Origin of the sequence: Segatella copri (assembly GCF_009494395.1) — a bacterium.
Lineage (GTDB): Bacteria > Bacteroidota > Bacteroidia > Bacteroidales > Bacteroidaceae > Prevotella.
This window is the reverse complement of the sequence record NZ_VZCB01000095.1, coordinates 1-115,343: the sequence shown is the minus strand read 5'-3', so window position 1 is coordinate 115,343 and position 115,343 is coordinate 1. Positions and strand designations below refer to the sequence as shown.

Annotated in this window: 94 protein-coding genes, 2 tRNA genes and 1 other RNA gene (1 of these 97 running past the window's edge); 32 read left to right on the top strand and 65 right to left on the bottom strand. The window is 44.4% G+C overall.

The features are described from left to right. From F7D73_RS13595 to F7D73_RS13560, 8 genes are all read right to left on the bottom strand, one after another. On the bottom strand, positions 1–714 hold the 5' portion of the coding sequence (locus F7D73_RS13595; RefSeq protein WP_153125511.1) for an ABC transporter permease. It extends 525 nt beyond the left edge of the window; the window shows 714 of its 1,239 coding nt (coding positions 1–714); the start codon lies at positions 712–714; its stop codon lies beyond the left edge, outside the window. A 92-nt stretch (positions 715–806) separates the two neighbouring features. Then, entirely contained in the window at positions 807–1,580 is a 774-nt protein-coding gene (locus F7D73_RS13590) for an ABC transporter ATP-binding protein (RefSeq protein WP_153125509.1), read from the bottom strand. Positions 1,581–1,604: 24 nt separating this feature from the next. Further along, complete coding sequence (locus F7D73_RS13585) at positions 1,605–2,786, bottom strand: efflux RND transporter periplasmic adaptor subunit (RefSeq protein ID WP_153125507.1); 1,182 nt, start codon at positions 2,784–2,786, stop codon at positions 1,605–1,607. A gap of 189 nt (positions 2,787–2,975) precedes the next feature. Further along, positions 2,976–4,310, bottom strand: coding sequence for a TolC family protein (locus tag F7D73_RS13580; protein WP_153125505.1), 1,335 nt, complete (start codon positions 4,308–4,310; stop codon positions 2,976–2,978). A 243-nt stretch (positions 4,311–4,553) separates the two neighbouring features. Beyond that, positions 4,554–5,219, bottom strand: coding sequence for a DUF4476 domain-containing protein (locus tag F7D73_RS13575; RefSeq protein WP_153125503.1), 666 nt, complete (start codon positions 5,217–5,219; stop codon positions 4,554–4,556). Positions 5,220–5,430: 211 nt separating this feature from the next. Beyond that, on the bottom strand, positions 5,431–7,134 hold the full coding sequence (locus F7D73_RS13570) for an acyl-CoA dehydrogenase family protein (protein WP_153125501.1): 1,704 nt from the start codon (positions 7,132–7,134) through the stop codon (positions 5,431–5,433). Positions 7,135–7,169: 35 nt separating this feature from the next. Next, positions 7,170–8,192, bottom strand: coding sequence for an electron transfer flavoprotein subunit alpha/FixB family protein (locus F7D73_RS13565; RefSeq protein WP_153125499.1), 1,023 nt, complete (start codon positions 8,190–8,192; stop codon positions 7,170–7,172). 13 nt (positions 8,193–8,205) lie between these two features. Continuing rightward, positions 8,206–9,075, bottom strand: coding sequence for an electron transfer flavoprotein subunit beta/FixA family protein (locus F7D73_RS13560; protein WP_006847063.1), 870 nt, complete (start codon positions 9,073–9,075; stop codon positions 8,206–8,208). A gap of 360 nt (positions 9,076–9,435) precedes the next feature. Here F7D73_RS13560 and F7D73_RS13555 point away from each other — a divergent pair, with 360 nt between their 5' ends. Beyond that, the gene (locus F7D73_RS13555) at positions 9,436–10,602 is read left to right on the top strand and encodes an adenylyltransferase/cytidyltransferase family protein (protein ID WP_153125497.1); all 1,167 of its coding nucleotides are present in this window, start codon (positions 9,436–9,438) and stop codon (positions 10,600–10,602) included. Between the two features lie 137 nt (positions 10,603–10,739). Here the strand turns inward: F7D73_RS13555 and F7D73_RS13550 are convergent, their stop codons facing one another. After that, positions 10,740–11,342, bottom strand: coding sequence for a riboflavin synthase (locus F7D73_RS13550; protein WP_022120073.1), 603 nt, complete (start codon positions 11,340–11,342; stop codon positions 10,740–10,742). A gap of 290 nt (positions 11,343–11,632) precedes the next feature. Between F7D73_RS13550 and pepI the strand changes: the two genes are divergently transcribed. Beyond that, positions 11,633–12,514: a proline iminopeptidase gene (gene pepI, locus F7D73_RS13545; RefSeq protein ID WP_153125495.1), complete on the top strand. Its 882-nt coding sequence runs from the start codon at positions 11,633–11,635 to the stop codon at positions 12,512–12,514. Between the two features lie 287 nt (positions 12,515–12,801). On the opposite strand, the gene F7D73_RS13540 is transcribed toward pepI, so the two are convergent. The 6 genes from F7D73_RS13540 to F7D73_RS13515 form a co-directional block, all read right to left on the bottom strand. Continuing rightward, the gene (locus F7D73_RS13540) at positions 12,802–13,836 is read right to left on the bottom strand and encodes a radical SAM/SPASM domain-containing protein (RefSeq protein ID WP_194256925.1); all 1,035 of its coding nucleotides are present in this window, start codon (positions 13,834–13,836) and stop codon (positions 12,802–12,804) included. After that, positions 13,826–14,392 (bottom strand): hypothetical protein, encoded by a 567-nt coding sequence (locus F7D73_RS13535; protein ID WP_153125491.1) that lies wholly within the window; start codon positions 14,390–14,392, stop codon positions 13,826–13,828. Before F7D73_RS13535 ends, F7D73_RS13540 begins: the two co-directional genes overlap by 11 nt. 7 nt (positions 14,393–14,399) lie before the next feature. Further along, a complete protein-coding gene (locus F7D73_RS13530; protein WP_153125489.1) occupies positions 14,400–17,402 on the bottom strand; it encodes a DEAD/DEAH box helicase family protein in 3,003 nt (1,000 codons plus the stop codon). Beyond that, positions 17,402–19,222 (bottom strand): phospholipase D-like domain-containing protein, encoded by a 1,821-nt coding sequence (locus F7D73_RS13525; protein ID WP_153125487.1) that lies wholly within the window; start codon positions 19,220–19,222, stop codon positions 17,402–17,404. The genes F7D73_RS13530 and F7D73_RS13525 overlap by 1 nt, the downstream gene beginning before the upstream one ends. Further along, positions 19,215–20,462 (bottom strand): DUF6361 family protein, encoded by a 1,248-nt coding sequence (locus F7D73_RS13520; RefSeq protein ID WP_153125485.1) that lies wholly within the window; start codon positions 20,460–20,462, stop codon positions 19,215–19,217. The genes F7D73_RS13525 and F7D73_RS13520 overlap by 8 nt, the downstream gene beginning before the upstream one ends. A gap of 183 nt (positions 20,463–20,645) precedes the next feature. Continuing rightward, the gene (locus tag F7D73_RS13515) at positions 20,646–21,245 is read right to left on the bottom strand and encodes an HU family DNA-binding protein (RefSeq protein ID WP_153125483.1); all 600 of its coding nucleotides are present in this window, start codon (positions 21,243–21,245) and stop codon (positions 20,646–20,648) included. 248 nt (positions 21,246–21,493) lie between these two features. Here F7D73_RS13515 and F7D73_RS13510 point away from each other — a divergent pair, with 248 nt between their 5' ends. From F7D73_RS13510 to F7D73_RS13485, 6 genes are all read left to right on the top strand, one after another. After that, positions 21,494–21,649, top strand: coding sequence for a hypothetical protein (locus F7D73_RS13510; RefSeq protein WP_194256924.1), 156 nt, complete (start codon positions 21,494–21,496; stop codon positions 21,647–21,649). A gap of 170 nt (positions 21,650–21,819) precedes the next feature. After that, entirely contained in the window at positions 21,820–23,076 is a 1,257-nt protein-coding gene (locus tag F7D73_RS13505) for an ATP-binding protein (RefSeq protein WP_153125482.1), read from the top strand. Between the two features lie 22 nt (positions 23,077–23,098). Then, on the top strand, positions 23,099–23,395 hold the full coding sequence (gene trxA, locus F7D73_RS13500) for a thioredoxin (protein ID WP_006847073.1): 297 nt from the start codon (positions 23,099–23,101) through the stop codon (positions 23,393–23,395). Positions 23,396–23,516: 121 nt separating this feature from the next. Beyond that, positions 23,517–27,497 (top strand): N-6 DNA methylase, encoded by a 3,981-nt coding sequence (locus F7D73_RS13495; RefSeq protein ID WP_153125480.1) that lies wholly within the window; start codon positions 23,517–23,519, stop codon positions 27,495–27,497. A 9-nt stretch (positions 27,498–27,506) separates the two neighbouring features. Then, positions 27,507–28,160, top strand: coding sequence for a GIY-YIG nuclease family protein (locus tag F7D73_RS13490; protein WP_153125477.1), 654 nt, complete (start codon positions 27,507–27,509; stop codon positions 28,158–28,160). A 189-nt stretch (positions 28,161–28,349) separates the two neighbouring features. Continuing rightward, entirely contained in the window at positions 28,350–29,357 is a 1,008-nt protein-coding gene (locus F7D73_RS13485; protein ID WP_228117750.1) for a virulence RhuM family protein, read from the top strand. Positions 29,358–29,575: 218 nt separating this feature from the next. Here F7D73_RS13485 and F7D73_RS13480 read toward each other — a convergent pair whose 3' ends face one another. The 4 genes from F7D73_RS13480 to F7D73_RS13465 form a co-directional block, all read right to left on the bottom strand. Beyond that, positions 29,576–30,811, bottom strand: a complete 1,236-nt coding sequence (locus tag F7D73_RS13480; protein ID WP_153125475.1) for a hypothetical protein — start codon at positions 30,809–30,811, stop codon at positions 29,576–29,578. 44 nt (positions 30,812–30,855) lie between these two features. After that, positions 30,856–31,461, bottom strand: a complete 606-nt coding sequence (locus tag F7D73_RS13475; protein WP_153125473.1) for a hypothetical protein — start codon at positions 31,459–31,461, stop codon at positions 30,856–30,858. After that, entirely contained in the window at positions 31,458–31,967 is a 510-nt protein-coding gene (locus F7D73_RS13470) for an RNA polymerase sigma factor (protein ID WP_153125471.1), read from the bottom strand. The genes F7D73_RS13475 and F7D73_RS13470 overlap by 4 nt, the downstream gene beginning before the upstream one ends. Before the next feature lie 229 nt (positions 31,968–32,196). Further along, positions 32,197–34,689, bottom strand: coding sequence for a glycosyl hydrolase 115 family protein (locus tag F7D73_RS13465; protein WP_153125469.1), 2,493 nt, complete (start codon positions 34,687–34,689; stop codon positions 32,197–32,199). Positions 34,690–34,889: 200 nt separating this feature from the next. Between F7D73_RS13465 and dnaG the strand changes: the two genes are divergently transcribed. Both dnaG and cls read left to right on the top strand, forming a co-directional pair. Beyond that, positions 34,890–36,851: a DNA primase gene (dnaG, locus tag F7D73_RS13460; protein WP_153125467.1), complete on the top strand. Its 1,962-nt coding sequence runs from the start codon at positions 34,890–34,892 to the stop codon at positions 36,849–36,851. Positions 36,852–36,860: 9 nt separating this feature from the next. Next, positions 36,861–38,285, top strand: a complete 1,425-nt coding sequence (gene cls / locus F7D73_RS13455) for a cardiolipin synthase (RefSeq protein WP_153125465.1) — start codon at positions 36,861–36,863, stop codon at positions 38,283–38,285. A 147-nt stretch (positions 38,286–38,432) separates the two neighbouring features. Here cls and rsmD read toward each other — a convergent pair whose 3' ends face one another. From rsmD to F7D73_RS13440, 3 genes are all read right to left on the bottom strand, one after another. Next, the gene (rsmD, locus tag F7D73_RS13450) at positions 38,433–38,963 is read right to left on the bottom strand and encodes a 16S rRNA (guanine(966)-N(2))-methyltransferase RsmD (protein WP_153125463.1); all 531 of its coding nucleotides are present in this window, start codon (positions 38,961–38,963) and stop codon (positions 38,433–38,435) included. A gap of 136 nt (positions 38,964–39,099) precedes the next feature. After that, positions 39,100–39,915, bottom strand: a complete 816-nt coding sequence (locus F7D73_RS13445) for a DUF3822 family protein (protein ID WP_153125461.1) — start codon at positions 39,913–39,915, stop codon at positions 39,100–39,102. Positions 39,916–39,924: 9 nt separating this feature from the next. Further along, complete coding sequence (locus F7D73_RS13440) at positions 39,925–40,407, bottom strand: hypothetical protein (RefSeq protein ID WP_153125459.1); 483 nt, start codon at positions 40,405–40,407, stop codon at positions 39,925–39,927. A gap of 125 nt (positions 40,408–40,532) precedes the next feature. Between F7D73_RS13440 and F7D73_RS13435 the strand changes: the two genes are divergently transcribed. The 4 genes from F7D73_RS13435 (at position 40,533) to F7D73_RS13420 (ending at position 46,295) form a co-directional block, all read left to right on the top strand. Next, a complete protein-coding gene (locus tag F7D73_RS13435; protein ID WP_153125457.1) occupies positions 40,533–42,101 on the top strand; it encodes an ATP-dependent DNA helicase in 1,569 nt (522 codons plus the stop codon). A gap of 185 nt (positions 42,102–42,286) precedes the next feature. Next, positions 42,287–43,399, top strand: a complete 1,113-nt coding sequence (gmd, locus tag F7D73_RS13430; RefSeq protein WP_153125455.1) for a GDP-mannose 4,6-dehydratase — start codon at positions 42,287–42,289, stop codon at positions 43,397–43,399. A 2-nt stretch (positions 43,400–43,401) separates the two neighbouring features. Further along, a complete protein-coding gene (locus F7D73_RS13425) occupies positions 43,402–44,610 on the top strand; it encodes a GDP-L-fucose synthase family protein (RefSeq protein ID WP_153125453.1) in 1,209 nt (402 codons plus the stop codon). A 125-nt stretch (positions 44,611–44,735) separates the two neighbouring features. Next, the gene (locus F7D73_RS13420; protein ID WP_153125451.1) at positions 44,736–46,295 is read left to right on the top strand and encodes a PQQ-binding-like beta-propeller repeat protein; all 1,560 of its coding nucleotides are present in this window, start codon (positions 44,736–44,738) and stop codon (positions 46,293–46,295) included. Positions 46,296–46,407: 112 nt separating this feature from the next. Here the strand turns inward: F7D73_RS13420 and F7D73_RS13415 are convergent. The 5 genes from F7D73_RS13415 to F7D73_RS13395 form a co-directional block, all read right to left on the bottom strand. Then, positions 46,408–46,489, bottom strand: a tRNA-Tyr gene (locus tag F7D73_RS13415). A 156-nt stretch (positions 46,490–46,645) separates the two neighbouring features. Next, a complete protein-coding gene (locus F7D73_RS13410) occupies positions 46,646–47,956 on the bottom strand; it encodes an ABC transporter substrate-binding protein (RefSeq protein WP_153125586.1) in 1,311 nt (436 codons plus the stop codon). 90 nt (positions 47,957–48,046) lie between these two features. Beyond that, complete coding sequence (locus F7D73_RS13405; RefSeq protein ID WP_153125584.1) at positions 48,047–48,841, bottom strand: ABC transporter permease; 795 nt, start codon at positions 48,839–48,841, stop codon at positions 48,047–48,049. 23 nt (positions 48,842–48,864) lie between these two features. Continuing rightward, a complete protein-coding gene (locus F7D73_RS13400; RefSeq protein WP_153125449.1) occupies positions 48,865–49,650 on the bottom strand; it encodes an ABC transporter permease in 786 nt (261 codons plus the stop codon). A 24-nt stretch (positions 49,651–49,674) separates the two neighbouring features. Beyond that, on the bottom strand, positions 49,675–51,075 hold the full coding sequence (locus tag F7D73_RS13395) for an ABC transporter ATP-binding protein (protein ID WP_153125447.1): 1,401 nt from the start codon (positions 51,073–51,075) through the stop codon (positions 49,675–49,677). Between the two features lie 139 nt (positions 51,076–51,214). On the opposite strand from F7D73_RS13395, the gene F7D73_RS13390 reads away from it, so the two are divergent. Beyond that, positions 51,215–51,883: a SprT-like domain-containing protein gene (locus F7D73_RS13390; protein ID WP_153125445.1), complete on the top strand. Its 669-nt coding sequence runs from the start codon at positions 51,215–51,217 to the stop codon at positions 51,881–51,883. Positions 51,884–51,987: 104 nt separating this feature from the next. Continuing rightward, complete coding sequence (locus F7D73_RS13385; protein ID WP_153125443.1) at positions 51,988–52,488, top strand: DUF255 domain-containing protein; 501 nt, start codon at positions 51,988–51,990, stop codon at positions 52,486–52,488. A 78-nt stretch (positions 52,489–52,566) separates the two neighbouring features. Here the strand turns inward: F7D73_RS13385 and F7D73_RS13380 are convergent, their stop codons facing one another. Further along, on the bottom strand, positions 52,567–54,705 hold the full coding sequence (locus F7D73_RS13380; protein WP_153125440.1) for a M3 family metallopeptidase: 2,139 nt from the start codon (positions 54,703–54,705) through the stop codon (positions 52,567–52,569). Between the two features lie 665 nt (positions 54,706–55,370). Continuing rightward, complete coding sequence (locus F7D73_RS13375; RefSeq protein WP_153125439.1) at positions 55,371–55,940, bottom strand: RNA polymerase sigma-70 factor; 570 nt, start codon at positions 55,938–55,940, stop codon at positions 55,371–55,373. Positions 55,941–56,068: 128 nt separating this feature from the next. Between F7D73_RS13375 and F7D73_RS13370 the strand changes: the two genes are divergently transcribed. From F7D73_RS13370 to F7D73_RS13355, 5 genes are all read left to right on the top strand, one after another. Further along, positions 56,069–57,085, top strand: coding sequence for a FecR family protein (locus F7D73_RS13370; protein WP_153125437.1), 1,017 nt, complete (start codon positions 56,069–56,071; stop codon positions 57,083–57,085). Between the two features lie 237 nt (positions 57,086–57,322). Next, positions 57,323–60,097, top strand: a complete 2,775-nt coding sequence (locus F7D73_RS13365) for a TonB-dependent receptor (protein WP_228117749.1) — start codon at positions 57,323–57,325, stop codon at positions 60,095–60,097. 33 nt (positions 60,098–60,130) lie between these two features. Beyond that, entirely contained in the window at positions 60,131–60,625 is a 495-nt protein-coding gene (locus tag F7D73_RS16250) for a hypothetical protein (protein ID WP_228117748.1), read from the top strand. Between the two features lie 18 nt (positions 60,626–60,643). Next, on the top strand, positions 60,644–62,101 hold the full coding sequence (locus F7D73_RS13360) for a RagB/SusD family nutrient uptake outer membrane protein (protein WP_153125435.1): 1,458 nt from the start codon (positions 60,644–60,646) through the stop codon (positions 62,099–62,101). An 87-nt stretch (positions 62,102–62,188) separates the two neighbouring features. Next, positions 62,189–65,668: a family 78 glycoside hydrolase catalytic domain gene (locus F7D73_RS13355; protein WP_194256923.1), complete on the top strand. Its 3,480-nt coding sequence runs from the start codon at positions 62,189–62,191 to the stop codon at positions 65,666–65,668. 438 nt (positions 65,669–66,106) lie between these two features. On the opposite strand, the gene F7D73_RS13350 is transcribed toward F7D73_RS13355, so the two are convergent. From F7D73_RS13350 to F7D73_RS13340, 3 genes are all read right to left on the bottom strand, one after another. Beyond that, positions 66,107–67,312: an ATP-binding protein gene (locus F7D73_RS13350; RefSeq protein ID WP_153125433.1), complete on the bottom strand. Its 1,206-nt coding sequence runs from the start codon at positions 67,310–67,312 to the stop codon at positions 66,107–66,109. A gap of 136 nt (positions 67,313–67,448) precedes the next feature. Continuing rightward, the gene (gene bglX, locus F7D73_RS13345; protein ID WP_153125431.1) at positions 67,449–69,800 is read right to left on the bottom strand and encodes a beta-glucosidase BglX; all 2,352 of its coding nucleotides are present in this window, start codon (positions 69,798–69,800) and stop codon (positions 67,449–67,451) included. 38 nt (positions 69,801–69,838) lie between these two features. Continuing rightward, positions 69,839–72,100, bottom strand: coding sequence for a glycoside hydrolase family 3 C-terminal domain-containing protein (locus tag F7D73_RS13340; RefSeq protein ID WP_153125429.1), 2,262 nt, complete (start codon positions 72,098–72,100; stop codon positions 69,839–69,841). Positions 72,101–72,504: 404 nt separating this feature from the next. Here F7D73_RS13340 and F7D73_RS16395 point away from each other — a divergent pair, with 404 nt between their 5' ends. Continuing rightward, on the top strand, positions 72,505–72,645 hold the full coding sequence (locus F7D73_RS16395; RefSeq protein WP_367383724.1) for a glycoside hydrolase family 97 C-terminal domain-containing protein: 141 nt from the start codon (positions 72,505–72,507) through the stop codon (positions 72,643–72,645). A gap of 75 nt (positions 72,646–72,720) precedes the next feature. Then, positions 72,721–74,448: an alpha-amylase family glycosyl hydrolase gene (locus tag F7D73_RS13330; RefSeq protein ID WP_153125580.1), complete on the top strand. Its 1,728-nt coding sequence runs from the start codon at positions 72,721–72,723 to the stop codon at positions 74,446–74,448. 256 nt (positions 74,449–74,704) lie between these two features. Here the strand turns inward: F7D73_RS13330 and F7D73_RS13325 are convergent, their stop codons facing one another. Beyond that, positions 74,705–75,214 (bottom strand): gamma carbonic anhydrase family protein, encoded by a 510-nt coding sequence (locus F7D73_RS13325; protein ID WP_153125427.1) that lies wholly within the window; start codon positions 75,212–75,214, stop codon positions 74,705–74,707. A gap of 177 nt (positions 75,215–75,391) precedes the next feature. Then, positions 75,392–78,055 carry an alanine--tRNA ligase gene (alaS, locus tag F7D73_RS13320; protein WP_153125426.1) on the bottom strand — a complete coding sequence of 888 codons (2,664 nt, stop codon included), beginning with the start codon at positions 78,053–78,055 and terminating at the stop codon, positions 75,392–75,394. Positions 78,056–78,164: 109 nt separating this feature from the next. On the opposite strand from alaS, the gene F7D73_RS13315 reads away from it, so the two are divergent. After that, on the top strand, positions 78,165–78,512 hold the full coding sequence (locus tag F7D73_RS13315; RefSeq protein WP_153125424.1) for a MerR family transcriptional regulator: 348 nt from the start codon (positions 78,165–78,167) through the stop codon (positions 78,510–78,512). A gap of 41 nt (positions 78,513–78,553) precedes the next feature. On the opposite strand, the gene F7D73_RS13310 is transcribed toward F7D73_RS13315, so the two are convergent. The 6 genes from F7D73_RS13310 to F7D73_RS13285 form a co-directional block, all read right to left on the bottom strand. Then, a complete protein-coding gene (locus F7D73_RS13310; protein ID WP_153125421.1) occupies positions 78,554–79,543 on the bottom strand; it encodes a pectinesterase family protein in 990 nt (329 codons plus the stop codon). Between the two features lie 89 nt (positions 79,544–79,632). Continuing rightward, the gene (locus F7D73_RS13305; RefSeq protein WP_153125419.1) at positions 79,633–81,915 is read right to left on the bottom strand and encodes a RelA/SpoT family protein; all 2,283 of its coding nucleotides are present in this window, start codon (positions 81,913–81,915) and stop codon (positions 79,633–79,635) included. Between the two features lie 21 nt (positions 81,916–81,936). Further along, a complete protein-coding gene (locus F7D73_RS13300) occupies positions 81,937–83,301 on the bottom strand; it encodes a lytic transglycosylase domain-containing protein (RefSeq protein WP_153125417.1) in 1,365 nt (454 codons plus the stop codon). 64 nt (positions 83,302–83,365) lie between these two features. Further along, positions 83,366–84,094: a DUF5683 domain-containing protein gene (locus F7D73_RS13295; RefSeq protein WP_153125415.1), complete on the bottom strand. Its 729-nt coding sequence runs from the start codon at positions 84,092–84,094 to the stop codon at positions 83,366–83,368. Next, positions 84,095–85,006, bottom strand: a complete 912-nt coding sequence (locus F7D73_RS13290) for a ParB/RepB/Spo0J family partition protein (RefSeq protein WP_153125413.1) — start codon at positions 85,004–85,006, stop codon at positions 84,095–84,097. It abuts the gene before it with no gap. A gap of 62 nt (positions 85,007–85,068) precedes the next feature. After that, positions 85,069–85,833 carry a ParA family protein gene (locus F7D73_RS13285; RefSeq protein WP_153125411.1) on the bottom strand — a complete coding sequence of 255 codons (765 nt, stop codon included), beginning with the start codon at positions 85,831–85,833 and terminating at the stop codon, positions 85,069–85,071. 99 nt (positions 85,834–85,932) lie between these two features. On the opposite strand from F7D73_RS13285, the gene surE reads away from it, so the two are divergent. Together surE and lpxB are read left to right on the top strand one after the other, a co-directional pair. Then, positions 85,933–86,697 carry a 5'/3'-nucleotidase SurE gene (surE, locus tag F7D73_RS13280; protein WP_153125409.1) on the top strand — a complete coding sequence of 255 codons (765 nt, stop codon included), beginning with the start codon at positions 85,933–85,935 and terminating at the stop codon, positions 86,695–86,697. Between the two features lie 115 nt (positions 86,698–86,812). Beyond that, on the top strand, positions 86,813–88,120 hold the full coding sequence (gene lpxB, locus F7D73_RS13275; protein WP_153125406.1) for a lipid-A-disaccharide synthase: 1,308 nt from the start codon (positions 86,813–86,815) through the stop codon (positions 88,118–88,120). Positions 88,121–88,207: 87 nt separating this feature from the next. On the opposite strand, the gene F7D73_RS13270 is transcribed toward lpxB, so the two are convergent. The 3 genes from F7D73_RS13270 to rsfS form a co-directional block, all read right to left on the bottom strand. Continuing rightward, positions 88,208–89,074 carry a phosphatidate cytidylyltransferase gene (locus F7D73_RS13270; RefSeq protein ID WP_153125404.1) on the bottom strand — a complete coding sequence of 289 codons (867 nt, stop codon included), beginning with the start codon at positions 89,072–89,074 and terminating at the stop codon, positions 88,208–88,210. 11 nt (positions 89,075–89,085) lie between these two features. Further along, positions 89,086–91,191, bottom strand: coding sequence for an ATP-dependent zinc metalloprotease FtsH (gene ftsH, locus F7D73_RS13265; protein ID WP_153125402.1), 2,106 nt, complete (start codon positions 91,189–91,191; stop codon positions 89,086–89,088). 73 nt (positions 91,192–91,264) lie between these two features. Then, entirely contained in the window at positions 91,265–91,624 is a 360-nt protein-coding gene (gene rsfS, locus F7D73_RS13260; RefSeq protein ID WP_153125400.1) for a ribosome silencing factor, read from the bottom strand. 181 nt (positions 91,625–91,805) lie between these two features. On the opposite strand from rsfS, the gene F7D73_RS13255 reads away from it, so the two are divergent. Further along, a tRNA-Gln gene (locus F7D73_RS13255) sits at positions 91,806–91,876 on the top strand. Positions 91,877–91,987: 111 nt separating this feature from the next. On the opposite strand, the gene F7D73_RS13250 is transcribed toward F7D73_RS13255, so the two are convergent. From F7D73_RS13250 to F7D73_RS13235, 4 genes are all read right to left on the bottom strand, one after another. Further along, on the bottom strand, positions 91,988–93,751 hold the full coding sequence (locus tag F7D73_RS13250) for a DUF349 domain-containing protein (RefSeq protein ID WP_153125398.1): 1,764 nt from the start codon (positions 93,749–93,751) through the stop codon (positions 91,988–91,990). Between the two features lie 147 nt (positions 93,752–93,898). Beyond that, entirely contained in the window at positions 93,899–94,825 is a 927-nt protein-coding gene (locus F7D73_RS13245) for a magnesium transporter CorA family protein (RefSeq protein WP_153125396.1), read from the bottom strand. 313 nt (positions 94,826–95,138) lie between these two features. After that, positions 95,139–96,602 (bottom strand): aminoacyl-histidine dipeptidase, encoded by a 1,464-nt coding sequence (locus F7D73_RS13240; RefSeq protein WP_153125394.1) that lies wholly within the window; start codon positions 96,600–96,602, stop codon positions 95,139–95,141. 33 nt (positions 96,603–96,635) lie between these two features. After that, positions 96,636–97,682 (bottom strand): lysylphosphatidylglycerol synthase transmembrane domain-containing protein, encoded by a 1,047-nt coding sequence (locus F7D73_RS13235; RefSeq protein WP_153125392.1) that lies wholly within the window; start codon positions 97,680–97,682, stop codon positions 96,636–96,638. A 183-nt stretch (positions 97,683–97,865) separates the two neighbouring features. Between F7D73_RS13235 and rsmA the strand changes: the two genes are divergently transcribed. From rsmA to F7D73_RS13215, 4 genes are read left to right on the top strand one after another with little or no spacing between them, the layout of a single operon-like run. Next, on the top strand, positions 97,866–98,675 hold the full coding sequence (gene rsmA, locus F7D73_RS13230) for a 16S rRNA (adenine(1518)-N(6)/adenine(1519)-N(6))-dimethyltransferase RsmA (RefSeq protein ID WP_153125390.1): 810 nt from the start codon (positions 97,866–97,868) through the stop codon (positions 98,673–98,675). A 12-nt stretch (positions 98,676–98,687) separates the two neighbouring features. Next, on the top strand, positions 98,688–99,248 hold the full coding sequence (gene frr, locus F7D73_RS13225; protein ID WP_153125388.1) for a ribosome recycling factor: 561 nt from the start codon (positions 98,688–98,690) through the stop codon (positions 99,246–99,248). 40 nt (positions 99,249–99,288) lie between these two features. Then, positions 99,289–100,221 (top strand): ribosome small subunit-dependent GTPase A, encoded by a 933-nt coding sequence (gene rsgA / locus F7D73_RS13220; protein WP_153125386.1) that lies wholly within the window; start codon positions 99,289–99,291, stop codon positions 100,219–100,221. 40 nt (positions 100,222–100,261) lie between these two features. Continuing rightward, positions 100,262–101,173, top strand: a complete 912-nt coding sequence (locus F7D73_RS13215; RefSeq protein ID WP_153125384.1) for a helix-turn-helix domain-containing protein — start codon at positions 100,262–100,264, stop codon at positions 101,171–101,173. Positions 101,174–101,269: 96 nt separating this feature from the next. Here the strand turns inward: F7D73_RS13215 and ssrA are convergent. The 18 genes from ssrA to F7D73_RS13125 all read right to left on the bottom strand — a co-directional run bounded on the left by ssrA (position 101,270) and on the right by F7D73_RS13125 (position 114,455). Then, positions 101,270–101,667: a transfer-messenger RNA gene (ssrA, locus tag F7D73_RS13210) on the bottom strand. A 128-nt stretch (positions 101,668–101,795) separates the two neighbouring features. Next, positions 101,796–102,257 (bottom strand): hypothetical protein, encoded by a 462-nt coding sequence (locus F7D73_RS13205; protein WP_153125382.1) that lies wholly within the window; start codon positions 102,255–102,257, stop codon positions 101,796–101,798. A gap of 6 nt (positions 102,258–102,263) precedes the next feature. Then, positions 102,264–102,788 carry a hypothetical protein gene (locus tag F7D73_RS13200; RefSeq protein WP_153125380.1) on the bottom strand — a complete coding sequence of 175 codons (525 nt, stop codon included), beginning with the start codon at positions 102,786–102,788 and terminating at the stop codon, positions 102,264–102,266. 115 nt (positions 102,789–102,903) lie between these two features. Next, on the bottom strand, positions 102,904–103,266 hold the full coding sequence (locus F7D73_RS13195; protein ID WP_153125378.1) for an RHS repeat protein: 363 nt from the start codon (positions 103,264–103,266) through the stop codon (positions 102,904–102,906). Further along, positions 103,263–104,621, bottom strand: a complete 1,359-nt coding sequence (locus F7D73_RS13190; protein WP_153125376.1) for an RHS repeat domain-containing protein — start codon at positions 104,619–104,621, stop codon at positions 103,263–103,265. The genes F7D73_RS13195 and F7D73_RS13190 overlap by 4 nt, the downstream gene beginning before the upstream one ends. Continuing rightward, a complete protein-coding gene (locus tag F7D73_RS13185; protein ID WP_153125374.1) occupies positions 104,596–104,889 on the bottom strand; it encodes a hypothetical protein in 294 nt (97 codons plus the stop codon). The genes F7D73_RS13190 and F7D73_RS13185 overlap by 26 nt, the downstream gene beginning before the upstream one ends. Before the next feature lie 30 nt (positions 104,890–104,919). Then, positions 104,920–105,417 carry a hypothetical protein gene (locus F7D73_RS13180; RefSeq protein WP_153125372.1) on the bottom strand — a complete coding sequence of 166 codons (498 nt, stop codon included), beginning with the start codon at positions 105,415–105,417 and terminating at the stop codon, positions 104,920–104,922. After that, complete coding sequence (locus F7D73_RS13175; protein ID WP_153125370.1) at positions 105,404–105,763, bottom strand: hypothetical protein; 360 nt, start codon at positions 105,761–105,763, stop codon at positions 105,404–105,406. Before F7D73_RS13175 ends, F7D73_RS13180 begins: the two co-directional genes overlap by 14 nt. 39 nt (positions 105,764–105,802) lie before the next feature. Further along, a complete protein-coding gene (locus tag F7D73_RS13170) occupies positions 105,803–106,876 on the bottom strand; it encodes a hypothetical protein (protein ID WP_153125367.1) in 1,074 nt (357 codons plus the stop codon). Next, the gene (locus F7D73_RS13165) at positions 106,851–107,141 is read right to left on the bottom strand and encodes a hypothetical protein (RefSeq protein WP_153125365.1); all 291 of its coding nucleotides are present in this window, start codon (positions 107,139–107,141) and stop codon (positions 106,851–106,853) included. The genes F7D73_RS13170 and F7D73_RS13165 overlap by 26 nt, the downstream gene beginning before the upstream one ends. Positions 107,142–107,217: 76 nt before the next feature. Beyond that, positions 107,218–107,901 carry a hypothetical protein gene (locus F7D73_RS13160; protein ID WP_153125363.1) on the bottom strand — a complete coding sequence of 228 codons (684 nt, stop codon included), beginning with the start codon at positions 107,899–107,901 and terminating at the stop codon, positions 107,218–107,220. A gap of 374 nt (positions 107,902–108,275) precedes the next feature. After that, positions 108,276–108,722, bottom strand: coding sequence for a YbbC/YhhH family protein (locus F7D73_RS13155; RefSeq protein ID WP_153125361.1), 447 nt, complete (start codon positions 108,720–108,722; stop codon positions 108,276–108,278). Between the two features lie 568 nt (positions 108,723–109,290). After that, the gene (locus F7D73_RS13150; protein ID WP_153125360.1) at positions 109,291–109,770 is read right to left on the bottom strand and encodes a DUF4186 domain-containing protein; all 480 of its coding nucleotides are present in this window, start codon (positions 109,768–109,770) and stop codon (positions 109,291–109,293) included. Between the two features lie 2 nt (positions 109,771–109,772). Then, a complete protein-coding gene (locus F7D73_RS13145; RefSeq protein ID WP_153125359.1) occupies positions 109,773–111,020 on the bottom strand; it encodes an MFS transporter in 1,248 nt (415 codons plus the stop codon). A 30-nt stretch (positions 111,021–111,050) separates the two neighbouring features. After that, entirely contained in the window at positions 111,051–111,584 is a 534-nt protein-coding gene (locus F7D73_RS13140) for a methylated-DNA--[protein]-cysteine S-methyltransferase (RefSeq protein WP_153125358.1), read from the bottom strand. 889 nt (positions 111,585–112,473) lie between these two features. Continuing rightward, a complete protein-coding gene (locus F7D73_RS13135; RefSeq protein WP_153125357.1) occupies positions 112,474–112,989 on the bottom strand; it encodes a TlpA family protein disulfide reductase in 516 nt (171 codons plus the stop codon). Between the two features lie 260 nt (positions 112,990–113,249). Continuing rightward, the gene (gene queF / locus F7D73_RS13130) at positions 113,250–113,708 is read right to left on the bottom strand and encodes a preQ(1) synthase (protein WP_153125356.1); all 459 of its coding nucleotides are present in this window, start codon (positions 113,706–113,708) and stop codon (positions 113,250–113,252) included. Positions 113,709–113,762: 54 nt separating this feature from the next. Further along, positions 113,763–114,455, bottom strand: a complete 693-nt coding sequence (locus F7D73_RS13125) for a queuosine precursor transporter (protein WP_153125355.1) — start codon at positions 114,453–114,455, stop codon at positions 113,763–113,765. Between the two features lie 621 nt (positions 114,456–115,076). On the opposite strand from F7D73_RS13125, the gene F7D73_RS13120 reads away from it, so the two are divergent. After that, a partial coding sequence (locus F7D73_RS13120) for an Arm DNA-binding domain-containing protein (protein ID WP_262884891.1) occupies positions 115,077–115,343 on the top strand: 267 nt, incomplete at its 3' end.

The window sequence follows — 115,343 nt, the reverse complement described above, 5'->3', positions numbered from 1 at the left end:
CGGTTGCGAAGCTTCCTCGGTAATGGCAGAACATACGATTCCGCCCAGATAGGTCTGTGCCAGGATTCGCTTCATCACGGTGGTGTATGGGGCGAGTACGAGGTCATCCTGGTCCATTCCCATGGAGTTGTAACCCTTTTTCTGGAGCACACCTACCACACGGAACGGGATGCTGTTGAAACGTACCACCTTGCCGATCGGGTCGCTGCCGTCAGGGAAAAGATAATCCACTACGGTCTGCCCCAGGATGCAGACCTTGGCAGCTGCCTTGATGTCGGTATCGGTAAACATTTCTCCATCTGCCACCTTCAGCTGGCGGATGCTCAGGTAGTCCTGGTTCACGCCATAGATGGAACTCTGCGTATTGTTGTTGCCGTAGATCCACTGTCCCGAACTGTTTACGGTAGGCGAAATGGCACTGATGTAATTACAATCCTCCTTGATGCTCTGGTAGTCTGCCTGCTTCAGGGTCTCCATCGAGGAAGCATCCTGTCGCACACCGCCTCTCATGTCGGCACCCGGCGAAATCATAATCATATTACTACCCATCTCGGCGATGTTCGCCTTGATGCTCGCCTTACTACCCTGTCCGATGGCAAGCATCGTAATCACGGCTGCAATACCGATGATAATGCCCAGGGCTGTGAGGAAGGAGCGCATCTTGTTGGCTGCTATCGCTCGAAGGGCTATCTTTAAAAGATTCTGATAATTCATTTACTTTGAACTTTGAATTTTGAACATTGAACTTTATGATTAGTAAAGCTGTTGAATTCTTCACTCTTCACTCTTCGTTCTTCACTCTTCTCCTATTCGTCCGTATTGGCTGGCAGGGCGGCAAGGCCTTCTGCTGCCGAAAGGATGTGGTCATTATAGGTATCGCTGATGATGTGTCCGTCGCGCAATTCGATGTTGCGGCTGGAATACTTGGCGATATCCGGGTTGTGGGTTACGAAGATGATGGTTCTGCCCTCAGCGTAGAGCTTCTGGAAAAGGACAAGAATCTCGAAACTGGTTCTCGTGTCCAGGTTACCCGTTGCCTCGTCGGCAAGAATCACGGCAGGATTGTTCACCAGTGCACGGGCGATGGCTACACGCTGCATCTGTCCACCCGACATCTGATTGCTCTTATGGTAGAGTCTTTCGCCCAGTCCTACAGCCTTCAGAGCTTCGATGGCACGCTGCTTCCGTTCTTCTGCATTGATGGCAGGATTGTACATCAGCGGCAGCTCTACATTCTCTACGCTCGTGGTCTTTGGCAGGAGATTGTAGTTCTGGAAGATGAAGCCGATCTTGCGGTTGCGCAGGATGGCTCTGTCGTTGCGGCTCATCTTGCGCACGCTCACGCCATCCAGGTAATATTCACCCTTGGAAGGGGTGTCGAGACAGCCCAGCTGGTTGAGCAGGGTGGATTTGCCGGAACCCGACTTACCCATAATGGTAACGAACTCGCCCTCGTAGATCTTGAAGCTTACGCCTTTCAGGGCGTGGACGGTTTCATCACCCACAAGAAAGTCGCGACGCACGTTGTCGAGCTCTATCACCACTTTCTTGTTCTCGTTGTTATTTGATGTTTCAGACATAATTATTCTTTTTAACTTCTCCCCTTACTTCTTCTTTCCTCTAGGACCCGGACCGCTAATCAGTCCCTGGCTCTGCTGTGGAGCGTCTTCCTCTTCCGGAACATTCACCACGATTTCCGTAACAATCTTATCGCCTTGCTTCAATCCCTTGGTGATTTCTGTGTTGATTCCATCAGTCTGACCGATGGTTACAGGATGAGCGGTGAGAGTTTTGCCGTTCAAGGTCCAGACCTTATTCTTGCCTTTGCAGTCAACAATCTTCATATCCTTGCCCACGGTTTCCTTGGTAGGGGTAAAGCGGAGAGCCTTGTTGGCTACGGCGAGCACGCCGCTGCGCTCCTGGGTGTAGATGGTAACGTTGGCTGTAAGACCCGGTTTCAATTTCAAATCAGCATTTGGAGCAGAGATTACAACCTCGTAAGTTACTACATTATTGGTAGTTGTAGCTTCCAGGCGCACCTGCTTTACGGTTCCTTCAAAGGTGTCATCAGGATAAGCATCTACGGTGAAAGTTACACGGTTGCCTTCCTTTACGCCGCCGATATCAGCCTCGTCCACATTGGCTACTACCTGCATGTTGGTCAGATCCTTGGCAATGGTGAAGAGCTCTGGGGTGTTGAAACTTGCAGCCACGGTCTGACCTTCCTCTACGCTCTTCGAAATCACGGTTCCGTCGATAGGAGAGGTGATGGTAGCGTAGCCGAGGTTGGTCTGTGCTCTCTGCACGTTTTCCTTAGAAGACGCAACCTGCTCCTTAGCCTGGCGATAGGTTAAGAGCGCATTCTCGTATTCATCGGCGCTGACAAGTCCCTTCTTGTAAAGGGTTTTGTAGCGCTCCATATTGGTAGCCTGATAGTTCAGACTGCTCTGTGCGCTGGCGAGGTTTGCCTTCGCAGTATTCAGTTCGCTCAAGAGATTGGTCTTGTCGAGTTCTGCGATGACCTGTCCCTTCTTTACCTGGGAGTTGTAGTCAACATAAAGTTTGTTGACAATACCACTCACCTGAGTACCTACGGTTACTGAGGTTACAGCCTCGATAGTACCTGTAGCAGTCACGCTGTTCTGCAAGGTTTTCAGTGCCACTTTTTCCTCCTTGAAGTTAATATCTTCTTCCTTTTTTCCGCCCGACATCGCCCATGCCGCCACGGCAACGATTACTATCACCACGACAGCAATCCAGATTTTGCTAATTCTCAACTTTTTCATTTATATTCAGATTAATTTAATTCGAAATAATAAAACTTTTGTTTGGGAGGGGGAAAGTAAGGAGTTAAGGAAAGTTATCACTCCCTACGGTCGTTCGGGAAGTTAAGGGACAATAGTCTTTTTTCGTAAACGTAGGGCATTTGTCCCTTAACTTCCCTCTAACTTCTCTTAACTTCCCTATGCCCCTCTTTAAATATGCCCCTCCTTATAGAACTTCAACATATTGATGTTGAGGATGGCGAGGTATTTGGCCTGGAGCTCGTTCTGCTTCGCTTTGAGCAGGTTATCCTTTCCTGTTCTTAGCTCAACGATATTCTTCAATCCCAGCTTAAACTGCTCGCTCAGCAGATTGTAACTGGTCTGAGCACTCTCGCTGCTAACCTTAGCCGCCTTGAACTGACTCTGGTTGGTTGTTGCCTGCAACCAGTAATTCTCAATGGTAGAATAGAGCTGAGTCTGCTGGTTCTTCAGGTCGAGCTGGATGCTCTGACGCTGAATCAACGCCTTGTTCACCTGTGTCTTGGTAGAGCGGTTCTCAAAGAGAGGAATGCTGACACCAATGCCGCCTCCAACATTGAAGTTGGTCTTCAGCTGCTTGCCCAAGCTTGTACTGTTCATGGAAGTATTGCTGGTCGTAACACCACCGTTGGCACTGATGGTAGGCAGTTTGCCTGCCTTTGCAATCTTGATGCTCAAATCGTTCTGTGCCAACTGATTCTGGAAGGTTTTGAACTCAGGACGATTGTCGAGTGCGGCTTCATAAATAACATTCAGGGCAGGAACCGCAGCGAGTGCCATCTCATCGGTAGTGTTAGGAATCTCGATGTCGAACGCCTCATCGCTTGTAATCTGAAGCAGTTCTTTCAGCTGTCGCTTATAGTTCTTCACATTGCTTTCAGCCTGTACGATGTTGAATTCATCCTGGGCTCTCTGAGCGGTGAGCTGCGCCAAATCAGCCTTGCTCATCTTTCCAATCTTCACCATCTCCTTGCCTCGCTCTTCGTTCTGCAAGCTCGACTGATAGCTCTCCTTGTTCACCTGGATAGCCTCAGTAGAATAGAGAATCTGAACATAGAGCTGTGCAATCTGTTCCTGCAGCTTGATAGCCTGAGTGGCAGAATCAAGATCGGCAGCCTCGGCAGCAAGTTTGTTCAGCTTAATCTGATTGTGATTCTTGTTTCCGTTCCAGATGGTGTAGTTTCCCGATACGGAATAATTTCCATTGTAATAAACCTTGTCTATACTTGCTCTCGAGAAACCGTCTCCGCTGATTCCGCTAGCTACCCACGGCGTATAGTTCACGCTTTGGTTGGTGCTGGCACTGAGCGAAGGAAGCAGAGCAGCTTTCGACTGTAGATAATCTTCTTGGGCGCTGGCCTTGGTAAGTTGCGTCTTCTGAAGAGAAATGTTGTTGGCAAGCGCATAGTCGATACAGTCTTTCAGCGACCATTGTTTTGCCTGCGTTGCTAATGGTGCCGCCACAAGAAGCAGAGCAGCCATTGCGTTTTTTACTTTTCCGTTCATAATCTTCTTCTATTTTCTTTTTACCTGTTTTATTTATTTCAGAAAGATATTAATCTGATTGCATTTAGACGGAAAAGTTTATCTTAAAGTTTCAATTTTAACAATCCTTGTGATTTTTGTGAAAAAAATGGGAATGAGGAAAAAGGAATAAAAGGAAAATAAAAAGGAATAAAAAAGAGAAGTCCATGAACAGGAAACCTTCCTGCCCATGGACTTCTCATTGAGTATTATTTATCTATCTGATTATCTGCTGCTTCTCAATATATCTCCCACCTTCTGCTTTTCACTTTCAAAGCTGAATTGCTGATAGATGAGACTGGCATTCTGCAAGTCAACAATATGCGGAGCCATCATCCTGAGTGTTTTTATCTTGCCGTCATCAAATGTGAATATCTTCATCATGCGCACAACCTGAGCGCAAGAATAGTAGCAGCCGAGGCTTGCTACTTCTATCAGATCGTACTTGTTGTCATCAAAGCTTGCATTCTTCACTTTATTATACAGTCTGGAGAAAGTAGCATCGTCGAGACAATAGCCATAGTTCATTCCTAGATTGGGATTATAAACTCCGTCGAATGAAGGAGGAACAGGATGTTGAGGCTGCTGAGCATTCGACTGCTGGCTGTTCGGTTCTATGATCCTCGTGTTGTATTGCACCACCTTCCCGTTTCTGTCGAAGAAAACCGTGATGTATTTGGAATCTCCAAACAGATAATTATATTTGTCATATTCCCATTTGTCCCCATACATGTCGAAACTGGTGAGCTTAGGTTCTCCAAGAATGGCTATTACTTCCTGCTTGGTCATTCCCCGCTCCACTTTTCTTTTTCCTTTAGCCGAAGCCGAGAGGCATACGGCAAACATCAATATGGTTGTGGCGATAAGCGCCATCACTTCATTTCTTTTCATAAGCTAAACTGTTTTTTATAAGTTATTATATTGTTTTATGGTTGCAAAAGTACAGCTTTCTTTTGAAATAAAAAGAGGAGGATTCCCTAAAGTAGAAGGGAAAATCCCTATCTTTGTATAGACAAGAAAAATCCGTGGACAAGAAAAATCCGTGGACAAGAAAAATTTTTCCTGCCCACGGACTTTTTATATAATATTTGTAATGATAATCTTACGCCTTGAAGCTCTCCAAGTCTTCTGCCTTGAAGTTCTGGATGTATGCTGAATGACCGAGAACTTCCTCCTCTGCCATGCGAACATATACGTTGGCACTCTTGGCAAACATCTCTGGTGCCTTGCTAGCATCATCGAGGATGAGAAGAGACATTACGATGTCGCCAGTCATATTGTAGAGACGGCGAGCCAGGAAGTCGTGAACTGCCTGATCGTTTGCCTCCTTCACCTTGTTGATGGCTGCCTCGTAAAGATCTACGAGCTTAGCTACACGCTCCTTCAATGGCTTCAAGTCATCTGATACCTCATTCTCCAACATCTCCTTGATGATGCTGAGATAAGTACCGTTGGTGATGTAGCGGATGGCTGCAACAACCTGAAGCTGGGTGGTTCCCTCGTAGATAGAGAATATGCGGGCATCACGGAACAGGCGCTGGCACTTGTACTCCATGATGAAACCAGAACCACCGTGGATGCTGATGGCATCGTATGCATTCTGGTTAGCATACTCTGAGTTCATACCCTTAGCCAATGGAGTAAATGCATCAGCCAAGCGGGTATATTTCTTCATCTCCTGACGCTCCTCTGGAGTGAGCTTAGTGTCGCGGGCGATGTCTTCCAAAGCCTTGTAGATATCTACGTAGCGAGCGCAGCAGTAGAGGAGTGAACGGCCTGCATCCAACTTAGCCTTCATTCTTGAAAGCATGTCGTAAACGGCTGGGAAGTTGATGATCTTCTCACCAAACTGAGCACGCTCCTTGGCATAAGCCAAGCCCTCATTGTAAGCCTCCTGCTCAACACCTACACTCTGAGCTGCAATACCCAGGCGGGCACCGTTCATCAGAGCCATCACGTACTTAATCAAACCGAGACGGGTGTTACCGCAAAGCTCTGCCTTGGCATTCTTGTAAACCAACTCGCAGGTAGGAGAACCGTGGATACCCAACTTGTGCTCGATGTGACGAACAGTTACGCCACCATCACGCTTGTCGTAGATGAACATGGAAAGACCACGACCGTCCTTGGTGCCTTCTTCTGAACGAGCCAGAACCAGGTGGATGTCTGAGTCACCATTGGTGATGAAACGCTTTACACCATTCAGACGCCATGTACCGTCCTCATCCTGTGTGGCCTTCAGCATCACGCGCTGCAAGTCAGAACCTGCATCAGGCTCTGTCAAGTCCATACTCATGGTCTCGCCAGCGCAGATGCGAGGGATGTATTTCTGGCGCTGCTCCTCAGAACCGAACTCATAAAGAGTATCGATACAGCTCTGGAGTGACCAGATGTTCTGGAAACCGGCATCGGCAGCAGCGATAATCTCTGAAGCCATAGAGAAGATGGCGTTAGGCAGGTTCAAACCGCCGTAACGACGAGGCATTGACAAGCCCCAGAGGCCAGCCTTGCGGGTAGCATCGAGGTTCTCGAATGTCTTGCTGGCATAAATCATGCGGCCGTTCTCCAGGTGTGGACCTTCGAGGTCAACATCCTCAGAGTTTGGTTCGATGATGTTAGCAGCTACATCGCCGGTAATATCCAGCAATCGCTTGTAGTTCTCGATGGCATCCTCGTAGTTGACAGGAGCATCTTCAAACTGGTCTTTTTCTGCGTAATTTCTTTCCTTCAAGTCCACAACACGCTTCATGAGCGGATGATTCAAGTGGAACTCTATTTCAGGATGGTCTGTATAATAATTAGCCATTTTGCTTTTCTTATTTAAATAATGTGTAATGCAGATTACTTAGAATTCTGCTTGTAGTACTTGATGAGCTTAGGAACCACATCCTCTACATTACCGTTGATAACGTAGTCGGCAATCTTGTTGATTGGAGCATCAGGATCGTTGTTCACAGAGATGATGATACCTGAATCCTGCATACCGGCGATGTGCTGAATCTGACCAGAGATTCCGCAGGCGATATAAACCTTAGGATGAACGGTAACACCAGTCTGACCAATCTGACGGTCGTGATCTACCCAGCCTGCATCTACTGCAGCACGGGAAGCACCTACCTCACCATGGAGGAGATGAGCCAACTCGAAGAGCTGGTCGAAGCCTTCCTTGCTTCCTACGCCATAACCGCCGGCTACAACGATGGCAGAACCCTTCAGGTTGTGCTTGGCAGCCTCTACGTGGTGGTCGAGTACCTTTACTACAAAGTCCTCAGCAGGAACATACTTGCTTACCTCTGGATAAACGACTTCCTTCTTGCACTCACCCTCGTAGATGCTCTTCTGCATCACGCCGGAACGTACGGTAGCCATCTGTGGACGGTGGTCAGGGTTTACGATGGTAGCCACGATGTTACCACCGAAGGCAGGACGAATCTGATAGAGCAGACCATCATAGTGCTTACCGTTCTTCTTGTCGTCGTAATCACCGATTTCAAGCTCTGTACAGTCGGCGGTAAGACCGCTGGTCAATGAAGAAGAAACACGAGGACCGAGGTCGCGACCGATAACGGTAGCACCCATCAGCGCAATCTGAGGCTTCTCTTCCTTGAAGAGGTTGACGAGGATGTCGGTATGAGGAGCTGAAGTGTATGGGAACAATCCCTCAGCATTGAAAACAAATAATTTATCTACACCATAAGGGAGAATCTGATCCTCTACCTGACCCTTGATGCCGGTACCTGCTACGATGGCATGGAGCTCCACGCCCTGCTGGTTAGCGAGCTTACGACCCTTGGTGAGCAATTCCTGAGATACTTCGGCAACGGTTGTGCCTTCTACCTCGCAATATACAAATACGTTGTTCATTGTCTTTTCAAAATTATCCGATAATACTTTCGTTCAACAATTCCTTCATCAGTCCGTCGATGTCCTCATCGCTGCTGGTCAAGGTCTTGCTCTCCTTTGCCTGGAACACGATGTTCTTCACGGCCTTCACCTTGGTAGGTGAACCGCTCAAACCGCACTGTGCAGGGTCGCCGTCAACATCGGCAACGCTCCACTGGTTCAGAGTGAGGTAAGGGCGCTCCTCATAGAGGTTGGCCCAAGGCTCATCACCCTTGCGCTCCATAGGGCAGGTAGCGTATTTATATTTCATTACGAGCTTCACGTTGCATGGGCGACATGGAGCAGCACTTCCGTTTACGGTGATAACCAGTGGCAATGGAGCCTCTACGGTCTCAACACCACCATCGATGAGGCGGCGGATTGTAGCCTTGCCATCCTCTACCTTGAGGATTTCCTCTGCGTAGGTTACCTGGTTCAATCCCAGCTTCTGAGCCACCTGAGGACCTACCTGCGCAGTATCACCATCGATAGCCTGGCGACCGCCGATCACGATATCCACGTCACCGATCTTCTGGATTCCTGTAGCAAGGGCATAGGAAGTAGCCAGTGTATCAGCACCGGCAAAGAGACGGTCGGTGAGCAACCAGCCCGTATCAGCACCACGATAAAGACCCTGGCGGATGATTTCTCCGGCACGTGGAGGACCCATGGTCAAAATTCCAACTGTAGAACCTGGATTCTGCTCCTTCAAGCGGAGAGCCTGCTCCAGTGCGTTCAAATCTTCAGGATTGAAGATAGCAGGAAGGGCAGCACGGTTTACGGTGCCTTCAGCTGTCATCGCATCCTTACCCACATTTCTTGTGTCAGGTACTTGCTTGGCAAGTACTACGATTTTTAAACTCATATCAATTAATGGTTATTGTTAAATTTTTCCTAAGTTTGTTAGTGCTTGATTCTCAAGATGTCTGTTTTCGAGTTCATAGTCAGACGGTAATCTGTCCGATACAGGACTTTCAAATGTCCATATTGGGTCAAAACACAGCCGCAAAAGTAACACTTTTTTGCGTGTTACCCAAATATTTCGTTAGAAAAATGCACAAAATAGGATGGTTTGTGCGCAAAATAGAATATTTGTGCAGGTTTTTCTTGGACGAATGAAAGAAAAATTGTAGTTTTGTAGGCAAAAGATTCATGTCTTGAAAACTGAGGGACAGAAGTCTTGGAAACAAAAAGAATAAATCTAAGAAAAGTAGCTTAAATAATAATGAAGAAAGTTTTTGTAAGTGGTTGCTATGACTTGCTGCATAGCGGTCACGTTGAGTTTTTCCGCCAGGCGTCTCAGTATGGCGACTTATACGTAGGTATAGGTTCCGACCAGACGATTCTCGGCTACAAGCACCATAAGACGTTCTATCCCGAGCAGGAGCGCCTTTTCATGGTGAAGTCTATTAAATATGTAAAGGATGCCTTTATCAACCAGGGTGATGGCATTATGGACTTTATTCCGACGGTGGATTTTGTGAAGCCTGACATCTTCGTGGTGAATGCAGACGGCAGCAGCGAAACAAAGCGCAGGTTCTGCGAGGAGCGAGGCATTGAGTATATTGTGTTGCAGCGCACGCCTGCCGAGGGCCTGAAGGCACGTTCCAGCACCGACATCAAGGATTCCACCTGCCAGCTTCCTACCCGTCTTGATTTGGCAGGTACCTGGATAGACCAGCCTTACGTCAGCTGCCATGCTCCGGGCTGGGCGATAACCATGTCGCTGATTCCTACCTTCGAGGTGCGTGAGCGTTGTGGTCTTTCCACTTCTACCCGCAACATGATCAAGAAGATCTGGCCGGTGAAGTTGCCTGATATGAATCCGGAGATTCTTGCTAAGCTGGTGTTCTGTTTCGAGAACGATCCTGAGCGCAGCGATGGCATTGTGAGCGGGGCACAGGATTCCATAGGAATCTGTATGCCTGGACTGGTGCGTCACTATTACGACAACCGTTTCTGGCCGGATAAGTTCGAGACCTGTCTTGACGAGGACGTTCTCACCTGGGTGGAGAGTCATGTCTGCATGATTCCGATGGAGCCACGCCGTCCGGGCTGTTCCGTGGTAGAAGGCAAGGACATTACCGAGCCAAAGGTGAAGAATCTTGCCAAGGCAGCCGATGACTGCTGGAATGCCATTCTCCAAAAGGATTTCCCAGCCTTTGCCTCTGCTTTCAAGGCGTCGTTTGATGCTCAGGTAGCCATGTTCCCAGCCATGATTCAGGGTTGCGTTCAGGGCTTCATAGATGAGTATTCTGTCCTTCCTGAGGTTCATGCATGGAAGATGCCGGGAGCTGGTGGCGGTGGTTATCTCGTACTGGTTGTTGATGATGTGAAGGCATTTGCCGAAAAGCATCCGGAGACTATTGATTTGACGATTAGAAGAAAGTAGCGAGGGCGGTTGAACCATCTGCCCTGTGTATAGATTAGGCACGGATTACACGGATTTTCCTTTAAATTATAAATGCGCTTTTTGCATTATCGTCTAAAATCTCCGTGTAATCCGTGCCTAAAATCTGCTACACCCTCTTATTCGAAGCTTTTCAGTCTTGCGATATATTTGCCCAGAATGTCGAATTCGATATTCACTACCGTTCCCACTTCGATGTCGCAGAAGTTGGTATTCTCTCTGGTATAAGGAATGATAGCAACGGTAAATGTGTTGTCTGTAGGATCACAAACGGTGAGCGAAACGCCGTTAACGGTAACGCTGCCCTTGTCGACCGTGAAATAGCCTTTTCTTGCCATTTCCTTGTTGAGCTCATATTCGAAAGTAAAATAAGTAGAGCCATCAGCGTCTTTCATTGCGATACATTTGGCAGTCTCGTCCACATGTCCCTGTACGATATGACCATCCAGACGGCCGTTCATCACCATAGAACGCTCTACGTTCACCTTGTCGCCTACCTTGAGCAGACCCAGATTACTGCGGTCCAGGGTTTCCTTCATGGCGGTAACGGTATAGGTACCGTCCTTGATTTCCACCACGGTGAGGCAGACGCCGTTGTGCGCCACACTTTGGTCGATGCCGAGTTCATCAACGAAAGAGCACTTCAACGTAAAGTCGATGTTCTCCTTATCATGTCTGATAGCTACGACGGTAGCCATTTCTTCTACGATTCCACTAAACATATATTCTATTTTTATTTGGTTTCATTATTATTTAGAATGCAAAGATATTGCATTAGCTAGAAACAGCCAAATTATTTAAGTTCTTTTGATAAAATAAGCAAGATATATTTGTTTAATTGCCATATTTTTTATATTTTTGCACATCATAATATATGCACATGATAAATGTGATATACATGTCTTTTCAAAACTCCACCGAATATGAAGAATAATGAAGACTATATAATAAGGTATAGGAGCAGCAAAATTAGATAACACAGTTTAGGTAACAATAAAAACATTTGAAGACAATGGAAATCAAGGAAGGATATATGCCCTTCATGGGCTATCAAACATATTATCGTATCGTAGGTAAAACAGAGGAGGGCAAGAGCCCTATCATCCTCTTGCATGGTGGACCAGGCAGTACCCACAACTATTTCGAGCTATTGGATAGGGTAGCGGAATCAGGTAGAGCTGTCATCATGTACGACCAGTTGGGCTGTGGCAACTCATTTGTGGAGGGACATCCCGAACTCTGGACTCCTGAGACTTGGCTCAACGAACTCTGTGTGCTCATCGACTATCTCCACATCGACCATTTTCATCTCTTGGGACAGTCGTGGGGTGGCATGCTCGCCATCATCTATCTGATAGAGAAGCAAGCAAAGGGCGTGAAGTCAGCCATCCTCAGCAGCACTCTTTCGAGCAGCAAGCTTTGGGCAAGTGAGCAACATCGCATGATTAAGTTTATGTCGGAGGAAGACCAGCGTGCCATCGCTGAGGCTGAGGCGAAGGATGACTTTTCGAGCGAGGCGTATGCCAAGGCGAATGAACACTTCATGCTCCTGCATTGTGCCGGTGAGGTGACGGAGGATAGTCCAGAGTGTCTTCGCCGGAAGAAGCGTGCTGGTGCTGAGGCTTATCTCCATGGTTGGGGACCAAATGAATACACCCCGACTGGCACGCTTCGTGATTATGATTACACCGACCGCCTTGGCGAGATACAAGTACCATGCTTGGTGATGAGTGGCACCAACGACCTCTGTACTCCATTGGTAGCAAAGACACTTTATGATGGTATCCAAGATTCCAAGTGGCATCTCTTCGTAGGAGCCCGACACATGCCATTTGCCGAGCAAAACGATGAATATTGCAAGGTGTTGGAAGAATGGATGGAGGAGAAAGATTAGGCTTCTTCAAACTTTAGAAAAATGGAATTTCATCCAATCGATTGGACAAATTAAAATAAAACCGTCCAATCGATTGGATGAAATGTATAGAATCAATAATCAATATTAGTAACTTAAAGAGAGCTTTTCTCTTTTTCTGGTGCAAAGGTAGTAAGTTATTTCCAAACTTGCAAGAAGGCACGATTAGGTTACTCAGTTTCCCTGAGGTTACTATTACTGATAATGAATGGCTTGTGAAATGTAGATTTAACGATAATTAATGTGAACAAGCTATGTTAATAGAGAAACTATTGCTTCTTGAGAGTTAAGTTGGGCTCTATTCCATTGATGCCAAGTCCTAGAATGTTGGTTACTTCCCTGCATCCACAATCACAATTCTTAGCCGATGAACATCCATTGCAGACTGTAGGCTGATAAGAGCGGAATGCGAATTTGTTCCAATAATCAGTATCCTTAATCCAAGGTTCTTCGAAAACATTTCCTACGATGTGAGGAGAATGATTGCAGGTTCTTATTTGTCCTGCTGGATCAATAACGAAGAATCCTTTTGCCGCAGCGCATAGATACCCTACATGTATTCTTTTGTATGAATTGGCAGAAGCTATGATGCACTTTGGTATTTCTGTACCCACATTTCCATAGCGATTAGCTAGTGTTAGTACTTCTTCTGCAGTATCAAGCATTCCGTTGATTTGCTCTGTGGAAAGGCAAAGTTCATTCATATATTTCAAACCACGTCCACCAGGCAGAAAACGGTTGAGAAGAATTTCTGTAGCTCCATTGATGAGGGCAAGCGATATGGTCTCAAATAGCTCATAATAGTTCTTTTTTGTAACGGTAATGTTTGCTGTGCATTCTAAGCCGATTTCTTTGGCTTTCGAAAAGTATTCTAACACATAATCTGCATTAGCAACTCCTGTATGCTCTTCAAATGATTGGTAGCCAGGAAGGCTCATGCTAAGATGAACATTCATTTCCTTGAAGAATTTGAGTTGTTCTTCATTCATGAGTTTTCCATTGGAGATGAGTATGATTGGATAATTCATCTTCCTTTGGTTGCCAATCATTCGGATGTGTCCGATGATTTCATGAAGATCATCTCTTAGCAATGCTTCTCCGCCAGACAAAGAGAAAGTCTTTACCCCATAGTCATATAGTTTTTCTATTACCCATTTCCATTGAGTAGTGGTTAGTTCCTTTCCTAATGGATATGAAGAGTTAGGCGCATACCAAGGGCATGAGCAAAACAAGCAATGGTGATTGCATTTATATGTCAATTCCAAAGCAACAGACTTCGGAAGAATGGGTATGCTATTCTTCATTGCTATCATTTTCTTTTATTCCTATTCCTGTCATTCTCTTGATAGTATCTTGCTCATCCATGATGCTATGGTAGCGGTCATAACTATCTTCAAAATAAGACTCTCCTTTTAAGAATGCCAATACGGCTTGATAGTCATAAAGTGATTCCATATCAGTTATAGCTTGATGATAGTCCTTGTCGCTTTTTGTCTTGAAGCAGAAAAGATGGTACGCATTTTCCTCACAGATATCATCTTCGGAAGTAAATGGTAAATCGAAAAACTCTGCTTCTTCCTTCGCTTCTAGGGCGCATGAACCACATATTACTTCAAGAGACGCATCATATCCCAAATCTTTTATCTCTTTGATGATGGAGTTGAACATTTCTTCATCACTGTGGAAAGCTTGATAGGTCAATGGACGATGGCAATGTTGGCATATTGTGGAAAAACTATCTATCATCGAAGGTTCATAGCACATGGCTCCCATGTGATTTGCCAGATACGTTGGCAGCTTTTGAGCAGCTAGTTCCTTTAGCTGCTCAATAAGCTCTTCTCTGTTAAGTGAATGTTTCATATTCCTGCTACTTTTTTCTCTTGATAGGAGAGAGGTTAAACAATAATTTATCTATGTCTTCTGCTGACATGTCTTTGAAGAACTCTAGAAGTTCCTCTTGTCTGGGCTGTCCCATGGTTAGACGGTAGAGGCGTAATACAGACTTCATGTGTCTGTATCTATCATAGTCCATGCTCAGAGGATAGAGTGGTACAATAGATTCGATATACTCTCTGTCAGTTTCAGCTATGCTTTTTAGCATATCTTGTGGAATCGACCAATAGGGAACTAGCTCGCAGAAGCCCTTATCTTTTGCTTCGGTTCTTGCCAAATCAAACATCTCATTCCAGGTATATGTCTCAGGGTGGAACTTGGCTACGTTTCGTCTTACAAACAAACTCTTGTATCGATCTATTCTTCCTTCTCTCTGCTCCATGTCTTGTGGATTGGATGAGATGTTCCAGTGCATGATTTTACGGCAATACCAATGGAAGTCAAGACCTTCTTGTCCTACGCTTGTTGAGGCTAAGACGAATGGACGAAAAGGAGAGTTGAATGCCAAACGAACATCATTTGCCCTGTTGGTGGCTTGATCTGTCATTCTAATGTTGCCATAAGGCATAGCGTAATGAGTGCGGATTCTCCATTTCTTTTTCTTCTCTTTGCCAAATGACTCGGTAGTATCAATCTCTTGATAGTTTCGATCGATGAACGATTCTATCATTCTTTTCTGAATCATTTCTACATTTCGCTCACCATTACTTCTTTCATCTATCATATAGGCGAACTCATCCAATACGGCTTGCAGATTGCCCATCACGCAATAATCGATGACTTGCTTGAAGTAGGTTTGAACGCTCTTCTTGTTGTAGAGTATGTCTATGACGGCTGCATTGTATCTACGGTTGAAGATATTATTGCAGAATTTTGTTGCTGCTTCTTGGGCTAAGTCTTTGTTGCCCAATAGACGATAAAAGCAAATACCAGGTGAACCTATAGCCATATTGACCAAAGTGTCTAAGCCGTCTTCGGATATTAGGATTTTCTCTCCTGCATTCGAATCTAAAAGTCTTATGGCTTCCAAAAGAAACTTTGCTGTTGTTGGCTGCTCAACTAAGGTGAGTCGGCCTGTGTTCTTTATATTCTCCTTTATGTTGGCTCTTACTTCTTTGATGTCTTGTCCAAGGTTGGTTTTTGGATTATAGGCATCTGTCAAGAAATCAGAGCTGCAAGTTACCAGTTCCAAGCTTTCTCTACGTAATCTTCCTGTTCCGGCTTTTTCTCCCTGTTGTTTATCAAGTGCATCCTTTTCGGAATTTTCTTTCGTGTTTGTATATGTGGCAGATGGAAATGCACGGCTGATACTCTTTTGCTCGACGGCATAGGAAATCATACAAGCTATCATACGTGGTACCATTTCCCATGCAGAAAAGACCAACACCTTGGAAAAGTCATGGTTCTTGGCAAACATGTTGTTGGCTGGTATCTTGTAATAAGGGTGAGACGCTGGAATCCAAAATAGTTGCTCTCCATGCTTTTCACCTTTTTCATCAAATAGAATGTTGCTTAGTTTGGATAATTTTGCATTGCATAATGGAATGTCGTTATATTTATATATATCATTTGTCTTCAACAGAAGTCTTTGTTTCTGCATATTGCTATTCCATGGATTCTCAACGTATGCTTTTACAAGTTTCTCCTTTAGCTTATATTTATCCATGAAGGACAACAAATAAGGTGAAGATTTGGCGTATTCCATAGGCAAAGTTTTTACGCTGAATCTTCCTTCGCTCATTTTGTTGCATTCATCAATAACCTCTTGCATTTGGCAATAAGACACAATATCCCCTGTACTGATTTTCAAGTGGGTGTCATCTTGGGCAGAATTGCGGTAACGCTCAGTTCTGCTCATGGCTTGATACATTGTTTCCTCTGCTATGTTCTTTCTAGCAATGAGTATGTCTAAGTTATCCGATGAGATGTGGCACAATTCTTTTGAATAGTCATGCCAAACCTGTTGGAATGTAATGTCCTCTCTGCTGTCAAAGAGAAAATCTGTCAACTTGTTGAAGTCTTGATATTGAGTGTCTATCTTGTTTTCATTCAATTCCTCCAAAGTCGTGAATGGTTTGTAAGGTGTGGCAGACACTAACAATATGAAAGGACCATCCTCTTTTCCAAAAAATGTACGTGTTAGCATAGCCTCTTCGCTATTCCCTTCCAAGTCAAGAAGTGAACTGAAGCGTTGGAACTCATCCATGATAACCAAATCGGGATTAAGTTCTTTCATGCTAATTTTGCAGAAGATGATTCTGAACTGAGTGATGGCTCTGTTCTTGGTGTTATAGTCAGCTTTTTCCTCTATGGCTTTGAGAAGTAAATTCTTAGCCTCTTGATAGTTGTCATCCTTTACCACTTCTTTGCAGATGTTTTCTCTGTATCCAGTGCATACCTTTTCTATTTCAGTGACTTCGTTTTCGTATTTTTTGATGGTATTTTCCCAATTGTCGTTATTTGCTTCATAAATGTTTAGACGATTCTTCAATGCCTTCGTATGTTCTTTGAAGTCTTTCACATGGCTAAGTATAGCGAACATCAGCGCACGTTCGTTCATGTTGCCCGCTGATGTTTGGAGATTGAAAGATGTACCAGGTGTGAGAGGAATCAATATGCTAGGTTTGTCCTTCTTAGCCTCGATTAGCTCTTTCACCTTTTTAGCCACGATGAAGTGCTGCATGGACAATCTGCTTTCTTCTATGTTCATGACATCCTCTATTCCCAAGTTTTCTGTGTTTTGCTTTACGATATTGGCGTTGGAGCAGATATACACTACTCGATAGGTGTTGTCGTCCCATATACCATATTCATCGCTTAATTCTCCAACTGCTTGAATGACACCTTTGGACACGATAGTCTTACCCAGTCCCACTTCGTCTGAAAGCAGAACTCGGCGTTGCTTCTTGCTTTTGAATATATCAACGATGTGTTTTACCGTTGCCTTTTGAAAATCCTTTAATTCCTTTTCCATCATTATTTCTGTTTTATGGCTTCCTTAAAAGTTTTGTAGATCTCTAGAAATTCTTGGGTGTATTCTTCTTTGCCGATTTTTCTGATGACATCCTCTATCTCTATGAACTTTTTGGGATTGTTGCTAGCAGCTTTCAGCAGTTGCTCATAAATGTTGAGTGAGAGAGGTACGGAATCTTTATCATTGCCGTGCTGAGCAATCAGCTTCATGCTTTGTTCTGCATCAAACAGATATTCGTCTATGTCATCGGTCAGAATAAATGACAAGTAACGGAGAAACTTCTCCTTGCTATCCACAAACGTTTTATATATAGCAATGTCTCTATCTTCGTATGGTATGCCTTCGGTCGGAATCTTGATGACTTTGTCCATATTCTGTCCATTAGCATCTTGTACCGATATAATGTAGAAGTCTGACAGTTGAGCCAATGTCAGGTTTGAAAGTATTGCCTCGTTTTCTAGTTCTACTTTGTAACCTGCTGTTTGCATGGGTGCAATCTGTATTCTGTACCTGTTGTCGTGATGTCCTGCCTTGATAATGACATTATAGTTGCCATCTTTACAGGAATAGCACTTTGCCAAGAAGTTATTCGTGATATAATTTCGTACAAAGGCTTCTAGCTCTGATGTCTCATGCGTTTCTTCTGATTCTGGAGGGAAGTTGACGGTCTCGAAGATTTTACTTTCTTCTCTTGCATCCATTTGTAGAAATTCCTCTTTGAAAGAGTCAAATACTAAATGCTTGCCATACTTGTATTGCAGTCGGATGATGAATTCTGAATTTTTATGGAAGGCTGCATATGTGGCATTAGCAGATCCGACGAACAGAAAATTTCCGTATTCCCCTTTAGGGTTACATACTAGAAATGTCTTTGCATGAAGGTCAGTTGGCATAATATCGTTATGCGTCATTCCATCTTTCATTACGTAGATTTCATGATTTTCTTTATTGAACAGGTCGTATATGTCTTTAGATACATATCCTGATGTGGTAACGAGAATGTGCCTGTTTTTTGCATTCTTGTCTAACTCTCGTAGAGTTTTTATGTCAATAAATGGAGAGATGGTCATTTGGTCTGTTCCTTGCCATGCTTCTGGATAACTGATGTTCTTGTTCAGGTTTTGCCCAAAGAGTATCGGGATGAATTCATACCCATCCTTCTCGAATAAATCTGTATCTATCTCAAAATGTTTGACTTTTCTTATGGATTCAATGACCATTTTCATCTTTTTCTTCTTGTCTTTGATGATGTGCTGGTTGTTGTTAGTGCCATTTCCCATCAAGGGAATTAATGAAGTCAGAAAGTCAATGAGAGGCTTATGCTTCTTGTTGTTGATGGTTTGTTTCCCGATTTTACCTGTGAGGCTAACAACCATATCAAGGTTATTGTCTAGAGTAAGGTTTCTGCTCATGACGATGACTTTGATTTGCTGGTCGTTTTTTTCTTCTCTGTTGGTCTCTTTGATAATCCATACTTTCGGATGGAAGTTGGATAGAAATTGAGACTTTTGAGGGCTTTGTACTTCATAGATACAGTTATCCATGAGGGATAGATAGGGTTGGCAGTTTGATGGTATGTGCGTTCCACCTTTGTTGCAGAACAACACAAATTTGTTTGCACTTCTTCTAATTCCTTCTAATAGGCAAATGGGGGATTGAACGGCAGCTTCGTTGTTGCTGCTTAGCAAACCTAATGCCATAGGGATGATAAGCAATGCTTGTGGATTAACGCTATAGGTTGTACCAATAGCGAAGTCCACGTCATAGCCTGGTGAGACCAGCATCTCGCCATAAGTATAATTGCAGAGTTGTTCTTTAGCCATTTGACAGTCCTTTCTTTATTTCTGTGATGATGTTATATACGGTTCCCCAACGATAATCGAAGAAATAGGCTTCTATTCTGTCGATTCCCTTATATTTGTTAGGATTCGCCAACTTACTTCTTGATGAACCTTTTGTTTGTTTTTCCCGATTAACAATGATTTCTTGCAATCGGATGAAGTTTTCATCTGTAGGGTTGTTAATTAATGAGCATGCTTCTTTGCAAAATTTGATGGATCCATTGTCTTGTAGGGTATAGCCAACGAAATCTAATGCTTGGAAGAGGTGTTCTTCGCTAATGTCTGATTTCCATTCTTCTTTCAACTGTTCGTAACGTTCAAATTCCTTTTCTGCTTCTTCTGTTCTATCTGTTCTTGTGTAAAACACATAGTTATAGACTAACCGAAGAAGATACTGAAACTTAGAAAATCTTGCGGATAGCGTATAAATCATGAAATGCTCATCGGTTATGTATTTCTTCCATTGGTCTCCAAGGTCGAAATATGACTTCTGGGCAAGTCCAATAGGGTAGTTGTCACGAAGAATAGTAGCCAAAAATGAATCTTTGGCTATTGGTGAGGCTATTATCTTGTCTTTGATAAACTTAGCTTCGTCAGATGTCAAGTCTATATTGATGGGAGTGTAGCCATCAAATGTATATGACAATCCACCGCCATCAAATAGTTGGTAATTGCCTGATAACTGATTAGCATCTCCCATTTCTTTTTCTTCATCTTGGGAAATGTATTTCTTGGGTTGTTTGTGGATGGTCTTGCTTTTTTCATAAATAAGACTGTAGATGTTGCTGTTTGTCAATATCATACCATAAGAAACAAGTGCGCCATAATAGATGTAAACTGGGTCGTATTTTACGTATTTGCTATTCTCGGCTTCTGCCGCATCGATTACACTACTTCCTGTTATTCCCCAGTTGTTGGCTGGTTCTGTACCTCGCAATAGTTGACGAGTCAATTTAATCTCCAGATTCAATACCTTGGCTCTTACTTCGTTTGCACTTTTGTATGTTCCTTTCTCTGCTTCCAAAAAAAGAGAAGGGAGTATGGCATAGTATTTTGCTCTATTATGTAAAGTAGAGATTCCAGGAAACAACTTGTTGGAAAAGGCATCGCGAATGCGCCCCAGTCCAAGTTCGTCAATTGCTTGATGCTCTTGGATGGCTTGCATTACTTGGTGCATTTTAAGTTGTTCCTCTGTGCTGAAGTTTATGAATCCTAATTTCATTCTTATTTCTTTTTTGTTGTGATATGGTTACGGACATAGTTACTTTTTTCTTCATTAAGTAACTTTGTCAGTCTTGTTGTTCCTATTTAAGTGAGACTAAAAGTCCTTTTCCTTTCACCTATCTTGCAATCATTTGTGAATCATTTGTTTATGGTGAAAGGAGAATGGAGAAAGCTGCCTTTGTTACTTTAGAAAATAGATAGGCGCATGCTGAGTGCCTTCCTTTACCATGATACCCTTTTCGCAGAAATGGTTGAGCCACTTCTGAGCCATGTATGGAGTCAAGCCGAAGTGGATGCGCATGATGCGTGTGGTGATGTAGCGATTCTTTTGAAGATACTCCTTGATTTTCTCCAACATTTTTTCTTCGGAGTATTTTGTAGATTGGTTGGAATAACGAGAGCGGACAAAGTGGACGTTGCGCTGTACTTCCTTCATCAGCTTTTCCTCTGGACGGAAGTTGATGCCAGTGATGCGTACTTCCTTGCCCGTAATCTTCTTGTCTGGATTTTCCTTAGGCATCTCTAGACTTGCCGACATGGAGAAGTAGCCTATCTCTGGGATATAAAAGCGGCGACCCATGGAGAATTCTTCTACTAAAATGTCATGAAGCTCTGCCAACACCGCAGCTACATCTCCCTTGGTGAGTGAGCAGCGGTTCTGGATTTTCTCTTGCAGTTGCTTCTCGGTCATAGGTTCATGCTGCACGATACGAACGTATTGGCGCTTTTCTCCTGTGCCCTGGGCATTGTTGAGCATGTAAATGTCGTATTTCAGTTCCATATTTCTAGTTGTTTGATGGTTCGTTGTTTTCTATATTCTTTGTCTTTTATGAAAGATGATGCAAATATATGTAATAATGTGATAACTTGTATCTTTTGGTGTAAAATATTAGGGTTATTTAAACATTGGTATATGTCATGTGATTATATGGCATTTGCCATCCGACCGTATGATAAGTGTCGTATAATCACATGACAAATGTCACGCAATCTTTATAATAGCTTCCTTGCATCGTTATAATAGCTTCCTTGCATCATATAAGTCACAACATTGTTACCATCCATCTCATCCTTGGCAATTCGCAGGGGGAGGTATGTGATGAGGCTGAGACTATCTATTACACCTTCGGACCTGAGAAGGCGCAGAAAATGGGGTTCAATGGATGCAAGGTAGAAGGTGAATAAAAGGCACTTTTCAAGAAACGCTCATTCAGAATGAGTGGTTTTGTTCAGAATTACTCATTCAGAATGAGTAAAAATGATAGAAATTACTCATTCAGAATGAACAAAAATGAAGATTTATTTGGTTTTTTACTTAAAAAATCGTATTTTTGCAAGCAAATAAATGATTGAACATGAAAGAGTTATTAAAGCAAATTATATTTGAGCAGCAGGAATACTGCAAGAATATAGCACAAGATACGGTTCCGAGAACTATTGAAGAAGAGTGGCTTACCACAACGGAGATACTAATTATTACTGGTATAAGACGTTGTGGAAAGTCTGTTTTGCTCCAGCAAATGCGTAACAAGTTGCCGGAGCAGGACTTCTTTTTCAATTTTGATGATGAGCGACTGGTCAACTTTACTGTGGCAGATTTCCAAACATTACAAGAATGTTTCTTCGAACTCTTTGGTGAGCAGCATACCTATTATTTTGATGAGATACAGAATGTGAATGGCTGGGAGACCTTTGTGCGCCGTCTCTACAACGAAGGCAATAAGGTGATTGTAACTGGATCAAATGCCCGGATGCTGAGTAGAGAGCTTGGCACTCATCTCACGGGGCGTTATATCGCAGTGGAGATTTTCCCTTTTTCCTTTCAAGAATACTTGCAGTTGGCAAAGGTGCAGCTGGAAGCCAAGGACTTTTATCTAACCAGCAAGCGTGCCATTCTCTTGGGGCATTTCAAGGAGTATTTGGAGAAAGGTGGATTTCCTAAGTATCTCCAGTCGCCATCCACTCGTTACCTCTCGTCACTCTACGATAGCATCATCTTCCGTGATGTGATGGCTCGTAATGGGTTGACCAATGATAAGGAGATGCAGGAACTCATCTTTTATCTCGCCAGCAATGCCACGAAGCGCATTACCTATACCTCACTGGGTAAGATAGTGGGCATTCGTCATTCCGAAACCGTCAAAAACTATTTGGAGTACATCGAGCAAACCTATATGATATTCCAGCTCATGAAGTATTCGCCATCGGTAAAGGTGCAGATGCTGAACCCGAAGAAGATTTACTTCATCGACAATGCCATCGTGAGTCGTATCGGATTCAATGCCACCGACAATATGGGAGTGAAGTTGGAAAACATCGTGTTCATCGAGTTGAAACGCCGCGGATATGATGTTTTTTATCATGCAGATAAGAAGGAGTGCGACTTTGTTGTTAGAGAGGGCATGAAAATCAAAGAGGCTTATCAGGTAACGATAGCCATGAATGATGAGAAAACTCGCAAGCGAGAAATCGGGGGGCTGATGGAAGCCATGAATGCTTATGGCTTGGCTGAGGGATATATTCTTACGATGGAGGAGAAGGAAGAACTTGAGATAGATGGCAAGCAGGTTCATGTTCTCCCTACGTGGGAATGGATGTTGAGAGAGAAGTGAAATATTATAAAAAAAGTGATTTATGGAAACATTCAATGATGTAATATCTGGCAATCAACTGGTATTGGTTGATTTCTTTGCTACATGGTGCCAACCCTGCAAGATGATGCACCCTGTGTTGGAAGACTTGAAGAAGACGGTGGGCGACAAGCTTCGCATCATCAAGGTAGATGTAGATGCTCACAATGATGTGGCGGCACAGTATGGCATTCGCTCAGTGCCAACCTTGATGCTCTTCCGCAATGGCGAGGTGCTGTATCGGGAGAGTGGTGCGATGTCGAAGGCTGACTTGATGGCATTGCTCGATCCTTTTATTTAATTTTTTCATTTTCTTAGTAAGCTTTGCTGATTTATCCGAAATTTATTGTAAATTTGCAGTAAATTTCGGATAGCCTCAATAAGTGGTTGCTGAAGAGATACATTTAATAGCGAAATAAACAATGATTACAAAAAATAATATATCAGCAGTACTACTGTCTCCACCTTTTTGCTTTTTTGCAAAGCATGGTGTATTTACAAAGCATTACGGTTCTGCTGATGAAGGATTTGACTTGGAATACAATTTTGAGTTGGGAGATTTCATCTACCCTGATGGGGTGGAGGCTGATAGAAATACAACAAGGGATGAACACCAGAATGAGAGCTTTGTGGTGTTTCTGTGTGTAGCCCAACTTTTTAATCGTGGTTATTTGCCTCAGCACTTGAAGTTGGAAGGTCGTAACTATGCAGGAAATGACAAAGGTTATTGTGACATTTTGGTGAAAGACAATAATGGAAACCCTTACCTTATTATCGAATGCAAGACTGCTAATGTCGATAAGAAGGATGATGAATTCCGTAAGCATTGGGCAAAGACGATGCGCAATGGCGATCAACTATTCCGTTATTTCAATACTTATCGCAGGGCTAAATATCTGTGTCTTTATTCTGCCGATTATCCAGAATATAAGAAAAACGGTGAAAAGGTTCATCGTTTTGAAAATATCTATCATGTCATTTCCTTGGTAGATAATGATGAATACTTGCAGACGGACAACCGTCTGCGTAGTTTCCGAGAAATGCGAGAGCAACAAGGAGGAAGTGAAGACTTCTTTAATGTTTGGAAACAGACTTATAAGCAGGATTACAACACTCGTGGCTTGTTGGAACCTGGTATTGAGGCTTTCAATATCGGTAACAAGAGTTACGGAGTAGCAGATTTGCAGACTATAGATGAATATTCTTTGGATAAAAAATATAATGAGTTTGCGCTGATTTTGAGAAAGCATACGATATCCAGTCATGAGAATGCTTTTGATAAATTGGTCAATCTCTTCTTGGCTAAAATCATAGATGAACGCTATAACTCTAAGGAATTGCAACTTTTATGGAAAGGTGCAGCGTACGATGACTATTTTTCTTTGCAAGATAGATTGATCAACTTGTATAAGCGAGGCATGAAGGAATTCTTCGACGATGAAGTTGCGTCTGTAGAGAATTGGCAAATCGAGGATGCTTTCAAGTTCTTGACTGCTAAAGCAGATGAGGCGAGAGATACCATCAAGAAGTATTTCCGTAGGTTGAAGTATTTTAACAACAATCCTTTTGCTTTCCTTGATGTGCATAATGAACAGCTATTCTACAAAAATGCTGTCATATTGAAGGATACCATCAGTATGTTGCAAGACATATATCTTACCAAGAATACTGACAATCAATTTTTGGGAGACCTTTTTGAGGGTTTCCTAAACCGTGGTGTACACCAAAGTGAAGGTCAATTCTTTACCCCGATGCCTATTGTAAGGTTCTTGGTATCATCATTACCTCTTCGCCAAATCATAGAGAGTGGTGAAATTCCTAAGGCGATAGACTATGCTTGTGGAGCAGGACATTTTCTTACGGAATATGCTCGTCAGATAAAACCTTTTATTGAAGAAAAAATGAATCTGCAAAATGAGCATAATCCTAAGGCAAAGGAAGAAAAGCTAAATGCAGAGTGTTTCAAGTATTTTAAGGAGATTGTAGGTATAGAAAAGGATTATCGTCTTTCCAAGGTGAGCCAAGTTGCTGCATTTATGTATGGAATGGATGGCATCCATATCCATTATGGTGATGGACTGGAGGAAACTTCAGACATCAAAGACCATACTTATAGCGTGTTGGTGGCTAACCCTCCTTATTCTGTGTCTGGCTTTATGGAGACATTGACAGAGGAAGCTCGTGAAAACTTTACGCTTTCCCAATATGTTAGCAACATAGAGAAAAATAATTCTATTGAGACCTTCTTTATAGAGCGTGCTGCCCAATTGTTGAAGTCGGGTGGTGTTGCAGCTATTGTCCTTCCGTCAAGTATATTGTCGAAAGGTGGCCTGTATATGCGTACTCGTGAATTATTGTTGAAAAACTTTGATATAGTTTCCATCTGTAGCTTTGGTCCTAATACATTTGGACAGACGAATACTAGTACAGTTGTTCTGTTCTTGCGCCGTAAGTCTTTGGAACCAGATTTGGCAAAACATGCTCAAAACCGAGTAGATGAATGGTTCAAGGGTAATATGGCAGACAATGGGGCTTATAAGGATTCCGAGAAGTTGGCAGCTTATATTAAGCACATGGGATATTCGTATGGTGATTATGTGAAGTTGCTCAACAATGAATTAACTGATACTTTCTTGGAAACTGATATGGCAAAGGACTATGTAAAGGCTTTGAATATCAAGAAACAAGGCAAAAATACTGCTTCTACATCTTTGGCACCAGAGGCAAGAAAAGTTCGAGAAGAGGCTCAGAAGTTTGTCAAGAGTCGTAGTTATAAAGATTTAACTCCAGCAAGTAAATTGTTGGAGGAGAGACGTTATACACTCAATTTTATTCGTGAGATAGAAAAGGAAAAACTGTATTATTATCTGTTGGCAGCTTCAAATCCTCAGCCAGTATTGGTGGTGCAAAGTCCTTTAAATGAGACGAAGAAAGATAGAAAGGAACAGCAGTTCTTAGGGTACGAATGGAGTAATGCTAAGGGACGTGAGGGCATTCACTATCTAAATACAGGTGAGATTAAAAACTCAAAAGCTGATGATGAGGATGCAGATGACGATACAATTTCTCAGATAATGGGTATTGACGGCGTTATTACTCCTTTGTTTAACCCTCTTGACTTGAGCGACATAAATAGAGTGAATTCTTTGATTTGTGGCAACTTTAATGGAAATTCTAATGAGATTCCAGAAGAGTTAGAGCCAATAGTGCATGAGTATGCTTTAACTGATATGTTGAATTTTACTCGTGTAGAATTTGATAAGGAGTTAAGCACGAGCGTAGCTTATAAACTTATTTTTGAAAGTAAGTATCCGTTAGTCTCATTAAAAAAATACGTAGAACTGAATCCCTCTAAGTCCGAGTTGAAAAATATGGAAGATGGTATGGGCGTTTCTTTTGTAGAAATGTCATCTGTAAGTGAAAATGGCTATATCTCTTTAAAAGAAGAACGTTCTTATAAGGATGTAAAAGGTAGCTATACATACTTTGCAGATAATGATTTGATTTTTGCAAAAATTACACCTTGCATGGAGAATGGCAAATGTGCAATAGCTACAGGACTCTCAAACGGAATCGGTTTTGGTAGTTCTGAATTTCATGTCTTTAGATGTCAGAATGATGTTCTGAACTCATATTTGTTTGCTTTGTTGAATACAGATGAAGTTAGATGGTATGCAAAGAAAAATATGAAGGGAAGTAGTGGGCATAGAAGAGTGCCAGAAGAATTTTATGCTTCTTTGGAAATTCCGTTGCCACCAATGGATGTGCAGAAGAAAATTGCGGAAGAATGTGAGAAAATAGATATGCAAATGCAACAAAATAAGCGACAGATAAGAAAAATGAAAGAACAAGCAGTTTTGTTGTTTGAGCAATCGTTGCAAAAAGAAACAACAGAAGTAAGATTGTCTCAGATATGCGATATGAGAGCTGGTAAATTTGTTCCAGCATCTGAAATTGTAGATAAGCCTATGGGAAAATACATTTACCCTTGTTATGGTGGTAATGGATTGCGTGGTTTTACTGATACGATGACAAATGAAGGTGAGTATATTCTCATAGGAAGACAAGGTGCTTTGTGTGGAAATGTCTGTGTGGCATCTGGGCAATTTCATGCTACAGAACATGCTGTAGTTGTTTACCCAAATGCGGAAGTTGATGAGAAATGGTTGAGATACTTGTTGGTGCATATGGATTTGAATCAATATTCTACAGGAAGAGCGCAACCGGGACTTTCTGTACAAAAGATATTAAATGTAAAAGCAAATATCCCTATTGATAAGAATATACAATCGCAGACGGCGGAAAGAATACTGACAATTGAAAATGAAATTGCAAAATTACAATATTTTGTGGATTCATGCCCATCTGCCAAGCAAGCCATCTTGGACAAATATTTAAAGTAACAAAGCACAATGAATAAAGACGAAATAGGTTATGTTTATATCCTTACCAATCCGAGCTTTCGGGAGGATTGGGTAAAGATCGGCAAGAGTTCACGCCCAGTGGATGTCCGCTCGAAGGAGTTGGACAACACGGCTGTGCCTTTGCCTTTCGAAATCTTTGCCACAATGAGAACGGTGAAGTATAATGAAGTGGAGAAGTTGGTTCATAAAACCATCGACCGGTTGACGGATTTGCGAATCCGTCAGAATCGTGAGTTCTTCAATGTTGCACCTCAAATCGCTTTGGATATATTCAAGGATATAGCCCAGACGATAGATGATGCCGTGGTTACGGAATATGAAGACAATAAGCCAAAGGTATCTTCTCTTGCCTCACAACAACAAAACAAGCCTGAGAAAGAGCACAAAAGACCGCGTTTTAAGTTTAGTATGGTTGGTATCAAAATAGGAGAGATGGTTACTTTTGATCCAACTGGGGTTGATGTGAAAGTGGCAAGTGACAATACGATAGAGTATGAAGGTCGCATTTATAAGCTATCTCCATTTGTTGGAACATTTCTTCCATTAGAAAAGCAAAATTCTTCTGGAGCTTACCAAGGTGAAAAGTTCTTTTCATATAAAGGTAAAGTATTGGATGATTTGCGAAAGGAAATGGAAAAATAATAATGTCTAAGCATAAGTCATACAAGAATATCATTTTTTGACTTAGATAATTACAAAGACGAAACAATGATGAATAATATAAAATGTCCAAAGTGCAATTCAGATAATGTGCAGACAGAGGGTGTACTGCATCTTTGCTTGGATTGTGGCTATAAATGGGAGGACGCACCCCAAACTGATTTGGGAGAAATGATCATCTACCAATCTGATGATGGCGTGAAGCTTGATGTGAGATTGGAGAATAAGACGGTTTGGCTAAATGTGGAACAGATAGCAGAGCTTTTCAATAAAGGGCGCTCTACTATCAATGAGCACATATTGAATATATTCAAGGAAGGAGAATTGGATGAAAAAGTGGTTTGTCGGAAATTCCGACAGACCACTCAGCATGGTGCTATGGCAGGAAAAACCCAAAGCAAAGAAGTGAAGTTCTATAACCTTGATGTTATCATATCTGTGGGCTATCGTGTAAAATCTATTCAAGGCACTCGTTTCCGTCAATGGGCTACAGAGCGACTGAATGAGTACATCGTAAAAGGGTTTACGATGGACGATGAACGACTCAAAAATCTTGGTGGTGGCAACTATTGGAAAGAGTTGCTCGACCGTATTCGTGATATTCGTTCGTCAGAAAAGGTGCTCTATCGACAAGTTCTGGACATCTATGCCACAAGTGTTGACTATGACCCTCGAACTGATGCCTCAAAGCTTTTCTTTAAAATCGTGCAAAATAAGTTGCACTATGCTGCTCATGGGCATACTGCGGCAGAAGTTATCTATGAGCGTGCGGATGCCGAGAAACCATTTATGGGCTTGACGACATTTGAGGGCGAACTACCAGCTATCAAAGACATCAAAATAGCCAAGAACTATCTGAAAGAAAATGAGCTGAAGATACTCAATAATCTTGTTTCCGGTTATTTTGACTTTGCCGAGATTATGGCAATGGAGCATCGCCCAGTCTACATGATGGATTATGTGAAACAACTTGATACTATCCTGCAATCCACAGGGCGACCTTTGTTGAAGGGGTCGGGAAGTATCAGCCATGAAGAGGCAATGGACAAAGCTATAGCTGAGTATCGAAAATATCAGGTCAAGACATTAACTCCAGTAGAGGAAGCTTATCTTGAATCCATCAATGCTTTGGGAAAAATTGCAAAGCGCAAGGGAAGACAATCGGGGGAAAATCATTAATGTAACGTTCTGATCATTTGTAGGATAGTAAATGCTGTAGATGTTCTCTGGCTTCTCATTCATGTCGGCATTGAAATTTACCTCTATTGGGGATGCGCTAATTTGAAGCAAAAATGCCATCTCCATCAAAACTGATAGAGGTGGCATTGAGTTCTATGCAGTATGTCCTTTCTTACATCACATATGTATTAAATGAATGTGACTGAAAGTTGAGATTTTTATAATTTATTGTTCATATGCTTTTTGATAAAGCGACCCACATGATTCTCTTGTAGAGTTGTTGGGAGGGCTTTGAATATTTTCTTTTGATTCGAAGAACCTTTTATCAAATGCTGATAGAACAGATAGCAGATGATGCCAGGAGAATGGATATTGCTGAGTGCGTAATCCGTATACTTGCGCTCGTCCCATCCATCATGGTTCTTGCTTTCCTCTTCCACCCACTGCTTATAGAAACTTGATCCTGTGAGGCTGTAGTAACCATTGTGTACGCTTAGCTCTGCTATCTCTCCTGGTACAAAAGGAATGTCTATCCATGCCGAGCAGATGGTTCCATCTTTCATCAGTGCTCTCACTCTTCCAATGGTAATGTCCTTCAGGTCGTGCTTGTATGAGAAGTTAGTGCCGTTGGTAGCCACAAGGATGGGTTCTACATACATATCTGTTTCGTCTTTGTAACAGATAAAATAGCCACGGTCCCAAAGTTCAGGGTCACGCTTGCCAATAATCTCAAAGTTGCCTTTCAGGTTGGTCTGAGCATCTTTAAGCATCTTGGTCAACTGCTCATTAGGCACTTCTTCTTTTTCTTCTTTGGTCTTTTCTTTTGGAGCAGCCTTTTCTTCTTGGGTGTCTATTGGGGTAAGAACACCTGTATATTGTGTGGCTTTATATGTTTGCTGTTTTATTTCATCAGCCACGCGGTGCTTGTTTAAAGGAGCTTTTCCTTCTACGATGCTGATGCTTCCTTCATAGCCTTTTTCGTTAACCCAACCATTCTCTACGATATGGCCCCATTCTATGGCACAGACTCTGCGCATGCCAGAGTGACCCATTTGTTGGCGATTGATAAGGACGCTATATGCCGAGAAATTTCCAACCATAATAAGGTCGTTGCCTACAGATATGTCAAAGTTCATCCATGTTTTAAGTGGGTTGTTGTTTCCATCTACCATATAGTAAAAGTCAGTTACAGGCTGATTGCAATCTTTTTGAAAAGCCTTGTTGATTCTGTCCAGTTCCTTGAGAAACTTGTCTTTCTTGAGAGTTTTAAAGCGATATTTTTTCCAACTCCATTGTGCTGTGTCACCAACCTCATTTTTTGCTCCTGATTGATTCATGGTGAACGCCTTGTTGCTTACCAATTTTTCCAAAGCCTCTTTGAAATAAGACTTTTGTGCCTGTGCTCCCATTGATGAGAACATCATGAGTAATAAATATATGACATACTTTTTCATGTTCTTTGTTCTTTAATGTTTATACCTTATTATATATACTTTCTTTAGAGTTTTACGGTGATTCGCTGTATTTGTTGGCAATCATCCTCACTTTGCACGGCATTGCTTGTAGTGGCTTGAGCTTCTGCTGTCTGCATTTTGAAAAGATGCTCTTCGGGCAAGGTTGACATAGGGAAGAGTACCGGACCTTTTTCTTCGGTGTCTGGTATGTCATCTCCAAACTCAGCTTTAGGTTTAGCCTTCCTTTTGGGAGCATTGAGCTTGGCGAAAGTCTTTTTCTTCTCGTATGTTCTGCTCTCTTCTGTGATGGCTTTTTCTGCTGTATTTTCCTTTTCTGCCGTCAAATTCTTTTCTTGCATCATAGCTTTTTGCATCGGCTGTGTATCCTTTCTCACAGCCATTGTCGCATTGCCCGACGCAGAAGTGGTATCCTTGGGTGGTTGCAGGATGATAGCGATGATGCCAGCCACGCATGCTGCGCAAATCCATGGAAAGATACGCAAGGTGCGATGGCTGACCAAGCTCTTCCTTGCCTTCTCTATTACTTGTTGCTTGGTTTGGGAGGAGGCATGGAAATCACATTGAGGTTGGAGCAGTTGCTCTATATCCTCAAATCCTTTGTCATTATGGATGTTCATTTGATCTTTCATATATTTTTCTCCTTTCTGAGTCGTTGTTGGATATGTTGGATGGCATAGCGATAGCGAGATTTCACGGTAGCTTCTGGTATCTCCTCCAGTTCGGCTATCTCTCGGAACGTCAAGTTGTCGTAACATTTCATTCTTACGATTTCCGCTTGCTCCTGTGGAATATCTTCCAGCAGTTTTGATATTCTGAGAAATTCCTCGTGTATTTGTTTGTCACCATTGCTGTTAGGTATGCTTGCCGCTTCATTGATAGCTATGATTTGCGGACGATTTTTGCGCAAGTAGTCTCGGCATGCGTTGCTAACAGAGCGAATGATGTAGCGGTCCAACTCTTCCACTTGTTGCCCTTCTTTCAGTTTCTTGAAAGCTGCAAGCAGCACCTCTTGCACAATATCTTCTGCATCCTCACGTTGCCCGATTCGAATATAGGCAAAACGAAATAGCCAGTCTTGCCGATTGTCGACAAGACTCTCCAGTTGTTTTATGAGTTTTGGGTTGCCTATATTCATTCGTTTCTTGTTTTTATGTTTCTAACTTTACTCATATAAACGTATATTTCTCAAAAAAGATTTAAAAAATACTCTTTTTTTTTCATTTATTTGTTACTATTGTGATTGTTTATGTAAAAATGAATGCTACGAAGTATGGAACATAAGAAGATAGTGATAGTTTGCGTAAAAAGAATAGGCACGCATCCTTTCGTGGGTGCGTGCCTATACCTTTTATTATATGCTACCTTTAAATCACCTTGACACTCTTTTTTCCTCCTCTTCCATCAATCACGTTTTTCTCGAAGACGATGGCTGGGTCGTTAGGAGTGAGGGTGAGGGTGTGGATGCCATCGGATGAGGCTGGCAGCTCTAGCTCTATCACCTTGTCCACGATGCGAGTGGCTATCGTTGGATAATAGATATTGTAGATGTTCTCCGGCTTCTCGTTCAAATCTTTGTTGAAGTTAACCTCTACAGGAGAAGCACCATCTAAACTTACACCATAGGTTAAGCCGCCCTTGTTGAGATAATCCAAGGTTGATTTGGTAATCACATGAATGCGAACCTTCTGCTTGCCATCCGAAGTTTTGCTAACTTGCATCTTAAACTTGTAAGTGATGCTGGCTCCCTTTACACTCTTAGTATATGGCATCAGAGTCATTGCCGATACGCTTTTGCCCATGAATGGAATCTCTGTCCATTTTGCCTCGGCAGCCTCCGTCTTGCTGCTATAGTAAGGAGCTTCGATTTCTACCACGCCGTTGTTTTCGCTGATAATCACTCCATCCTTGGAGGTTACCCGGAAGAGCTCCGGACAGGTATCCTTCTCGAAGGCATCATTCCAACTCTTGTAGCCGATGTGCTTCTGCGTCATCATGCCGTTCCACTTACCGCCAGACATCTTGTGGTTGTAAACATCGCAGATGAGGGAATCGCGCTTGAAGAGGCGCTCGCATTCATCCGCCCAGATGTTCGCCTTCGGATTGTTCTGCTTGTAGAGAGCATGGTTCTGAGCCTGGGCAAAGTACATCTGATGCAGATTGCTCATCAGCTCAATAGGGAAGAGGATGATCTGACGGTAGGCATCGTGATAGGCTGCCGGCAGACTGTTGTACTGGCGCAGCGCATCAGCCTCGAGCTGGAGATACTGATTCACCACCTCCTGCCATTCGCCGTTCTCCAGACTGTAGGTGTTCTTGTCGAGCATCTCCGGAGTGCAGCGGCCGTTGTATTTGCATACGAGGTTCAGGATGCGTGCTGCTTCGTCAGCCTGCGATTCTCCGAACTGCTGGGCGCACCAGTCGCGGGTGTGGCGGGTGACGTTGTTCACCGAGTATTTATGAGGATTCCACGCCATGTCCATAAACTGGCTGATAGGATATTCCATCGGCTTGAGGTCGCCCACGTTGAGAATCCAGAGACGATCAATTCCGTTCTCGTAGGCTAGGGTGAGCTGCTCCCAAGGGTTCTGCACTGGAGTTACGTTGAGCATCTTGGAATTTCTAGGCGCACCCACGTAGTCTACATGATAATACAATCCCCATCCGCCCTTGTGCTTGCGTTCCTGGGCATTCGGCACACGGCGCACGTTGCCCCAGTTGTCATCGCAGAGCAGCAGGGTTACATCGTCGGGAACCTTCATTCCCTTGTCGTAGTAATCCAGCACCTCTTTATATAGTGCCCAAACCTGCGGTGTTTCGCTGGTCTTCTTTCCCGTTACATCAGCGATGATCTTGCGCTGGTCGTTGATGATCTGGGACATCAGCTTTGTATCAGCCTCTGCACTCATCGCCTCATCGCCGTCGCCACGCATTCCGATGGTTACGATCTGCTCGGTTCCCTTCATGCGCTCTATTCCCTCACGGAAGAACTTCTGCAGGTTAGCCTTGTTCTTCTGATAGTTCCAAGGTCCCCATCCCTTTCGGTTGCGGGCGTATTCCTGATGGTTGCGTGCCATCGGCTCATGATGGGAGGTGCTCATCACCACGCCCATCTCATCTGCCGTCTTCTCGTTCTCTGCATCGTCGGCATAGAACGCCCAGCCCCACATGGCTGGCCACATCATGTTGCCCCTGAGGCGCAGCACTAGTTCGAAGACGCGCTGGTAGAAGCGGTGGTCGCCATATCCGGTGCCGTAGGTGTTCTTGACCCACGAGGTGAGACAAGGCGCCTCATCGTTGAGGAAAATGCCACGATAGCGCACGGCTGGTTCGCCATCAGTGTAGGTTCCACGTTTCACGAAGATGGAGTCGTGGTGCTCTACGGGAACGTCTGCCCAGTCGTACCATGGCGAAACGCCCATCTGCTGGGAGAGTTCGTAAATGCCGTAGATGGTTCCACGGCGGTCGCTTCCGGCGATGATGAGCTGGTTGTCCACCACGGTTATGATGAATTTCTCGCGCTTGCCCTTGAGCAGATTTCCGTTGATGCGTTTCTGCTTGACGAGCTGGTCGATGGCAGCAGAATGTCCGATGGTTCCCACGAGGATGGTTGCCTTGCGGTTGGAGGTGATGGTGGCTTGGGAGCCGCTCACGTTCCTGATGTCCTTGACCAGGGCATTGGCAGCATAGCTCACGCCGCGGCAGTCGTTGGCGTCCATATAGATTTCTACCTTATCATTACCGTTGATGAGTAAGTCGCCCTGCTGGAAACTTACGAATCTCTCTGCTGCGCTCATGCTCATGGCTGAGAGGAGGGCAGCGGAAGCTAAAAATGCTTTCTTGATGTCATTAAGTCTCATACTTATTTAATTGTGTTTGTTGTTTGATAGCTGCAAAGGTAGGAATATCCTCCGGAAAGTTCTTTATCAGATGTCCCCTTTACTTTATTATTTGTTTCATTTTGGCTTTCCATGCGGTTTCTGTACGTCTTTTCCCCTAAATGTTTTGTGTTTTCAGAGAAAAGTATTAATTTTGCATCATAAAAATAAGATAGAAAAATATGATAGACAAACCGACCATAGCCCGTATTATGGACTCCACCAAGATAGAAGAGGTGGTGTCTGAATTCGTGACGCTGAAAAAGCGCGGCATCAATTATATCGGCTTGTGTCCTTTCCATAACGATTCCCATCCGTCGTTCTCCGTTTCGCCTACCCGAGGCATCTGCCACTGCTTTACCTGCGGCAAGGGTGGAAACGCCATCAATTTCCTGATGGAGCTGGAGCAGATGACCTATCCCGATGCGCTCCGATGGCTCGCCAAGAAATACAACATCGAGATTCAGGAACGCGAGATGACCAGCGAGGAGAAACAGAGGGAGAGTGAACGTGAATCCATGTTCATCGTCAACGAATGGGCTGCGAAGTATTTCCAGGACATTCTGCAGAACGACGTGGACGGACGCGCCATCGGAATGCAGTATTTCCGCAGCCGTGGATTCCGTGACGACATCATCCGGAAGTTCCAGCTGGGATTCGCCCTGCCACAGCGCACGGCACTCTTCGACGAGGCAGTGAAGAAAGGATACAATCCGAAATATCTCACCGCCACCGGACTCTGCTTCAAGGTGGACAAGGACGAGGCTGGCAACAGGAGCGGACAGGACCAGTACCTGGACCGATTCTCCGGCCGTGCCATCTTCCCGTGGACGAGTGTGAGTGGCAAGATTGTGGCATTCGGAGGACGCGTGCTGGACTCCCGGACCAAGGGCGTGAACCAGAAATACGTCAATTCGCCCGACAGCGAAATCTACCATAAGGAACGGGAGCTCTACGGACTGTATCAGGCAAAGAAAGCCATCGCCAAGGAAGACTGCGTCTACATGGTGGAGGGCTATACGGACGTCATCTCCATGCACCAGTGCGGCATTGAGAACGTGGTGGCAAACTCGGGAACAGCCCTGAGCATCCATCAGATAAGACTGCTCCACCGATTCACCAGCAACATCGTATTGCTCTACGACGGCGATGCTGCGGGCGTGCATGCGGCGCTGCGAGGAACCGACATGCTGCTGGAAGAGGAGATGAACGTGAAGGTGCTCCTCCTGCCCGAAGGCGACGACCCGGACAGCTTTGCCCGCAACCATACGGCAGAAGATTTCAGAAAATATATTGAAGACCATCAGGTAGACTTCATCCAGTTCAAGACCGATATTTCGCTCAGGGGCGTCACTGACCCCGTGAAGCGCAGCCAGGCAATCAATTCCATTGTAGAGAGCATCTCGAAAATCAAGAATCAGATTACCCGTGCAGCCTACATCACCGACTGTGCCCATCGCCTGGGTGTGAACGAGGCAATCATCGTCAATGCCCTGAACAACTTCGTGCGCAACGGAATGAGCGAGCAGGTGAAGGCTGAGCGCAGAGCAGCCGGACTCAGAGAACCGGTGGCCGGAACACCCCAGCCGGGACTGCAGCAGGGGATGAGGGGAACCTCGCCGCTGGACAAGCTGCTGGAGGTGGAAGACCTGCTGGTGAAGCTGATTATCCATTATGGCGACAAGATCATCACGGTGAAGGATGTGGACGAAAACGAGGTGCAGCTGCCCGTGGCTCAATACATTAGCCTGGATATGGGCGGCGACGGATTCAAGTTTCACAAGGACTTGTATAATCAGATTCTTCAGGAGGCTCTGGATCATCTCGATGAGGAGGGATTCGTGGCAGAGACCTATTTCACTACCCATTCCAATCCGGAAATCAGTCGCATAGCCGGAATGCCTTTGGGCGAACAGGAGATTGCCACGGCCAGTCTGCAGCTGAAACTGAGTCCGGAGAAGCTGCGCCAGTACGTGTTCAAGGACCTGCTCAGCTTCCGCACCCATTACATCGCTCAGCGCATCATCGAAGTGCAGCAGGAGTTTGCCAAGAACCCGACCAACCGCGAGCTGCTGCAGGAGTTTGTGAAACTCAAGCAGATGAATGCACTTGTGGCAAGTCAGACGAACTCAGTATTTAATTAGAATAAGGATATGATTTATTTCCATTGGATTTATCTGTTGCTCTATGTCGCAATCATGATTCCTGCGATCATCCGCGTCTTGCTCGACAACCGACAGCCGGCGAAGACGATGGCTTGGATTCTCGTGCTCGCCTTCATGCCGTTCGTGGGAATCATCTTCTACATCTTCTTCGGACAGAACACCCGGAAGGAGCGTCACATCAGCGACCGAAGCATGGACCAGCTGACCAAGCGCTCGATGCTGGAATTCGTAGAGCAGGAGAATCTTCACCTGCCTGCCAACAACAAGCCGCTGATGAATCTCTTCACCAACCAGAACTGGGCGTTTCCGTTCAAGGACAACAGGGTGGACATTTTTACCGATGGTTATGAATTCATCTGTTCCTTATTATATAATATAGGTAAGGCGCAGCATCACATCCACCTGGATACTTACATCTTCGAGGACGATGCACTGGGCTATCTGGTGGCTGATGCGCTGATAGACAAGGCGGAGCAGGGAGTGGAAATAAGAGTGATTTATGACGACGTGGGCTGCTGGAAGGTGAAGGACGCCTTCTTCGAAAGGATGAGAGATGCGGGCATTGACGTGCACGCCTTCATGCCCGTGCGCTTCCCGGCTTTTACCAGCAAGGTGAACTATCGCAACCACCGCAAGCTGTGCGTGATTGACGGCAAGGTGGGATTCATCGGGGGCATGAACATTGCCAAGAGATATGTGAAGGGAACGGGAAAGCAACCATGGCGAGATACGCATCTTCGCATCGAGGGTGGCGGCGTCTATGCGCTGCAGCGTGCGTTCCTCATCGACTGGTATTTCGTGGACCGCACGCTGATTACCAACCGCGTCTATTATCCTCCGGTGGATATTCATATCAGCAACAGTTGTCTGGTCCAGGTTGTGACGAGCAGTCCTATTGCTCCATGGCCTGACATCATGCAGGGTTACGTGCGCATCCTGTTGCAGGCGCAGAAGTATGTGTATATGGAGACTCCTTATTTCCTGCCAACCGAACCGGTATTGTTTGCGATGAGAACGGCGGCATTGGCGGGAGTGGACATCAGGTTGATGATTCCCCGCAAGGCAGATGCGAAGCTGGTGGAATGGGCTTCGCGTTCGTATGTGATGGAAGCGATAGAGGCTGGAGTGAAGGTTTATCTCTATATGGGTGGTTTCAACCACAGCAAGCTGCTGGTGAGTGATGATAATCTCTGCACGGTGGGAAGTACGAATATCGACTTCCGCAGTTTCGAGAATAATTTCGAGGCGAATGCCTTTTTCTATGATGAGGAAATGGCGCAGCGCATCAAGGCGATTTATCTGAAGGATGAATCGCAGAGCATCCTGGTGGATGATGTTTCCTATTTCGTGAAGCGCCCGTTCATGAAACGATTGTTCGAAAGCATCGTCAGATTGCTTTCGCCACTGCTGTGATTAGGCACGGATTTTTGTTTAAGTATGGGTTTATTTAGGCACGGATTACACGGATTACACGGAGTTATGAGCAAAATTCAATATCCAGAATTTATAATCTCATACAAAATCCGTGTAATCCTTGTAATCCGTGCCTAAAATTTGCTTTTATCTGAATATCGAGAAGTTGACGCTTCCGTAACTTCTGTGCTCCAGGAACCTTGGATGTTCGGAAAAATCATAATTCTTGCCATGTTCGAAAACGAAGATTCCATCTTCGTTCAGCAGGTCGCCATTCAGTACGAGGTCTGGAATCTCCGGAAGTTTCTCCAGCGCGTATGGCGGATCGGCAAAGATGAAATCAAACTTCTGCTTGCAGGTCTTCAGGAAGCGGAACACATCGCCACGAATCAGAAGATCCTTGTCTTCGCCCAGCTTCTTGAAACACTCGCGGATGAAGTTGGCGTGGTCGCGATCTGCCTCTACGCTGATGACGCGTTGGCAACCTCGGGAAACGAGTTCCAGCGAGATGCTGCCAGTACCGGCAAAGAGGTCGAGGGCGGTTGCATCCTCAAAATCGATGTAACCCTGCAAAACATTAAAGATATTCTCCTTTGCAAAATCTGTTGTAGGGCGCGCCTTGAACGAACGTGGAATGTCGAAATGGCGACCCTTATATTGTCCTGTTATGATTCTCATATTTTTACTTTGAACTTATTACTTTGAACTTTGAACTTTGAACTTTGAGCTTTGAACTTTATGATTAGTTATGCTGTTGAATTGGCTTTCCCTTCGGCCGCCGAACGCTGTTTCTTCACTCTTCATTCTTCACTCTTCACTTACTCAAGTACAGTGCCAGCAAGTCGAAAGGCATTCCCTTGATTTCCGTGATTGGAGCACGGTTGAATTCTGCGGCGGGATTCAGGAGGAAAGTCTTCCTGATGTAAAGCTTACTGTTATAAAGGAACCAGTCCTTGTCAGGAACTTCGCCCGAAACGTGTAGCTCGTCCTGCATCTGGTCCAATCCCATCTGCTTCCATACGTAGAGGATGAAATAGAGTGCATCCTTGGCATGAGCCGCATTGAACGAATTGAAGAACTTGAAGCGGTTCTTGTCGAAACAGAAGAGGTCCAGCTTCTTGTCGTGGAAATAGGCATAGAGCTTGCGGTGAATGCCCGTGAAACTGCGCTGATGCAGATAGTGCCACATCGGCTGCATGATAGGAGTGAAGCGCACATCCTGGAAATTATCTTCCACCACCATCTTGAAATCCTTGTTGATAGGGAACACAGCCACTACGTTGAGAGCCGGCTGGACGCGGTAGAGGATGGCGTCGGAATGATGACCGGCAAAGGCGTGCTGATAGAGCACGTCAAGGTCTTCTTCATGAAATTCCTCTATCGGAACCAGCAGGATAGGAGAGTCGATGTAGATTCGCACCTTCTGATAACCACGTTGTAGGAGATCGCTTTCCTTGAAAGCCTGACGCAAGTTGGCTGCCATGGATACGCCGCTCTTCACGGTATAAGGCTCGTAAATGACCTGATGCTCAGCTTCGCGGTCAACTACCGAAAAGCTGAGTGTATTCTTGCTCACTCTTATCGTGAGGCGTGCCTGAAGTGTTTTATTGCCTGTTAGCTGCATGATCATCTTGTTGTTTTACCAGTTGCCTGTGTTGTTATTATCTGTTGTTATGTCGCCAATCTTCAGTCCCGGATATTCTCCGGCATAGTTGGCCTGCTCAGTGATTTCCTGAATGGCATTTTCATCTAGTCCGTCGAGGAAATCTTCATAGGCTGCTCCGCATTCCATGAGCGGAATCTGCTTGCCGCTCTTACTGACAATCGTGGTAGCGGCGAGCGAGAATTTCTTGCCGTCGGAGTAGGGGATGAATTGGTCGTCGGCCTTCAGATACTTTCCCTTGATGAGGGTATTGAAATCGCCCGTATACACCCCATGCTTATCCTTGTATTTCTCTTCTGCTTCACGGATGAGCATCAGCCTGGCTTTCACCTCCGCCTCTCTTCCCTTCATCCGTTTCTGGAAGATGAGGGGCTGGCAGATGCTGAGTACGCAGAGGGTCATCATGACGATGACGCATGCTCCCAGGACCGCATTATTGTTTATTTTCCTTAATTTCATTCTCATTTCAAAAAGTATTATTACTTTTGCATTTGCATTTGCTTCTGCAAAGATACTGCAAAACCGAGACAACACAAAATATTTGGTGTTGAAATTATTAAATATTAATTATAAATTGTACATTCATGATTGTAGATGAACTAAAATATAAGATATTGGAGCAGTTTGGCTTTCCGCCAACTCCCGAACAGGCGAATGCGCTGGATGTCTTCGCCCGCTTCATGACCGATCGCAATCCTCATGCTGTGATGATATTGCGGGGTAGTGCGGGTACGGGTAAGACTTCGCTTTCGGGTGCCATCGTCCGCACGATGAAGGCCATCGGTCAGAAGGTGATGCTCCTGGCTCCTACGGGCAGGGCTGCCAAGGTCTTCTCCCTGAGCAGCGGTTCGCCTGCCTTTACCATCCATCGCCGCATCTATCGCGAGAAAGCATTTTCGGGCGTTGACGGCCAGTTCAATCTCAACGACAATCTCTATACGGATACGCTCTTCATGGTGGATGAGGCTTCGATGATTTCCAATCTGGGACTGGGTGGAACCACTTTCGGAAGTGGCTGTCTGCTGGATGATCTGGTTCATTTCGTTTATCAGGGTCATAACGACCGCCTGATGCTGATTGGCGACAAGGCGCAGTTGCCACCTGTCGGCGAGGAGGAATCGCCAGCCCTTCATGCTGCCATGCTCGAAGGCTACGGTTTGTCGGTTTATGAATGCGATTTGAACGAGGTGCTCCGTCAGAGTGAGAAGTCGGGCATTCTGTATAATGCCACGATGATTCGTCAGATGATTACGCACGATGACATTACGCAGCTTCCGAAAATCCATTTCTCCGGATTCTCCGATATCCAGCAGATGCCTGGAGCCGAACTCATAGAGGCGCTTGCCGACAGTTATCATCATGTGGGGCTGGACGACACCATCGTCGTGACTCGCAGTAACAAGCGTGCCAACATCTTCAACCAGGGCATTCGCAATATGGTGCTTGACAGGGATGAGGAACTTTCGCAGGGCGACATCCTCATGATTGTGAAAAACAATTATTACTGGATGGAAGAGGAGAGGAAAAAATTAAGTGAAGAACGAAGAGTGAAGAGTGAAGAAACAGCGTTCGGCGGCCGAAGGGAAAGCCAATTCAATTGCTTGGCTAATCATAAAGTTCAAAGTTCCAAGTTCAAAGTTCAAAGTAAAGAAGTTCAAAGTAAAGAACTTCCTGCTTTCCTTGCGAATGGCGACCGTGCCAAGGTCTTGCGGGTTCGTCGCCGCATCGACCTTTACGGTTTCCATTTCGCCACGCTTCTGCTGCAGTTCCCCGATTATGACAATTACGAGTTGGAGGCAACGGTTCTGCTGGATACTTTGACGAGCGAGGCGCCAGCCTTGACCCATGAGCAGCAGGAGCAGCTCTTCCGTCAGATAGAAGAAGATTATCAGGACATTCCGCTCAAGGCGGATAGGATGAAGGCGATTCGCCAGGACCAGTTCTTCAATGCCCTGCAGGTGAAGTTTGCCTATGCCGTGACCTGCCATAAGGCGCAGGGCGGACAGTGGGCGCATGTTTATGTGGATCAGGGTTACATGACGGACGACATGCTCACGCCCGATTATATCCACTGGCTCTACACCGCCTTCACCCGTGCCACCGAGAAGTTGTATCTGGTCAACTGGCCGGAGACGCAAACCGTTACTTCTTAGTTTCAAATTGGTTCAATATCAGCGATTTCGGCAAATAAACATCAGAATGTTTGATGGTTTGAAAAAAAAATCGTACTTTTGCATCCGGATAAATATGAAGTGTGTTCCGCACGCCATGAAAGGGCGTGTGGGGTTTTTATGCAAAGGTATAAGAAATTTATTAATTTATCATATATAAAAAATAAATGGAAAAAAGAAAAGTAGCTTTAATCACGGGTATTACAGGTCAGGATGGCTCTTATTTGGCAGAGTTGCTGCTGAGTAAGGGGTATGATGTTCACGGAACTATCCGACGTTCATCTACCGACTATCGCGAGCGCATCGCTCATCTGGAAGGTACCCCAAATTTCCATCTTCATTATGCCGACCTCGGTGACTCCATGAGTATCATCCAGGTGATGAACAAGGTGAAACCTACAGAGGTTTACAACCTTGCGGCACAGAGCCATGTACAGGTAAGTTTCGACTCTCCGGAGTTTACTGCCGATGTAGACGCAACGGGCGTTCTCCGCATCCTGGAGGCTATCCGCCAGTGTGGTTTGTCAGAAACCTGCCGCATGTATCAGGCTTCTACCTCCGAGCTTTACGGTAAGGTAGAAGAGGTCCCACAGAACGAGAACACTCCGTTCCACCCTTATTCTCCTTACGCTGTTGCCAAGCAGTATGGCTTCTGGATTGTCAGGGAATATCGTGAGGCTTACAACATGTTCTGCTGCTCAGGTATTCTCTTCAACCATGAGAGTGAGCGCCGTGGCGAGACTTTCGTTACCCGCAAGATTACGCTGGCTGCAGCCCGTATCAAGCAGGGCAAGCAGAGCAAGCTCTATCTCGGTAACCTGGATTCTCTCCGCGACTGGGGGTATGCTAAGGATTACGTAGAATGCATGTGGCTGATTCTCCAGGCAGAGAAGCCGGAGGATTTCGTCATTGCTACCGGTAAGCAGCACTCTGTCCGTGAGTTCGCCCAGCTAGCTTTCCACTATGTTGGAATCGAACTGAAGTGGGAAGGTAAGAATGAGAACGAGAAGGGTATCTGCGTTGAGGGTCCTGAGGAACTCATCGGTAAGACACTCGTTGAGGTTTCTCCTGACTTCTATCGTCCTACCGACGTGGTGAACCTTTGGGGTGACCCAACAAAGGCTAAGGCTAAGCTCAACTGGAATCCTAACACCACATCTTTCGAGGATCTCGTCAAGATCATGGTAGAGAGCGATATGGCGAAGGTAGCTGCCGAGGATGCTGGCGAGAAGGTTCGCTGCAATCTCGTGGAATACTTGGAAAAGGGAATTGTTAAGTAATTATGTTGGATAAGAATTCAAAGATTTATATAGCAGGACACCACGGACTTGTGGGGTCTGCTATCTGGAATAACCTCGAGAAGAGAGGCTATCATAACCTGGTGGGTCGTTCTCATAAAGAACTCGACTTGACCGACCAGTATGCAGTAGAGAAGTTCTTTGATGAGGAGAAGCCAGATGCAGTGGTTCTGGCTGCTGCCTTCGTGGGCGGAATCATGGCAAATTCGCTCTATCGTGCCGACTTCATCATGCAGAACATGAAGATGCAGTGCAACGTGATCAGCAATGCCTATTCTCATGGCGTGAAGAAACTCCTCTTCCTGGGCTCTACCTGCATCTATCCAAAGAATGCACCGCAGCCTATGAAGGAGGACGTGCTCCTTACTTCTCCTTTGGAATACACCAACGAGGAATACGCCATTGCCAAGATTGCCGGACTGAAGATGTGCGAGAGCTACAACCTTCAGTATGGAACCAACTATATCGCAGTAATGCCAACCAACCTCTATGGTCCGAATGATAATTTCCACCTGGAGAACAGTCACGTAATGCCTGCGATGATGCGCAAGATTTATCTTGCCAAGCTCATCCATGACGGCGACTGGCACAGTATTGAGGTAGATATGAACAAGCGTCCTATCAACCCTACTGACAAGCTTCGCGCCATTATCGGCGAGGGTAATGTGGACGGCAGCAACTCTCACGAGCGCATTCTGAAGGCGCTGGAGTTCTACGGAATCTACGACAACAAGGTGGTGCTTTGGGGAACCGGCAAGCCTTTGCGTGAGTTCCTCTGGAGCGAGGATATGGCTGACGCCAGTGTTCATGTGCTCCTGAATGTGGATTTCAAGGACATCATCGGCATTGAGAAATACAGTTCTGTATTCTATGGTGCCAAGGTGGATGGTGCTGTGGATAGAAATAATTCTGAAGGTAGAGGTGGTGCTATCCCATCTCTCGGTGAGATTCGCAACTGCCACATCAACGTGGGAACCGGTAAGGAACTTACCATCCGTGAGCTTTCAGAGCTTGTAGTAAAGGCAGTAGGTTTCGAAGGTGAGGTTGAGTTTGACGCCAGCAAGCCAGATGGAACCCCAAGAAAGCTCATCTCAGTAGATAAGCTCCACAGTCTCGGCTGGACTCACAAGGTAGAAATCGAGGATGGTGTACAGAAGCTCTTCGAGTGGTATAAGAATAGTTTGAAAGACTAAATACAAAATATGGATAGGGAAGAGTAGCGACGGACGGATCGCTGCTCTTCTTTTGTAACTTGCCCACCCAGTTACTTAAGAAGTTTGATTTATAATAGTGTTGCGGAATTAAGGCTAACATAAATATGAAAAAGATTATTTTATTCTTGCAGTTGATCTTCTCGATAGGGATGTCAGCGCAGACGACTGTAGAATCAGTCCAAGTTGCGGATATGGATGAAGGTGCCCCCATCTGTGGCAAGTCAATAGATTTGCACAAGCGCATTCTCCAGGCCTACAATTGCGATAGTACGCTCATCGTCTTCGCTTGTGATACCACTAAAAAAGGAAAAAATACCGATACTGGCTATCTCTATTCACTAGATGCCAATACCCTGGAAGTGCAATGGCAAAAGTCGCTGAAACTTTCTTTGTCAAAACTCTATGGCGTCTGTTCCGAGGGAGTGCTGCTTTCCTCCACTCTGAAAAGTACAGGCAAGTCACTCTTGACCTTGTCTGATACCAAGACGGGCCAGTCGCTATGGACGCAGTATCTTTATCCTGTCTATTTCAATGATAGCTTGGATATCGTGGTGGGACTTGAGAAAGTGGGAGGCAGCAAGACATACGCTTATCGCCTGAGTACAGGAATGCTGTTGTGGGATGCCGAGATTCCGATGACCAAGAACGTGGGATGGAAAGATGCTTGCATGGTGGATTCCACTCACCTGGTGGTTGTGGGTGATGACATCAACGAAATCAACATCCATTCGGGTGAAATCAAGAAAGTGAAGGCTGTGACTGGCATCCATGATTCCAAGGGCATGATGGCTTTGGCATTGACCAATGTCTTGTCTGCGGCAGTCACCATCGGATTTAATTCTCCTTTTTATTACTATTATTATAATCTTAATCCATATATCATTACGGGCTTGACTTCCAATATCCTTCAGGTGGGCTCTAACTTGTATATTAGTGATAGAAAAAGCCTCTATTGTTTGGGAGCGGACAGTTTGCAAACACGCTGGAAGTATGATTTCCAGGACAAGGAGGCTTCTACGGCTCATCTTCTGCTTAGGGATGGCAAGATATTGATGCTCAATTACGGTTATGGCAACAGTCTTATGAGAGGTACGGTGAAGTGTGGCAAGCCTTTCTTGGCTTCTTTTGATGCACAGACGGGAGATAGGGAGAAGATGTTTCCTTTATACGACAAGAAACATATCATGAACGACGGAATGCTCACGGAGAGTGGTGTCTTCCTTGCTGGTTCCGACAAGGCTGTATATCTGTCATTTGCTGATTCTGCTGTCATCAGCAAAGATTGGGATCGCAGAGCCAATGGGGCTTTTACTATGGTGTTGAGAAAACCATTCTATGCGTTTCATGGACTTGCACCAAAGCTGACTTTAGTGGAGGCATTCGACAAGGTGTGCCCGATGCAGACCAGTACCAACAAGCTTTTTGTCTTCAATGACAAGTTGGACATTCTTGAATCTTATGATCTCTACGAGACTTTCTCCGTTTGTTTCCGTTTGGATGATGTGCTTTGCATACAAAACAGGGATGACAAATCCAACTTTAGGCTGATTCATCCCGATGGTTCCTCTATCGGAAAACTGAAAGGCAAGCCTGTAGCCGCCCTGCTCAAGGGCAGAAATGTGCTAGCTGTATATGATGATCACCTTACAGTCTTTAGGCTGTAAGGTGCCTAGTGCCCTCTTATTACTGAAATCATGTGGATATATTAAAACGAAAAAATCCGATTCTCTTTCGAAAACCGGACTCTTAAATTTTTTTGAGTTATTTTGGGAAAAGTGGGTAGTGATGGATTCGAACCACCGAAGGCATAGCCAGCAGATTTACAGTCTGCCCCATTTGGCCACTCTGGTAACTACCCAAACGCTTTGTTCTTAAAAGCGAGTGCAAAGGTAGTACTTTTTTTTCATTCCACCAAATTTTTCTGCAACTTTTTTCTGTTTTTCTTCAAAAAAGTTCAATTTTCCCTTGCTTTCCCAGCTTTAATCCATAAAAAAAGAGAATTCTCCACTCTTCACTATTCGTTCTTCACTTTAATAACGTGTCTTCTGCGATGCTTTCTTGACAATCTTCTGTGCTTGTAGTGCTCATATTTCTTGATGGCTACGAAGACGGTCAGGGCAAGGACTACGGCTAAGAGGAAGATGACGATTCCGCCACCCAGGTTGTCGCCCTTTACCTTCGACCACATGTCCAAAACTTCTGGAGTATGATCGCCAGCATCATGAATCATGGCGCATCTTGCCACCACTGTGCTGTCCGGATACATGATTGGGTTCAGGTGCGCCTTTCTGCCTTCCTCTCCAAAGAAGTAAGCCAGGTTCACGGTCTCAGGATAAGCTTCCTTGTCGCTCATCGCTTCCAGCACCTTCCTGCCAGCCACGCTGCTCACATAACCCGTGGTCTCCATGTTGGCAAGTGCCACGTCTTCCTGGCAGAGATAGTTGATGAAGTAGGAGGCTGCCTTCGGATTGCGGGAGTATTTCGGAATCACCCAACCGTCAAACCATACGTTGCTGCCTTCCTTCGGCACTTCATAACCCAAATCAACACCCACGTTTCCGGCTTCCTCTATCGCCCATACAGCATCACCGCTCCAGGTCATGTTCAGGTAAGCCTTTCCCTTGGTCATCGTCTCCTTGCCGAAGTCTGCCTCCCATCCCTCGATGTTGGGCTTCAGCGCCTTCAGCTGTCTTTCTACGATGGCAATAGCCTTTGGCGAATAATCGTTCATCAGTTCCGGAACGGTTACCTTGCCTGCAGCCAGGTCTTTGCGGTGTTCCCAGATCAGAGCCGTGCCGTAGGAATCGCGGTAGGAATCCTTCATCAGCAACTTGCCACGATACTTTCTGTTCCAGAGCGTGCCCCAGGTCTGTGCGTCCTTCTGCGGTACGTGTACCTTATTATATAAGATTCCGCAGGTTCCCCACATATAGGGAACGGCATAGTTGTGGGCGATGCGACCGTGATTGGAAGTTGCATCAATCTGCTCCACGATGTAGGGCGACACGTTCTTCAGATAGTTCGGAGTCTTGCCGAACGCCGTGTCGATGGGCAGCAGAAGGTCCTTGCGGAGCATTCGCTCGATGATGTATTCCGACGGACACACCACGTCGTAGTCTTCATGACCGCGCTCAATCTTGGTCAGCATCACCTCATTGATGTCGAAGGTCTGGTAGATGACCCGGATCTTCTTTCCGGTCTGTTCCTCATACCATTTCGGGAATTCTGCAAGAATATCCTCGTCAATGTAGTCTCCCCAGTTGTAAACCTTCAGAATCTCCTCTCTGTTCTCCTTGTTGTAGCAGGAAGAGAGCTGCAGAATCATCAGCAGGCTCAGGAAAAGAAAAGCTATTGTCTTGACTCCTTTAACTCTCTTAACTCCTTTAACTCCCAAAAATATCTTGTTCTTCATTTTTTATTTCTTCTTGTTTTTTTCTGAACGACGATTGATGATAATCAGCATCACGAGCACCAGCACGAAGATAATCGTACTCAGCGGACGGAGTTCCGGCGTCAGTCCTCCCTTTCTCGCATCTGCATAGATAAAGGTGGAGAGCGTCTCCAGACCTTCGTTGCCGATGGTGAAGATGGTGACGGCGAAATCGTCGATACTCATGGTGATGGCGAGCATGAAGCCCGAAATCATTCCCGGCAATATTTCCGGAATAATCACCTTGCGCAATGCCTGCATCGGTGAAGCTCCCAAATCGAGCGCCGCCTCATAGAGGTTCGGATTCATCTGTTTCAATCTTGGCATTACGCTCAGAATGACGTAGGGCAGACAGAAGGTGATGTGAGAGATGACCACCGTAGTATAGCCCTGAGGAATGCCCAGCGTGATGAAGAGCAGGAAGAGCGAAATACCGATGATGATGTCGCCGTTCAATATCGGAATGTTGTTCACAAACTGGATGGCGTTTCTCGCATAACGGTTCCGCAGATTATAGATTCCGATGGCGGTGAGGGTTCCGAAGAGGGTTGAAACGGTGGCGGTAATCAGCGCGATGCTAATCGTATTGACGAGTGCCGCTGTCAACGAATGGTGAGTTCCCTCTACGAAGAGATTCTTGTAGAGCTGCAGGGAGAAGCCGGTCCAGTTGCCCATCACCCTTGCCTCGGTAAACGAGAAGATGACGATGATGAGAATAGGGGAATAGAGCAGCAGCAGGAGCAGCCACAGATAGCCCTGGCAGAATACTTTCTTCATCATTTCCTTGCTGAATATTGTTTGCATCATCTGATACCTCCTTCCTGCTTGCTGCCGTCACCGGCAATCAATGTTGATGCGCCGATGAGGAAGAGCATGATGAGCGAGAGTGCTGCACCATAGTTCCACATCGAATTGTTGATGTTTTCCTGGATGGTTGTTCCGAAGAGCTTGATGTTGTTCATCGTCAGCAGTTCCGAAATGGCAAAGGTGGAGATGGTGGGCATGAAAACCATCAGAATGCCACTAGCCACGCCCGGCATGGAGAGGGGAAGGATGACTTTGATGAACTGTTGCCAAGGCGATGCGCCCAGGTCTTCGGCTGCCTCTATATAGCTGCGGTCCATCTTCTGCAGCGTATTATAGATAGGATAAATCATGAATGGGATGAAGTTGTAGACCATACCAAACAGGAGGGCGCCTTCGCCCAACGGGAAGTCGGCGAAATCGAAGAGTGCCACGGTGGCAAGTGTGCGCACCAGGATGTTCACCCACATCGGCAGGATGAAGAGCATCACGATGGTGTTGGCGTATTTCATCTTGGTCTGGGTCAGAATATAGGCAGCCGGATAACCCAACAGAATGCAGAGCAGGGTGTTGAGAAAGGCAATGCCGATAGAATACACGAAGGTATTGATGGCTTCCGGGTGCGCCAGGAATTTCTGGAAATTGTAGAGCGTCAGACTCCCGTTCTCATCGGTAAATGCGAACACTACGATGAGAATCAACGGCAGCACCACGAATATTGCCGCAAAGATGGCGTACGGTATTGACCAGCTTTGTCGCGAAGAGATAAACTTGATAATGTTCAATTTATAATTGATAATTAATAATTTTTATTCAAACGAAATGTTTTCCTTTGGAATGGTGATTGCCACGTGGTCGCCCAAATCCCAGACATCCAGAGTGTCTACGTAGAGCTTCTCGCCCCAGTCGGTGTCTATCGTCAGGTGATAATGGTCGCCTTTGTAGAGAATGAAGCAGATGTCACCGGTAAAGGTTCCTTCGCTCTCGTTGTCGAAAAGCTCAATCTTGCCGAAATCCACGGTCACATTGATCACTTCCTTGCCTTCTTCATCGGTATGAATCTTACTCTTCTCTTCAGGAATCGCTATCTGGTATTCGCAGCCCATGAACTCGATGGTTCCGTCGCCGTTCACCTTCGCCTGGAAGGTGTTCGTGGTGCGCTCCTTCTTCATGATGTGGATGTTGTCGGGAATCACGCTCATGCCGATGGTCTGTCCCACCTCGAAATGCTTGTAGTTCTGAATCAGGAACTCGCAGCCCTTGTCGCTCTCGGCAAGCATCTCGTAGTGCACGCCCTTGAAGATGGAAGAGGTAATCTTACCCACAAACTGGGCGTGCTCCGTATCGGTAGAAACTTCGATGTCTTCCGGTCTGATCACTACATCCACTTCCTGGTTGCAGCCGAATCCCTTGTCTACACAAGGAATCTCTGCTCCTGCCACCTTGACCAGACAATCGTGGACCATCGTTCCGCAGAAGATGTTGCTCTCGCCGATGAAGTCTGCCACAAAAGAGTTGGCTGGCTCGTTGTAGATATCGGTAGGTGTTCCTATCTGCTGAATCTCTCCCTCGCTCATCACCACGATGGTGTCGCTCAGGGTCAGGGCTTCTTCCTGGTCGTGGGTTACGTAGATGAAGGTAATGCCCAGTCGCTCGTGCATTTCCTTCAGTTCCAGTTGCATGTCCTTGCGCATCTTCAGGTCGAGTGCAGCAAGTGGTTCATCGAGCAGGAGTACTTCCGGCTCGTTCACGATGGCACGGGCGATGGCAATGCGCTGCTGCTGTCCACCCGAAAGCGAGTTGACGTCGCGGTATTCGTAATCGCTCATGTTCACCATTTTCAAGGCACGCTTCACCTTAGGCATGATCTGGTCCTTCGGCGTGTTCTTGAGTTTCAAGCCGAAAGCGATGTTGTCAAATACATTGAGGTGAGGAAACAGGGCATATTTCTGGAACACCGTGTTCACGTTGCGTTTGTAGGGTGGCAGGTTGGTAATATCATTCCCTGCTATGGTGATGACGCCCTCTGTGGCTGTCTCGAATCCAGCCAGAAGTCTCAGGAGAGTAGTTTTTCCGCATCCCGAAGGACCGAGAATGGTCACGAATTCGCCCTTTCTCACAAAGAGGTTGATGTCGTTGAGGGCTACTTTCTCGCCAAATCTTTTAGACACATTCTGTATGTCAATGATGTGCTGTGCTGTTTTATTCATTTCTCGTTTTAAAATTTGGCTGCAAAGTTACTCATTTTCTAATAAATATGTATGTTTTTCCGGAAAAAAATGTATCTTTGCACTCGTTTTGTAATATGTAGACGATTCGTCTGAATAAATATACGGTAAATATACAGATATGATAGTAACTATAGACTGGATGGAGGAGTGGTTCAAACGTTTTGACCAGGAATATTTCGGGGGTAAACTGCCGTTGCCGGAGCTGGGACTGACTCGTGCCAAGACCCGGTTGGGACAACTTGCCTTCAAGCGTTCTTCCCGATGGGGACGTACCAAGCTTTACGATTTCAAACTCTCCATGTCTACCTATTATGATATGACCGACAAGCAGGCAAAGAGTGTGCTTCTGCATGAGATGATACATTATATCATCGGTTATACGGGACTGAAGGATACGGCTCCTCATGGTGTCGTGTTCCGGGGCATGATGGACAGTCTGAATCGTAAACACGGTTGGGATATTCGGGTGATGACTTCTACCAAAGGCTGGAAGGTGAGCGAGAATGTGGTGGCTAGGAAGAAGGCTGCAGGACCTCAGACCTATCTGATTCTGGCTGTAGAACTGAAGGATGGCAAGCATTTCCTTTCTAGGGTAAGTCCCAGGTTCGCCCGCAGCCTGGAGCGCCAGCTTTTGACGGTCAGTGAGTTAAGTTCGCATAACTGGTACACTACGCAGGAGTCTTATTTCGCTGATTTCCCGCAGGTGCGCAGTCTTCGGGGCAGGCGCATCACGAAGGCTGATTTCGAAAAGCTCAGGAATGTATTAACTCCGTTTGACATGGGTTGATTCCTTCCTGGAGTGTTGCCCCTTTTAAAGAGATCAAACGAAAGGATGAATTAGAACAATAATAGAGAAACAATAATTTAGAGAAACAATAATTAGTATTTCGTATGAGAAGACTCGTAACTCTTGCCTTCATGATGACCATGGTTGTTGTGATGGCGCATGCTCAGGGAGCATTGAAGAAAGTGTATAATGAGAGCATTGATCCGATGACTCAGATTGATGAGGCCTTGGTCAAGGCGAAGGCTGACGGCAAGTTCGTGATTTGTCAGGTGGGTGGCAACTGGTGCCCTTGGTGCTTGAAGTTTGCCGATTTCGTAGAGAAGGATACTGCGGTAAACAAGGTGGTGAATGATAACTTCGAGTACATCCACGTGAATTACAATCCTCGCAAAGCTGCGGGTGCTGAGGCTTTGAAGAAGGCAGAGTCATTGATGAAGTGCCTGAACAATCCTCAGCGTTTCGGTTTCCCTGTCTTCGTGGTTTTGGATGAGAAGGGAACTGTTCTCCATATCCAGGACTCCAGCTTCCTGGAAGAAGGCAAAGGCTATGATGAGAAGAAGGTTCTCCGCTTCTTGAAGAACTGGACTCCTAAGGCGGTAAAATAGTTGATAAAGTCTTATAAAAGAAAAAGCGTCCTCCTGATTTCTCAGGGAGACGCTTTTTTCTTATATGATTTTCTTGTCTTACATTCCTCTTGCTTTCAACAATTCGGAAGCATCTGGCTGCTTCATGCCGGTGAAGTCGGTGAACATTTCCATCTGGTCCTTGGTGTTACCACGGCTCAGAACCTTATCACGGAATGCCTGACCCACGGCTGGATCCAAAGCACCATGCTTGGCAAAGTAATCTGCCACATTCACGGCGAGCACCTCTGTCCAGAGATAGCTGTAGTAACCTGCTGCATAACCGCCGCCCCATACATGGTTGAAATAGGTGGTGCTGTAGCGAGGAGGAATCTGCGAATTGAGCAAACCTACATTGTTTAGGGCTTCCTTCTCGAAGGCGCCTGCCATGTATGGAGAAGGAATCTCATCTGGTGTCAACTCGTGCCAAGCCAGGTCGAGGCAGGTAGCTGCCAGGTTCTCACCCAGCGAATAGGCTGTCTGGAAGTTGATGCTCTTCAGCATGCGCTCCTTCAGGTCGGCTGGCATGGCTGCTCCGGTCTGTGTATGACGGGCATAGTGGTCGAAGATTTCAGGGATGCTGGCGAACGACTCGTTAAACTGAGAAGGCATCTCCACGAAGTCGCGAGCCACGGCTGTTCCTGAAAGTGTATTGTAGCCGCACTTTGACAACATGCCGTGGAGGGCGTGACCGAACTCATGGAAAAGGGTACAAACCTCATCCCATGTAATCAGCGTAGGCTGACCCTCTGGAGCCTTGGCGTTGTTGCATACATTATATATAATAGGCAACTGTCCCCACTTGTCGCTCTGCTTGGCAAAAGCACTCATCCAGGCACCGCCACGCTTGGTAGGACGGCGGAAGTAGTCGCTATAGAAAAGGGCGATAGGCTTGCCGTTCTTGTCGCTTACCTCGAATACCTTCATGTCCGGGTGATAGGTAGGAATATCCTTGCGCTGTTTGAAGTTCAGGCCATATACGCGATGAGCAGCATAGAATACACCGTTTATCTGAACGCTATCCACATTGAAGTAAGGCTTGATTTCATCGTCAGAGATATTGAGCATCTCCTTCTTCATCTTGGCAGAATAGTAGAAGCGGTCGTATGGCTGGAGCTTGAAGTCCTTGCCCTCGCTCTTCTGTGCGTAAGCTTCGATTTCGCGGGTCTCGGCATCTGCCTTAGGAGCGTATTCCTTGATGAGGCTCAGCAGGAAGTTGTTTACGTTCTTGGCAGTCTTTGCCATCGTCTTCTCCAGTGAATAATCGGCATAGGTGCTGTAGCCCATCAACTGTCCCTTCTCGGCACGGAGCTTGGCAATCTCGGTTACGATAGGGAAGGTGTTGAACTTAGGGTCGGTACCATCGGCACGGTGGATGCTTGCCATATAAACCTTGCGGCGGAGCTCACGGTTCTGGAGATTGGTGAGGATAGCCTGCTGGGTAGTGTTCACGATGACGATGCAGTATGGAGCCTTGTTGCCCAGGCTTTCTGCGTCTTTCTTGCACTGTGCGATGTCGGCGTCGCTGAGTCCGGCAAGTTCTTCCTTGCTGTTCACCCAAACCACGGCGTTGTTGGTAGCTGCAGGAAGAAGATTACCAAACTGCTCCTGGAGGTCTGAGATGCGGGTGTTGATCTGCTTCATGCGCTCCATCTTCTCTGGAGAGAGCAGGGCACCTGAGCGAACGAAGCCCTTGTAGATAACTTCGGTGAGTCGCTTGTCCTCGCCCTTGAGCTTGTTGAACTCATGGTCGTAAACGTATTTGATACGTTCGAAGAGTTTCTGATTGAATGAAATCTCGTTGTCGAGGTCGGTGAGCAAAGGCATCACCTTCTTCTGGGCCTCAGCGATTCCAGGAGTCTTGTGTGCGCTGGTAAGACCGAAGAATACATTGGAAACACGATCCAGCAACCTACCGCTGTTCTCGTAAGCGAGGATGGTGTTCTGGAAGGTTGGCTTCTTCTTGTTGCTGATAATCTTCTGGATGTTGGCACGCTGTTCCTTGATACCTGCTTCGAAGGCAGGGAGATAGTCGCTCTCCTGAATCTTGCTGAAATCAGGAGCGCCGAAAGGAAGGCTGCTCTTTACCAGGAGAGGGTTCTGACGCTTGCCGCCTGCATTCTGGGCAAACGATGAGGTTGGCATCTGCAAGAGTGTTGCAGCCAAACCGAGTGTAAGAAATGTCTTGTTGAAATTCATTATTTATTATTTTTAGTATTGATTTCCTGTTGTTTCTTGAAACTACTGTTTTCGAAACTGCTGTTTCTGAAACGTTGGTTTCAAATGCAAAGGTACTAAGAATAATTGAATATCAGATTGTTTGCTGCTTGATTTAAGCTTTTTTATTTATTGGTGTATCTGTTCTGTTTTCGAAATAGTGGTTTTTAATACGGTTTGGAGAATTTGTTTTCTCTCAATTAATGCCACTATTACCACACTGCGAAATAATAGTTTGATATTTAGATGTTTAAGTGTGGCAATAAGGCTTGTTTCTGTTGCCACCTAATGTCACCTAATGCCACACGGTGGCAAGTAGGCAGATTAATTCCGGCAAGTATCGTAGGTTGTTGTAAGTAATAGGTTAAGTTGTTGTAAGTAATAGGATAAGCGGTCGTAAGTAATAGGATAAGCGATGGAAAACAATATGAGAAGTTGTCGGAGTATATAATGGTAGTTGTTGGAAGATATAATGTCTGTCTTTGGAACTGTTGCTTTCATAAACCGCACAACAGCTGTTGTGCGCTTGCATATCAGCTGTTGTGCGGATGCACATCAGGTGTTGTGCACTTGTAGCCCAAGTGTTGTGCAGTATCTGATAGGCTGATATACTGATGGCTATGATGGAGTGTATGGAGTAAGCGATATTAAACTAGAAGAAATGTAATAAGTGGGAGATAATCCTTTAAATCCTCTCTAAGCTGCTTAAGCGCTTTCTGGATTCGATAGTCAATGGTCTTGGTTGAAACATTCAAACTCTCTGCAATCTCCTTGTAGCTCTTGTCATTGAAACGGTGCATAACGAAGGCTTCACGATAACTCTCAGGCAAACGGTTAATGGCTTCATGAATACGATTCGTCAATTCTTCGATTTGATAATACTCAATGGTATCATTGCCTGTATAATTTTTCCAATAGATGGTTTCAATACGCTGTTTAACCTCATTTTTAGCAATTTTATTGAGACAGCGAGCATGAGTGGCACGGAAAAGGTATGAAGATAAAGAGGTGTGAATATCAAGATCATCATGGTTATTCCACAACCATAAGAACAGGTCCTGAACAATCTCCTCCAAATCTTCATGCCCAACGTATCTATGTGCATAGGCGCACAGTGGCTGATAATACTTTTTGAATAGAGTATTAAAAGCCTCCATGTTACCTTCTTTCAATAGAGATAACAAATCAGAGTCATCAAAATTTATTAGATTTTCCATGCAGAATGAGATTTTTGGGGGCAAAGTTAACGTATTTTGATGTAAATCCAAAAAAAAATGCAAAAAAAAAAGGTTTTTGTTTAGGAACACTTGATTTTAAACTGTCATACTTATAAAAAAGCGATAAAATGAATAAACAAGAAAACAACATAGAAAAACTCCTGCCTCGGTATATAGATGGGAAAACCAACCAAGCAGAATCCGCTATGGTAGAAAGCTGGCTGGCAGAAGATGAAAGCCACCGTGAAATATATGAAACGGAAATGGCTCTGTTTCGTGACACAGATTCTCTCTATGTCATGAAAGATATTGATGTAGAACAGGCATTGGAAGCTACTCATAACAAGATGCACAAGGCTAAGATAAGGAAGTTACTGCATTACATGGAAAGAGTAGCTGCCATCATGGTAGTTCCTCTCTTGATAGTGGTTATTGCTCAATTTATGATGAACAATCATGCCAAAACACCAAGCATGCTGACCATCCGCACTAATCCAGGTATGACTACAGAGGCTACATTGCCTGATGGAACTGAGGTTACCTTGAATTCCAACTCTGTATTGACATACCCCGCAGAGTTTGTTGGCAAAGAAAGAAGACTTAGCTTGCAGGGAGAAGCTTATTTCTCTGTTACGAAAGATGCTGAGCATCCTTTTATTGTTTCTACCCCAAATGCTACAGCTATCAAGGTATATGGTACCAAATTCAATGTAGAAGCCTATCCAGAGGCCCCTACTATAACTGCCACCTTGCAGGAAGGAAGTATCGCTATGCAGTACAAGAATAAGATGCAAAAGGATTGTGAACAAAAGATTGTTCCTGGTGAGAAAGTCGTTTATTCCGATTTCAGCAAGTCTGTGAACGTAGAGAAAACGGATGTAGAAGTAGCTATGTCGTGGACTTCCGGAAAACTCATTTTCAGAAATACCTCCATAGAAGAAGTACTCAATACTCTGTCCAAGAGATATGACATAGCTTTCAAGGTAAAGAACAAAAAGGTATATTCCAATGCCTTCACTGGAACCTTGGAAAAACAACCTCTGGATCGCATTTTGGAAATCCTGGAGTTATCATCCGATATCAGATTCAAGTATATAAAGAATCCGGATATTTCTCAAGGACGTCAACTGATAGAAGTATATTGATCAATAAACAACTAATAATTCATTTAAAAACAAAGTAATATGAACGAAGAATCTCCATGAAACCAGAAAAGAAAATGCAGAATGATACTGCCATATCATCCTGCATCAGTTTGTGCAATCATCATTTGCACGAAGCAAATGAATGTTTTATTTCTAAACCAATGCAAAATTATGGAATTTCAATTTAAAAAAATGACTTTTAGTCACTGTGTAACGTTTTTTATGCTTTTTTGGCTAATGAACGTATTGTATGTGGTTCCGGCCATAGCCCAAAAAGTACATGTTGATGGAAAATCATCTACGGTTCACCAAGTGATGACGCTTATTGAATCACAAACCGGTTATAAGTTTTTCTATAATAATCAGGTTAATCTAAGCAGAATGGTGTCTATCAAGGCTAAAAATGAGAATCTCACTTCTGTTTTAAAACGATTGTTTGACGGAACCAACGTTTCTTATAAGATCATCGACAAGACAATAGTCTTAAGTATAAAGGACCAAAAGAATAATAGAACTGCTACTCCTGATAACGTTGGCTCTACGAAGAAAACAAAAATTACGGGTAAGGTAACAGATATAGAAGGTGAGCCTATTATTGGTGCAACCATACAAGTGGAAGGCGTTAAGGGTGCTGGTGCTATAACAGACCTGGATGGCAATTTCAGCCTGGATGCTTCTGAAAATGCCAAGATTATCATATCCTATATCGGTTACACTACTAAAGAAGTAGCTGTAAGAGGGCAAAAGCAAATCCATGTTTCCCTGGTGGAAAACGTCAAGCAGATTAATGATGTCGTGGTGATGGCCTATGGTACTCAGACCAAGCGAGATATCACGGGATCTATCGGAACCATTGATTTTGACGATTTAAGCGATATTCCGGCAGGACAATTCTCACAGAAAATACAAGGTAAGCTGGCAGGCGTGCAGGTTAGTCAGGGGACAGGTGTTCCTGGACAGGGAATGAGCATCAAGATTCGCGGAGCAGCCTCTCTTTCTACAGGTGCAACTCCTTTATATGTGGTTGATGGATTTCCTATTGTAGGTGATATCAACAACATCAACCCTAATGAAATCGAATCAATGTCTATTTTGAAAGATGCTTCAGCTACAGCACTTTATGGTTCACGCGCCGCCTTTGGTGTGGTTATGATTACTACCAAGAAAGGAAAAACCGGAAAGGTGAATGTGGATGTCAATGCCTATATGGGTATTCAGAGTGTTCCTCAGAAGGGACGACCTGACATGATGAATGGTGAAGAATGGGCACAGTTCAAGAAAGAATCTTATGAAGATTTAGGTGTGGCTGTACCTGAGGTATATCAGAATCCTGCCCAATATGGTAAGGGTACCGATTGGTATGATGCTATGTTGCGCAATGCGGTCATCCAGGATTACAATGTTGCCATACGCGGGGGATCTGAACGTTTTTCTACATCATTGGTATTAGGATACTTCAATCAAGATGGTATTGTACTGAACTCAGATTACAATCGTTTTTCCATCCGTTCAAATTCAGAATTCAATATCAACAAAAAGGTGAAACTTACATTTAGTGTAGCCCCAACCTATAGTTTTGAGAACCGACCATCTACGGATGGTGCATTCTTCAGTGGTAGTGGTCTTTTGGCTAATGCCGCCATTACATCTCCTATCTTGAAGTATCAAGATGAAAACGGCAATTATCCTATTTCTGTGACAACCCCGGGTATCACTTCCGTAGATACTCCTAACTGGGTACGTTCCATCAGGGATATCAAGAATCGTCGCACTATCAAGCGACTTCTCGCCAATACTTCCTTGGAGGTAAAGCCTATTGAAGGCATGTTGCTCAAGACATCATTGGGTACTGATATCGGATCTGAATATCATTTCACATTCCAGCCGTCCACTGCAGGTAGAGCTTTTGCTGCGGCACCTAGTGCCATCAATGCCAACCTATTTGATGCCAACAACAGATATTACTCCTGGTTGTGGGAAAATACAGCCTCTTACACCAAGACATTCGGAAATCATAAGCTGGATATTTTAGGAGGTTTCACTGTCCAGAGATTCAGAAGCGATTATAGTGCAATAAGTGGAAGCAATTTCGCAGACGACAGAGTTCAGACCATCGATGCTGCCTTGGTCAAGAACAATCCAACTCAAGATATTCAGGAGTGGAGCATGGTTTCTTTCCTGGGACGCATCAACTATAATTATAAGGAAAAATATCTCTTGAGTGCCAGTATCCGTCGTGATGGCTCATCCCGATTCGGCAAAGAGAATCGTTGGGGTAATTTCCCGGCTATATCTGCAGGTTGGCTGGTCAACGAAGAGAAATTTATGAAGTCATTGGATTGGTTATCCATGTTCAAGATCCGTGCCAGCTATGGAGTAACCGGTAACAATAATATCGGCAACTATACTCAGTATAATGTAATCTCCAATTCAATTGCGGTCTTTGGCTCTAACGTTGCCAGTGGCATTCGTGTAACTAACTTGGGAAATGTGGAATTAGGATGGGAAAAGACTACTGAGGCAGACTTTGGAGTGGATCTCTCTGTTTGGAATAATCGTATCACTTTCACTTACGACTATTACAATAAGACAACAAGAGATTTGCTTTATTCCCTCTCTGTACCAAGAGAATCCGGTTTTTCCAACTTCATGGGCAATGTCGGAAAGCTGAGATTTTGGGGACATGAGTTCAGTATCAACTCCCATAATCTGACAGGAGAATTCAGATGGGATACCAATTTCAACATCTCCTTCAGCGACAACAAGGTATTGGCATTGTCTGGACTATCAGACCAATTGGTTGCTTATACTGGTTTCGTTTCCACCATAACAAAAGTGGGAGGACGTATCGGTCAATTCTATGGCATGATACAGGATGGAGTTTATAAGGATCAGACAGATTATGACAACTCACCTAAAGCCGTGGATTCAGAGGTGGGTACCATTAAGTTCCGTGATGTAAACGGTGACAAGGTGATTACCTACGATGAAGTGGGTGGTGACAAAACATAAATAGGAAATCCATTACCAAAGTTCACATATGGATTGACCAATACATTCTACTATAAGAATTTTGACTTGTCAATCCTGGCAACAGGTTCCTATGGCAACAAGATTGCCACTCCAATGGAACAGGGTATGACCAACCTGGACGGTTTGTTCAACGTCTTGAAGGAAGTGAAGGACAGATGGCGTTCACCGGAAAATCCTGGTGCCGGAAAATATGGTAAGACAACAGGTGGTACAGGTAGAGAACGTGACCAGTTCCACTCCAGATTTGTAAAGGATGGCAGTTATTTCATGATAAAGAACATCACTTTGGGATACACTTTGCCAAAGAATACCATTAAGTTTGTCAACTCGCTGAGAGTATATGCAAGCATCCAGCAGCCTCTTGTATTTAGCAAGTACAAGTATGGCAATCCAGAGGTGGGCACTAACTTTGATGGAAGTACCCCTAGCTCTTTGCTGCAGGGCATAGATTATTCAACATATCCAGTGCCTAGAATATTCACTCTCGGCTTGAACTTATCATTGTAACATTTAAACGACACAGTTATGAAATACTTTAAGATATTATTATTTGGCTTATTGTTTGCTTCTTGTGATAATTTCTTGGATATTCCATCCAAGACAACATTAAGTACAGATGTATATTACCAATCAAAGGAAGACTTTGAACAGGGACTGAATGGTGTTTATTCCATCCTTCGCAGCTTGTATAGCGGCAGTGACGGTGCTTGGGCGATGGGTGAACTTCGCTCTGACAACACCACTTATGCATTCAATCCCAATGACAGAGGTACAATCTCTGCTGAGTTTGTGAAGAATTTCCAGGATGATGCCAATAACTCTGTTTCCTATCATAAGTATGCAGATGATTACAGTATTATCTCCAATGCCAATTATCTGTTGGAAAATATCGATAATGTAAGTTTTGACCAGCAGGCTAAAAACAACATCAAGGGACAAGCTCTGTTCCTTAGGGCATTTGCATATTTTGATCTGGTACAGTATTTTGGAAAGGTTCCTCTTCACCTGACACCCGTCAAAAAGTTAAGCGATGCTACCCAGCCTTTGGCAAGCGTTGATTCCGTATATGACCAGATCATAGCAGATGCCAAGCTGGCGTCAGAACTGTTACCTGACAAAATGGCTCAAGAAAGTGGACGAGTCAGTATGGGTACAGCTAAGATGTTACTTGGCAACGTCTATATCAATCAAAGAAAATGGGCTGATGCTGAGAAGGTTTTAAAGGAGATAAGCGGTTATCGTCTCCTGGATAACTATGCAGATGTCTTTGATCCTGCCAACAAAAACAATGAAGAGTCTTTGTTTGAAGTACAATTCAAGGAAGGTAATGATGGATATGCCAGCAACTTCTTCTATGTATTCCTGGCTCAGCCTATTACTGCTGAAGAAGTTACAGCAATCACTGGAATTCCAGAAGTGGCTAGAATAGTAGAAGGATATAACATTCCAACACCTGACATCATCAAGGCTTATGAAGAGGGTGACTTGAGAAAAGATGCATCTATCGGCATGCTTACTGCTCATGGGGTGGAATACCCTTATATCAAGAAGTATTGCCATACACATGCCGTTTCTGGAATCACCAATGACAATTGGCCTGTATATAGATATGCAGAAACTTTATTGTTTATTGCTGAAGCTTTGAATGAACAGGGTAAGACGGATGAAGCATTGACTTATTTGAACCAAGTACGTAAAAGAGCAGGCTTGAATGACTGCGAGGTTACTAATCAAGGTCTGTTGCGTGAAGCCATATTGAATGAGAGAAGAGTAGAGTTAGCATTTGAAAACAAACGCTGGCTCGATTTGATTCATTCCGGCAAGGTAGAATCTGTCATGAAGGCTTATGGCAATCGGGTAAAGGCCAATCCACAAGATTACTATTTCCCAGAAGGTTATGGTGTAGCTCCACAGTCTTATACAGATATCAGAATTTTATTCCCGTTACCTGCAGCAGAAGCCGCTTTGACTACATATTTTTAATTCACATCAGGAGGGGGCATTAGTCTATTTCTGAGCTCAGATATAGGAGGATGACACCCTTCTTAGCTTAATAAAAAGCCTTTTATTATGAAACATCGTATTGTCTTTTTTTTCTTTTGCATGTTGGCTGGCGCTTCTTACGCCAAACGTACAACATCGATAGCGCAGATGAAGGTGGAGTATCAGAAAACTCCAATTGCTCTTGAAGAGGAGCATCCTAGATTCAGTTGGCAAATGCTATCTGATGATCATTCCAGGAATTGCTATCAGAAAGCTTATGCCATTACTGTAACCGACGTGCAGGGAAAGGTATTGTGGAACTCTGGAAAAGTTGCCAATTCAAAGTCCTTGAATGTACGTTACGCAGGTAAGAAATTGATGCCTCAGAAAAGGTATCAATGGAATTTGACCGTTTGGAATCAGGATGACTGTCCAATGAGTCAAACTTCCTGGTTTGAGATGGGTTTAATGAACCATTCGGATAAGAGCGAAGCCTGGAAAGGTGCCAAATGGGTTGGTTTACCGGAATCCTGCAATGTGCTTCATAGTCAATACCTGCCTGTATTCAGATTCTCCATTTCTCTTCAATTAGACAAACGCAGCAAATCAAAACAAGCATCCTTCTTGCTTGGTGTCAATGACAGAAGATTGATGGATGCCAACAAAAACATCTATCATCTGCAGAATCATCAGGATGCTTCCTATATAAAGTTAGAACTGAATACTCAGGGAATAGATGATAAAAAGGAAGCAACAGTTGCAGTTTATAGAGTAGGATATGCCAAAGAGGACAAGCAGGATGTTCCTCTAAAGGTTATATCCATACCGGCGAGTGTCATCAATCAAGGTAACCGTTATCTCAAGCATCATTTTGAAGTGGCAGTCAACCTGGGGTATACGGAAATCTTCGTGGATGGTCAAAGTCTTGGAATACAGTCATTGAATCCTATAGGGCAAGGTGGAGACTTCCTGGCTTTTCCAGTATTGGCTGATCTGGGAATAGCAGTCAACAAATCTCAAATGGCTACTTTTTCGGAAGCCGAAGTGAGAGCATTTCGAAGTCCAGGTAATGTTATCGTAAAAGTAGATAAGCTCCAAATGACTTTAGATGGCAGGAAGTCCTCACGCCAGGTTATCATTAATCCTAGCCAGAAGTCTATGCCGATGCTTCGTACTAGTTTCAAGGTGGATAAGGAGGTGGCCTCTGCTCGCCTCTATGTTACTGCACGTGGTGTATATGATGTTTATATGAATGGCAAGCGTGTCAATGAGGAATATCTAAATCCAGGTATAACGCAATATAACAAGACACATACTTATCAGACATATGACGTTACTGAGCATTTACTGTATGGTCAGAATGCAATAGGTGCTATTTTGGGTGAAGGCTGGTGGAGTGGCGGTCTTACCTTTCAAGGTGAGAACTGGAATTATTTCGGTGACCGTCAGTCACTATTGGCCAGATTATATATTAGGTATAAGGATGGCAGCAGCCAGGATGTTGTAACATCTCCTTCTCTGTGGCAATACTACGATGAAGGACCTGTGAAATACGGAAGTCTTTTCCAGGGAGAAGTATATGATGCTTGCCGTGAGGGTGATGTAGAAGGATGGTCTCTTCCTTCTTATGATGCTGGCAAATGGAGAGATTGTGTTGAAATCCCGTTGACCGAACATGTAAGCCATGACGGATGGGGAACGGCAATGGCTCCCGATGATTATAGCTTTTTCAAACTGGTGGGGCAAAATGAAAACACCATACTTCCTGTCTGTGAACTCCCTGCAAAATCGGTTAAGGAAGTGCGAAAAGGGGTATTCATTTATGATATGGGGCAGAACATGGTGGGTGTTCCAAAAATCAAATTCTGCGGTCTTTCACCTTCTACGCAAGTCACGATGAGATACGCAGAGGTATTGTATCCAAATCTTCCGGAATATGCTGGTGATGCGGGAATGATGATGATGGAGAACATCCGTGCAGCGATGGCTCAGGATATCTATGTCGCCAAAGGTGGTATCGAAGTTTTTACCCCCCGATTCACCTATCACGGTTACCGCTATATTGAAATCACCGGTTTGGAAGCTCCACTTCCATTGGAAAATGTCAAAGGAATCGTCTTGAGTTCTATCAAGAAGATTTCCTCAGCGTATCAGACTTCCGATGACAATATCAATCGTCTCTGGGAAAATGTGAAATGGTCCTCAATGGGAAATTTCCTCTCCATACCAACGGATTGCCCTCAGCGTAATGAGCGTATGGGTTGGGCGGGTGACATCTCTGTGTTTTCCCGTACAGCAACTTATATGACTGATGCCGCTGTCATGCTTCGTAGCTACTTGCAGGCAATGAGAGATGTACAAACCCCTGAGGGAAGATTTCAAGACATTGCCCCTATAGGTGGTGGTTTTGGTGGGTTGCTGTGGGGAAGTGCCGGCATTACTGTTCCATGGGAGTGCTACCAGCAATATAATGATACTACCTTGATCAGGGAACATTATGCTGCAATGAAGAAATATATAGAATATGTGAAGAGCCATTATATAGATAGTACCACAGACATCATTGTTCAGAAACGGCAGTGGGGAGATCTTGGTGACTGGCTGGGACTGGAAGATGAACGGAATGACAAATCTCTTCTTTGGGAGTGTTATTATATCTATGATTTGGAATTGATGCAGAAGATGGCAGGAATATTGGGCTTTCCTGATGATGTAGCCTATTATGGGAATTTGCACAAGGAACGGGTTGAGCTGTTCAACGCCTCCTACGTGAATCCTTCTTCGGGTAAAACGATAGCTTCCTCATTCAATAAAGAACAAAAGGGCAAGTTGGTAGATACACAAACATCTTACGTACTTCCACTGGTATTTGATATCATCAAACCAGCATTGAGAACAAAGTTTATAGAAAACCTGAAGTCAACTCTCATACGTTCCAACAAAACAGACAAAGGAGAATATTGTCCACCTTATTCTCTGATGACAGGTTTTATTGGTACTGCCTGGATTAGCAAAGCCTTGTCGGATGCTGGGCAAGATAGCTTGGCTTATCGACTGCTTCGCCAAAAAACTTATCCATCCTGGCTATATCCAGTAACTCAGGGAGCAACAACAATATGGGAACGTCTCAATTCCTATACACATGAGAGAGGTTTTGGAGGCAACAACCGCATGAACTCCTTCAATCACTATTCTTTTGGAGCTGTGGCAGCTTGGATGTATAACTTTTCTTTGGGTATTCAGCGCGACGAGGAGAACCCTGGATTTAAGCATTTTCTGTTGCAACCCGAGCCTGATGAGCCAGGTGGCTTGCAGTATGCTTCCGGATTCTATGATAGTATGTATGGCAGGATCGAAAGCAAATGGGAACGAAAGGGCAATAGACTTGTCTATTCATTTGTCATTCCAGCAAACACATCTGCTACGGTAAGTTTACCTGCAGCTTCTCAGAAGTCTGTTTTACTGGATGGAAAGAAATTAAAGAAGAATCAATATAAGCTAATAGGAAATAAATACGTTTTGGAATTGGCCTCAGGCCAATATCAGTTTACTGTCTGCGAAAACTAAATCTTATGCGTAAAGAGTATAAGAAGCATAGGCATCTTATCTCTTTACGCTCTTTTTTATCTTATAACTCCGTTTTTGTCCTGGCTGGTGAACCTCACTTTTTATAATCTCAGACTTTGCACTTATGGAGTGTATGGAGTAAGCGATATTGTACTTATCTTTACAAGTTGAAAGCTTCGTAAAAATCCATTAAGGAGAAATTTTCAAACCCTTAAGGAAAATATATTTTCCCTTAAAGGAAAATACAAAAAACCTTAAGGGAAAATATAGAATCTCTTCTTTACCCATTTTACGGGTGCTTGAGAAGTATTTTACTCGTTTAGAATAATATTTACATAGTTTCTCGGGAGAATTATAAAATAAAAAATGCGTCCGTATTGTGCGGGTGCATTTCTGGTTTTATAACATAGTTGCAACTCTGCGAATCTGCTTGAACTTTTATATTCCTTCTTTCAAGAACTTGCGAAGATGCAGATGCGTGATGCCGTCATCATCATTCTTGGTGAGCAGAGGAGTCATGGAGATAACGTATTTCGGATAGTTGTCCTTGATGGCACGGAGATTGCCAAACTCCCGCTCTCTGGTTGCATTGTCGGCTATGATGTAGGAAGCTTGCACGTAGATGCGTTCGCCTCCTGGTTTGGTACATACAAAGTCGATTTCTCCAGCTTGCAATTGTCCTACATATACCTGATAGCCCAATCGTATGAGGTGCTGATAGATGATATTCTCTATCACTTTCTCAATGTCTCCTTCACGTGTACCTCCGGCAATGGCATTTCTAATGCCGTTGTCTTCAAAATAAAACTTATCGTTGGTTTCAAAGATACGTTTGCCGTGGATGTCATAGCGGTTCACCTTGTGCAGGATATAGGCTTCGCAAAGGAAGGATATGTAATTGGTGATAGCTGCCGAAGCGATGGATTCTCCTTGAGATTTCATATATTTGGAGATGCTGTTGGCTGAGATGAGTTTACCTGTATTATCAGCAAGGAAACGCACCAGGTTCTCTAAGAATGGCACGTTTCTTATCTGGTTGCGCATGATGACATCCTTAAGCAAAACGGTATGGTAAATATCCATCTGGTATTCACGTGCATCATCCTCTTCCAGACCTATCTTTGCCAGACCAGGCAAACCGCCATACTGAATGTACAGAGCAAGTGCTTCGTCATTATCTGATAGTTGATGAAATTCCAAAAACTCGTTATAGCTCAGCGATTGGATATAGATTTCCTTATATCTGCCACCGATGAGTGTGCTCAGTTCATTGCTCAGCATACGGGCATTGCTACCAGTTATAATGATGTCGGTGTTGGGTTCTGTGCGATAACTTCGGATGGATCGTTCAAATTCCTTGATGTCTTGTATCTCATCGATAAGGATATAATTATGTTTATCGGATAAAAAGTGCTGTCCGATATAGTCGTTGAGATCCTGGTAGGTCTGAATGTAGTCAAACTCTCTTTTCTCCTTGTCTATATAGATAATATTGTTTCCGTCATCTGCCGTTTTTCGGTCACGAATCATCTTCATCATGTAGCTTTTACCTACACGACGTTGACCTACTAATACGATGATAGTCTCCTTGCCAAGATACCTTTCTATCTTGTCGATATATGATTGACGAATAATAGTTGCCATATTTTTATCACTTATAAATGAAACTTTTTGCAAATATACGAAAAGTTTCATTTATAAGTGATAAAATTTGTCTATTTTTAGTTTTTATAACTTATAGATGGTGTCATGTAACTACTCAGCACCCATAGGGGAACTTCTATGGGTGCTTCTTAACAGTAAGATTCTGGGTCTTTACCTCTTTACTGTTTCCTCCCACCATAATCTGGAAGTCGCCAGGTTCTATCACATGCTTTAATTCTGCGTTATAGAATTTGAGCATTTCAGGAGTGATGTCGAAGCAGATTTCCCTGCTTTCTCCTGCAGCCAGATGGATGCGCTGGAAACCTTTCAGCTCCTTGACAGGGCGAGAGATGCTGGCAACCATATCACGGATATAAAGCTGAACTACCTCGTCGGCATCTCGGCTACCTGTATTCTTTACGTTGATGGTGGCAGTAATCTTCCAGTCATCCATATTGACTTCATGGCTGCTTAGCTTCAAATCGCCATACTCGAAAGTGGTGTAGCTCAATCCATAGCCGAATGGATAGAGAGGACCATTACTTACGTCCAGACAATTGCTGGCAAACTTGGCAAATTTCTGATTGTCATCAGGTACTGGTCTTCCCGTATTCTGATGATTGTAGTAGAGAGGCTCCTGTCCGGTTGTCTTTGGCATGGAAGTGGTGAGCTTACCTGATGGAACCTTGTCGCCGAAGATAACATCGCAAAGTGCATCTCCCACTTCAGAACCACCAAACCATACGTTCATGATGGTAGGAATGTGTTCATTCTCCCATGACAAAACCGTAGGGCGACCGGCAAAGTTGAGCAATACGACAGGTTTTCCCGTCTTTGCGAGTTCTGCCAGAAGTTCCTGCTGTACATCAGGCATTTCCAGATTAGTGCGGCTTGCGCATTCCCCGCTCATATCGGCAGTTTCGCCCATGGCGCAGATAATCACATCTGCTTCCTTTGCTATCTGCAGTGCCTCGTTCTTCATCTTTACCTCATCTCCCCAGGCAATAGACTTACCCTGTTCGCCGTTCTTCTGAAGTTCCCTATCGCGCCAGATATTGCTGCCCTGTGCATATAATAAGGTGGCTTTGCCATCGAGCGCTTTCTCCATGGCTTCCTTGATAGTAGTATATTTCTCTGGAGCCTGAGCTACACTCCATGTGCCGGCAATATTGTTGCGGGTATCTGCAAGAGGACCAATCAGCGCTATCTTTCCCTGTTTCTTCAGAGGAAGAAGATTTCCTTCATTTTTCAGAAGCACGAAGGTCTCGGCTGCTACGTCGCGAGCTATCTGTCGGTTTTCGGCAGAGTAGATGTCGGTCTTGTTTCGCTTGGCGTTGCAATAACGGTAAGGATTGCTGAACAATCCCAGTTTGTATTTTGCCTCGAGGATGCGGCGGCAGGCAGTGTTGATGTCTTCCTCCGTCACCTTGCCCTCTGCCACGCTTTGTGCCAGATGCTTGACGAAGGCATTGGAGCACATATCCATATCCGTACCAGCCAGGAGTGCCTGTTCTGATGCTTCTTTCAGATTCTTGGCTGTGCCGTGGTTCAGAATCTCGGCGATAGATGCATAATCGGTTACCACGAATCCCTTGAATCCCCATTGTTTTCTCAAAACATCAGTCATCATCCAGTGGTTGGCGGTGGCAGGGGTGTAATCTATCAGGTTGAACGAAGACATTACGCTGCCTACGCCAGCCTTTACCACGGCTTCGTAAGGAGGCAGGTATTGGTTCATCATGCGTATGCGACTCATATCCACGGTGTTGTATTCCTTTCCGCTCTCCACGGCTCCGTAGAGGGCAAAGTGCTTGAGGCAAGCCATGATTCTATCTGCTCTCAAAATCTCCTCTGTGCGCATGTCAACACCCTGGTAACCCTGTGTGAGTGCGGCACCCATCACGCCGCTCAGGTAAGGATCCTCTCCGTTGCCCTCGCTGATTCGTCCCCATCGGGCATCGAGTGCAATATCTACCATGGGCGAGTAAGTCCAGTTGATTCCTGCAGCACTGGCTTCCTTAGCCGATACTTCGCCTACCTTCTTCATCGCTTCTGTATCCCAGGAGCAGGAGAGGGCGAGAGGGATAGGGAACATCGTCTCGTAACCATGGATTACGTCCATGCCCACCAGCAGCGGAATGCCCAGACGGCTGTTCTTGATGGCGATGTCCTGGAGAGCCTTGATCTTGTCGAGTCCCTTGATGTTGAATACGCCGCCCATGTTGCCTTTTGCAATGTCGCCACCCACCTGGGTGTCCAGGGCTCCACCGGTAGTGATATCGCCAGCCACCATCAGGTTGAGCTGACCGATTTTCTCCTGCAGAGTCATCTTTGCCATCAGCTGGTCGATATACTCCTTCATCGGCAGGATTTTACCTTTTTGAGTTGTTGTAGCAACTTTCTTCTTGCTGGCGGGTGTATGGGCGATGGCAGGAACCATCAGCGAGCCAGCCAGCAGAAATGATAGTGATATGAATGCTGTTCTCATATTTACGATGTTTTTGTTATGTATTAACTCCACTCATTTTATTTCAGTTCAAACGCCTTTTTAAGTTTCAGCTGATCGGAAGCATTTCCGACGAGTGCCTCAAACTTGCCTGCTTCTGCCTTCCAGGATGCAGCTGTTTCATCATAGAAGCTGAGTGCCTGCTTATTGATGGTGATGTTTACATCCTTGCTCTCTCCCGGCTGCAGGTAAACCTTCTGGAATCCCTTCAGCTCCTTGTAAGGGCGATCGACAGAAGCCTTTACATCATGGATATAGAGTTGGATGGTTTCTGCACCGGCACGTTTGCCAGTGTTCTTTATATTCACGGTAAAGGTGATAGAGTCATTCTGATTCATCAGATTCTTATCACTGCGAAGATTAGAGATGGCAAACTGGGTGTAGCTCAATCCATGACCAAAGGCGAATGCTGGCTTGATGTTTTTCTTATCATTCCAGCGGTAGCCTACATAGATGCCTTCCTTATACTCCTCATCAATGATGTTGCCCTCAGTCTTGGCTCCACCTTCCTTGCGCCAGGTGCCCGGATAGGTATTTAATGCGTGGGCACCCACTTCCTGCAATGAGTTTACCCATGTGAATGGTAATTTGCCGCTAGGATTCTTGTCGCCGGTGAGGATAGAAGCCAGAGCTTCACCGCTTTCGCTACCGATATACCATCCCTGAATGATGCCAGCCACTTTTTCTTTCCAAGGCATAGCCACAGCATTACCCGAGATATTCACATAGATGAAGTTCTTGTTGGCTTTAGTCAAAGCCTCGATGAGCTTGTCTTGAGAGTATGGCAATTCAAGCTGTTTGCGGTCGTGACCTTCGCAATCCTGATAATCACTCTTGTTCAAGCCGCCAAACATCACCACGTAATCAGCATGCTTGGCTTTTTCTACGGCTTCGGCTATCAGCTCTGCCTCGCTGCGTTTGTCATCCAGATTCTGTCCGGTAGTTACGCCATTGTAATTTCCGCTTACATCGCCTACATAACCTCGGGCAAACTCCACTTCCACATTATCTTTTTCCAGTCGTGATTTTAATCCGTCGAGTGGCGAAATCTCCCGCTGTACCTTGAGAGAAGAGCTGCCTCCACCCACGGTCATCATCTTCACGGCATTTTCTCCTACTACCAAAACACGTTGTGCTTTCTGGGTATTGATAGGAAGCACATGGTTCTTGTTCTGGAGCAGTACGATGCCTTCTTCGGCAATCTGTCTGGCTGCTGCATAGTGGCTGTCAGAACAGAGAAAACCATAAGGACGGTTCGGATTCATGGTGGTGCGATAGAAGAGGCGCAATACGCGGCGCACCTTTTCATCCAATTCCTTGGTGGTGTATTTACCTTCCTGGATACCTTTTATATATGGTACGGCAAGGTAGTAATTATCGTAGGCATTGCTGGCACCCATAGTCAATCCGTTCGTCCATGTGCCGAACTCTATGTCGAGCCCGTTCTTCACGGCTTGGTCGGTATCGTGTGCGCCTCCCCAGTCGCTTACCACTACGCCGTCATATTTCCAGTCGCCCTTCAGAATCTTGTTCAGTGTCCACTGGTTGTGGCAGTTGTGTTCGTTCTTGTAGAGATTATAAGCACCCATGATTCCCCAAGTCTTACCTTTCTCTACAGCAGCCTTGAAGGCTGGAAGATAGATTTCGTGGAGGGCACGGTCGCTCACGATGACGTTTACCTGATGACGGTATTCCTCCTCGTTATTGAGGCAGTAATGCTTTACGCAGGCTGATACTCCTTTAGACTGTAATCCTTGGATATAAGGTACAACCATGATGCTTGCCAGGTAAGGATCTTCACCCATATATTCGAAGTTGCGTCCGTTCAATGGGGTGCGATAGATGTTCACGCCAGGACCTAGAATCATGTCTTTTCCTCGATACAGTGCCTCTTCGCCTAATGCTTCTCCATAGATTCTGCTCATCTGTGGGTTCCAGGATGCTGCCAGGCAGGTGAGGGCTGGGAAGGCAACGCAGGAGTCATTGGTTTGGCCAGCCTGCTCCCATTCGTCCCACAATACATCAGGGCGAACACCATGAGGACCGTCATCTGTCCAGAAGTTAGGAAATCCCAAACGGGGAACTCCAGCAGAGGAAAACTTACTCTGTGCATGAATGATGCGAATCTTCTCTTGAAGTGTCATGCGAGAGATGGCATCATCGATGCGTTGTTCTACATGTTTGGTGTTGTCGAGATAGACGGGCAACTGACCAGTTTGTTGTGCGCTGGAGGAGGCTATAGCCGCCATCGACAGTGCGCAGGATAGAATGAAGTGTTTCATGTTTCTTGTGAATATTATTTCTTATGAATATTAAATTGTTAGTTATGAAAATGCGTATCTGTCATTTTCGGATGCAAAGTTATGAAATAATAAGGTATAAACCTAGTGCTTGCAAAGAAAAAGTGGAAAAATATTATCTGTGTTTTTTTATAAGTGCTTGATAAAGAGTGAGGTATAAAAAGTAGAAATGTGGCTAAAAGTGGTAGTAAATGAAAATGAAGAAAGCGTTGTAGAAATAATTGATGGATAAAAAGGGTGCAAAATACAATTTTTATTCCATCCACTTTCAATGGTATGGAAGATTATGAAAACCTGTTGTTAATGAGGTTGTTATTGCATTCTTGGGTCGTTTTTGTTCCACTATTCTATTAATGAGGTTAGGATAACTCGAAAAAAACTATTAAATTTGCAATCGCAAAAATGCCAACTACAAGACCAATTCTCAGGCTTATGTCATCACCAAGAAGACTGTGACCAGCAAGTCTGTCTTGAAGTTGAACTCTGTTGCAGGTGGCGGATTTGCAATTAGCATTCTTGCACAATAACACAATAAAATGCAGAATTTTGAGTTATTATGAAAGAAAGTTTTTTTTGAATTAATAATGTTGCTTATGAAAAGAATGAATAAAATGCTGTTGGTTGCTGCTTTGGCGGCAACCACACTTTCTGTTCAGGCAGAACAGAAGAAGGGACCGGCTTGGTTGAGTGATGCACTTTTCTATCAGATTTATCCATCTTCCTATATGGATACTGATGGCAACGGTATTGGCGATCTGCCGGGTATCACTTCCAAGTTGGATTACATCAAGTCTCTGGGTGTGAACGCCCTCTGGCTCAATCCAATCTTTGAGTCGGGATGGTTTGATGGTGGTTATGATGTCATCGATTTCTACAAGGTGGATCCTCGATTCGGTACCAATACCGATTTGGTTACTTTGGTCAATGAGGCCCATAAGCGTGGCATCAAGGTTTGTCTCGACCTGGTGGCAGGACATTCCAGCACCAAGTGTTCCTGGTTTAAGGAGTCTTCCGAGAAAGATCCTAACCAGCGTTACAGCGACTATTATATCTGGATGAATGATATCCCTGAGAGTGAGAAGAAAGAAATAGAAGCCCGTCATCAGGAAGCAAGTCCGGAGTCTAGTACCCGAGGCAGATATGTGGAGGCTAATGCTCCTCGTGCCAAGTATTATGAGAAGAATTTCTTCGAGTGCCAGCCTGCCTTGAACTATGGTTTTGCTCATCCAGATCCAAATCATCCTTGGGAGCAGGGCGTGGATGCTCCAGGACCACAGGCTGTCCGCAGGGAAATACGTAACATTATGGCTTTCTGGTTTGATAAGGGTGTGGATGGCTTCCGTGTAGATATGGCATCATCGCTTATCAAGAACGACCCCGACAAGAAGGAGGTTTCCAAGCTCTGGAAGGAGATGCGTGCCTGGAAGGATAAGTATTATCCTGAGACCGTCCTGATTTCAGAGTGGGCTAATCCGCAGCAAGCCATTCCTGCCGGCTTCAACATCGATTTCTACATCCATTTCGGTCTTAAGGGCTATGCCTCTCTGTTCTTCGACCGTAAGACTCCATGGGGCAAATGGGAGCAGAGCTATAAGAACTGCTATTTCGACAAGCAGGGAAAGGGTTCGCTTAAGGAATTTAGCGAGAACTATACCAAGGCTTTCAATGCCACCAAGAATCTCGGCTACATTGCTGTTCCATCTGCCAACCATGATTACCAGCGCCCTAACATCGGTACCCGCAATACGCCTGACCAGTTGAAGGTGGCGATGACCTTCTTCCTCACCATGCCAGGTATTCCGTTTATCTATTATGGTGATGAGATTGGTATGAAGTATCAGATGAATCTCCCTAACAAGGAGGGTAGCAATGAGCGCTCTGGTACTCGTACTCCGATGCAGTGGACCAAGGGCAAGAATGCCGGATTCTCTACGAGTGCACCCGATAAGCTTTACTTCCCTGTAGATACGGAAAACGGAAAGTTGACCGTTGAAGCTCAGCAGGGAGATCAGAATTCTCTGTTGTCATATACCCGTAAGTTGACCGCTTTGCGTCATTCTGCAAAGGCTCTTGACAATGAGGGTGATTGGAAGCTCCTGAACCGGAAGGGGCAGGAATATCCGATGGTATATGAGCGCACTTTGGGTGAGGAGGAGTATGTTGTTGTCGTGAATCCTGGTGCCAAGGCAGCCTCTCTCAATATCAGCTCCGTAGGTGGTAAGGCAGTTTCTGTTCTTTCCACAGGAAAGGTTGTGTATAAATCAGGAAGAAAGACTGATGTGATTAAAGTTTCAGGCATAAGTGCCGCCATATTCATGGTGGAAAGATAGAGCTCTATCTTCTATGGGAGTGCTTTCTCCTGCCATCGCCTAGAACAAACAGAACAGGAAGCCTCGAAAGAAGCTGAAGAAGGGAGTATCACTGCTGTTCTGCTGTTGGTGGTAATTTTATAAAAACAGAAATGCGTCCGTATTGTGCGGGCGCATTTTTGTTTTACGGTCACGAATCATCTTCATCATGCTGCTTTTACTACACGTCGTTAACCTACTAATACGATGATAGTCTCCTTACCAAGATACCTTTCTATCAATCTTCCTTCAGATACCAGTCCTTGATATATCCGGAATAATGCTTGGCAAACTCCTCGGCTTGGCCGGGAGCGCAGGCTTTCACCTTCTTGGCTGGAATACCTGCCCAAATCTCATGTGCTGGAACTTTAGTGCCATGGGTAACCACAGCACCTGCAGCAATGATAGCTCCTTCGCCGATATCAGCCTTGTCTAGCACGGTGGCATTCATGCCGATGAGTGCGCCTTTTCTGACTGTGGCTCCGTGGACGATGGCCCCATGTCCCACAGATACATCATCCTCCAGAATGCAAGGCATCGTACCGGTTTGATGGATGCAGGCGCAATCCTGCACATTTACCCTGTTTCCACATCTGATGACATCCACGTCAGAGCGCAATACTGCACTATACCAGATGCTACAGTCATCACCAAGAATACAGTCACCTGTCAGTACGGCGTTCTCAGCGATAAAACAATTCTTTCCCCAACGGGGAGTCTTTCCCTCTACTGTCTTTATGATAGCCATATTAAATATGTATATGTTTTACAATTCGGGTGCAAAGGTAATAAAAATATTGAAATCATACGCAGCATTTTACAGAAAAAGGGTTGCAATCCTCGAAAAGATGGATTGCAACCCTTTATACCTTATTATATATAAGAGTTAAGATAACTCTATCATATACTTCTTTGAGGAGGCTTATTACAGCTGAGCCAACTCTACAACCTTATCTACTGCAGCGCTCAAGCCGTCCTTGTTCTTACCGCCAGCCTGAGCATAGTGAGGCTGACCGCCACCGCCACCCTGAATCAACTTGGCAGCTTCGCGAATCATCTTACCAGCGTTCAAACCGTGATCCTTTACCATATCATCGCTGAACATTACGCTGAGCATAGGCTTGTCGTTATAAACAGAACCTACTACGCAGATCATGTTCTCTGGCAATGCCTCGCGAACCTTGAATACCAAATCCTTGGCAGCTGCTGGCTCCATTGGCAATACGGCTGTAACAACCTTCACGCCGTTGATTTCTCTTGCATTCTCTACAAGCTTATCCTTGGCACGCTCCACAGCCTGAGCCTGGAATTTCTCAACATCCTTCTTCAAGGCATCGTGCTCGTCGATGTACTTTCTGATGACACCCTCAAGATCCTTGGCATTGTTGAACAAGCCCTTCAAGGCTACGATGGTATCCTGCAAGCCGTAGATAGCCTCCTCGCAAGCCTTGCCTGTCAAAGCCTCGATACGGCGGATGCCGGCAGCTACGCTGCTCTCAGAGATAATCTTGAAGAAACCAATCTTACCGGTGCTCTTGGCGTGAATACCACCACAGAACTCAGCAGATGGACCGAAGCGAACCACACGAACCTTGTCGCCATACTTCTCGCCGAAGAGGGCGATAGCGCCAAGCTCCTTAGCCTCCTCAATAGGAGTATCGCGGTGCTCATCCAGTGCGTAGTCGGCACGGATCATCTCGTTTACCATGTGCTCTACCTTGCGGAGCTCCTCATCAGTTACCTTCTGGAAGTGAGAGAAGTCGAAACGCAATGTATCCTTATCTACATAAGAACCCTTCTGCTCTACGTGCTCGCCCAAAACCTGCTTCAGACAGTAGTCGAGCAAGTGGGTAGCTGTATGGTTGGCAGCGCTTCCCTCGCGGCTTTCGATATCGACGCAAGCCATGAAGTCAGCATTTACATCCTTTGGCAACTCCTTTACGATGTGGATGCTCTGGTTGTTCTCGCGCTTGGTGTCGATAACCTGGATAGTCTCATCCTCGCTAACGAGTACACCCTTGTCGCCAACCTGTCCACCCATTTCACCATAGAATGGAGTGTTGTCGAGTACCAACTCATAGAAAGAGTTCTTCTTCTGAGTCACCTTGCGGTAGCGCAGGATGTGGCACTCATATTCTGTATAGTCGTAACCCACGAAGTTCTGGTCGCCTTCCTTCAAAACCTCCCAGTCGCCATTCTCTACGGCAGCAGCATTGCGGGCACGCTCTTTCTGCTTCTTCATCTCCTCGTCGAAGCCTGCAGCATCTACTGTGTAACCATTCTCACGGCAGATAAGCTCTGTAAGGTCGAGAGGGAAACCGTAGGTATCGAAGAGGCGGAATGCGCTCACGCCGTCGAGCTGAATCTCGCCATGAGCCTTGAGCTCGTCCATATCGCCATTGAGGAGGTTGATACCCTTCTCCAAGGTGCGGAGGAATGAATCCTCTTCCTCTTTCATCACGCGGGTGATGAGTTCCTGTTGAGCTGGCAACTCTGGGAAGGCTGCACCCATCTGCTCTACCAATACATTGACGAGCTTGTACATGAATGCCTGCTTCTGACCGAGGAATGTGTAAGCGTAACGTACGGCACGGCGCAAGATACGGCGGATTACGTAACCTGCCTTGGCGTTGCTTGGCAACTGGCCATCGGCGATAGAGAAGGCTACGGCACGGAGGTGGTCGGCGCAGACACGCATAGCGATGTCAATCTTTTCCTGCTCATCCTTGCCCTCACCATTCTCACCTGTAGGAGTAGTGAAGCCATACTTCTTGCCAGAGATAGCCTCGATTTCCTTGATGATCGGCTGGAAGATATCTGTATCATAGTTAGAGTGCTTGTCCTGCAACATGCGAACCAAGCGCTCGAAGCCCATACCTGTATCGATAACGTGCATTGGGAGTGGTTCGAGAGAACCATCAGCCTTGCGGTTGTACTGCATGAACACGATGTTCCAGATTTCGATGACCTGTGGGTTATCCTTGTTTACCAATTCGCGGCCTGGCACCTGAGCCTTCTCCTCTGGAGTACGTGAATCCACATGAATCTCTGAGCAAGGACCGCAAGGACCTGTATCGCCCATCTCCCAGAAGTTGTCGTGCTTGTTACCATTGATGATGTGGTCGGCTGGCACGTGCTTAGCCCAGTAACCTGCTGCCTCGTTGTCGCGTTCCAGACCTTCCTCCTTGCAACCCTCGAATACGGTAACATAGAGGTCGGCAGGGTTGAGCTTCAAAACCTCAGTAAGATACTCCCATGCCAAATCAATGGCACCCTCCTTAAAGTAGTCGCCGAAGCTCCAGTTACCGAGCATCTCGAACATGGTGTGGTGGTAAGTATCATGACCTACCTCTTCGAGGTCGTTGTGCTTACCGCTTACACGGAGACATTTTTGAGTATCAACACGACGAACATCCTTGCCTGGGTCTTTTGTACCGAGGATGATGTCTTTCCACTGGTTCATACCAGCGTTTGTAAACATCAGCGTTGGGTCATCCTTGATAACCATAGGTGCTGATGGAACAATTTTGTGGCCCTTACCTTCGAAGAATTTCTTGAAGGATTCGCGCACTTCATTAGCTGTCATCATATTATTTTTGTCTTTATCTTTATTTTTTTTCGAAATTCTTTGCAAAGATAAGAAGAATTGTTTAATTTTGCAACTAAATTAATTATTTTTGAAATTAAAGACGGAAAAAATGGCTATAAATTCAGATAAACCAGCAAAATTATACTATTCAATCAAGGAAGTGGCAGAAGAAATAGGTGTTAATGAATCTTCTTTGAGATATTGGGAGAAGGAGTTCCCTTTTCTGAAACCAAAGGTTTCCGGAAACAAGGTTCGTCAATATACCGAGAAGGATATTGAACAGGTAAAGCTGATCTATAACCTCATTAAGGTGAAGGGATTGAAGATTGCTGCGGCACGTAAGTATCTGAGTCAAAACAGAGCGGGTGCCGAGAAGTCATCTGACGTTCTCGACACCCTTATATCTGTGAGAGATCAGCTCAAGGAACTCAAAAAGCAGCTCGATGGGCTGGTGTAGTACTTTGAACTTTGAACATTGAACTTTATGATTAGCTAGGGTTACCACGCTTCTTCACCGAAGACATTCTTGATGGTAACTTTAGCTGCTTCTTTCTTGGTGAGCTGATGGCTCCAGGCTACTCTGCCCTTGGTTGCTGCACCAGCACCATGGTTGTTGTACTCGCTGTAGCGGGCTGTCTGTTCGTTGCTCTGCTTGCCCCAGTTGTGCCATCCTTCAGAACGGATGTGACTACCCATTTCGCAATTCATGAAGAGGGTAGCTGCATAAGGGCGCCATGGTCTGCCCAGATAAACCTTGTCTACGCCTGGCTCGGCGGTAAGTTTGCACTTGTTGAATACATAGCCATATTCCTGACCGGCTGGGCTAGAGGCAGCAGTAATGTAGCTGTTGGCCTTGCTATGAATCTCACAATTCTCAAACCATGTTCTTCCTGGACCAAAGATGAAATCGGTGGTTCCCTCGATATAACAGTCGTAAAAGGCAGAGCGGTTGTTGGCAATGCCTGTATAGACTGTATCCTGATTGCCCAGCAATCGGCAGTTCTGCACCAGGATATGATCGCCTTCCAGATGTAGGGAAACTGCTTGTCCCAATTTTGCGGCATTATTCTCGATGGTGATGTTTTTCAGGGTGATGTAACTGCCCTGTACCTTGAGTGTATAAGTACGGAAGGTTCCCATAGGCTTACCCTTGACGGCTGCTTCAGAATCGAGTCCGCCTACTGGCATCTTGATGTTGGCGTGATCATCCCATGTGATGATGGTTTGGTCACGGTCTTCACCGCAGATGATGATGTTGGTGAGCCATGAAGGGATGATGAGCTTTTCCTTATAAACTCCTTTCTTTACATAGATTACCTTGGTGTATTCCATGAAGGCACGACAAACTTCGATAGCTTCGTCAATGGTACGGAATTCGCCTGTGCCATCACGGGAAACTACGATAGTGTCAGGATTATCATACTTGTTGGCTGCAGCCAAAGGCAACAGGGTCAACATCATCAAAAATGATAAGAATAATTTTTTCATTGTTTTTAAGTTTGTTGTTTATGATTAAATATGATGGAAGTTAGAAGCTGGAAGTGAAAACTTCCAACTCCTAACTTCTAACTATCTGATTATAGGATTCTCTGTACTTCCTGCAAGTCCTCAATCTTTTTGAGCTGATCCATGATGATCTTTACCTCCTCACGATCGTGGATGCGGAGTTCTATGGTACCATCAAAGATACCATTGTCGCTACTGATAGTGAGCTTATGGATATTGATGCCGAGCTGGTCGCTGATAACCTTGCTCACATCAAGCAGCATACCCTTGCGGTCGATACCCTTGATTTCAATGGTTGCATCGAAGAGCAGCTTCTTGTGCATATCCCATTTCGCATCAACGATGCGGTTGCCGTAGCTGGACTTCAGTTTTGCAGCCACAGAGCATGAGCGTTTGTGTATCTCGATGCGGTTCTTGTTGTCAATGTATCCCATGATATCATCACCTGGAATAGCATGGCAACAGTCTGTGAAGATAAACTGATTGATGTTCTCTTCTGTAATGATGAGCGGTTTCTTCTTATTGAAATCCTTGCCTACAATAAACAACTCTTGCGGCTTGACAGTTCCTTCAGCTTGTTCCTTGTCTTTGGTTTTGCCAAGGAATGGAATATAGTTGCGCCAGCTGGAGGTTTGCTTTGGCTTTTTGTTTTTTCCTAAGAGCTCATCCAAATCCTTGTAGCCCAAAATGATGCAATGGTCGCCAAGAGACTGGAAAAAGGTTTCATGCTTCTGGATATTATGGTATTCGCAGAGACGGTCGATGACCGATGTTGTCATTTCCATGCCGTTCTTGTTCAGCCAATCCAGGAGAATGCCTTCGCCCTTTTTCTGGATTTCTCTGGAATCGCGGCGCAGGATAGCTTGAATCTTGCTCTTTGCCTTGGCTGTGCTGACAAAATTGACCCATGCCTGCTGTACATGCTGACTCTTGGATGTGAGGATTTCTACCTGGTCTCCACTTTGCAGCTTGTGGCTCAATGGCACCAGCTTGTGGTTTACCTTGGCTCCTATACAGTGGCTTCCCAGGAAGGTATGTATCTGGAAGGCAAAGTCGAGCGCCGTACATCCTGCCGGCATTGTCTTGATTTCTCCCTTAGGAGTAAATACGAAGATTTCTGAAGCATAGAGGTTCAGCTTGATGGCATCGAGGAAGTCCATGGCGTCTGGTTGCGGATCGTCTAGAATCTCCTTGATGGTACTCAGCCAGTCGTTCAATTCGTTCTCGTCCTCGGTATATTCACCACCTTCCTTGTACTTCCAGTGAGCAGCAAAGCCTTTCTCTGCCACCTCGTCCATGCGGTCGCTCCTGATCTGCACTTCAATCCATCTACCCAGTTTGCTCATCAGGGTAACGTGAAGCGCCTGATAGCCGTTTGCCTTTGGATGGTTGAGCCAGTCGCGGAGACGGTCCGGATGACTCTTGTATATCTTGCTGATGGCAACATAGACATTGAAGCATTCGTTTACTTCGTTGGCTCTGTTCTTTGGTGTCACGATGATGCGAACCGCAAGAATATCGTAGATTTCATCGAAGGATACGTGCTTGTTCTGCATCTTGTTCCAGATGGAATACGGACTCTTTACACGTGCCTTGATCTTGTATTCTACACCCAGTTTGTCAAGCTCTTCACGGATAGGACGGGTAAAATTATCGAAGAGGATATCTCGTTGTGCTTCTGTATCCGCAAGCTTATGCTCTATGTTGGCATATTCCTGTGGATGGTCGTATCTGAAGCTGAGATCTTCCAACTCGGTTTTAATCTTGTTCAGTCCCAAACGGTTGGCGAGTGGTGCATATATATATAAGGTCTCGCCCGCAATCTTGTACTGCTTGTTGGCTGGCTGCGACTGGAGGGTGCGCATATTGTGCAGACGGTCGCAAATCTTGATGAGGATAACGCGGATGTCATCGCTCATGGTAAGCAGCAGTTTCTTGAAGTTTTCAGCCTGTGCAGAAGCCTTGTCGCCGAAGATTCCACCACTGATCTTGGTGAGTCCATCAACGATCTGGGCTATTTTGGTGCCAAAGATATTGGCGATGTCTTCTACCGTATAGTCAGTGTCTTCCACTACGTCATGCAGCAGGGCTGCACAGATACTGGTAGAGCCCAATCCCATTTCTTCGCAAGCGATCTGTGCCACTGCGATAGGGTGCATGATATATGGCTCGCCCGATAATCGGCGCACCCCTTTGTGCGCCTGGCGGGCGAAATTGAACGCCTTGGTTACAATATCTACCTTTTTTCTGTGTCTTGAACTGAGGTAGGTGTTGAGCAGATGTTGAAAGGCATTGCCTATCAATTCATTATCAGCTTGCTCTCTTTCTAGGTCTTTCAAGTTCTGGTCATCCATAATGTACCCTCCCTATAATTATTATTTTACTTTGAGTTTCTTTCCGGCACGAATATGATTGCCGCTAATTTTGTTAAGCTTGCGCAACTTTTTAACGGTAGTTCCATTGCGTGCTGCTATTTCTGAAAGGGTGTCTCCGTTTCTGATGGTTACACTCTTTGTTCTTGTCTTTTTCTTGTTCTTTCCCTTCTTGCTGCGGCTGCTGCGTGAAGAGCGGGATGAACTGCTGCTACTGCGACGGCTATAGCTGCTGCGTGAGCGGCTGACTGATGGCTCGGCGTCGTTTACATCTACAAATGTACGCTTCAGAAACAGTTCGTCTGCCTTGTATGCACAGATGGAATCTTCCTGGTCGATGAAAGAACCAATCAGTGTAGATGGCAATCTTAGTGCCATTGGCTTATTGAGACCGTTGATGATGTCACGACGGTACTGTGGGTTGAGATTGCGGAGATGCTCGATGTTGATGTTGAGAACCTGGGCAATCTGTTCCAGGTGAATATCCTTGTTGACCAGTACGGTATCTGTCTTTACTGGCAATTCTGTTACCATTGGGCAGATATTGTGGTCGCAATAGTAGTTCATGATGTAGTTGGCTGCAATGAATGCTGGGACATATCCACGAGTCTCTTTTGGAAGATATGGATAGATGTTCCAGTAATCAGCATTACCCTTAGCGCGATGGATAGCCTTGTTGACATTGGTTGGACCGCAGTTGTATGCAGCAATGACAAGACTCCAGTCGTCGAATATCTTGTAGAGGTCGCTCAGATAGTGTGCTGCAGCGTATGATGCCTTCACCGGATCGCGGCGCTCATCTACCAATGTGTTTACTTCCAGTCCATATCTCTTGCCTGTTGGCAACATAAACTGCCATAAACCTGTGGCTCCTACGCGTGATATTGCCATAGGATTGAGGGCTGATTCGATGACAGGGAGATATTTCAACTCCAGTGGAAGATTGTATGCTTCAAGCGCTTCCTCAAAGATAGGCATGTAGAAATTGCTGGCTCCCAACATGAAGCTTACCGATCTGCGCAGCTTACCGCTGTAGCGGTCGATGAATTTCTGTACCACTTCATTGTATGGCATTTCAATGATGGTAGGCATTCTCTTCAAGCGGTCTACGTATACCTCTTTATCGAATACGGGATTGATGTCCTGATAGTTGCAGGAAGTATCCGGCATGAGATATGTCTGTGTATTGTAAAGATGTAAGAGGCTGTCGAGGTTGTCTTCCATTCCTTCTGGAATTTCAATTTCCTCTGATTTTCCGTCTTTATCAGTTACGGTGATGATGTCGTCGTTTTCTTCGTTTTCTGTTTGAGCATTCATGCCCTGCAATCCCAAAAGCAAGGCGGCTGCCATGATTATAATCTTCTTCATTTCTTTTTTTTCTGTTCTATTTTCTCGTCATTATTTTGTTGTAAGAGATATTTTGTTCATTTTGCTAAAATTTGAGTGAGCATTGTAAGCCGAGCGATGCTGACTTGAACGGATTGTTGGTTCGTTTGTCGTTCATGACCGTAGGCTCCACTCTAAGTGTCAAATCGTCTGAAATGTCAAATTCAGACAGCGATGCGTCTACATAGGCATCAATGACAGAGAATGCGTATACACCAATCATGACAAATACTCCCATATCTCTCCATCTGCGGAATTTATCTTTTCTTTTGCGGAATATTTCCTTGTAACGATCGATGTTTGAAGCGTCAATGGTTGCTCCTAAGTGCAAGAACTGGTTATAGCTTTGCGTGTTAGGATCATCGTCCATGATGTCAAGGTAGGCTTGCGAATAGTCGTGATACATCTGGTTATTCCAGGTGATGGCGTATGCGCAACCTACGAAACCGCCGTATATGATAGGCAGTTTCCAATACTTACGATTGTATATTTGGCCTGCTCCCGGCAAGACGAGCGCCATCCACATAGCTCTTTTTGCTTCTGGGTGCCAGGTGCTCCAGTCGCGTTTTTTCTTAACTGGTTTGAGCGATTGGTTGAGCTTTGCCAGGTTGCTGCTGTCTTGCGCAGTGAGAACAGAGTCGACAGGCATCTTTACCGAGTCGGCAGAGGCGATGGCAGGTACGTTGACATCGGTCTTCTCTCTGTTTTTCTGTGCGTAAGAAAGCGTAGAGCTAACCAGCAGTAAAGCCGTGATACAGATATTTTCTAATCTCATTTATTCTTGTTTCAATTGGTCGAAAACTTTCATGATGCGTTCCAGTTCTTCTTCATTGGCGAACGGAATGCTAATTTTTCCTTTTCCCTTTGGCGAGCAGGTGAATTGAACCTTAGTATCAAGAAACTGTGACAAGCGGTTCTTGATGGCAGTGAATTCCTCAGGCAACTGAGCTTTTGCTGCTATCGTTTTCTTGCCGCTTTCGATGTCTTCACCGTTTTTCAGGTGCTGTACCATTTCTTCCACTTTGCGTACGGAATAGCCGTTTTTCTGAATCTCCTTGAAGAGCTTGATCTGTAGAGACGGACTGTCCAATGCGAGCAAGGCTCTACAGTGTCCCATGTCTATTTCTTTCTTCTGGAGTGCCATCTGTACCTGTGCCGGCAACTTGAGTAATCGGAGATAGTTGGCAATGGCTGCTCGGCTTTTGCCTACTCTTTCAGAAATCTTTTCCTGTGTCATTCCTTCGTTCTCCAGGAGATGCTCGTATGCCAGGGCGATTTCTATAGCGTTGAGGTCCTGGCGCTGGATGTTCTCTACGAGCGCCATTTCCATCACGTTCTCATCGCTGATGGTGCGGATGTAAGCAGGTATGGCGGTCAGTCCTGCCAACTGCGAAGCTCTCCAGCGGCGCTCACCTGCTATAATCTGGAAATGGTTTTCTGCAACCTGACGTAGGGTGATGGGCTGAATGATGCCTATTGCCTTGATGCTTTCTGCCAGTTCGTGCAAAGCCTCTTCGTCAAATTCGCGTCGTGGCTGGTTGGGATTAGCCTCGATCTGATCGATGGCTATTTCATTGATTGTGCTGCTGCCTTGGGTGCGAACGCCCTCTGTGGATATGAGGGCATCGAGACCGCGGCCAAGGGCATTGTTTTTTGTTCCGTTGTTATATTTCTTGTGTACTGCCATTTTTTAGTTTGAACTTTGAATTTTGAACATTGAACTTTCTTGAAAGGTTCAATTTCCAAATCTTAACTATTCTTGTTGATAATTTCCTTGGCCAATGCCAGATGGTTCTTTGCACCATTGCTTTCTGCATCGTAAAGGATGACAGGCAGACCGTGGCTAGGGCTCTCGCTCAATTTCACATTGCGCTGGATTACGGTTTTGAATACCAGCTCCTGGAAATGCCGCTTTACCTCATCGTAAATCTGGTTGGCAAGGCGAAGACGGCTGTCGTACATCGTCAGCAAGAAGCCTTCGATCTCTAATTTCGGATTGAGTTTACTCTTGATGATTTTGATGGTGTTGAGCAATTTGCTAATTCCTTCAAGAGCGAAATATTCACATTGCACAGGGATAATCACGCTGTCAGCTGCTGTAAGCGAGTTGACGGTGATGAGACCCAGTGATGGGGAACAATCGATGAGTATAAAATCATATTCGTCGCGGATAGGTTCCAGAAGATTTTTGATAACCTTCTCGCGATTCTTAAGATTCAGCATTTCTATCTCTGCTCCCACCAAGTCGATATGGCTAGGAATGATATCCAGACCATTGATGTCGGTGGTGTAGATGGCATCACGGACATCCGTGTGGTCGATGATGCACTCATAGATAGAGCAATCAACCTCGCTGATGTCTACTCCCAATCCACTGGATGCGTTGGCCTGTGGGTCAGCGTCAACCACTAGAACGGTCTTCTCGAGAGTGGCCAATGATGCAGCCAAATTTATCGTGGTGGTAGTCTTGCCGACACCGCCTTTTTGATTAGCTAATGCGATTATCTTTCCCATTTTCTTAGTAAATTTTCGGCAAAGATACAAAAATAATGTGAGAATTGTGTTACTTTAAAGGTTTTTTCGTACTTTTGCACCAAAAAGAAAGATATTTTTATGGAAAATAGGAAACCGTTAGTATTAATTTCGAATGATGATGGCTATCATGCCAATGGAATCAAGACACTGGTCAGCTTCTTGAAGGACTGGTGTGAACTCTTAGTTGTGGCTCCGGAAAGTGCCCGTTCCGGATTCGCCTGTGCCTTTTCGGCTACTACTCCCTTGCGTCTCAAGCGACGTCATAACATGGGCGATGATGTGGTGGTATGGTCGTGTAGCGGAACACCGGTCGACTGTGTGAAACTGGCTTTGGATCAGTTGCTTGATGGTCGCAGACCCGATCTCGTTATCGGTGGTATTAATCATGGGGATAATTCGAGTGTCAACAATCATTATTCCGGCACGATGGGGGTAGCGAAAGAGGGTTGCATGCAGCATATTCCAAGCATCGCCTTCAGTAGTTGCAACTATGATGAAAATGCAGACTTAATGCCTTTGCGTGATGGCGTGCTGAAGGTGGTTAAAATGGTGTTGGAGAAGGGCTTGCCTAAGTATACCTGTCTGAATGTCAATTTTCCAGCCATGCCTCCTTTCAAGGGCTTCAAGGCTTGCCGGATGACGCATGGCTCATGGATCAATGAGGTGGTTCACCGTACGCATCCTCACGGATATGATTACTATTGGATGGTAGGAGAATACCGTAATGACGAGCCTGAGGCTACGGATACCGATCTGTGGGCTGTAAACAATGGATATATTGCCATCACGCCAACTAAGATTGATGTCACGGATTATGATTGGATTAAAAACTTTGAACATTGAACATTGAACTTTATGATGTGCTTTTGCTAGGAAATGACCTTTCATTTATAGCAAGAAAACTAATCATAAAGTTCAAAGTTCAAATCTCAAAGTTCAAAGTAAAAAAATAAGTATCATGAAGTATTATTTGATAGTAGGTGAGGCGAGTGGTGATCTGCATGCCAGTAGGTTGATGCGCTCACTGAAAAAAGTGGATGAATTTGCTGAGTTCAGGTTCTTCGGAGGCGATTTGATGGCTGCCGAGGGAGGTACTCGTGTGAAGCATTATAAAGAACTGGCTTATATGGGCTTCGTTCCCGTTCTGCTGCATCTGGGAACCATCTTTTCCAACATGAAGATGTGTAAGGATGATATCGTGAAATGGAAACCTGATGTAGTTATCTTGGTGGATTATCCCGGCTTTAATCTCAATATTGCTAAGTTCTTGAAAAAGAAGACGAATATCCCGGCTTATTATTATATTTCTCCTAAGATATGGGCTTGGAAGGAATGGCGAATCCGTAGCATTCGGAGAGACATTGCCGAGATGTTCTCTATCCTGCCTTTCGAGGTGCCTTTCTATGAGAAAAAGCATCACTATCCGATACATTATGTAGGTAATCCTACTGCGCAAGAGGTGAATGAATTCCGTGCCGGATATCAGCAGCCATTTGAGGAGTTCTGTACAGAGAATCAGCTTGATATTCATAGACCAATCCTGGCTTTGTTGGCGGGTAGCAGGTTGCAGGAAATCAAGGATAATCTGCCTGCCATGATTGAGGTAGCTGAACGGTTTGAGGATTTCCAGATGGTTTTGGCTGGTGCGCCTTCCATTGAGGATAAGTATTATGAGCAGTTTGTCAAGGGAACGCCTGTCAAGATGGTGCGTAACAAGACCTATCAGTTGCTTTCTCATTCTACGGCAGCTCTGGTAACGAGTGGTACGGCTACGCTGGAAACGGCTCTTTTCAACGTGCCTCAGGTGGTTTGCTACGAGACTCCATTGCCTCGTCTTGTCCGCTTTGCGTTTGATCATATCATGTCGTGCAAGTACATCTCGCTGGTTAATCTGATAGCCGATAAGGAAGTGGTGCAGGAAATGTTTGCCGACCGTTTCAAGGTAGATGCCATTGCCGACCAGCTTTATCAGCTGTTGCCAGGTAAAGAGGGTAGAGAACGTATGTTGGCAGAATATCAGGTGGTGCGCGAACGTCTGGGCAATCAGATGGCTCCTGACGAAGCAGCAACCATCATGCATGGCTTGTTGGTTAAGCGCAGAGAGCGACTCCTCCGCCTTGCCAAGGAAAGAGCTGAGGCCGAGGCTGCTGCTGAGGCTGCAAGAAAAAAAGCGGAGGAAGCGAAAAGATTGGCTGAAGAGGAGGCGAAACGTGCTAAACAGGCTGCTGAGCAACTCAGCCAGACGCAGAAGGAAGAAATGGAATAATTGATAGAAAACAAAAAATCCAAGTTAGAGCAAATCTAGCTTGGATTTTTTTTCTTTTATATCGAAAACTTTTGTTGTCTCAAAAACTTATCCGAAAAGCTGCAAGGTATAGAGATAGATTACAGCTGCAGGGATTGCCATGAGGGAGGAGTCGAAACGGTCTAGCATGCCACCATGTCCCGGAAGAATGGTGCCACTGTCCTTCACTCCCAGGGTACGTTTGAAGAGACTTTCTACCAAATCGCCCCAGGTGCCGAAGAACGTAACTACCAATCCCAAGCCTACCCATCCTGGAATGCTCAGGCGATGAGCTGCACCGTCGTTTGCCAGATAGCCGATGATGATGGCTGCAATGATGACGAAGATGCCACCTCCGATACTTCCTTCCCAACTCTTGGCTGGACTGATACGTGGAAACAGCTTGTGTTTGCCGAAGAGCGAACCGCTACAGTAGGCACCCGTATCGTTGGTCCAGAGGAAGATGAAGATGCTCAAAGGCAAGAGCATGTCATAATGTATCTGTCCGTCGAATGTGGATGTCTCAAACGCCAGCACGTTAATCATTGAGAATGGCAGGGCGATATACATCTGCGAAAGCATGGTATATGCCCAGTCGTTGATGGCGTCCTTGTTGCCCGTGTAAAGTTCTGCAATGAAGAGATACACGATGGTGAGCAGGTAAGGAACGAAAACGATGAAGTTTGTCACGATGCCGGTACGGAAACCTGCCACGGCAAGAAAGAGATATACGCCTGCCACGGTGGTGATGAAGCGGTTGACGGTTACGTCTTCCTTTCCGTTTACCAGTCCGCAATACTCCCAGATGCTAAGTCCTGTAATGAGGGCGAAGAGAAATACCATCGCTCTAGGATTCAGGAAGCAAGAAACCATACAGGCGACGAAGAGTACGCCTGTAATGGATCTTATCACTAGATTTTTCTGTTTGTCAGTCATGGTTCTGATTATTATTCGTTATTTTTCCCGTTGTTATTCTCACTAGGATTCTCCTTGTCGCTTTCGTTCTCTGGAGTTTCCTCAGAATCGTCAGCGTTCTTCTTAGCCGCTTCGTGCTCTTTGATGGCAGCCTGTACTTCCGGCAGTTCCTTTACTGCATCGTCAATCTTTGGCTGCTCGTCTTCCATGATTTCCTGTGAACGGCTCAACCATGGTCGCTTGCCGAAGATATGCTCTACGTCTTCTGCCATGATTACTTCCTTCTGAATCAGCAGCTCGGCGAGGGCGTTGTGACCTTCCTTGTGCTCCATCAGGATGTTCTTGGCACGGGTATACTGCTCGTTCACCATCTTGAGTACTTCTTCGTCTATCTCGCGGGCTGTTGTCTCTGAGTATGGACGCTGGAATGAATACTCGTTCCGGTTGTAAAAGCAGATATTTGGCAAAGTCTTGCTCATACCCAGGTAGGCTACCATGCCGTATGCACTCTTGGTGGCACGCTCCAGGTCGTTCATCGCTCCTGATGAAATGTGACCCGTGAAGAGTTCCTCGGCGGCACGGCCACCCATCAGTGAGCACATCTCGTCGAGCATCTGTTCCTTGGTGGTAATCTGGCGCTCTTCAGGGAGATACCACGCTGCTCCAAGAGCCTGACCGCGAGGAACGATGGTTACCTTGATGAGAGGGTTGGCATATTGGCAGAACCATGAGATAGTAGCATGACCAGCCTCATGAAGGGCGATGCTGCGCTTCTCATCGGCAGTCATCACCTTGGTCTTCTTCTCTAATCCGCCTACGATACGGTCAACGGCATCCAGGAAATCCTGTTTGCAGACAGCTTTCTTGTCGTGGCGGGCTGCGATAAGAGCAGCCTCGTTACATACATTGGCGATGTCGGCACCTGAAAAACCTGGAGTCTGACGTGCCAGAAGGTCTACATCTACCGTCTCGTCAATCTTGATAGGCTTGAGGTGAACCAGGAAGATAGCTTTTCGCTCGTTCAAACCTGGGAGATCTACGTGGATTTCTCTGTCGAAACGACCCGCACGAAGCAGGGCACTGTCGAGCATGTCTACACGGTTGGTGGCTGCCAGGATGATGACACCGCTGTTGGTGCCGAATCCGTCCATCTCGGTAAGGAGGGCGTTCAGGGTATTCTCACGTTCATCATTGCCACCCATAGCTGGGTTTTTGCTTCTGGCACGACCCACGGCATCAATCTCATCGATGAAGATGATGCTAGGTGATTTCTCCTTTGCCTGACGGAAGAGGTCGCGGACACGTGATGCGCCCACACCAACGAACATTTCTACGAAGTCGGAACCGCTCATAGAGAAGAAAGGTACGCCTGCTTCGCCTGCTACAGCCTTTGCCAGAAGAGTCTTACCGGTTCCCGGAGGGCCTACGAGAAGGGCGCCCTTAGGAATCTTACCGCCCAGGTCGGTATATTTCTTAGGGTTCTTGAGGAAGTCAACGATTTCCTGTACTTCCTGCTTGGCTCCTTCCTGTCCGGCAACGTCCTTGAAGGTGATGCCGATGGCATTACCCTTCTCGTACATCTTTGCCTTGCTCTTTCCGACGTTGAAGATTCCGCCACCCATGTTGCTCATGCCGCTGCCCATTCTGCCCGACATCCAATAGATGAAGAGGAAGAAGAGAAGCAGTGGAGCCAGGCTGATAATCAGGTTCCAGAAGTCGTTGTCTTTCTTGTTGTCATAACTGAAAGAACGGATTTTCTTCTCCTTGACCATCTGGTTGCCATACCGGTCTACTTCGTCTACAGAACCGAATTGTACTTTTACGTATGGGTTCGGTCCCACGTTCTGTGCGCTCATCTTATATACATCGCGAGTATATTTCGGGTTGATGTATATTTTAAGCGTATTTTCTGTTTTGTTAGCCACTACGCTCAGTACATAGCCTTTGTCAACATACTGTTTGAATTCTGTGTACGTTGCTTCTTTGGCAGCACCTCCGCCTAGGGCATCACCACCACCACTAAAAAACAAAGCTATCAGAGCAATGAGAATAATGGTGTAAAGCCAGTTCATGTTAAATCTAGGCATCTTAGGTCCCTTGCCTCCGCCTTGATTGTTGAAGTTGTTGCTTTGTTCCATATATTAATATGCTTATTATAATATAATGTATATCTTTATCCTTGCTTGTACTTATCCTGCAAGCCTGTTCCTCTTAGTCAAGGTTTGGCACATGGGTAAGCTTGGCGTCTGCCCAAAGGTGCTCCAGATCGTAATAGGCTCTCACCTCCGGCAGGAAGATGTGAACCAGTACGTCCACGAAGTCCATGGCTACCCACTGGTCGTTGCCGAGTCCTGCCACGTTGACTGGCTTTTCGCCCAAGTTCTTGCGGCAGATGTCGCCCACTGATTCTGCGATGGCTTCTACCTGGGTAGGGGAGCCACCCTGACAGATGATGAAGTATTTGGCAATGCTGCCATCTATTTCACTGAGGTCTGCGATTACGATATCTTGACCTTTTTTCTCTTGTATACCTTCTTTAATTGTCTCTACGAGTTGCTTAATTGTGTTCATTTATATTTTTACTTGTTGTTTTAATGCTACAAAGATACGCTAATTACATGAAAAATCACTCAAAATCGATAAAAATTGAGTTTTTTTAGAAAAAAGTGGGGAAAAATTTTGGAGATACAAAAAAATGTTGTACCTTTGCACCCGCAAATGAAATCATAACCGATTCTTTTGCTAAGCATATTGGGATATGGTGTAATGGTAACACTACAGATTCTGGTCCTGTCATTCCTGGTTCGAGTCCGGGTATCCCAACTGGTTAGCATCTTTCAGAATTGGAAGATGCTTTTTTTTTGTTTATAATCCTTGCATGCGAAACTTGGATAAATAATAAAACCCAGGGCAAGCGCCCTGGGTTTTGTTGTTTTATTTGTTCTCGGCATCAATAGCCTTGATCTTCTGCTTGATAATCTCGAGGTCAGCCTTGAGTTTTTCTACCTTACGGTTCATTTCCTCTACGAGGCTGTTGCCCTTCTTGCTGGCTGCATTGAGGAAGCCGAGGTTATTCTCATAGGTAGTAATCTCGTTTCTCAGCTGGTCGTAGCGACGCAACAACTTGCCACGCTCGTTGTCCAAGGCATTAGTGCCCTGCTCTGCAACATTCTTCAGATTGTTTTTGAAGTTGTTGAGATGACGCTTGCCGTTGCTGATGCGCAACTCCTTGTATACCTTGTTCAGTACGCTGTGGTATTCTTCGTACAGCTTGTCTTTCTCCTTGAAAGGAACATGACCAACGGCATTGTATTGTGCGGTCAACTCCTGAACTTTCTTCTGGAAGCCTTCGCCTGCATTTTCGATGAGTTCCTTGAGTTGCGCGATGATGGCACGCTTCTTCTCCAGGTTGGTATGTTCCTCGCTGCGTGTACCGGCATTCTGCTTGTTGCGGGCATCGAAGAACTTGTTGCAGGCAGTCAGGAACTCTTTCCACAGAACGTCGCCCTGCTTGCGAGGTACGACACCTGTCTTCTTCCATTCCTTTTGCAGTGAGATGAGTTTGTCGCCGGTCTTCTTCCACTCGGTGCTGTCGGCTAAAGCTTTAGCCTTTTCCACGAGCTCCTGCTTCTTGGCGATATTGCTGGCATATTGTTCCTTCAGTCCCTTGAAGAATTCTGCCTTGTTGCTGAAGAAAGTATCGTTGGCGATACGGAAACGCTCAAAGATCTTCACGTTCATTTTCTGTGGAGCAAAACCGATCTTCTTCCATTCGTTCTGTAACTCAATCACTTCCTTTGTAGCATTCTCCCAGTCAGACGCCTGCTTGTATTCTGTCTGGTTGATGGCCTCAACCTTTTCGCAAAGTGCGGTCTTGTCAGCAAGGTTCTTTTCCTCCTTGGCTCTCAAGTCCTCGAAGTGCTGCTGATGCTTCTTGTTGATGATGGTGCTGGCTGCCTTGAAGCGAGCCCAGATTTCCTCTCTCAGTTCTTTGGCTACAGGACCGATTTCACGATACTGCTGATGGAGATCCTGCAACTGGTGGAAGGCTGAGATGACATCGGTGTCTTCTGCCAGTTTTTCTGCAGCTTCGCACAACTTAGTCTTGGCTTCAAGATTCTTCTTGAAGTCATATTCGCGTGCTTCATTGTTGAGCTTCAGAAGATCGTAGAACTGTTCCACGTAGAGTTGGTAGTTCTTCCACACCTCGTTAGCTTTGTCAGCAGGGATAGCCTTGATTTCCTTCCATTCCTGCTGCAGCGCCTTGAAGTCCTGGTATGATTTGTTAACCTCTTCAGGTGAAGTAGTCATTGCCTTAATCTTCTCGATAATCTCAAGTTTTTTAGCTAAGTTTTCTTGCTTTTCTTCTTCTTGAGCAAGGAAAATCTTAGCTCTTTTTTCCTTGATAATCTGCATTTCTGCCTTAAAGGCTTCTTCAGTATCATCTGGAAGAAGTACATATTTCTCCGGGTCGCCACCTTTTGCGAGATACTCTTTCATCTGAGCATCTCTTTCTGCAAGGTGCAACTTGTAGAAAACTGTCTTTAATAAATCAAGCTCTTCTTTCACAGGAGCTTCTGCACTACGTGCGATTTCTTTTACTCTTTCGAGTACTTCCTGCTTGGAAGAGTATATCTTCTTGGCAGGTTCTTCCATGGTGCCCTGCTGCAACAGAGCGTTTTCTAGAGAGTCCATCATTTCACTTTGTTTAGTTTATGATTCGAGTTTCTTTGCCGGTAGTCGTTTCCTAAAAAGCGATTCGGCCACACATTGTTATAATTAATAATTTGCAAACTTAAATAAAAAAATCGAATATCTTTGTAAGACATTCGATTTTTTATATTTTTATAACAGTCGCTTATATCTCAGGAAGCCCCAGGAGAGGCCTGATACTACGAATGAGAGAACCAGGGCGAAGGCGAAGCCGTATGGGCTTTCTTCCATTCCGTTAATCAGGTTCATACCGAAGAGAGAGGAAATCAGCGTTGGCAACATCATGACGATACTGATACTGGTCAAGGTACGCATCGTGGTATTCATGTTGTTGTTGATGATGCTGGAGTAGGTGTCCATGGTTGATTCCAGAATGTCGGAATAGATACTGGTCGTCTCTCTCGCCTGTGTCATCTCGATGTTGACGTCTTCAATCAAATCGGCATCCAACTCGTCCACCTGCAACTTGAACTTCAGCTTTGAAAGAAGGTTTTCATTGCCGCGGATTGAAGTGTTGAAGTAGGTGAGAGAGTCTTGCAGGCGGCTGAGTCCTATCAAGCTCTCGTTGTTTACTCCGTGGTCCAGATTGCGCTTGGCTTTCTCGATGAGCGAGTTGATTTGTTTCAATCGTTTCAGATACCATACGGCAGAGGAGAGAAAGAGACGGAAAATCATGTCTACATAATCGGTGAATCCCTCGTTGCGCTTCTGCTGATAGCTAACGAAGTCTATCATCATATTGGTCTCGTAATAGCACACGGTTATGGTCACATCGCGCTTGTGGATGATACCCAGAGGCACGGTGGTATACGGCGTACGGCTTCGGATTTCCTTCACGTAAGGGATACGCAGGATGATGAGCATCCAGCCGTCGTCATATTCGTAGCGGGCACGCTCGTCAGTATCGCTGATGTCCGAGAGGAAATAATCAGGAATCTTGAATTCTTCTTCCAGCAGGCGCTGGTCTTCGTCGGTTGGACATGTTACTTGTATCCAGCAATTTGGCTGCCACTCGTTGAGCACAGTCAGTTTCTTGTCTATATTCCAAAAAGTCTTCATTGTTTGCTATTCTCCACAAAATAAAAGGTTTGGGTATGGAGATTAGCCTGAGGAATCGCCTTGGTGCGATCTTTATGGTTGCTGAATCTCCACGCCTTACTGATTATTGAAATTCTCCGCGTGATAATCGTCCATTTTTGTTAATAATTAATTGAAACTTGTGCAAGGTCGTTGTATCGTATGTTACTACGGTATGACAAGCCTCGCGAAATCGCCTGCAAAGGTAATGATTTTAATTGAGAAAAGGGACAAAAAAGCCGAGAAATTTCTTTCCCGGCTTTCTTTTTTAATCTTTTTGTAATTTTCTGCTTGCTTATTTTGCTGGAATTTCAGCCAGCAGCTGCTTCATCAGGTTCCAGAAAGGAGCCACGCAGCTAATCTGGCAGCGCTCGTTTGCAGTATGAGGGCTGAGCAATGTAGGACCGAAGGAAACCACATCGAGGTGAGGATACTTGCCCAGGATGATAGAGCACTCCAAACCGGCGTGAACAGCCTGAACTACGCCGTCCTTGCCGTTCTGCTCCTTGTAAACCTTCAGTACGTGCTCCAGGATGTCACTCTTAGGGTTAGGGTTCCAGCCGCCGTATGCACCGCTGAATTCAACCTTCATGCCTGCCATGTTGAAGCAGCTCTCCATCATGGTTGCGAGATACATCTTGTAGTACTCGTGGCTGGAACGAGCCAGAATCTTGATGGCTGCCTTGCCTTCGCCAATCTCGATGATGGCGAGGTTTGAAGAGGTTTCTACGATGCCTGGCATAGATGGAGCCATACGCAGTACGCCGTCGTGACAAGCAAAGATGGCATCTACCAGGTTGTCCTGAATCTCCTGAGGAACCTCCTTGGCAGGAGTCTCTACGTTCTCTGTGAAGAACTCGATGTTCTCTGCTACCTCGATACCCTGGAACTCGTCGATGAGTTCATCCTTCCAGTCGGCTACCATGTCGTTCAAAGCCTCTATGTTCTCCTTCGGCAAGGTCAATACTACCTGTGCCTGGAATGGGATGGCGTTGCGCATGTTGCCGCCCTGCCATGAAGCAAGACGTGCATCAAGCTCTGAGATAGCCTCGCGTACGAAGCGAACCATGCACTTGTTGGCGTTGGCTCTGCCCTCGTTGATCTCGATGCCTGAATGACCGCCCTTCAAGCCCTTCAGGGTAACCTTAACGGCTGCGTCGTCCTTGTCAGTCTCTACCTCCTGATAGTCGAGTGTTGCTGTGATGTCGATACCGCCAGCGCTGCCGATTACGAACTCGCCCCAAACCTCTGTGTCAAGGTTCAGGAGGATATCGCCGTTCAACTCGCCCTCAGGAAGACCGTTGGCACCAAACATGCCTGTCTCTTCGTCAGCGGTGATAAGACCCTCTACCGGACCGTGCTGCAAATCCTTAGCTTCCATGACTGCCATGATGGTAGCCACGCCGAGACCGTCGTCGCTTCCGAGGGTAGTATGATTAGCACGAACCCAGTCGCCATCGATGATGGTTTCGATAGGGTCGTTTTCAAAGTCGTGATTGCTCTCAGGTGCTTTCTGAGGAACCATGTCCATGTGAGCCTGGAGGATAACGCCCTTGCGGTTCTCCATACCAGGAGTGGCAGGCTTGCGCATTACGATGTTGCCCGCAGCATCCTGGAATGCCTCTATACCTGCTTCCTTTGCCCAGTTGAGCAAATAAGCTTGAATTTTCTCCAAATGTCCTGATGGACGTGGAACTTGTGTTAACTTGTCGAAGTTGCGCCAGATTTCAACTGGACTCAGATTCTTAATGTCAGCCATAATATTTTTATTTTAATGTTAAATGTTTCATGTTTAATTGGACATACGCCCTAAAGCAAGAGAATTCTTCACTCTTCGCTCTTCACTCTTCGCTTTTAGCTTCTTCGTAAACGCCAGGGCAATCCAGGCATAGATGCCCAGAAGGATGACGAGCAGTGTCTGCACCGAGTGGACGATGAGTACGAAGAAGAGGGCGTCGTTTTGCTGGATGCCGTAGAGAATGAGCATAGTCTTCACGGCAAAGTGCCACGGACCTGCTCCGTTGGGAGTCGGTACGATGACTGCGATGCTGCCCACGATGAAGGTTACCAGTCCACACATCAGACTGAGATGCGATGTCGCCTCAAAGCACTGGAACGTGAGATAATAGTGGAAGAAGTAACTCAGCCAGATGCCCAGCGTGAAGGCTATATAGAGGGGTACGTTCTTCACGCCCTTCAGCGAGATGATGCCCTGCCACAGTCCGTTCAGCGTAGCTTTCACCTTATTATATATAGCGAGTTTCTTCAGCAGGAAGTGCAGCAGGATGAGTACGGCGATGCTGCAGACTACCGTTACGAAATAGCCCGTGGCGGTGAATTTTCCCAGGATGCTGTCCATGCTGGTACCCGTCTTGTCAAAGAAGTTCAGGAATACCGGTATCTGCATCAGAAACACCATTCCGGTGATGAGAAGTACCAGCAGCGAGTCGATGGCTCGCTCCGTAACCACCGTTCCCAGAGCTTTAGGGAAGGATACGCCGTCATATCGTTTCAGCACGGCACATCGTGCAAATTCTCCCGATCTTGGGATGACGAGACTCAGTGCATATGATAGAAAGATGGAGTTCACGCTTACATGTGTGCGTGCTTTTTCGCCCAGTGGCTCCAATGACTGTTTCCATCTCCATCCCCTGAACAGCTGCGCTGTAATGCCAAAGGGGAACGACAGCAGCATCCAGGTCCAGCTCATCTTGTGGAGCACCACGTCCTCCACCTGCTTGAAGTCGAAACCCCGATACATCCAATAAAGGATGGCACCGCCCAGTACGAGCGATAGCCCCACCTTCCAAATGTTGTTTGCTATCTTCTTTATATCCATAATTAGATGCAAAGTTAATACTTTTCTTGTCAATATCGCACGAAAGTGCATATTTTTAGCATAAATAAACGCTTGCCCCTCATTTCTTTCCCTCTTTTTTCTATAAAAGTTAAAAAAAAATGTATTCAATGGGCTATTTCTCGAAAAATAATCGTATTTTTGCAAAAAATATATTTGTAACGTATGAAAGCTGTAAAGCCAAAGAAAAATCTAGGTCAGCACTTCCTTACTGACCTCAACATAGCCAAGCGCATCGCTGACACGGTGGATGCCTGCCCTAATATACCTGTTCTGGAAATCGGACCGGGTATGGGCGTTCTTACCCAATATCTCGTAGAAAAGCCTCGCCCCGTAAAGGCAGTGGAAATCGACTCTGAGTCGGTGGCCTATTTACATGAGAATTTCCCGACGCTCAAGGATAACATCATCGGAGAGGACTTCCTGCGTATGGATCTCAACCAGATATTCGATGGAAAGCAGTTTGTGCTCACGGGCAATTATCCTTACGACATCTCCTCGCAGATCTTCTTCAAGATGCTCGACTACAAGGATCTCATTCCTTGCTGTACGGGTATGATACAGCGCGAGGTGGCACTCCGCATGGCTTCCGAGCCGGGCAACAAGGCATATGGCATCCTCAGCGTGCTCATTCAGGCATGGTATGATGTAGAGTATCTCTTCACCGTAGACGAGGGTGTGTTCAATCCGCCGCCAAAAGTGAAGAGTGCAGTAATCCGTATGACCCGCAACGAGGTGACCGATCTTGGTTGTGATGAGAAACTCTTCAAGCGATTGGTGAAGACCGTGTTCAACCAGCGCCGCAAGATGTTGCGTGTGAGTCTCAAGCAGATGTTCCCTGGTGTAACACCACGCGAGGATTTCTACACCACCGACATCATGACCAAGCGTCCGGAACAGCTCACTATCCAGCAGTTTGTAGAACTGACCAACTATGTGGGCGAAGAATTGAAAAGATTGGAATTAATAAAATAAAAACATATTATTATGATAGACGTAAAAGAAACTTTGAATTCTGCAGGTGAGCGTATGGAGATGGCAGCAATGTATCTCGCAGAAGAGCTCTCGCATATTCGTGCAGGTCGCGCTAACGTGGCTATCCTCGACGGCGTGCGTGTTAACAGCTATGGCAGTATGGTTCCTCTGAACCAGGTGGCTACCGTAACCACTCCTGATGCCCGTACCATCGCCATTCGCCCTTGGGACAAGAAGGCCATCAAGGACATCGAAAAGGCAATCATGGATAGTGGCGTAGGTATCACTCCTGAGAACAATGGTGAAATCGTACGCCTCGGTATTCCTCAGCCTACAGGTGAGCGCCGTAAGGAACTCGTTAAGCAGTGCAACAAGATTGCTGAGCGTGCCAAGATTGAGGTTCGCAATGTACGTCAGGAAATCAAGGAAAAACTGAAGAAGGCCATCAAGGACGGTCTTTCTGAGGACTTGGAGAAGGATGCTGAGAACGATTTGCAGAAGCTTCACGACAAGTACATCAAGCAGCTCGAAGGTTTGATGGACGAGAAGGAAAAGGAAATCATGACAGTCTAAAAAAATAGCTTTTTTAGGCTAACATTATTAATAAATGATAATGAGAGGACTCGTTATTAAGAATACAGGCAGCTGGTACACCGTCAAGACTGACGATGGCCAGCTGATTGAAAGTAAAATTAAAGGCAATTTCCGACTGAAGGGCATCCGCAGTACCAATCCGGTGGCTGTGGGCGACTATGTGCAGCTTATCACCAACCAGGAAGGTACCGCCTTCATCTCTTCCATCGAAGACCGCCGAAACTATATCATCCGTAAATCGCCTAATCTCAGCAAGCAGAGTCATATCCTGGCTGCCAATGTAGACCAGGCACTGCTTGTGGTTACGGTGAATTACCCACAGACATCTACCACCTTCATCGACCGATTCCTGGCAGGTGCCGAGGCATATAGAGTGCCAGTCATCATCATCTTCAACAAGACCGATCTTCTTACCGAAGACGAGCTCCACTATCAGAAGATGATGCGCACACTCTATGAAACCATCGGCTACCAGTGTATTGAACTTTCGGCAGCCACAGGTGAAGGTGTTGACGAATTACGCTCTTTCATCAAGGAGAAGAAATCGCTGCTCAGCGGCAACAGTGGAGTAGGAAAGTCTACCCTCATCAACCAGCTGATTCCTGATGCCGAACAGCGTACAGCCGAAATCAGCGAGGCTCACAACAGCGGTATGCACACCACAACCTTCAGCGAAATGCTGGAGTTGCCGGAAGGTGGCTATCTCATAGATACTCCTGGTATCAAGGGTTTCGGAACTTTTGATATCGAGAAGGAAGAGCTGACCAGTTACTTTAAGGAGATATTCAAGTTCTCACAGGATTGCAAGTTCTCCGACTGCACCCATACCCACGAACCGGGTTGTGCGGTCATCAAAGCGGTAGAGGAGCATTATATCGCAGCCAGCCGCTATCAGAGCTATCTCTCTATGCTCGAGGATAAAGACGAGAATAAGTACAGAGAAGCATTCTAGAAAGTGAAGAACGAAGAATGAAGAATTTAAAAACGTATTAATGAAGGAACAGAAGGACGTAAGGCAGCGCATCGAGGAAGGTGAGTTTGCTCAGAGTGCCGAGATCAGTGCTAGCTATCTCGACGAGGATATCTTGATTATCGACAATCTCAAGGTATTGCAGAATCCCGACCCCGTGAGGTTGCAGATGAACATGATTGCATCCTGTCTCAGAGGCTCTTTGAAGGCTGATCTGAACGGACGGGAAGTAGTAGTAGAGAAGGGCGATATTTTTATCAGTCCACCTAATTCCATGCTCGATATCATAGAGGTGTCGTCTGACTTTTTGGGCACTGCAATGTGCGTCAGCAATCATGGCATGATGAACATCCTTCAGTCCAATATCTCGGTATGGAACCGTGCCGTATACATCAGCAAGCTGTCGGTATTGAAGATGAACGAGACCGACCAGGTATTCTATACCAAGTTTACCGATCTGGTGCGTCTCTGTCTCGACCCTACTTTCAGCGACCGCAGTTCCTGGAAGCCATATCGTCGTGAAATCGTAGAGACGCTGCTCAAGAGTGCGCTTCTTGCCGTGAGCAATCTGCTTCTCGAGGGCTTGCCTAAGGATGCTAGTGTCTCCAGCACGAGTGATCTTTTCGACAAGTTTCTGAAGATGTTGCAGCAGAGCGAAATCAAGCACCAGCCTGTAGAATATTTTGCCCAGCAGCTGTGCATTACGCCCAAGTATCTCTCCATCATCAGCAAGCGCCATTCGGGTAAGACGGCGATAGAATGGATTACGGAATATACCCTTGCTGACATCACCTATTATCTCCGTTCTACCACGAAGTCGATTAAGGAAATTTCGGGCATTCTGGGCTTCTCCAACACTTCTTTCTTCGGAAAGTATGTCCGGGAGCATCTCCACATGTCGCCGCTGAAATACCGTGAAAGTTTGAGAAAATAAAAATCCTCAATAGCATATATGCAGTTTGGATATTCAATGGCGCATATATGCAAAAAAAGAAGTCGCTGAAGAATCAGCGACTTCTTTTTGTTTCTAGGGTGGAGCTGGAGGGAATCGAACCCTCGTCCGCACAAGGAAACCATATGCTTTCTACATGCTTATTCCAGCCTTCAATTTTCGAGGTATGGCAAGACCTGGACCACCAACCATACCCTTATCCTCTAAAATTTCATCCGGGCAACGAGGCGTACCCGAACTATTTCCGATTTGCCTGCACCGCTTGATCAACAAGATTCGGAACTACATCCGTTGAGCGATGTCCCGTTCCAGCACCTTGTGCCGGAATTAAGTTAACCTACTGTACTTCGATTAAGCAGCGAGAGCGTAGTTATTTTCGCCAATTAATTTTTTGTTCACTATGATTTAGGAGGTAGCCAACGAGCCTCCGCATGCTTACATACCATTTCATCTCGCCGTCAAATCCAGTCAACCCCGAGATTTCTTTGATACTAGGTTGCAAAGATAAAAGGAATATTTGATATCACCAAATATTTTTGCGTTTTTTTTCAGTTTTCTTCAAAAAAATGTAAAATCCAAAATATCTGGTGATTTTGGTGGATTCTTACGTACAACATGTGCCTGATAGCTCCATTTTATTTTTTGAGCAATAAGTCCCCTTGCCCTCAATCTGACAAACCAAGGAATCATTGAGGGGAAATGGAAACTTGAGATATTCAAAAGAATTACCAAAATCAATGTTCAGCAATGGAATTTGCAAACGTTTCAAAAGCAAACGGTCCTTGTCTTGTGAAAAATCGAGAATGGCATCCTTGTCTATCATCTTGATACGGTTGCTATCGTTTCCAACAAAGAACACCTCTTTCTCTTTTCCAAGATATTTGGAATTGGAGAAATCCCATGTATGCTCAGAAACATTTGAATTTTGTGATATTGTAGGTATCACGAAGTCATAATGTATGCTGTCACCAACTCTTAGGTAATTAGGACTACCTGTAAAATTGTATTCTTGTGACCAAATCGGAATACTATTGATTTGTATTAGAAAAAAATATAATATTTTCATTGTATATTACTTTTGTTTATTATATTTTAGAATTAATAAAATTGTTGATAAGATATATGCTAATACTAGAGACAAAAGTGTCACTACTGTAACAACTCCCTCTGTTTCTACTATATTTATTCCACCATTATGTAATAGTTCTTCTCTTTGACAAAAGCCTATAACCATCATGGAATTTATGTTTAAAATTACAAGTTGTTTTATATTTATAGATAATAGAAAATTGATAAAAAATGGTATTATGTAGAGTATGATTCCGTATAAATCCATTTCACCAGAATTGAACCACACACATTTGGGAATAATAATTAAATAGTTACATGCTAGTTGCCCCCAAAAGAATATTCTTTTCTTTTTTGAAATTGAAATAAAATTACACATAATAACAATGATAATGAAATGACTAATAGCAGCAAGGCATAATATGTCTTCCTCATCTTGACTATAAAAACATAACGTATCTATTGTCATTATAAATGACAATAATATATAAAGTAAAAGTTCTGTTTTAAAACTGATTTTATTTTCCATACTTATAATGTTTTTTTGTATTTGTATTATAAAATAACACAACTTTCCCTTTTGGGATTGTTTTTGATTATACTAGGATAGACACCCTTTTTAGGTCTAAGTCCTCTGCCAGGATTTAATCCAGCTTTTTTTTATGCATTCGGGCGAGGTTGCTGTCGAATGAGCAATAACTACCCTCAAACTGATACTTGCTCAACTTGCCATCTTCAAATATAAAGTCACCGATATAGTCCGTTGTATTGGTTGTGAGAGCCTCATGAATGGTTCTCAACTTACTGCCACCAGCATCATAGACATACTTTGTCTTGAAACCATTGTTGAAGGTAATGCTGCTGAGGTTGTCCAGCACATCATACTCAATCTTGCTGATGCCCTTGCTAAAGTCATCTAAAAAGCAATAGTTCAATGCCTTTAGTGAAATGCTATAGGTTGTCATTAGATAGATGCAAATAAAAGCCTTTCTTATACAGTTATTCATAAGATAATTGTTTTTAGTTCTTCCAAATTGATACGTGTAACACTTAAGTTTCCTCGCAAATTGAACCAAAGCCATATGTTATTTTCTTTAATTAGAAGTTTTTGAAAATAAAAAATATAGCATTCATGTGTATTGGGGAAAAATAGAATATATATACATTCTTGTTCTAATGGTGGTATTTTTTTGTATCTAAGTTCATATATGTACACTTTTTGGTTATTAATAATTCTTTCTGAAATATTTATTTTTGTATTTCTTTTATTGAGAAAATTCTCATTGTTCGTATTTTTTGCTATTTTATAGATTTGTCTATCAAACAGCAATTTTGTTGGCATATTTGTCTTGTGAATAATAAAGGTTTGAAGGAATAAAGAATCCTCCTTAGAGAAAGATTCTTTCCCTTGATTTGCTAGGTTTTGAACATATGTTATGTTTTGTTTGGAAATAATTCTTTTTTGTTCTATTCCTCCTTGAAGCATATAAACAATGTCTAGACCATCAATGTCTGCGAATTTTGAAGGATTATTTATAGAATATGCATATGGGGTTGTTGCTTTATATTTCTCTGCCAATTTGTCCATTCTATCCCAACTTCCCTTGGCTGCATCATACATTCTTGCCCCATGGTCATACCAATCCAAGCCCGAAGTATGGTCAAACTCCTTGCCTATGTATTTATTCTTTTGTAGCTCACTATTGTATGCCAAGTCACCATATACACCTCCGAATGGGTAGTAATGGTTCACTTGCTCGATGGTTCCATTCTCGTTCACCACCATGCGAATGCTTCCGAGATGGTCTTTCTCGTAATAGTGGCATGTAGGATTGAGGTTATTGTCGAACGAGCAATAACCACCCTCAAACTGATATTTTCCCTTTGCTATGGTTTTGGTGCAGCAAGTACCTGATAACACAAGTTTGTTCTTTGAGCAATAAGTCCCCTTACCCTCAATCTGACAAGTCAAGGAGTCATTGAGGGGAAATGGGAACTTGAGATATTCAAAAGAATTACCAAAATCAATGTTCAGCAATGGAGTTTGCAAACGTTTCAAAAGCAAATGCTCCTTATCTTGTGAAAAATCAAGAATGGCATCCTTGTCTATCATTTTGATATGGTTGCTATCGTTTCCAACAAAGAACACCTCTTTCTCTTGTCCAAGATATCTGGAATTGGAGAAATCCCAAGTTTGATCAGAAGCACTTGAACTTTGCGGAACTGTTGCAGTTATAAAGTCATAGTGTATGCTGTCACCGCCTTTTGAGAGATTGGCAGTGGCAGTAAGTTCGCGGCTTTGTGCCCCCAAGGAGGCACAATTGCTAACCATGATGCTAATGTAAATGATTATCTTCTTCATTTTTTTTCTTTTGTTGTTTTATATATTTCACAGCAATAATTATAGTAACTATTGTGGAAAATGCCAAATAATATATATCAAATAACACCTCATTATATAGGTTGTCTACAACTTCAAAACCATTAGGAACATCAACTAATTTTAAAAATATATAGTCAAAATCTCCATAATGATAGTCTAACATCCAATATATCCATCTCATAAAAATGAGGTAGATATGCAAAGCTACTAGAATTAAAACTAAAATTTTAAATGATTTTCTTTTCATATTCGTTATATGTATATTAAATTAATCTTATCACTTGTCTTTTAGTAACCTTCTTGTACAAAAGATAGATTTTTGGTACTTGCGATAATTTTTAGGAATATCAATATTTGATATTTTTTCTAATGTATCTATCCTACCGGTTTGCGAACTTAATATAATTATTTCTTTTGTATATTTTTTTATAATATAAGTAATGCCCGTCATGTCAAGAATGCTATCTTTTGTAATATTCCATGTCGGAATGTATTGGTAGTCGTATCCATTAAATTCGCTAAAATGCTTTTTGCGCCCATCAAATTGAATACAATTTTCAAACTTGTCAAAATACATATAAACAGATTCTTCTCTACAACAGCCATAATAATTCATGGTATCTGTTGTAGCTCTACCAGCTATATAATGCCAATAGCAATAACTGTCATCTGTAAGAACTTCTTTTACAGTTGCTTTTTTGCAAGATAAGACAGTAGAAAGTATCAGTACTATTGTTCCTAATACGTAATAAGTTCTTTTTTTAGTCGTATACATACTCAAAATGATTATTTCGACGAATAATTTTTCCTATATGCAAAGGTTTTATGGCATTGTTGTACCAAAGTTGCTGGTACTCGCAACTAGGAAGTCTCTTCCAAATGCACCTGCCACGTTCATCATAGCGGTACTCATAGGCAAACTTGCCATTCCCTACAAGTCCATTGGATGCCGTTTCCACTGGATACCTCAGGCCATTGTAATATGTGACCGTTGTGAAGGCTTGGTTGCCAGCGGCATCAAGCATCTGCTTCTCAAGAATATAATTCTTGGAAGAGGTCTGTGCTTGTACTGCTATACAACAATACAAGATTGGGAGGATAAAAAATTTTTTCTTTTTCATACGCTTGACTTATTATTTATAAACGAAGTTGCATCCTCGCTATTTGATGTGCACTTTTTCCGAAAAGGCTTTGCCGTTCACATGGATGTAAAGTACATACTCTCCCAAAGGCAGCCCTGAGCAATCGAAATCTTTCCGATAATCGTTACCAGCTTGCTGTTGTAGGGAAGCAGACTTAAATACCATGCCGGAAGTATTGCAGATGAGAAGTCTGAGCTGAGCATCTGAGACTAGGGAGTAGGACAAACATACCTTCTTGCCATTGACTGATACTTTATAGGAAATGTCACCTTGCTTGGTATCTGATTCCAAACTTATGCCTCGCATTTTATCCTTCAGTTCCTTGTTTTGTTCATCCTCTAGATGGCTCATTCCTTCAACATTGGCAGCATAGGCAAAGGATTGCTCTAAGACTTTGTGTTCTCCCTTTTTGATGGAAGCCTCGATGATTTTCAATATGGGATAACGGTATCCCATGGCATACCACTCGAAGATTGCAGCTTTGAATTTCATTGGTTCGTCTTGTCTCACAGACATGAGACTGTCCTTTGAAACATCAATGTTGGCAACGATGTTCCTTTGTATTAATAACGTATTGTTGAGAGAATCATTGCATGGCATGATTAATTTTCCCTTTGCCATGGCTTTGGTGCAGCAAGTACCTGAAAACACAAGTTTGTTCTTCGAGCAATAAATCCCCTTACCCTCAATCTGACAAGTCAAGGAGTCATTGAAGGAAAATGGAAACTTTAGATATTCAAAAGAATTACCAAAATCAATGTTCAGTAATGGGGTTTGCAAATGCTTCAAAAGCAAATGCTCCTTATCTTGTGAAAAATCGAGAATGGCATCCTTGTCTATCATCTTGATGCGGTTGCTATCGTTTCCAACAAAGAACACCTCTTTCTCTTGCCCAAGATATTTGGAATTGGAGAAATCCCATAGTTGTTCCGAAAAACTAGAACTTTGCGGAACTGTTGCAGTTATAAAGTCATAGTATATGCTGTCACCGCCTTTTGAGAGATTGGCAGTGGCAGTAAGTTCGCGGCTTTGTGCCCCCAAGAAGGCACAATTGCTAACCATGATGCTAATGTAAATGATTATCTTCTTCATTTTTTTTCTTTTGTTGTTTTATATATTTCACAGCAATAATTATAGTAACTATTGTGGAAAATGCCAAATAATATATATCAAATAGTATTTCTGAATGTAAATCTTTTAATACCTTATGAGTATCATTTTGATTAACAGGAAACTCGATATAGTAAAAATGGCCATAATTCCAATCTAGCATCCAATATACCCATCGCATTAATATAATATAAATATGTAGGACTGCTAAAATTAACACTAATATTTTAAATGATTTTCTTTTCATTTTCATTTCTTTTGTATTATTGTAAAATTCATGACTCTCTTTTCATTAAAATGAACTTACTCTTAAATTAAATCAACTAAGAGGCATTCGTTTTGTAAGAATATTCTTCATAAGAAGACACTCTGCGAGTAGTACTATAAAATATTTTTTCCTTCTTTAATTTTCCATCTTGATATTCAAAGATAATATTAACATCAGTCTTCTTGCCCTTAAACAATGCTTTGGTTAAGAATCCATTATGTATATTTATATACATGCTCTCCAATGGTTCATAACGATATGTTTCTAATTCGGCAAAAAAACGAAATTTCATATTGATTTTTTTATATTTGATGCGATAACTATCCTTATTGAATACAATTGTCTGTCTTTTTTCAACAAAAGCACCATCGTCGGTTATTTCAGAATCAATAGTAGCTAAAAAATACAAAATTCGTTCTTGCAATTGCTTATATTTTATCATATGATAAATATAATTATTTTGTAAAGACTCATCAAATTCACAATAATAGTATTTCATATATGGATATAATGGCATTTCTGCTATACTATCCCCTTGAAGATGAAAGCACAACACATCATTGCCATCATATACTAAAGAATCTTTAGGAGTATGCTGTTCATAGCAGACTATACTCTGTAACTTTACTTTTTCATAATTTCGTTTTTCTATCAATTCCCCATTATGAAAAGTAAAGAAACTTTGTGCAAGCATATTACAACTTACAAAAAGACATATTATAAAAACATATTTTTTCATTTTAATTCCCTCCAAAAGATAGTTAAACCATACTGGGCAACAGATTGTAATCTTATTTTGTTATTTATAAGCGAAGTTGCATCCTCGCTATTTGATGTGCACTTTTTCCGAAAAGGCTTTGTCATTCACATGGATGTAAAGTACATACTCTCCCAAAGGCAGCCCTGAGCAATCGAAATCTTGGCGATAGTTGTTACCAGCTTGCTGTTGTAGGGAAGCAGACTTGAATACAATGCCTAAAGCAGCACTACAGTGGTACCAATTCGCCGATACTATCATATTATGGCAATGCAACTTTTCACAACAATGTATTATTGTCTATTTGATAGATATTTAATATTGTTATGCAAAAATAAAACAATTGTAATACCAACCTATTTTCCATGATTAATATATTGAACTTGACCATCGTCTTTCTTGATTACAATGATTGCCGTTCCTCCTGTCTCACCTTTGCTTAGGCTACCTTCTATCACCCAAAAACGATTGTTGATAAGAGTTATTTTAAGTGGGTATTCATTTTTTATTTGATTACTACCATATATGTTTGATAATATCGTATTTGCAATCGTATATGCCATATTTGCATTTTCAACAATTCCATTTTTTTTATTATACACACCATATGGGTCCACCCCATCCCCATACTCAATATCGTTAAAATTACTCCTATAATTTTCTGAGATAAGTGAATCAACGCAATTTCCTATATAAATATATTTATTGGAAATATCAGTACCCTGTCTTGTAAAATGACAGCAAGAATAGCCTATTGCAAAAAAGAAGACTGAAGCCGAAAATAGCACTAAGTTTTTTTTCATTTTTATTAAAAAGTTTGATATAAAAAATTAATAACATCTATTTTTTGTACTATAGTTTTTTCTATAGAAATATAATTGATATTATTTTCATTAAGTCTATCAGGATCATTGCTGTCACTTGGCAGCTTGGATTATCCAGCTGTAAGCTGTCTGGCTTACTCTGAGAACATGCACTTGGCACCACCATAAGCAAAAATGCCAATAAAGAAATACTAAAATACTTACTCATAGGCGAACGGACGATAAAAGGTGATTAATGTCTATTAACTTGTGGCAAAGTTAAGGAAAAATACGCAATGTTGTATTTCGCACAGATGTAAATTATAAAAAATTAACTGTCAAACCTTAAGGCTGTAACTACCAGTCATTTTTGATATAGGAATACATGACTTCAAGAGGATGGTGTGTCATGGCTACTTTGGGCAGGATGCAGCCCACTGGCGAAGAAGAGTTTTGGACATAAAAATAATAGTTCTTTGCAAGGTTTGCAGCAAACGTTGCAAACTTTGCAGAAACTAAGACTTGGTACGGAGCAGGTCCTGCTTTAAGCAGAAAAAGAGAATCTTTTTCAAAGCTGTTTTTCTATCCAAGCCATCAGTACCGTTACCGCATATTGCTGCTCTTCTTCTGTCAACTGTCTTCCGGCAGGTATATGATGCCATTTGAAGAAGCATCCACGACAGCAGCAGCCTGTAGCATGTTGGGCTATAAATACTGGATGACCTCTCATCGGCGTCTGCTTGCCGTCATTGGGAATCACGGCAGGAGCAAGGCGTTTGGCTACGAAATCCTCCGCATGTTTACGGATGGTAGCCAAGCCCTTTTCTGCAATATAATCCTTATCCCTCTTCGATAGATGGAATCGACTGCGGAAAGTTGATTTGGAAAGTCTTGCAAACAGCTCTGTCAAGTCGTACTCTTTGCCGGGAGAAGTATGGTTTACCTTGCTTTCTGAAGAGATAGAGTCTTTCTGATGATTCTCTTCCTCTGCAGAAAACAAATCCAGTTCAATATATTTTGGTTGGTTTACTGCTGATTTTTTTCTCATAATTATTTTCTTTTTTCATCCGTTTTTTCAACGCTTCTCTTCTGCGTATTCGGCAAGAAGCCTGCGATTATGCCGAGCAATGGCAGGAAGGCACTCACCTGGAAGATGAATTCAATGCTTGTCTTGTCGGCCAGCCAGCCGAAGAAAGCGGAGCCCAAACCTCCCAAACCGAACATCAGTCCGAAGAAGATGCCAGCTATCAATCCCACTTTATCGGGCATCAGGTCGGTGGCATATACCACGATGGAAGAGAATGCCGAAGCGATAATCAGTCCTGACAGGAATGTACAGATGATGGCCCACGTGAAGTTGACGAAAGGCATGGCGATGGCGAAAGGTGCTGCACCCAGAATGGAGAACCAGATGACATACTTTCTGCCAAACTTATCGCCCAGCATGCCACCTGCCACTGTTCCTATGGCAAAGGCGGCAAGGAATACGAAGAGGCACAACTGTGAAGTCTGTACAGATACACCGAACTTATCTATCAGGAAGAAGGTGAAGTAGCTTGTGATGCAAGCTGTATAGAAATACTTGGAGAACACGAGCATGATGAGGATGAACAGTGCCCAACATTTCACCCTTTTAGAAATATGGGTATTGAGAAGCGGTTGTTTCTGCGGATGGTTCACTACGTAAGCCAGTCGTGCCTTGTACCAGACTCCCAATCTTACCATGATGATGGCGGCGAGCAGGGCAGCAAGGGCAAACCAGGAGATGGCATGCTGTCCGAAAGGCAGGATGATGATGGCGGCAAGCAGCGGTCCTACTGCCGAACCGCCATTGCCACCCACCTGGAAGATGGATTGAGCCAGACTCTTCTTGCCTCCCGATGCCATCTGTGCCACTCTCGAAGCTGTGGGATGAAACACAGACGAACCCAGACCTACGACGCTTACCGCCAGGAGAATCAGAAAATAATTCTCGGCGAAGGCCAGCAGGAGCAGGCCCACCAATGTGAAGCACATACCGATGGAGAGCGCATAGGGACGGGGATGCTTGTCGGCATACAGTCCTGTGAAAGGTTGCAGGATGGAAGATGTCATCTGGAAGAACAGCGTGATGATACCTATCTGTGCAAACGAGAAGTCGAACTTATCCTTCATAATCGGATAGATGGAAGGGATAATCGACTGAATCATATCATTCAGAAAATGGGAAATACTGCAGATGATGAGCATGGAATATACCGTGCCCTCTATCATCCTGGGATTACCCTTGATTTTGTTACCTATTGACTTGATATTCATCTCTTTTGTTGTTTATTTTTCTTACTAATCTTATTTGAAAATCAACATTTTATGTTGTTTTTGTTCTGCTTCAAGCTCCAATAAAAATCTCTTTGTGGCCAATCCTCCGGCAAAGCCCGTCAGGGAATGGTTGCTGCCGATAACCCGGTGGCAGGGTATGAGAATGCTGATGCCATTGGATCCGATTGCTCCTGCCACGGCTCTTGTGCCATTGGGGGTACCCATACTTATGGCTATTTCCTTATAGCTTCTAGTTTCACTGTATGGTATATCGAGCAATGCGTTCCATACTTTTTTCTGAAAATCAGTTCCTACAGGATGCAACGGAATATCGAATGTCTTGCGATTGCCAGTAAAATATTCATCCAGTTGCTTTTTGGTCTGTTCCAGGATAGAAGATGTTTCTATCTTGAACTCAGCCTTTATATACTTCAAAAGTCGAAGTTTATTGCGCTCAGCACATGGCATTTCATTCCAATCACATAGGCACAATTCATCACCCACCGATGCCAAGATGATTTCTCCACAAGGCGAATTGTAATATTGAATGTTTACTTGCTGCATTGTATTAAATACTATTTCATTACTTCTTGAATTTTCATACTTACGAATGAGACATATTGTACTTTGCTGCAAAAGTAACAAAAAATATTGGATTTAGCAAAAAAGTAGGATGGAATATTCTTTTTAACTCAACAGTTTGAAAACTCTAAGGGGCATTATATAAATTAAAGCTGTCATAGGCATGTATCAAAAAAGAAAAAGGCAATTGTTAGCATTCTAGAAGATGCTTACAACTGCCTTTCCTTTTTATAATATATGGAAACTACTGTTTAAATTCTCTCAAATGAGAAAAAACATCGCTTTTAAGCGAAGTCCTTCATGTTTGTTCTTGCACCATACTCAGCGCAAGCTGCAACTACCATTGCAAATACAATTCCTAATACTGTCATAATTTTTCCCTTTCTCTCAAAAAACTGTTAACCAAATTTTACCTTTTGACTGAAGCTTTATTGAAAGCATCCTGAGATGCTTCTCAAAGCCAGCTTACTTACCGAGGCTAATCTTCTTGTTGACATTTACAACCTCAGCAAAAAGGGCAGCTACAACTGCCAATGTCATTCCTAATACCATCATCATAATTGTTATCCTTTCTTTACTTTATTATTCTTTATTTTATCTTTTCGAGTGCAAAGGTAATGCCTTTTTGTGTACGCACACAATATTTTTGGAAGAAATTGAGAAAAAGGCTTCATTTCTTGATTTCCGTCAATTCTTGTCATAGAAAAAATGGCAAAATGGCATGCTTTCAGGCTATATGACATGATAAAGTTTCATCCAGGCAGGCTCAGCATCGCCACAGCCAAACAAACTTATTATCAGTCTATAAAAAAAAAGTTTGAGGCACAGTTCTTGTGCGTCAAACTTTTGGGATATCCCGATTCTGATGCCTTTACTTCTCTGGGAAGATTTCTGCCAGCTTCTTTGCCATGCGCTCAGCGAGTACGGTGGTATAAACAACCTTACCCTCCGGGTTGATGAGATACATGGTAGGAAGCCAGGAAATCTTGTAATCCTTGGAAATCTGGGTTTCCTTCCACTTCTTGAACTCGCTGTACTGTTCCCATTCTACACCGTTTGCCTGGGTGTAGTTGTCGAGTTTCTGCTTGTCGGTATCCATGGATACGCCGATGAACTTGGCACGGGTGCCGTACTTCAGGAACATCTCCTTGACGGTAGGAATCTCTCTGCGGCAATCAGGGCACCAGGTAGCCCAGAAATCCAATACCGTCCATGTTCCCTTCTTGAGGGCAGGGAAGGCTGGGGCCTCTGTTCCTACAGCCAGGAGATTCTTGGCATAGAGTACATCCACATCCTGTGGGTTCTGGGCTGTTGTTGCGCTGCCCTGAGCGTTGGCTCCGATGACAGATGCTGCCATAAGGAGCAAAGAGAATATTGCTTTTTTCATTTTTCTTTGTTTTTAAAAACTGCTGCAAAGATACGGATATTTTTTTGAAATCGCTATCGGAAGAAAGAAAAAATGCCGGGCGCATCTTGAAAAAGATGGCTCGGCATGTTTTTGGGGAAGCTTTCCTGCTCTAGGGGGAACCAAGCGATGGAATCACTTGGAATGGGGCAGGCTTGCTCGTGTAGGCAACTTTCTAGGCAGTCCCCGTTTTTTTATTTTACCTGGCGTAAGCTATACCTACATATGATTGGCTAATCGTTTTATTCATGGGTAGCAAAGCGCTGCTCAGCCAGCTTTTCATATTTGGTTCCCGGCTTGCCGTAGTTGGCGTATGGCCAGATGCTGATGCCGCCGCGTGGGGTAAAGATACCGGTTACTTCGATATACTTAGGATCCATCAGCTTAATGAGGTCCTTCATGATGATGTTCACGCAGTCTTCGTGGAAATCGCCATGATTGCGGAAGCTGAAGAGATAAAGTTTCAAGCTCTTGCTCTCTACCATCTTTACATCCGGAATATAGCTGATGCGAATCTCTGCAAAGTCAGGCTGACCTGTGATAGGGCAGAGGGATGTGAACTCAGGGCAGTTGAAACGTACCCAGTAATCGTTGCCAGGGTGCTTGTTGACAAAGGTCTCCAATACCTCAGGTGCATAATCCATTCTGTATTCGGTCTTGGCTCCGAGAGCCTGCAAACCATCTTCTTTTCTGTCTGTCATATTGTTTTCTGTTAAATGCTTCTATGTTCTATTCTACTTAAAAAATGAAAGTGCTTAGCCGAGGCTAAACACTTTGAATACGTTGTAGGAGATGTTCTCGTCGTAGACGTCTTCTCCCTCATGCTTTTTGATGGCTTTTACTACACGGATGGTGATAGGCAATACCACAATCTCGTAAGCCGTCTTCAGGATGACCTGCCAGAGCATCAGCCAAGGCAACTCCGATGTTGGAACCACACCTCCCAAAGCCAATGGGAAGAAGATGAGGCTGTCGCAGCTTTCACCGGCAATGGTACTCAGAATGGCACGTGCCGAGAAATGCTTGCCACCATCGCGAATCTTCATCACACTCATGACGTATGCATTGGCAAACGAACCGATGATGAAGGCAACGAATGATGCTGCTGCAATGCGGGGAGCCAAACCGAAAATGGCATGGAAGCCGGCATCGTTGGTCCAGTAAGGTGCGGCAGGGATGACATCGCAGATGGCTCCGAGTGCTACGAAGAAGAAGTTCATGGCGAAGCCTGTCCATATCAGCAGACGTGCCTTTTGATAACCCCATACTTCGCATACCACATCATTGATGATGTAGCTCACTGGGAATACGATGAGACCACCGGTTAGGGAAACTGGCCCGAAGGCGATTTGCTTTGTTTCGAGTACGTTTGCTGCAATGAGACAAACGCAGAAGAGAATGCTGAAAAGCATAAACAGCACACTCACTTGAGTTTTTTTCTTGTTCATTTTCTTGTTTTTTACGAGGTTTACCAAGCACTCGAGTTAATAATTGCACGTATGGGAACTATCCATTGGTGCGAAAACGGCTGCAAAATTACAACTTTTCTTCCTATCTGCCAAATATTTATGAAAATATCTTCAATAAATGATGATAATATCTGCAAAAAAAATCCCAAGTACTATCACTAGCACTTGGGACGAATTTATTGTTAAACCAAAATTTATCAACCTAAAAACCTAATCTAACAATCTTTTTATCAACTAACAACCTATTTATGTCTTATGAATTAACAACCTATTTTATCTGAACAAACTAACAATCTGTTTTATCTTAACTAACATAAAACTCTAAAGCAGCCAAAGGAGAATAAGAGAGGTTGGAACGTAAACAGTTGGGAATGAGTAGATTTGCACAAAGTTGCCAAATCGGCATAAAGCAAGCGAGTGAGGAATATTGAAGTAGTTCAGTTACTAAATCGTGAGCCACAGTTACCTATGCAAAGCAGGTAACAATGCGGAAAGGCAACTTTGTGCATCAACGGATTTTATTGCGCTGATTCTCAATGTTTTGCGTATCAAGGAACGCTTACAAAATGATTATATTTGCACACTCAAAATGTAAGCGTTATGAAAATCGAAAAATTCAAGGTGTTGCTCTACCTAAAAAAGAGCGGAATGGACAAGAAAGGAAAAGCTCCCATCATGGGACGCATCACGGTGAACAGGACTATGGCGCAGTTCTCCTGCAAGTTGTCTTGCACTCCATCGCTTTGGAATCCTCGTGCCAGCCGATTGGAGGGCAAGAGCAAGGAAGCCGTGGAAACCAACAAGGACATCGGGCAGTTGTTGCTTTCCATCCAAAAGGCTTTCGATGTGCTTGTGGAAAAGAGAACG

What these genes read in the sequence shown, in the direction of transcription:
- F7D73_RS13590 (WP_153125509.1), bottom strand. Translation starts at nt 1,580, where the DNA reads ATGTCTGAAACATCAAATAACAACGAGAACAAGAAAGTGGTGATAGAG.
- F7D73_RS13585 (WP_153125507.1), bottom strand. Translation starts at nt 2,786, where the DNA reads ATGAAAAAGTTGAGAATTAGCAAAATCTGGATTGCTGTCGTGGTGATA.
- F7D73_RS13580 (WP_153125505.1), bottom strand. Translation starts at nt 4,310, where the DNA reads ATGAACGGAAAAGTAAAAAACGCAATGGCTGCTCTGCTTCTTGTGGCG.
- F7D73_RS13575 (WP_153125503.1), bottom strand. Translation starts at nt 5,219, where the DNA reads ATGAAAAGAAATGAAGTGATGGCGCTTATCGCCACAACCATATTGATG.
- F7D73_RS13570 (WP_153125501.1), bottom strand. Translation starts at nt 7,134, where the DNA reads ATGGCTAATTATTATACAGACCATCCTGAAATAGAGTTCCACTTGAAT.
- F7D73_RS13565 (WP_153125499.1), bottom strand. Translation starts at nt 8,192, where the DNA reads ATGAACAACGTATTTGTATATTGCGAGGTAGAAGGCACAACCGTTGCC.
- F7D73_RS13560 (WP_006847063.1), bottom strand. Translation starts at nt 9,075, where the DNA reads ATGAGTTTAAAAATCGTAGTACTTGCCAAGCAAGTACCTGACACAAGA.
- F7D73_RS13555 (WP_153125497.1), top strand. Translation starts at nt 9,436, where the DNA reads ATGAAGAAAGTTTTTGTAAGTGGTTGCTATGACTTGCTGCATAGCGGT.
- F7D73_RS13550 (WP_022120073.1), bottom strand. Translation starts at nt 11,342, where the DNA reads ATGTTTAGTGGAATCGTAGAAGAAATGGCTACCGTCGTAGCTATCAGA.
- pepI (WP_153125495.1), top strand. Translation starts at nt 11,633, where the DNA reads ATGGAAATCAAGGAAGGATATATGCCCTTCATGGGCTATCAAACATAT.
- F7D73_RS13540 (WP_194256925.1), bottom strand. Translation starts at nt 13,836, where the DNA reads ATGAAGAATAGCATACCCATTCTTCCGAAGTCTGTTGCTTTGGAATTG.
- F7D73_RS13535 (WP_153125491.1), bottom strand. Translation starts at nt 14,392, where the DNA reads ATGAAACATTCACTTAACAGAGAAGAGCTTATTGAGCAGCTAAAGGAA.
- F7D73_RS13530 (WP_153125489.1), bottom strand. Translation starts at nt 17,402, where the DNA reads ATGATGGAAAAGGAATTAAAGGATTTTCAAAAGGCAACGGTAAAACAC.
- F7D73_RS13525 (WP_153125487.1), bottom strand. Translation starts at nt 19,222, where the DNA reads ATGGCTAAAGAACAACTCTGCAATTATACTTATGGCGAGATGCTGGTC.
- F7D73_RS13520 (WP_153125485.1), bottom strand. Translation starts at nt 20,462, where the DNA reads ATGAAATTAGGATTCATAAACTTCAGCACAGAGGAACAACTTAAAATG.
- F7D73_RS13515 (WP_153125483.1), bottom strand. Translation starts at nt 21,245, where the DNA reads ATGGAACTGAAATACGACATTTACATGCTCAACAATGCCCAGGGCACA.
- F7D73_RS13505 (WP_153125482.1), top strand. Translation starts at nt 21,820, where the DNA reads ATGAAAGAGTTATTAAAGCAAATTATATTTGAGCAGCAGGAATACTGC.
- trxA (WP_006847073.1), top strand. Translation starts at nt 23,099, where the DNA reads ATGGAAACATTCAATGATGTAATATCTGGCAATCAACTGGTATTGGTT.
- F7D73_RS13495 (WP_153125480.1), top strand. Translation starts at nt 23,517, where the DNA reads ATGATTACAAAAAATAATATATCAGCAGTACTACTGTCTCCACCTTTT.
- F7D73_RS13490 (WP_153125477.1), top strand. Translation starts at nt 27,507, where the DNA reads ATGAATAAAGACGAAATAGGTTATGTTTATATCCTTACCAATCCGAGC.
- F7D73_RS13485 (WP_228117750.1), top strand. Translation starts at nt 28,350, where the DNA reads ATGATCATCTACCAATCTGATGATGGCGTGAAGCTTGATGTGAGATTG.
- F7D73_RS13480 (WP_153125475.1), bottom strand. Translation starts at nt 30,811, where the DNA reads ATGAAAAAGTATGTCATATATTTATTACTCATGATGTTCTCATCAATG.
- F7D73_RS13475 (WP_153125473.1), bottom strand. Translation starts at nt 31,461, where the DNA reads ATGAAAGATCAAATGAACATCCATAATGACAAAGGATTTGAGGATATA.
- F7D73_RS13470 (WP_153125471.1), bottom strand. Translation starts at nt 31,967, where the DNA reads ATGAATATAGGCAACCCAAAACTCATAAAACAACTGGAGAGTCTTGTC.
- F7D73_RS13465 (WP_153125469.1), bottom strand. Translation starts at nt 34,689, where the DNA reads ATGAGACTTAATGACATCAAGAAAGCATTTTTAGCTTCCGCTGCCCTC.
- dnaG (WP_153125467.1), top strand. Translation starts at nt 34,890, where the DNA reads ATGATAGACAAACCGACCATAGCCCGTATTATGGACTCCACCAAGATA.
- cls (WP_153125465.1), top strand. Translation starts at nt 36,861, where the DNA reads ATGATTTATTTCCATTGGATTTATCTGTTGCTCTATGTCGCAATCATG.
- rsmD (WP_153125463.1), bottom strand. Translation starts at nt 38,963, where the DNA reads ATGAGAATCATAACAGGACAATATAAGGGTCGCCATTTCGACATTCCA.
- F7D73_RS13445 (WP_153125461.1), bottom strand. Translation starts at nt 39,915, where the DNA reads ATGATCATGCAGCTAACAGGCAATAAAACACTTCAGGCACGCCTCACG.
- F7D73_RS13440 (WP_153125459.1), bottom strand. Translation starts at nt 40,407, where the DNA reads ATGAAATTAAGGAAAATAAACAATAATGCGGTCCTGGGAGCATGCGTC.
- F7D73_RS13435 (WP_153125457.1), top strand. Translation starts at nt 40,533, where the DNA reads ATGATTGTAGATGAACTAAAATATAAGATATTGGAGCAGTTTGGCTTT.
- gmd (WP_153125455.1), top strand. Translation starts at nt 42,287, where the DNA reads ATGGAAAAAAGAAAAGTAGCTTTAATCACGGGTATTACAGGTCAGGAT.
- F7D73_RS13425 (WP_153125453.1), top strand. Translation starts at nt 43,402, where the DNA reads ATGTTGGATAAGAATTCAAAGATTTATATAGCAGGACACCACGGACTT.
- F7D73_RS13420 (WP_153125451.1), top strand. Translation starts at nt 44,736, where the DNA reads ATGAAAAAGATTATTTTATTCTTGCAGTTGATCTTCTCGATAGGGATG.
- F7D73_RS13410 (WP_153125586.1), bottom strand. Translation starts at nt 47,956, where the DNA reads ATGATTCTGCAGCTCTCTTCCTGCTACAACAAGGAGAACAGAGAGGAG.
- F7D73_RS13405 (WP_153125584.1), bottom strand. Translation starts at nt 48,841, where the DNA reads ATGATGAAGAAAGTATTCTGCCAGGGCTATCTGTGGCTGCTCCTGCTG.
- F7D73_RS13395 (WP_153125447.1), bottom strand. Translation starts at nt 51,075, where the DNA reads ATGAATAAAACAGCACAGCACATCATTGACATACAGAATGTGTCTAAA.
- F7D73_RS13390 (WP_153125445.1), top strand. Translation starts at nt 51,215, where the DNA reads ATGATAGTAACTATAGACTGGATGGAGGAGTGGTTCAAACGTTTTGAC.
- F7D73_RS13385 (WP_153125443.1), top strand. Translation starts at nt 51,988, where the DNA reads ATGAGAAGACTCGTAACTCTTGCCTTCATGATGACCATGGTTGTTGTG.
- F7D73_RS13380 (WP_153125440.1), bottom strand. Translation starts at nt 54,705, where the DNA reads ATGAATTTCAACAAGACATTTCTTACACTCGGTTTGGCTGCAACACTC.
- F7D73_RS13375 (WP_153125439.1), bottom strand. Translation starts at nt 55,940, where the DNA reads ATGGAAAATCTAATAAATTTTGATGACTCTGATTTGTTATCTCTATTG.
- F7D73_RS13370 (WP_153125437.1), top strand. Translation starts at nt 56,069, where the DNA reads ATGAATAAACAAGAAAACAACATAGAAAAACTCCTGCCTCGGTATATA.
- F7D73_RS13365 (WP_228117749.1), top strand. Translation starts at nt 57,323, where the DNA reads ATGAACGTATTGTATGTGGTTCCGGCCATAGCCCAAAAAGTACATGTT.
- F7D73_RS13360 (WP_153125435.1), top strand. Translation starts at nt 60,644, where the DNA reads ATGAAATACTTTAAGATATTATTATTTGGCTTATTGTTTGCTTCTTGT.
- F7D73_RS13355 (WP_194256923.1), top strand. Translation starts at nt 62,189, where the DNA reads ATGAAACATCGTATTGTCTTTTTTTTCTTTTGCATGTTGGCTGGCGCT.
- F7D73_RS13350 (WP_153125433.1), bottom strand. Translation starts at nt 67,312, where the DNA reads ATGGCAACTATTATTCGTCAATCATATATCGACAAGATAGAAAGGTAT.
- bglX (WP_153125431.1), bottom strand. Translation starts at nt 69,800, where the DNA reads ATGAGAACAGCATTCATATCACTATCATTTCTGCTGGCTGGCTCGCTG.
- F7D73_RS13340 (WP_153125429.1), bottom strand. Translation starts at nt 72,100, where the DNA reads ATGAAACACTTCATTCTATCCTGCGCACTGTCGATGGCGGCTATAGCC.
- F7D73_RS13330 (WP_153125580.1), top strand. Translation starts at nt 72,721, where the DNA reads ATGAATAAAATGCTGTTGGTTGCTGCTTTGGCGGCAACCACACTTTCT.
- F7D73_RS13325 (WP_153125427.1), bottom strand. Translation starts at nt 75,214, where the DNA reads ATGGCTATCATAAAGACAGTAGAGGGAAAGACTCCCCGTTGGGGAAAG.
- alaS (WP_153125426.1), bottom strand. Translation starts at nt 78,055, where the DNA reads ATGATGACAGCTAATGAAGTGCGCGAATCCTTCAAGAAATTCTTCGAA.
- F7D73_RS13315 (WP_153125424.1), top strand. Translation starts at nt 78,165, where the DNA reads ATGGCTATAAATTCAGATAAACCAGCAAAATTATACTATTCAATCAAG.
- F7D73_RS13310 (WP_153125421.1), bottom strand. Translation starts at nt 79,543, where the DNA reads ATGAAAAAATTATTCTTATCATTTTTGATGATGTTGACCCTGTTGCCT.
- F7D73_RS13305 (WP_153125419.1), bottom strand. Translation starts at nt 81,915, where the DNA reads ATGGATGACCAGAACTTGAAAGACCTAGAAAGAGAGCAAGCTGATAAT.
- F7D73_RS13300 (WP_153125417.1), bottom strand. Translation starts at nt 83,301, where the DNA reads ATGAAGAAGATTATAATCATGGCAGCCGCCTTGCTTTTGGGATTGCAG.
- F7D73_RS13295 (WP_153125415.1), bottom strand. Translation starts at nt 84,094, where the DNA reads ATGAGATTAGAAAATATCTGTATCACGGCTTTACTGCTGGTTAGCTCT.
- F7D73_RS13290 (WP_153125413.1), bottom strand. Translation starts at nt 85,006, where the DNA reads ATGGCAGTACACAAGAAATATAACAACGGAACAAAAAACAATGCCCTT.
- F7D73_RS13285 (WP_153125411.1), bottom strand. Translation starts at nt 85,833, where the DNA reads ATGGGAAAGATAATCGCATTAGCTAATCAAAAAGGCGGTGTCGGCAAG.
- surE (WP_153125409.1), top strand. Translation starts at nt 85,933, where the DNA reads ATGGAAAATAGGAAACCGTTAGTATTAATTTCGAATGATGATGGCTAT.
- lpxB (WP_153125406.1), top strand. Translation starts at nt 86,813, where the DNA reads ATGAAGTATTATTTGATAGTAGGTGAGGCGAGTGGTGATCTGCATGCC.
- F7D73_RS13270 (WP_153125404.1), bottom strand. Translation starts at nt 89,074, where the DNA reads ATGACTGACAAACAGAAAAATCTAGTGATAAGATCCATTACAGGCGTA.
- ftsH (WP_153125402.1), bottom strand. Translation starts at nt 91,191, where the DNA reads ATGGAACAAAGCAACAACTTCAACAATCAAGGCGGAGGCAAGGGACCT.
- rsfS (WP_153125400.1), bottom strand. Translation starts at nt 91,624, where the DNA reads ATGAACACAATTAAGCAACTCGTAGAGACAATTAAAGAAGGTATACAA.
- F7D73_RS13250 (WP_153125398.1), bottom strand. Translation starts at nt 93,751, where the DNA reads ATGATGGACTCTCTAGAAAACGCTCTGTTGCAGCAGGGCACCATGGAA.
- F7D73_RS13245 (WP_153125396.1), bottom strand. Translation starts at nt 94,825, where the DNA reads ATGAAGACTTTTTGGAATATAGACAAGAAACTGACTGTGCTCAACGAG.
- F7D73_RS13240 (WP_153125394.1), bottom strand. Translation starts at nt 96,602, where the DNA reads ATGGCTGACATTAAGAATCTGAGTCCAGTTGAAATCTGGCGCAACTTC.
- F7D73_RS13235 (WP_153125392.1), bottom strand. Translation starts at nt 97,682, where the DNA reads ATGGATATAAAGAAGATAGCAAACAACATTTGGAAGGTGGGGCTATCG.
- rsmA (WP_153125390.1), top strand. Translation starts at nt 97,866, where the DNA reads ATGAAAGCTGTAAAGCCAAAGAAAAATCTAGGTCAGCACTTCCTTACT.
- frr (WP_153125388.1), top strand. Translation starts at nt 98,688, where the DNA reads ATGATAGACGTAAAAGAAACTTTGAATTCTGCAGGTGAGCGTATGGAG.
- rsgA (WP_153125386.1), top strand. Translation starts at nt 99,289, where the DNA reads ATGAGAGGACTCGTTATTAAGAATACAGGCAGCTGGTACACCGTCAAG.
- F7D73_RS13215 (WP_153125384.1), top strand. Translation starts at nt 100,262, where the DNA reads ATGAAGGAACAGAAGGACGTAAGGCAGCGCATCGAGGAAGGTGAGTTT.
- F7D73_RS13205 (WP_153125382.1), bottom strand. Translation starts at nt 102,257, where the DNA reads ATGAAAATATTATATTTTTTTCTAATACAAATCAATAGTATTCCGATT.
- F7D73_RS13200 (WP_153125380.1), bottom strand. Translation starts at nt 102,788, where the DNA reads ATGGAAAATAAAATCAGTTTTAAAACAGAACTTTTACTTTATATATTA.
- F7D73_RS13195 (WP_153125378.1), bottom strand. Translation starts at nt 103,266, where the DNA reads ATGAATAACTGTATAAGAAAGGCTTTTATTTGCATCTATCTAATGACA.
- F7D73_RS13190 (WP_153125376.1), bottom strand. Translation starts at nt 104,621, where the DNA reads ATGAAGAAGATAATCATTTACATTAGCATCATGGTTAGCAATTGTGCC.
- F7D73_RS13185 (WP_153125374.1), bottom strand. Translation starts at nt 104,889, where the DNA reads ATGAAAAGAAAATCATTTAAAATTTTAGTTTTAATTCTAGTAGCTTTG.
- F7D73_RS13180 (WP_153125372.1), bottom strand. Translation starts at nt 105,417, where the DNA reads ATGTATACGACTAAAAAAAGAACTTATTACGTATTAGGAACAATAGTA.
- F7D73_RS13175 (WP_153125370.1), bottom strand. Translation starts at nt 105,763, where the DNA reads ATGAAAAAGAAAAAATTTTTTATCCTCCCAATCTTGTATTGTTGTATA.
- F7D73_RS13170 (WP_153125367.1), bottom strand. Translation starts at nt 106,876, where the DNA reads ATGAAGAAGATAATCATTTACATTAGCATCATGGTTAGCAATTGTGCC.
- F7D73_RS13165 (WP_153125365.1), bottom strand. Translation starts at nt 107,141, where the DNA reads ATGAAAAGAAAATCATTTAAAATATTAGTGTTAATTTTAGCAGTCCTA.
- F7D73_RS13160 (WP_153125363.1), bottom strand. Translation starts at nt 107,901, where the DNA reads ATGAAAAAATATGTTTTTATAATATGTCTTTTTGTAAGTTGTAATATG.
- F7D73_RS13155 (WP_153125361.1), bottom strand. Translation starts at nt 108,722, where the DNA reads ATGAAAAAAAACTTAGTGCTATTTTCGGCTTCAGTCTTCTTTTTTGCA.
- F7D73_RS13150 (WP_153125360.1), bottom strand. Translation starts at nt 109,770, where the DNA reads ATGAGAAAAAAATCAGCAGTAAACCAACCAAAATATATTGAACTGGAT.
- F7D73_RS13145 (WP_153125359.1), bottom strand. Translation starts at nt 111,020, where the DNA reads ATGAATATCAAGTCAATAGGTAACAAAATCAAGGGTAATCCCAGGATG.
- F7D73_RS13140 (WP_153125358.1), bottom strand. Translation starts at nt 111,584, where the DNA reads ATGCAGCAAGTAAACATTCAATATTACAATTCGCCTTGTGGAGAAATC.
- F7D73_RS13135 (WP_153125357.1), bottom strand. Translation starts at nt 112,989, where the DNA reads ATGAAAAAAGCAATATTCTCTTTGCTCCTTATGGCAGCATCTGTCATC.
- queF (WP_153125356.1), bottom strand. Translation starts at nt 113,708, where the DNA reads ATGACAGACAGAAAAGAAGATGGTTTGCAGGCTCTCGGAGCCAAGACC.
- F7D73_RS13125 (WP_153125355.1), bottom strand. Translation starts at nt 114,455, where the DNA reads ATGAACAAGAAAAAAACTCAAGTGAGTGTGCTGTTTATGCTTTTCAGC.